This is a genomic window from Nocardia sp. CDC159, assembly GCF_023740735.1.
In the GTDB taxonomy this organism is placed as follows: Bacteria; Actinomycetota; Actinomycetes; order Mycobacteriales; family Mycobacteriaceae; genus Nocardia; species Nocardia pulmonis.
On the sequence record NZ_JAMRXH010000011.1, the window covers coordinates 1 to 115,343 of the forward strand.

98 protein-coding genes and 1 pseudogene are annotated in these 115,343 nt (G+C 68.5%); 48 read left to right on the forward strand and 51 right to left on the reverse strand.

Features of this window, described 5'->3' with window-relative positions:
• Positions 1-219 precede the first annotated feature (219 nt).
• Positions 220-1,230 carry an alpha/beta hydrolase gene (locus tag NDR87_RS23055; RefSeq protein WP_251915252.1) on the reverse strand — a complete coding sequence of 337 codons (1,011 nt, stop codon included), beginning with the start codon at positions 1,228-1,230 and terminating at the stop codon, positions 220-222.
• A gap of 213 nt (positions 1,231-1,443) precedes the next feature.
• On the opposite strand from NDR87_RS23055, the gene rfbA reads away from it, so the two are divergent.
• Positions 1,444-2,316: a glucose-1-phosphate thymidylyltransferase RfbA gene (gene rfbA, locus NDR87_RS23060; protein WP_251915253.1), complete on the forward strand. Its 873-nt coding sequence runs from the start codon at positions 1,444-1,446 to the stop codon at positions 2,314-2,316.
• Positions 2,317-2,318: 2 nt separating this feature from the next.
• Positions 2,319-2,882, forward strand: a complete 564-nt coding sequence (locus NDR87_RS23065; RefSeq protein WP_251915654.1) for a dTDP-4-dehydrorhamnose 3,5-epimerase family protein — start codon at positions 2,319-2,321, stop codon at positions 2,880-2,882.
• Positions 2,883-2,937: 55 nt separating this feature from the next.
• On the opposite strand, the gene NDR87_RS23070 is transcribed toward NDR87_RS23065, so the two are convergent.
• Positions 2,938-4,401: an MFS transporter gene (locus NDR87_RS23070; protein WP_372494267.1), complete on the reverse strand. Its 1,464-nt coding sequence runs from the start codon at positions 4,399-4,401 to the stop codon at positions 2,938-2,940.
• Positions 4,402-4,487: 86 nt separating this feature from the next.
• Between NDR87_RS23070 and NDR87_RS23075 the strand changes: the two genes are divergently transcribed.
• Positions 4,488-4,916, forward strand: a complete 429-nt coding sequence (locus NDR87_RS23075) for a MarR family winged helix-turn-helix transcriptional regulator (RefSeq protein ID WP_372494268.1) — start codon at positions 4,488-4,490, stop codon at positions 4,914-4,916.
• On the opposite strand, the gene NDR87_RS23080 is transcribed toward NDR87_RS23075, so the two are convergent.
• Together NDR87_RS23080 and NDR87_RS23085 are read right to left on the reverse strand one after the other, a co-directional pair.
• Positions 4,917-5,789: a helix-turn-helix transcriptional regulator gene (locus NDR87_RS23080; RefSeq protein WP_251915258.1), complete on the reverse strand. Its 873-nt coding sequence runs from the start codon at positions 5,787-5,789 to the stop codon at positions 4,917-4,919.
• 178 nt (positions 5,790-5,967) lie between these two features.
• On the reverse strand, positions 5,968-6,537 hold the full coding sequence (locus NDR87_RS23085) for a DUF4282 domain-containing protein (RefSeq protein WP_251915260.1): 570 nt from the start codon (positions 6,535-6,537) through the stop codon (positions 5,968-5,970).
• 301 nt (positions 6,538-6,838) lie between these two features.
• On the opposite strand from NDR87_RS23085, the gene NDR87_RS23090 reads away from it, so the two are divergent.
• From NDR87_RS23090 to NDR87_RS23100, 3 genes are all read left to right on the forward strand, one after another.
• Entirely contained in the window at positions 6,839-7,333 is a 495-nt protein-coding gene (locus NDR87_RS23090) for a hypothetical protein (RefSeq protein ID WP_286013954.1), read from the forward strand.
• Positions 7,334-7,979: 646 nt separating this feature from the next.
• Positions 7,980-10,163 carry a molybdopterin-dependent oxidoreductase gene (locus tag NDR87_RS23095; RefSeq protein ID WP_251915263.1) on the forward strand — a complete coding sequence of 728 codons (2,184 nt, stop codon included), beginning with the start codon at positions 7,980-7,982 and terminating at the stop codon, positions 10,161-10,163.
• A gap of 322 nt (positions 10,164-10,485) precedes the next feature.
• On the forward strand, positions 10,486-11,094 hold the full coding sequence (locus NDR87_RS23100) for a pyridoxamine 5'-phosphate oxidase family protein (RefSeq protein ID WP_251915265.1): 609 nt from the start codon (positions 10,486-10,488) through the stop codon (positions 11,092-11,094).
• Here NDR87_RS23100 and NDR87_RS23105 read toward each other — a convergent pair.
• Positions 11,081-11,536: a GtrA family protein gene (locus NDR87_RS23105; protein ID WP_308212137.1), complete on the reverse strand. Its 456-nt coding sequence runs from the start codon at positions 11,534-11,536 to the stop codon at positions 11,081-11,083. The two genes, NDR87_RS23100 and NDR87_RS23105, sit on opposite strands and share 14 nt — an antisense overlap.
• A gap of 99 nt (positions 11,537-11,635) precedes the next feature.
• Here NDR87_RS23105 and NDR87_RS23110 point away from each other — a divergent pair, with 99 nt between their 5' ends.
• The 7 genes from NDR87_RS23110 to NDR87_RS23140 all read left to right on the forward strand — a co-directional run bounded on the left by NDR87_RS23110 (position 11,636) and on the right by NDR87_RS23140 (position 25,688).
• The gene (locus NDR87_RS23110; protein WP_251915267.1) at positions 11,636-13,090 is read left to right on the forward strand and encodes an FAD-binding oxidoreductase; all 1,455 of its coding nucleotides are present in this window, start codon (positions 11,636-11,638) and stop codon (positions 13,088-13,090) included.
• Positions 13,090-13,851 carry a decaprenylphospho-beta-D-erythro-pentofuranosid-2-ulose 2-reductase gene (locus tag NDR87_RS23115; RefSeq protein WP_251941213.1) on the forward strand — a complete coding sequence of 254 codons (762 nt, stop codon included), beginning with the start codon at positions 13,090-13,092 and terminating at the stop codon, positions 13,849-13,851. Before NDR87_RS23110 ends, NDR87_RS23115 begins: the two co-directional genes overlap by 1 nt.
• A gap of 236 nt (positions 13,852-14,087) precedes the next feature.
• Positions 14,088-16,058, forward strand: a complete 1,971-nt coding sequence (locus tag NDR87_RS23120; RefSeq protein ID WP_251915270.1) for a galactan 5-O-arabinofuranosyltransferase — start codon at positions 14,088-14,090, stop codon at positions 16,056-16,058.
• A 179-nt stretch (positions 16,059-16,237) separates the two neighbouring features.
• The gene (locus NDR87_RS23125) at positions 16,238-18,067 is read left to right on the forward strand and encodes a DUF6541 family protein (protein ID WP_372494291.1); all 1,830 of its coding nucleotides are present in this window, start codon (positions 16,238-16,240) and stop codon (positions 18,065-18,067) included.
• Positions 18,068-18,078: 11 nt separating this feature from the next.
• A complete protein-coding gene (locus NDR87_RS23130) occupies positions 18,079-21,348 on the forward strand; it encodes an arabinosyltransferase domain-containing protein (RefSeq protein ID WP_251915274.1) in 3,270 nt (1,089 codons plus the stop codon).
• Between the two features lie 161 nt (positions 21,349-21,509).
• The gene (locus NDR87_RS23135) at positions 21,510-24,821 is read left to right on the forward strand and encodes an arabinosyltransferase domain-containing protein (RefSeq protein ID WP_372494270.1); all 3,312 of its coding nucleotides are present in this window, start codon (positions 21,510-21,512) and stop codon (positions 24,819-24,821) included.
• Between the two features lie 108 nt (positions 24,822-24,929).
• The gene (locus NDR87_RS23140; protein ID WP_251915278.1) at positions 24,930-25,688 is read left to right on the forward strand and encodes an alpha/beta fold hydrolase; all 759 of its coding nucleotides are present in this window, start codon (positions 24,930-24,932) and stop codon (positions 25,686-25,688) included.
• 10 nt (positions 25,689-25,698) lie between these two features.
• On the opposite strand, the gene NDR87_RS23145 is transcribed toward NDR87_RS23140, so the two are convergent.
• From NDR87_RS23145 to NDR87_RS23235, 19 genes and pseudogenes are all read right to left on the reverse strand, one after another.
• Positions 25,699-25,899: a DUF5988 family protein gene (locus NDR87_RS23145; protein WP_251915280.1), complete on the reverse strand. Its 201-nt coding sequence runs from the start codon at positions 25,897-25,899 to the stop codon at positions 25,699-25,701.
• 55 nt (positions 25,900-25,954) lie between these two features.
• Positions 25,955-27,499, reverse strand: coding sequence for an acyl-CoA carboxylase subunit beta (locus NDR87_RS23150; RefSeq protein ID WP_251915282.1), 1,545 nt, complete (start codon positions 27,497-27,499; stop codon positions 25,955-25,957).
• On the reverse strand, positions 27,496-32,610 hold the full coding sequence (pks13, locus tag NDR87_RS23155; protein ID WP_286013955.1) for a polyketide synthase Pks13: 5,115 nt from the start codon (positions 32,608-32,610) through the stop codon (positions 27,496-27,498). Before pks13 ends, NDR87_RS23150 begins: the two co-directional genes overlap by 4 nt.
• A 66-nt stretch (positions 32,611-32,676) precedes the next feature.
• Positions 32,677-34,602, reverse strand: coding sequence for a long-chain-fatty-acid--AMP ligase FadD32 (gene fadD32, locus NDR87_RS23160; RefSeq protein ID WP_251915285.1), 1,926 nt, complete (start codon positions 34,600-34,602; stop codon positions 32,677-32,679).
• A gap of 226 nt (positions 34,603-34,828) precedes the next feature.
• A complete protein-coding gene (locus NDR87_RS23165; RefSeq protein WP_251915288.1) occupies positions 34,829-35,842 on the reverse strand; it encodes an LLM class F420-dependent oxidoreductase in 1,014 nt (337 codons plus the stop codon).
• A gap of 130 nt (positions 35,843-35,972) precedes the next feature.
• Positions 35,973-36,971, reverse strand: coding sequence for a cutinase family protein (locus NDR87_RS23170; protein WP_251915290.1), 999 nt, complete (start codon positions 36,969-36,971; stop codon positions 35,973-35,975).
• On the reverse strand, positions 36,968-37,459 hold the full coding sequence (locus NDR87_RS23175) for a DUF732 domain-containing protein (RefSeq protein ID WP_251915293.1): 492 nt from the start codon (positions 37,457-37,459) through the stop codon (positions 36,968-36,970). The genes NDR87_RS23170 and NDR87_RS23175 overlap by 4 nt, the downstream gene beginning before the upstream one ends.
• 145 nt (positions 37,460-37,604) lie before the next feature.
• A complete protein-coding gene (locus NDR87_RS23180) occupies positions 37,605-39,353 on the reverse strand; it encodes an alpha/beta hydrolase-fold protein (protein WP_251915295.1) in 1,749 nt (582 codons plus the stop codon).
• A 702-nt stretch (positions 39,354-40,055) separates the two neighbouring features.
• A complete protein-coding gene (locus NDR87_RS23185; protein ID WP_251915297.1) occupies positions 40,056-41,093 on the reverse strand; it encodes an alpha/beta hydrolase family protein in 1,038 nt (345 codons plus the stop codon).
• Between the two features lie 292 nt (positions 41,094-41,385).
• A complete protein-coding gene (locus NDR87_RS23190) occupies positions 41,386-42,456 on the reverse strand; it encodes an alpha/beta hydrolase family protein (protein WP_251915299.1) in 1,071 nt (356 codons plus the stop codon).
• Positions 42,457-42,574: 118 nt separating this feature from the next.
• Positions 42,575-43,645 carry an alpha/beta hydrolase family protein gene (locus tag NDR87_RS23195; protein ID WP_251915301.1) on the reverse strand — a complete coding sequence of 357 codons (1,071 nt, stop codon included), beginning with the start codon at positions 43,643-43,645 and terminating at the stop codon, positions 42,575-42,577.
• Positions 43,646-43,854: 209 nt separating this feature from the next.
• Positions 43,855-44,922: an alpha/beta hydrolase family protein gene (locus NDR87_RS23200; RefSeq protein ID WP_251915304.1), complete on the reverse strand. Its 1,068-nt coding sequence runs from the start codon at positions 44,920-44,922 to the stop codon at positions 43,855-43,857.
• A 175-nt stretch (positions 44,923-45,097) separates the two neighbouring features.
• On the reverse strand, positions 45,098-47,044 hold the full coding sequence (zomB, locus tag NDR87_RS23205) for a flagellar motor control protein ZomB (protein WP_251915306.1): 1,947 nt from the start codon (positions 47,042-47,044) through the stop codon (positions 45,098-45,100).
• A gap of 4 nt (positions 47,045-47,048) precedes the next feature.
• Positions 47,049-47,996, reverse strand: a complete 948-nt coding sequence (locus NDR87_RS23210; protein ID WP_251915308.1) for a decaprenyl-phosphate phosphoribosyltransferase — start codon at positions 47,994-47,996, stop codon at positions 47,049-47,051.
• Between the two features lies 1 nt (position 47,997).
• Positions 47,998-48,597 (reverse strand): phosphatase PAP2 family protein, encoded by a 600-nt coding sequence (locus tag NDR87_RS23215; protein ID WP_251915311.1) that lies wholly within the window; start codon positions 48,595-48,597, stop codon positions 47,998-48,000.
• An 86-nt stretch (positions 48,598-48,683) separates the two neighbouring features.
• Positions 48,684-50,702, reverse strand: a pseudogene (locus tag NDR87_RS23220) (glycosyltransferase); the annotation flags it as partial.
• A 23-nt stretch (positions 50,703-50,725) separates the two neighbouring features.
• A complete protein-coding gene (glf, locus tag NDR87_RS23225; RefSeq protein ID WP_251915313.1) occupies positions 50,726-51,928 on the reverse strand; it encodes a UDP-galactopyranose mutase in 1,203 nt (400 codons plus the stop codon).
• A gap of 69 nt (positions 51,929-51,997) precedes the next feature.
• Positions 51,998-52,279 carry a hypothetical protein gene (locus NDR87_RS23230; protein WP_251915315.1) on the reverse strand — a complete coding sequence of 94 codons (282 nt, stop codon included), beginning with the start codon at positions 52,277-52,279 and terminating at the stop codon, positions 51,998-52,000.
• An 89-nt stretch (positions 52,280-52,368) separates the two neighbouring features.
• Entirely contained in the window at positions 52,369-53,136 is a 768-nt protein-coding gene (locus tag NDR87_RS23235; RefSeq protein ID WP_251915317.1) for a MerR family transcriptional regulator, read from the reverse strand.
• A gap of 186 nt (positions 53,137-53,322) precedes the next feature.
• On the opposite strand from NDR87_RS23235, the gene NDR87_RS23240 reads away from it, so the two are divergent.
• Positions 53,323-53,823, forward strand: coding sequence for a MarR family winged helix-turn-helix transcriptional regulator (locus tag NDR87_RS23240; protein ID WP_251915319.1), 501 nt, complete (start codon positions 53,323-53,325; stop codon positions 53,821-53,823).
• Positions 53,824-53,828: 5 nt separating this feature from the next.
• On the opposite strand, the gene NDR87_RS23245 is transcribed toward NDR87_RS23240, so the two are convergent.
• Positions 53,829-55,196: a SpoIID/LytB domain-containing protein gene (locus NDR87_RS23245; protein WP_251915321.1), complete on the reverse strand. Its 1,368-nt coding sequence runs from the start codon at positions 55,194-55,196 to the stop codon at positions 53,829-53,831.
• 204 nt (positions 55,197-55,400) lie between these two features.
• Here NDR87_RS23245 and NDR87_RS23250 point away from each other — a divergent pair, with 204 nt between their 5' ends.
• Positions 55,401-57,362, forward strand: a complete 1,962-nt coding sequence (locus NDR87_RS23250; protein WP_308212138.1) for an N-acetylmuramoyl-L-alanine amidase — start codon at positions 55,401-55,403, stop codon at positions 57,360-57,362.
• Between the two features lie 2 nt (positions 57,363-57,364).
• Here the strand turns inward: NDR87_RS23250 and NDR87_RS23255 are convergent, their stop codons facing one another.
• Positions 57,365-58,168 carry an HAD family hydrolase gene (locus NDR87_RS23255; RefSeq protein ID WP_372494292.1) on the reverse strand — a complete coding sequence of 268 codons (804 nt, stop codon included), beginning with the start codon at positions 58,166-58,168 and terminating at the stop codon, positions 57,365-57,367.
• A 67-nt stretch (positions 58,169-58,235) separates the two neighbouring features.
• Positions 58,236-58,811 carry a hypothetical protein gene (locus NDR87_RS23260; protein WP_251915325.1) on the reverse strand — a complete coding sequence of 192 codons (576 nt, stop codon included), beginning with the start codon at positions 58,809-58,811 and terminating at the stop codon, positions 58,236-58,238.
• A 157-nt stretch (positions 58,812-58,968) separates the two neighbouring features.
• Here NDR87_RS23260 and NDR87_RS23265 point away from each other — a divergent pair, with 157 nt between their 5' ends.
• From NDR87_RS23265 to NDR87_RS23295, 7 genes are read left to right on the forward strand one after another with little or no spacing between them, the layout of a single operon-like run.
• Entirely contained in the window at positions 58,969-59,946 is a 978-nt protein-coding gene (locus NDR87_RS23265) for an ABC transporter permease (RefSeq protein WP_251915327.1), read from the forward strand.
• Positions 59,943-60,881, forward strand: a complete 939-nt coding sequence (locus NDR87_RS23270) for an ABC transporter permease (RefSeq protein WP_251915329.1) — start codon at positions 59,943-59,945, stop codon at positions 60,879-60,881. The genes NDR87_RS23265 and NDR87_RS23270 overlap by 4 nt, the downstream gene beginning before the upstream one ends.
• Complete coding sequence (locus NDR87_RS23275; protein ID WP_251915331.1) at positions 60,878-62,737, forward strand: ABC transporter ATP-binding protein; 1,860 nt, start codon at positions 60,878-60,880, stop codon at positions 62,735-62,737. The genes NDR87_RS23270 and NDR87_RS23275 overlap by 4 nt, the downstream gene beginning before the upstream one ends.
• Before the next feature lie 9 nt (positions 62,738-62,746).
• The gene (locus NDR87_RS23280) at positions 62,747-64,420 is read left to right on the forward strand and encodes an ABC transporter family substrate-binding protein (protein ID WP_372494273.1); all 1,674 of its coding nucleotides are present in this window, start codon (positions 62,747-62,749) and stop codon (positions 64,418-64,420) included.
• A 26-nt stretch (positions 64,421-64,446) separates the two neighbouring features.
• Positions 64,447-66,123: an ABC transporter family substrate-binding protein gene (locus NDR87_RS23285; RefSeq protein WP_251915335.1), complete on the forward strand. Its 1,677-nt coding sequence runs from the start codon at positions 64,447-64,449 to the stop codon at positions 66,121-66,123.
• Positions 66,124-66,149: 26 nt separating this feature from the next.
• On the forward strand, positions 66,150-67,817 hold the full coding sequence (locus NDR87_RS23290; protein ID WP_251915337.1) for an ABC transporter family substrate-binding protein: 1,668 nt from the start codon (positions 66,150-66,152) through the stop codon (positions 67,815-67,817).
• The gene (locus tag NDR87_RS23295; RefSeq protein ID WP_251915339.1) at positions 67,814-68,473 is read left to right on the forward strand and encodes a hypothetical protein; all 660 of its coding nucleotides are present in this window, start codon (positions 67,814-67,816) and stop codon (positions 68,471-68,473) included. The genes NDR87_RS23290 and NDR87_RS23295 overlap by 4 nt, the downstream gene beginning before the upstream one ends.
• Position 68,474: 1 nt before the next feature.
• Here the strand turns inward: NDR87_RS23295 and NDR87_RS23300 are convergent, their stop codons facing one another.
• From NDR87_RS23300 to NDR87_RS23310, 4 genes are all read right to left on the reverse strand, one after another.
• On the reverse strand, positions 68,475-69,485 hold the full coding sequence (locus NDR87_RS23300) for an agmatine/peptidylarginine deiminase (RefSeq protein WP_251915341.1): 1,011 nt from the start codon (positions 69,483-69,485) through the stop codon (positions 68,475-68,477).
• A 117-nt stretch (positions 69,486-69,602) separates the two neighbouring features.
• Entirely contained in the window at positions 69,603-69,734 is a 132-nt protein-coding gene (locus NDR87_RS37440) for a hypothetical protein (protein WP_286013957.1), read from the reverse strand.
• A 98-nt stretch (positions 69,735-69,832) separates the two neighbouring features.
• Entirely contained in the window at positions 69,833-70,612 is a 780-nt protein-coding gene (locus NDR87_RS23305) for a 1-acyl-sn-glycerol-3-phosphate acyltransferase (protein WP_251915343.1), read from the reverse strand.
• A 26-nt stretch (positions 70,613-70,638) separates the two neighbouring features.
• On the reverse strand, positions 70,639-71,409 hold the full coding sequence (locus NDR87_RS23310) for a lysophospholipid acyltransferase family protein (protein WP_251915345.1): 771 nt from the start codon (positions 71,407-71,409) through the stop codon (positions 70,639-70,641).
• A 135-nt stretch (positions 71,410-71,544) separates the two neighbouring features.
• Here NDR87_RS23310 and NDR87_RS23315 point away from each other — a divergent pair, with 135 nt between their 5' ends.
• Together NDR87_RS23315 and NDR87_RS23320 are read left to right on the forward strand one after the other, a co-directional pair.
• Entirely contained in the window at positions 71,545-72,369 is an 825-nt protein-coding gene (locus NDR87_RS23315) for a hypothetical protein (protein WP_251915347.1), read from the forward strand.
• Between the two features lie 44 nt (positions 72,370-72,413).
• Entirely contained in the window at positions 72,414-73,955 is a 1,542-nt protein-coding gene (locus tag NDR87_RS23320) for a Rieske 2Fe-2S domain-containing protein (protein WP_251915348.1), read from the forward strand.
• On the opposite strand, the gene NDR87_RS23325 is transcribed toward NDR87_RS23320, so the two are convergent.
• The 5 genes from NDR87_RS23325 to serS form a co-directional block, all read right to left on the reverse strand.
• Positions 73,952-74,290, reverse strand: coding sequence for a calmodulin (locus NDR87_RS23325; RefSeq protein ID WP_251915350.1), 339 nt, complete (start codon positions 74,288-74,290; stop codon positions 73,952-73,954). The genes NDR87_RS23320 and NDR87_RS23325 overlap by 4 nt on opposite strands.
• A gap of 190 nt (positions 74,291-74,480) precedes the next feature.
• Positions 74,481-75,467: a MauE/DoxX family redox-associated membrane protein gene (locus tag NDR87_RS23330; RefSeq protein ID WP_251915352.1), complete on the reverse strand. Its 987-nt coding sequence runs from the start codon at positions 75,465-75,467 to the stop codon at positions 74,481-74,483.
• A gap of 60 nt (positions 75,468-75,527) precedes the next feature.
• Entirely contained in the window at positions 75,528-76,553 is a 1,026-nt protein-coding gene (locus NDR87_RS23335) for a Gfo/Idh/MocA family oxidoreductase (RefSeq protein WP_251915354.1), read from the reverse strand.
• Positions 76,554-76,625: 72 nt separating this feature from the next.
• Positions 76,626-78,473, reverse strand: coding sequence for a bifunctional diguanylate cyclase/phosphodiesterase (locus NDR87_RS23340; protein ID WP_251915356.1), 1,848 nt, complete (start codon positions 78,471-78,473; stop codon positions 76,626-76,628).
• Between the two features lie 147 nt (positions 78,474-78,620).
• The gene (gene serS / locus NDR87_RS23345; RefSeq protein WP_251915358.1) at positions 78,621-79,883 is read right to left on the reverse strand and encodes a serine--tRNA ligase; all 1,263 of its coding nucleotides are present in this window, start codon (positions 79,881-79,883) and stop codon (positions 78,621-78,623) included.
• An 89-nt stretch (positions 79,884-79,972) separates the two neighbouring features.
• Here serS and NDR87_RS23350 point away from each other — a divergent pair, with 89 nt between their 5' ends.
• From NDR87_RS23350 to NDR87_RS23370, 5 genes are all read left to right on the forward strand, one after another.
• Entirely contained in the window at positions 79,973-81,082 is a 1,110-nt protein-coding gene (locus NDR87_RS23350) for a septum formation family protein (protein WP_251915360.1), read from the forward strand.
• Positions 81,083-81,099: 17 nt separating this feature from the next.
• Positions 81,100-81,441, forward strand: a complete 342-nt coding sequence (locus NDR87_RS23355; protein WP_286013975.1) for a metallopeptidase family protein — start codon at positions 81,100-81,102, stop codon at positions 81,439-81,441.
• Positions 81,442-81,610: 169 nt separating this feature from the next.
• Positions 81,611-81,928 (forward strand): PE family protein, encoded by a 318-nt coding sequence (locus tag NDR87_RS23360; RefSeq protein WP_251915364.1) that lies wholly within the window; start codon positions 81,611-81,613, stop codon positions 81,926-81,928.
• Positions 81,929-81,970: 42 nt separating this feature from the next.
• Positions 81,971-83,155, forward strand: coding sequence for a PPE domain-containing protein (locus NDR87_RS23365; protein ID WP_251915366.1), 1,185 nt, complete (start codon positions 81,971-81,973; stop codon positions 83,153-83,155).
• Positions 83,156-83,977, forward strand: coding sequence for an ESX secretion-associated protein EspG (locus tag NDR87_RS23370; RefSeq protein WP_251915368.1), 822 nt, complete (start codon positions 83,156-83,158; stop codon positions 83,975-83,977). It abuts the gene before it with no gap.
• A gap of 9 nt (positions 83,978-83,986) precedes the next feature.
• Here NDR87_RS23370 and NDR87_RS23375 read toward each other — a convergent pair whose 3' ends face one another.
• From NDR87_RS23375 to NDR87_RS23385, 3 genes are read right to left on the reverse strand one after another with little or no spacing between them, the layout of a single operon-like run.
• Complete coding sequence (locus tag NDR87_RS23375; RefSeq protein ID WP_251915370.1) at positions 83,987-84,646, reverse strand: histidine phosphatase family protein; 660 nt, start codon at positions 84,644-84,646, stop codon at positions 83,987-83,989.
• Entirely contained in the window at positions 84,643-85,563 is a 921-nt protein-coding gene (gene pheA, locus NDR87_RS23380) for a prephenate dehydratase (protein ID WP_251915373.1), read from the reverse strand. Before pheA ends, NDR87_RS23375 begins: the two co-directional genes overlap by 4 nt.
• Before the next feature lie 48 nt (positions 85,564-85,611).
• Positions 85,612-85,977, reverse strand: coding sequence for a hypothetical protein (locus NDR87_RS23385; RefSeq protein ID WP_251915375.1), 366 nt, complete (start codon positions 85,975-85,977; stop codon positions 85,612-85,614).
• 156 nt (positions 85,978-86,133) lie between these two features.
• On the opposite strand from NDR87_RS23385, the gene NDR87_RS23390 reads away from it, so the two are divergent.
• The 5 genes from NDR87_RS23390 to NDR87_RS23410 all read left to right on the forward strand — a co-directional run bounded on the left by NDR87_RS23390 (position 86,134) and on the right by NDR87_RS23410 (position 90,696).
• On the forward strand, positions 86,134-86,895 hold the full coding sequence (locus NDR87_RS23390; protein WP_251915377.1) for a DUF2470 domain-containing protein: 762 nt from the start codon (positions 86,134-86,136) through the stop codon (positions 86,893-86,895).
• Positions 86,896-87,393: 498 nt separating this feature from the next.
• Positions 87,394-88,188 carry a CPBP family intramembrane glutamic endopeptidase gene (locus NDR87_RS23395; RefSeq protein ID WP_251915379.1) on the forward strand — a complete coding sequence of 265 codons (795 nt, stop codon included), beginning with the start codon at positions 87,394-87,396 and terminating at the stop codon, positions 88,186-88,188.
• A 75-nt stretch (positions 88,189-88,263) separates the two neighbouring features.
• On the forward strand, positions 88,264-89,514 hold the full coding sequence (locus NDR87_RS23400; protein ID WP_251915381.1) for an LCP family protein: 1,251 nt from the start codon (positions 88,264-88,266) through the stop codon (positions 89,512-89,514).
• Between the two features lie 10 nt (positions 89,515-89,524).
• Positions 89,525-90,064 carry a ferritin gene (locus NDR87_RS23405; RefSeq protein ID WP_251915383.1) on the forward strand — a complete coding sequence of 180 codons (540 nt, stop codon included), beginning with the start codon at positions 89,525-89,527 and terminating at the stop codon, positions 90,062-90,064.
• A gap of 83 nt (positions 90,065-90,147) precedes the next feature.
• Positions 90,148-90,696 (forward strand): ferritin, encoded by a 549-nt coding sequence (locus NDR87_RS23410; protein WP_251915385.1) that lies wholly within the window; start codon positions 90,148-90,150, stop codon positions 90,694-90,696.
• 87 nt (positions 90,697-90,783) lie between these two features.
• Here the strand turns inward: NDR87_RS23410 and NDR87_RS23415 are convergent, their stop codons facing one another.
• From NDR87_RS23415 to NDR87_RS23430, 4 genes are read right to left on the reverse strand one after another with little or no spacing between them, the layout of a single operon-like run.
• Positions 90,784-91,707 (reverse strand): DUF5926 family protein, encoded by a 924-nt coding sequence (locus tag NDR87_RS23415; protein WP_251915387.1) that lies wholly within the window; start codon positions 91,705-91,707, stop codon positions 90,784-90,786.
• A gap of 58 nt (positions 91,708-91,765) precedes the next feature.
• Entirely contained in the window at positions 91,766-92,533 is a 768-nt protein-coding gene (locus NDR87_RS23420; RefSeq protein ID WP_251915389.1) for a glycerophosphodiester phosphodiesterase, read from the reverse strand.
• Positions 92,530-93,594, reverse strand: coding sequence for a DUF4328 domain-containing protein (locus tag NDR87_RS23425; protein ID WP_251915391.1), 1,065 nt, complete (start codon positions 93,592-93,594; stop codon positions 92,530-92,532). Before NDR87_RS23425 ends, NDR87_RS23420 begins: the two co-directional genes overlap by 4 nt.
• Before the next feature lie 19 nt (positions 93,595-93,613).
• Positions 93,614-93,955, reverse strand: a complete 342-nt coding sequence (locus tag NDR87_RS23430; RefSeq protein WP_251915392.1) for a rhodanese-like domain-containing protein — start codon at positions 93,953-93,955, stop codon at positions 93,614-93,616.
• A 415-nt stretch (positions 93,956-94,370) separates the two neighbouring features.
• Here NDR87_RS23430 and NDR87_RS23435 point away from each other — a divergent pair, with 415 nt between their 5' ends.
• Entirely contained in the window at positions 94,371-94,982 is a 612-nt protein-coding gene (locus NDR87_RS23435; RefSeq protein WP_251915393.1) for a hypothetical protein, read from the forward strand.
• A 118-nt stretch (positions 94,983-95,100) separates the two neighbouring features.
• Here NDR87_RS23435 and msrA read toward each other — a convergent pair whose 3' ends face one another.
• Positions 95,101-95,796 (reverse strand): peptide-methionine (S)-S-oxide reductase MsrA, encoded by a 696-nt coding sequence (msrA, locus tag NDR87_RS23440; RefSeq protein ID WP_251915395.1) that lies wholly within the window; start codon positions 95,794-95,796, stop codon positions 95,101-95,103.
• Between the two features lie 180 nt (positions 95,797-95,976).
• Here msrA and NDR87_RS23445 point away from each other — a divergent pair, with 180 nt between their 5' ends.
• From NDR87_RS23445 to NDR87_RS23455, 3 genes are all read left to right on the forward strand, one after another.
• Entirely contained in the window at positions 95,977-96,600 is a 624-nt protein-coding gene (locus tag NDR87_RS23445; protein WP_251915397.1) for a superoxide dismutase, read from the forward strand.
• Positions 96,601-96,873: 273 nt separating this feature from the next.
• Positions 96,874-97,401 (forward strand): peptidase, encoded by a 528-nt coding sequence (locus NDR87_RS23450; protein WP_251915399.1) that lies wholly within the window; start codon positions 96,874-96,876, stop codon positions 97,399-97,401.
• Between the two features lie 319 nt (positions 97,402-97,720).
• The gene (locus NDR87_RS23455) at positions 97,721-98,443 is read left to right on the forward strand and encodes a TMEM165/GDT1 family protein (protein ID WP_251915401.1); all 723 of its coding nucleotides are present in this window, start codon (positions 97,721-97,723) and stop codon (positions 98,441-98,443) included.
• Here the strand turns inward: NDR87_RS23455 and NDR87_RS23460 are convergent.
• The gene (locus NDR87_RS23460; protein ID WP_251915403.1) at positions 98,440-99,090 is read right to left on the reverse strand and encodes a TetR/AcrR family transcriptional regulator; all 651 of its coding nucleotides are present in this window, start codon (positions 99,088-99,090) and stop codon (positions 98,440-98,442) included. The two genes, NDR87_RS23455 and NDR87_RS23460, sit on opposite strands and share 4 nt — an antisense overlap.
• A 149-nt stretch (positions 99,091-99,239) precedes the next feature.
• Here NDR87_RS23460 and NDR87_RS23465 point away from each other — a divergent pair, with 149 nt between their 5' ends.
• A complete protein-coding gene (locus tag NDR87_RS23465; protein WP_251915405.1) occupies positions 99,240-100,007 on the forward strand; it encodes an SDR family NAD(P)-dependent oxidoreductase in 768 nt (255 codons plus the stop codon).
• Here NDR87_RS23465 and NDR87_RS23470 read toward each other — a convergent pair whose 3' ends face one another.
• From NDR87_RS23470 to NDR87_RS23485, 4 genes are all read right to left on the reverse strand, one after another.
• Positions 100,008-100,673: a DUF1361 domain-containing protein gene (locus tag NDR87_RS23470; protein WP_251915407.1), complete on the reverse strand. Its 666-nt coding sequence runs from the start codon at positions 100,671-100,673 to the stop codon at positions 100,008-100,010.
• A 78-nt stretch (positions 100,674-100,751) separates the two neighbouring features.
• A complete protein-coding gene (locus tag NDR87_RS23475; protein WP_251915409.1) occupies positions 100,752-100,952 on the reverse strand; it encodes a cold-shock protein in 201 nt (66 codons plus the stop codon).
• 224 nt (positions 100,953-101,176) lie between these two features.
• On the reverse strand, positions 101,177-103,135 hold the full coding sequence (gene htpG, locus NDR87_RS23480) for a molecular chaperone HtpG (RefSeq protein ID WP_251915411.1): 1,959 nt from the start codon (positions 103,133-103,135) through the stop codon (positions 101,177-101,179).
• The gene (locus NDR87_RS23485; RefSeq protein ID WP_251915667.1) at positions 103,128-104,771 is read right to left on the reverse strand and encodes a TM0106 family RecB-like putative nuclease; all 1,644 of its coding nucleotides are present in this window, start codon (positions 104,769-104,771) and stop codon (positions 103,128-103,130) included. Before NDR87_RS23485 ends, htpG begins: the two co-directional genes overlap by 8 nt.
• Positions 104,772-105,085: 314 nt before the next feature.
• Here NDR87_RS23485 and NDR87_RS23490 point away from each other — a divergent pair, with 314 nt between their 5' ends.
• From NDR87_RS23490 to rraA, 7 genes are all read left to right on the forward strand, one after another.
• Positions 105,086-105,730, forward strand: a complete 645-nt coding sequence (locus NDR87_RS23490) for a DUF6474 family protein (protein WP_251915669.1) — start codon at positions 105,086-105,088, stop codon at positions 105,728-105,730.
• A 130-nt stretch (positions 105,731-105,860) separates the two neighbouring features.
• The gene (locus NDR87_RS23495; protein ID WP_251915413.1) at positions 105,861-106,463 is read left to right on the forward strand and encodes a hypothetical protein; all 603 of its coding nucleotides are present in this window, start codon (positions 105,861-105,863) and stop codon (positions 106,461-106,463) included.
• A gap of 42 nt (positions 106,464-106,505) precedes the next feature.
• On the forward strand, positions 106,506-107,156 hold the full coding sequence (locus NDR87_RS23500) for a YcnI family protein (RefSeq protein ID WP_251915416.1): 651 nt from the start codon (positions 106,506-106,508) through the stop codon (positions 107,154-107,156).
• Positions 107,153-107,695, forward strand: coding sequence for a copper resistance CopC family protein (locus tag NDR87_RS23505; protein WP_251915418.1), 543 nt, complete (start codon positions 107,153-107,155; stop codon positions 107,693-107,695). Before NDR87_RS23500 ends, NDR87_RS23505 begins: the two co-directional genes overlap by 4 nt.
• Before the next feature lie 41 nt (positions 107,696-107,736).
• Positions 107,737-108,633: a CopD family protein gene (locus tag NDR87_RS23510; RefSeq protein ID WP_251915671.1), complete on the forward strand. Its 897-nt coding sequence runs from the start codon at positions 107,737-107,739 to the stop codon at positions 108,631-108,633.
• A 37-nt stretch (positions 108,634-108,670) separates the two neighbouring features.
• Positions 108,671-109,129, forward strand: coding sequence for an SRPBCC family protein (locus NDR87_RS23515; protein ID WP_251915419.1), 459 nt, complete (start codon positions 108,671-108,673; stop codon positions 109,127-109,129).
• 27 nt (positions 109,130-109,156) lie between these two features.
• On the forward strand, positions 109,157-109,642 hold the full coding sequence (gene rraA, locus NDR87_RS23520) for a ribonuclease E activity regulator RraA (protein WP_251915420.1): 486 nt from the start codon (positions 109,157-109,159) through the stop codon (positions 109,640-109,642).
• Positions 109,643-109,646: 4 nt separating this feature from the next.
• On the opposite strand, the gene NDR87_RS23525 is transcribed toward rraA, so the two are convergent.
• Positions 109,647-109,868: an RNA-binding S4 domain-containing protein gene (locus NDR87_RS23525; RefSeq protein ID WP_251915421.1), complete on the reverse strand. Its 222-nt coding sequence runs from the start codon at positions 109,866-109,868 to the stop codon at positions 109,647-109,649.
• A gap of 171 nt (positions 109,869-110,039) precedes the next feature.
• Here NDR87_RS23525 and lysX point away from each other — a divergent pair, with 171 nt between their 5' ends.
• Positions 110,040-113,342 carry a bifunctional lysylphosphatidylglycerol synthetase/lysine--tRNA ligase LysX gene (gene lysX / locus NDR87_RS23530; RefSeq protein ID WP_372494276.1) on the forward strand — a complete coding sequence of 1,101 codons (3,303 nt, stop codon included), beginning with the start codon at positions 110,040-110,042 and terminating at the stop codon, positions 113,340-113,342.
• Positions 113,343-113,392: 50 nt separating this feature from the next.
• Positions 113,393-114,091 carry a histidine phosphatase family protein gene (locus NDR87_RS23535; RefSeq protein ID WP_251915422.1) on the forward strand — a complete coding sequence of 233 codons (699 nt, stop codon included), beginning with the start codon at positions 113,393-113,395 and terminating at the stop codon, positions 114,089-114,091.
• Positions 114,092-114,274: 183 nt separating this feature from the next.
• Here NDR87_RS23535 and NDR87_RS23540 read toward each other — a convergent pair whose 3' ends face one another.
• Positions 114,275-115,126: a cutinase family protein gene (locus tag NDR87_RS23540; RefSeq protein ID WP_251915423.1), complete on the reverse strand. Its 852-nt coding sequence runs from the start codon at positions 115,124-115,126 to the stop codon at positions 114,275-114,277.
• Positions 115,127-115,343 lie beyond the last annotated feature (217 nt).

The following is a 115,343-nucleotide window of genomic DNA, read 5'->3' on the forward strand; positions in this document are numbered from 1 at the left end:
GCTGTCTGGTCGGTGGAACCAGCCTCGGCGCTCTCGGCGTCGTGGCCGGGCAGTTGTTCATCACCGCGCCCGTCGCCATCGCCGCCGCGGTGCAGTACTTCACCACCATCAACGCACCGTTCACTCCCCCGGCGAAGTAAGTCCTTCGCTCCAAGCGGATTCACGCGACGAACAAGCAGCACCCCCGTTCAGCCGACGCTGGACGGGGGTGCTTTTCGATCAGGCTGTGCGGGCCACGGTTTCGGGCTCGATCCGAGCGCGGACGAACCGGGCCACCCGGGCCAGTGCGGCCCGGCTCTCGGGGAGGCTGGGCAGGATGCTCATGAACGCGTGCACCTGCCCGCGCCACAGCTCCAGGGAATGCGGCACCCCGGCGGCGGTCAGCCGCCGCGCCATCAGTTCGCAGTCGAAGCGCAGCAATTCGTCCTCGCCGACGATGAGCAGCGCGGGCGGTAACCCGGACAGCGTGCCGTTGACCGGGGACAGCATCGGATCGACCCGGCCGTCCACCTCCGCGCCGTAGCGGACCATGCGGCGCACGGCCGACATCGGAATGTAGGCATCCCGGGCGACATTCACGTAACCGCGCTTGGCCTTGTGATCCAGATCCAGCAGCGGCGACAGGCCGACCAGCCCCGCGGGCGCGGGCAGTCCGGCCGCGATCGCGCGCAGCGCGGTGGCGAAGGTGAGATAGCCGCCCGCCGAGTCACCGGCGAAGACGATCCGCGCGGGATCGGCGCCGTGCCGCAGCAGCCAGCGGTAGGCGGTGAGGCAGTCCTCGATCGATCCGGCGATGGAAGTGCTGGGCAGCTGGCGGTATTCGACATTGACCACCGGCAGGCCGGTGCGGCGCGCCAGGCTGGCCGCGATCGGCCGATGCGAATCCAGGCCGCACAGGAAGAAGCCGCCGCCGTGCATGTAGAGCACCGCACCGTGCCGCAGCGCCCGGGCGGCACCGGCCGGGCGGAGGATCTCCAGACGAAATCCGCCCAGCCGCACCTGCTCTCGCTCCACCCCGCGCGGCCGGGGCCGCAGCGCGGCCAGGCCGTCGACCACGTGGCGGGCCAGCGGCATGGTCTGCGGATATATCGGATAGCGCCGGATCACCGGCCCCACCACCCCCCGGCAGGCCAGCAGCACCGCCTGCGAGTGCAGGCTGCGCCGATCCGGATTCACCACCACGCCGGGATCGGGCTCGAACACCGTGTCCTCGATCGGAATCGCCACCATCGTGCACCTACCTCACTCCCGGCGCACCGAACAGCGGCCGGGAATCCGGCGGCGATGTCGGCGCTGACATCTCACACGGTGTTATTTCAGAAGACCACGGCGACTGTGACCTACGCAATACTTATGGGCCGAATCGAGTTCCGCGAAACCCGTTGTGATCGTTTCGGAACCTCGCCGAGCCGCGGCGCGGACCAACTGGCAGACTTGCGTGACATGCGCGGAATCATCCTGGCCGGTGGCACCGGATCACGGCTGCACCCGATCACGCGCGGGGTGAGCAAACAGCTGGTCCCGGTCTACGACAAGCCCATGGTGTACTACCCGCTGTCCACCCTGATGCTGGCCGACATCCGGGACATCCTGGTGATCACCACACCCGAGGACGCCGACGCCTTCCGGCGGCTGCTCGGTGACGGCTCGCAGTACGGTTTGGACCTCAGCTATGTGGTGCAGCCCGAACCGGACGGGCTGGCGCGGGCGTTCGTGCTGGGAGCCGACCACATCGGCACCGACTCCGCCGCACTCGTGCTGGGCGACAACATCTTCCACGGCCCCGGCCTGGGTACCCGGCTGCGCCGGTTCCAGGGCGTCGACGGCGGCGCGGTGTTCGCGTACTGGGTGTCGGATCCCAGCGCCTACGGCGTGATCGAATTCGCCGACGGCAAGGCCGTTTCCATCGAGGAGAAGCCCAAGCTGCCCCGGTCCAACTACGCCATCCCCGGCCTGTACTTCTACGACAACGACGTGGTCGAGATCGCGCGCGGCCTGACGCCCTCGGCGCGCGGCGAATACGAGATCACCGATATCAACCGGACCTATCTGGAACAGGGCAGACTGCGGGTGGAAGTGCTCGCCCGCGGCACCGCCTGGCTCGACACCGGCACCTTCGACTCGCTGCTCGACGCGGCCAATTACGTCCGCACCATCGAGGAGCGGCAGGGCCTGAAGATCGGTGTGCCCGAGGAGGTGGCCTGGCGGATGGGTTTCATCGACGACGAACAGCTGTGCCGCCTGGCCGAACCGCTGGTACGCTCCGGATACGGCCGGTATCTGCTCGGACTACTGGAACGCGGACGGGACTGGTGAGCATGCGGATTCGCGAGCTGGCGGTACCGGGCGCGTGGGAGTTCACCCCGGTGCTGCGCGGTGACGAACGCGGCGTCTTCGCCGAGGCGTTCAAGGCCTCGGAGTTCGAGAAGGCGGTCGGGCGTCCGTTCGAGTTGCTGCAGGTGAACACCTCCACCTCGGCCGCGGGCGTGCTGCGCGGCATCCACTACACCGACGATCCGCCCGGCCAGGCGAAGTACGTGACCTGCGTCCGGGGCGCGTTCGTGGACGTGGTGGTGGATCTGCGGCCGGGCTCGCCGACCTTCGGTGCGTGGGACAGCGTCATCATCGACGATGTGGATCGACGCTCGGTATTCCTGTCCGAAGGGCTCGGCCACGCACTGCTGTCGCTCGAGGACTCCTCGACGGTCGTCTACCTCTGCTCACTCGAGTACACCCCCGAATTCGACCACGACATCGATGCCTTCGATCCGCAGATCGGCATCGAGTGGCCGACGGTGGGCCGCGACGGGCGGCCGCTGGAATTCATCCGCTCGCCGAAGGACGCCGCGGCGCCACGCCTGCGCGATATCGCCCTGCGATAGCGAAAAGCCGCGGTGTGCGAATCCCTACGCACACCGCGGCTTTCGCGCTCATGGATCAGGCGGCGGCCAGCTCCGGCTCCCGATCCGCGTCGGCCACCGGTGCGGACGCGCGGCGCTTGGGCAGGAAGTGGGTCAGCGCCACCAGCGCGCCGAGGATGCTGATCACGCCCGCGAACAGCAGGCCCGGCTTGTAGGTGTCGAGCATCGCGGCGGGTGAGGTGTCGCCGTGCGTGCCGGAGGTGACGATCGCGGTGCTGACCGCCAGCACGATCGCCGCGCCGACCTGCATCGAGGTCTGCAGCACGCCCGCGGCCAGGCCCTGCTCGTCGTCATCGATGCCGTTGGTGGCCTGGATGTTGATGGCCGGGAAGCCAATCCAGCCGATGCCGATCAGCAGCACCGCGGGCAGGATGATCGCGAGGTAGGACGGGTCGGTGTTCAGGCGCAGGAACAGCAGGTAGCCGATGCTCATGACGACCGTGGTGACGGCGATGATCGGGCCGGTGCCGAACCGGTCGACCAGCTTGTCGGAGAACACCGACGACAGCGCGACCAGCAGGCCCACCGGCAGCAGTGCCATGGCCAGCCTCAGCGGTGACCAGCCCAGGCTGTCCTGCAGATACAGGGTCACGATGAACTGCCAGCTGAAGTAGGAGCCCGCGACCGCGACGATCACCAGGCTGGCCCGCACCAGCGAGACCTTACGCAGGATGCCGAGCCGGATCAGCGGGTGCTTCACCCGGTTCTCAACCGCCACGAAGGCCGCGAACAGCGCCAGCACCGCGGCGAACGATCCGACCGTGCGGGCCGAACCCCAGCCCACCTCGGGCGCCGAGACCACGGTGTAGACCAGCAGCAGCATGGCGGCGGTGGAGAACAGCGCGCCGAGCAGATCGTGACCGCCCTCGTCGGCGGGCTTGTCCCTGGGCACCAGGACGGCCGCGGCGGCCAGGGCCGCCAGGGCGATCGGCACCGGCAGCAGGAAGGTCCAGCGCCAGCCGATTCCGGTCATCAGACCGCCGAACACCAGGCCCATGGAATAGCCGCCCGCACCGAACACGGTGTAGATGGACAGCGCCTTGTTGCGGGCCGGGCCCTCGGCGAAGTTGGTGGTGATGATCGACAGGCCGGTCGGCGCGGTGAAGGCCGCGGCCAGGCCCTTGATGAATCGGGTGAGGATCAGCAGCGGGCCCGAGCTGACCAGGCCGCCGGCCAGCGAGGCGACCGCGAAGACCGCCAGCGCGATCAGGAAGACCTTGCGGCGACCGAGCAGATCGGCCGTGCGCCCGCCGAGCAGCAGCAGGCCGCCGTAACCCAGGACGTAACCGCTCACCAGCCACTGCAGGGTCGATGTGCCCAGGCCCAGCTCGGCGCCGATGGAAGGAAGTGCGACGCCGACCATCGACACGTCGAGGCCGTCGAGGAACAGAACGATGCACAGGGTGATCAGCAGGCCCCAGAGTCGGGCCGGCCACCGAGTGTCGGCCGCGGAGGCCTGAAGTGTTGCCGTGGAAGTCACGGGCCGGAACATTACATGCGCGTGCATTAAATGCGCAAGCATTTAATGCCGTTGCATGAATCGGCGCGGACCACTAGGATGGCCGCATGCCCAAGCCGTCGACAGCGTCCGTCGACCGGCCCGCGGTCGAGCAGCCTGGCGCGCCGAGCGGACTGGTGAGCGAATGGCGCGATCTCATGGCCAAGCACGCCACCGTCACCTGCGCCCTCGAGAAGGAACTGCAGGGGCGTCACCACATCGGACTCAGCGAGTTCGAGACGCTGGATCGGCTGGTGGACGCGGCGTGCGAGACCTTCCGGATGAGCGAGCTGGCCTGCGAGAGCCATCTCAGTCAGAGCGCCCTGTCGCGCACGGTGGCACGGCTCGAGCGAGAGGGGCTGGTCAGCCGCAGTCTGTGCAGCGAGGACCGGCGCTCGATCTACGTCTGCCTCACCGACAAGGGGCGGGCCGCGCACGCCGACGCCGCGCCGACGCACCGGGAGGTGCTGGCGCGCACGCTGCGCGGCGAGCGCTGATCACGCGTGTGCGAGGGCCGTTTCGACGGCCTCGCGCGCGTCCACGGCGACGGCCTTGATACTCGCGAAAGCGGCTCGATAGCGGTCTATTTCGGCTTCCTTGTCGAAATAGGCGGAGCCGGTGAAGGTTTCGACGTACACCACCGGCGGCTCGGGCGGTTCGCCCGCGGGGGAATCGAATTCGACCAGGACGAATCGGCCGGACTCCAGGCCGTCGTGATAACCGGAATCATCGGGCACCAACCGGATTTCGATATTGGGCCGGTCGCACATGGCCAGCAAATGCTCGAGCTGACCGCGGGCGACGTCGCTGCCGCCGATGCGACGGCGCAACATGGAGGCGGTGATCACCGCGTCCAGTCGCACGGGCTCCTCGGCGCGGGTCAGCAGCGCCTGGCGGGCCGCGCGGACCGCGACCCGGCGATCGGCCTCGGTGCTCGACATGTCCGGTCGCGCCCCCGCGAGTACGGCGCGGGTGTAGGCCTCGGTCTGCAGCAGGCCCGGCACCAGTTCGTTCTCGTAGGTCGAGAGCCGATGCGCCGCCTCCTCCAGGCCGACGTAGACCTCGAAGCCCTCGGCGATCACGTCACCGTATTCGGTCCACCAGCCGCGGGCCTTCGTCTCGCGGGCCAGCGCGGTGAGCGGCGCGACGAGTTCGGCGGGCGCGCCGTAGATCTTGCACATCGCCTCGACATCCAGGCCGCGCAACGACGTCTGGCCGGTCTCGATGCGCCAGATCTTGGCCTCCGACCACTCTAGGCGCTGGGCCGCCACCCGCGTGGTCATGCGGGCGCGATTGCGTAGGTCGCGCAGCCTGCGGCCGAGCTGGCGGCGCGGCATCGTCGAGCCGGTGATCCCCTGCGGTAGAACCATGTTTCCCCCTGCGTTCCGTGCGCCGATCGTACCGTCGGTGCTGCCCGCCGAATGGCAAAACCCTTACGGCGTACCCGAATTCGTCAAACTGGACATCCGATCGGATTGTTGCACAACAGAATGGCGCCCCGGACGGGGACGTCCACGCAACGAGGACGATGGCGCATGTGCGCCACCCCTACTTACGGGTGGGCCGCCTGCGAAAGCGCCAGAACTGCACCGCCCGGACGTCCTCGGAGAGCTGATTGACCGGTTCGGCGACATCCGACAGGGCCTGGAACAGATCGTCGGCGAGTGCGTTGATGTGTTCGACCCGGCTCGCCAGCCGCGAGGCGTTCACCAGGAATTCGAGCGCCAGCCGTACCGAGGCCGCGATGGTCAGCCCTAGCGGCACCGCCACCAGAAGGGCGAAGGCGAGGCCCAGCACCATGGAGAACTGCCAGAGCACGTCGATCAGGACGATCGGGACGCCGAAGGCGAAGGCCAGACCGAGCAGATAGGCCAGCGGCAGCAGCGTCCGGGTGGCCGGGCGACGGAACTGGATGTCGAACAGCGCCCGTAGGGCCGATACCGCCCACGCGCCGAACGCGCCCGGGCTGCGGAACGGCTCGGCGGGCGCGTCCTCGTCCGCCTCGGTGCCAGCGTGCCGGGACAACCGCCTGGTCGCCGACTCGCGCCAGGCTATCCAGCGCGGTTCGGCCTCGTAGTCGTCCGCGTCGGGCAGGCCGCCGACGGGCTCATCAGTCATGTCGGGAATCCTCTCGCGGATGCGCGGCACCGGCAACGCCGGGCCGTTTCCGGAACTGCCCGCGGGCGGCTATCGGGAAACTTTCAGCGACAACGCATTTGGTTCCCAGGTGGGACGGCAATCGTGATGGTCGTGCAGAATGCACGGGCCGCACGGTCGTGAGTAATAGCCGGTACGAATCAAATTGGCGATCTTGTGACGAATGCGACGTTGAGCAAGAAAGTTTCGAGAAGCTGTAACACCGCAGCTGGCCGGGCCCGATTAGTCCCATGAACACAGCAGGACCTGATCTATCCGGGGAATGGAGAAGACAGTGCGTACGACGTTTCCGACTTCCGTCCCGGCGGCGACTTTGGCCGCTACCGCGCAGGACTACATCCGGCGCGGCTGGACGGTCGCCGAAACGGCCAACGGCATCTGCCTCATCACCGACGAGGATGTGGCGGGTATCGAGGTCACCGGCGAGCTCGCCGGCACTGTGCGTCGTTTCCTGCGGGCGAACAACCTGTCCGGCCCGGTGATCGAGATCCCCGGCACCGAGCGCCGCGAGATCCACCTGGTCACCGGCGTCCGCAAGGCCGAGATGGCCATGGCGGCACTGCGCGAGGCCGGTATCACCGTCTACACCGACGGCGCCGGCATCCCGCTGCCCCCCACCCAGCTCTCCGCGGGTTCCGCCTGCTGGGGCGTGGCCCCTAACGAGGCCCGCTGGGTCCCCCCGGTGGTCGCCATCGCCGCCGCCGTCCGCGCCGCCCTCTCGGGCCGCAAGCCCCAACTGGCCCGCATCGCCAGCTGACCGGCCCCACCAGCGGATAGTCGACAAACGCATAGCGCCGATCACCGCGAGAGCCTCCTGCTCTCGCGGTTTTGCGTGTGCGGGGGGCGTTGGTGTCCCCGCTTCCCGGCCTGGGGGCCGGGAAGCGGGGAAAAGCGAAGCGGCCGGGAGCTGAGGCAGCCGGGAAAAGTGAAGCGGCCGGGAGCTGGGGCAGCCGGGAAAGTGAAGCGGCCGGGAGCTGGGGAAGCGGGAACGTGAAGCGCCTAGGCCGGGAAGCGGGGAATCGTGGAGCGGCCGGCGGCGTAAGGGTGGCACCACGCTGGAGAAGGAGGCGCCACGCCATCGAAGACGGAACGCGGGGTAGGACGCCGCTCGAGGGCGGGTAAGGACGCGACCCGGGAGAGGCAGAGACGCCGGGCGGGAGCCTGCTCGTTCCTGGCGGGCGTCCCACCTGTCCCGGCGGGCGTCCTACTTGTTCCCGCGGCGTCCAACTTGTTCCCGGCGGCGTCCTACTTGTTCCCGGCGGCGTCCTACTTGTTCCCGGCGGGCGTCCAACTTGTCCCCGGCGGGCGTCCAACTTGTCCCCGGCGGGCGTCCAACTTGTTCCCGGCGTGCTTTTTGCCGGGATCTGTTTCTGATTGGGGGTGGTCACGTAATGATGTGGGGTATGACGAGGGTCACGGACGGTACTCGGAAGGTGTTGCGGACCTGCCCGCTGTGTGAGGCGGTTTGCGGGCTGGAGATCGGGCTCGATGCCGAGGGGCGGGTGGTGGAGGTTCGGGGGGATCGGGAGGATCCGTTCAGCGGGGGGTTCATATGTCCCAAGGGGGCCAGTCTCGGGCGGTTGGATGAGGATCCGGATCGGTTGACGGAGCCGATGATTCGGGATCGGGGGACCGAGAGTTGGCGGGTGGCCTCCTGGGAGGAGGCCTTCGATCTGATTGCCGAGCGGTTTCCGGCGCTGGTCGCGAAGTACGGGCGGCAGTCGGCGGCGTTGTATCTGGGCAATCCGAATGCGCACACCATCGCGGGGGCGATGTACGTGCCGGTGCTGATCCGGGCGCTGAGTACCCGCAATCTCTATTCGGCCAGCACCGCCGATCAGATGCCCAAGCAGGTGGCCTCGGGGCTGATGTTCGGCGATCCGCTGACCGTCGCGGTGCCCGATCTCGATCGCACCGACTACCTGCTGATGCTCGGCGCCAATCCGCTGGAATCCAATGGATCGCTGTGCACCGCACCGGATTTCCCGGGTCGGTTGAAGGCGCTGCGCAAGCGGGGCGGGCGGTTCGTGGTGGTGGACCCGCGCCGCACGCGCACGGCCAAACTGGCCGATGAGCACCTGTTCATCCGGCCCGGCAGCGATGCCTACCTGCTGTTCGGCATCGTGCACACGCTGTTCGCGGAGGGGCTGACCCAGGTGCGCGTCGACGCGAACGGCATCGAGGAGGTCCGCGCCGCGGCCGAGCCGTTCACCCCGCAGGTGGTGGCCGAGCGCACCGGCATCGCGGCCGAGACCATCGTGCGGCTGGCCCGTGACCTGGCCGCCGCGCCGACCGCGGCCGTCTATGCCCGAATCGGCACCTGCACCGCGGAATTCGGCACGCTCACCCAGTGGCTGGTCGATGTGATCAACGTGCTCACCGGCAATCTCGACCGGCCCGGCGGCGCCATGTTCGCCACCCCCGCCGCCCTGGGCATCGTCCGTACCCGCCCGTTCCGCACCGGCCGCTGGACCAGCCGGGTGCGCGAATTGCCCGAGGCCATGGGCGAATTCCCGATCGCGACGCTGGCAGAGGAGATCCGCACCCCGGGCGAGGGGCAGGTGCGAGCGCTGATCACGGTCGCGGGCAATCCGGTCCTCTCCGCGCCCAGCGGCGCGCGCCTGGACGCGGCGCTGGCCGAACTCGAGTTCATGGTCAGCGTGGATCGCTACCTCAACGAGACCACCCGCCACGCCGACGTCATCCTGCCGCCCCCGCGCACCCTGCAATCGCCGCATTACGACTTCGCCCTGCTGCAGTTCGCGGTGCACAACTACGCCCGCTACTCCCGGCCGGTGCTGCCGCTCGGCGACCGGCCCTCGGAACCGGAGATCCTGGCGCGGCTCGCGCTCGCGATCTCGGGACAGCCATCCGAACCGGGCCGCGATCCGCTGGCGGTCGTCGACGAACTGGTCATCGCCGGAACCCTGCACAAGGCGGGCCTGCTGGACCGGCGCGGGGAGTTGCTGGGCGACAACAGCACCGAACAGCGCATCGATATGATGCTGCGCCTGGGCCCCTATGGCGAATGGCGCGGCGGGTCGCTCAATCTGCGGGTCCTGCTGGACAATCCGCACGGCATCGATCTGGGACCGCTGCGCCCGCGGCTGCCCGAGAACCTGCTCACCGCGTCGAAACGGGTGGAACTCGCACCGCCGCAACTGCTCGCGGACGTCGACCGGCTGCGCGCCGGACTCGGCACGGCCGCCCCGCAAATCGTCCTGATCGGGCGCCGCCAGCTGCGCTCCAACAACAGCTGGATGCACAACGTCTCGACCCTGGTCGGCGGCTCCAACACCTGCACCCTGCACATACATCCCGACGATGTGTCCCGGCTCGGGCTGGACGGGCAGGCGGTGATCGAATCGGCGGCGGGCAGTCTCACGGTCCCGCTGGAACCGACCGACGAGATCATGCCCGGCGTCGTCAGCCTGCCGCACGGCTGGGGTCATGCCGACAGCACCCAGGCGGTGGCCCGCGCTCACGCCGGTGTGAATGCCAATGTGCTGACCGATGATTCCCAGGTCGACGTGCCCTCGGGCAATGCGGTGTTCAACGGTGTGCCGGTGACGCTGTCCCCGGCCTGACCGACGGGTCGGCTTGTGCAAGGGGGATGACCGACTGGTCGCCTCGGACAAGATCGGGCCAACCCGCAATCGTGACAACGCACGATTGCGAAAACCTCGGCGTTCCAACCGAACTGGAACGCACACCGCTTCGCGCCGGACGGCATCGAGTCAGCAACCCGAAAACAGGCCCTTGTCGGGGCCGCGGCACCGGCGCATGCTCGGTCGAACGGGTGAACCGGTCGCCCGCCGCCCCAACGTCGTCGGCGGCGGGCCAGCCGGTTTACCCGTGCGAAACGCGAATAATAATGTGCGGATCTCGGCTATCCCGAGGGGGTGCGCGATGCCCGGTACGCGATACGGCAGCGACGGTGAGCGGGAGCTCCAGATGCGCTGCGGAACTCGGGACCGCGCCGAGCGCTTCTACTCCGACCAGGTGCTGGATCGGCTGAACCCGAGGATGATCGACTTCGTGCGGCGGATGGACATGGCCTTCATCGCCACCGCCGACCGGCACGGGGAATGCGATGCCAGCTTCCGGGCGGGCAAACCCGGCTTCCTCCACATCGTCGACGAGCGCACCATCGCCTATCCCGAGTATCGCGGCAATGGCGTCCTGGCGAGTCTGGGCAACATCGTGGACAACCCCCATATCGGCATCCTGCTGATCGACTTCGTCGAGGACCTGATCGGCCTGCACATCAACGGCACCGCCCGCATCGTGGCGGATTCGGTGCTGCGGCGCGGGGTGCCCGACCTGCCCCCGGCCGAGCGCGGGCGGGTCGCCGATCGCTGGGTGGTGGTGGACGTCGAAGAGGCCTATATCCACTGCCGCAAGCACATCCCGCATCTGGTGCCCGCGCGACGCGAGACGCGGCAGTGGGGAACCGACAGCGTCCGGGCCAAGGGCGGGGACTATTTCGGGGTGAAATCCGCGATCAGTGGATCTTGAAGATCACCGCGCGCTGCACGATGAAATTGATCACGGTGGCGGTGCCCTGCGCGATGACGAAGGCCAGTGGCTTGCGCCACCAGTCGTCCGGCAGGGCGTAGAACAGGATCTGATTGATACCGACCTGGACCGCGAAGGTGACCGCGTAGAGGGCGACGACGGCCAGGAAGCGCTTGCGGCTGGGCTCGGCTCGGAAGGTCCAGCGGCGATTGATCAGATACGCGGTGGTCGTGCCCGCGATGAAGCTGATCGACTTGGCCACCGCGACCGGCAGCCCCACCAGTTCGAGCAGCAGCATGTAGAGGCCGAAGTCGATGATCGCGGAGAACCCGCCCGACAGCACGAAGCGAACGATCTGCGTCTTCAGGTCGACGTCCGTACCGCCCGGCTCGTCCACCAGCGGCAGCTCGGGTGGCAGGGGCAGATGGGGTTCCGCGGTCACGGGCTCGACTCTAACCGGGTCGGCGGGTCACAGCCGTCCCTGGCGTGACGCTTGCGACAAAGGGCCCAAGGTTCGGCCATACCTGTAGCCTCTATGCCGATGTCCACGAAAGCTCAGACCTCCACCGCCGCGGGTTCTGCCGATACGGCCAGCGACGCCGTATACGCGCTTCCGACGCGCACCCGCAGGCTGACCGGATGGGGTCGCACCGCACCAACCTCCGCCGAAGTGCTTTCGACCAGCGATCCGGAGCTGATCGTCAAAGCCGTTTCCATGGTGGCGGAGGACAACGAATCCAAGCCGCCGCATCTGCGGCGCGGTGTCATCGCGCGCGGACTCGGCCGGTCCTACGGTGACAACGCGCAGAACGCGGGTGGTCTCGTCGTCGACATGACCGCGCTGAACAACATCCACAAGATCGACCGCGACAGTCGGCTGGTCGATGTGGACGCGGGCGTGAACCTGGATCAGCTGATGAAGGCGGCGCTGCCGTTCGGGCTGTGGGTGCCGGTGCTGCCGGGTACCCGGCAGGTCACCGTCGGCGGGGCCATCGGCTCCGATATCCACGGTAAGAACCATCACAGCGCCGGTAGCTTCGGCAATCACGTGCGCTCGATGGATCTGCTCACCGCCGACGGCACGGTCCACCACATCACCCCCAAGCGCAATGCCAAGCTGTTCTGGGCCACCATCGGCGGCTGCGGGCTCACCGGCATCATCCTGCGGGCCACGATCGAGATGACGCCCACCGAGACCGCGTACTTCATCGCCGACGGCGATGTCACCGAGAGCCTCGACGACACCATCGCCTTCCACAGCGACGGCTCCGAGGATCGTTACGAGTACAGCTCGGCGTGGTTCGACGCGATCAGCCCGCCGCCGAAGCTGGGGCGCGCGGCCATCTCCCGGGGCAATCTGGCCAAGCTGGATCAGCTGCCGAAGAAATTGCAGGCCGATCCGCTCAAGTTCAATGGCAAGACGTTCTTCACGCTGCCGGACATCTTCCCCAACGGCCTGGCCAACAAGTACACCTTCACCCCCATCGGTGAGCTCTGGTACCGCAAGTCGGGCACCTACCGGGGGAAGGTCCAGAATCTGACGCAGTTCTACCACCCGCTGGACATGCTGGGTGAGTGGAATCGCGGTTACGGCTCGAATGGCTTCCTGCAGTACCAGTTCGTGGTTCCGCCCGAGGCGGTCGAGGAGTTCAAGAGCATCATCCGGGACATCCAGACGTCGGGGTTCTACTCGTTCCTCAACGTGTTCAAGCTGTTCGGGCCGGGTAATCAGGCCCCGCTGAGCTTCCCGATGCCGGGCTGGAACATCTGCGTGGACTTCCCGATCAAGGCTGGGCTCAACGAGTTCGTCTCCGAATTGGACCGGCGGGTTCTGGAATTCGGTGGGCGGCTCTACACCGGCAAGGACTCCCGGGCCACCGCGGAGACCTTCCACAAGATGTACCCGCGGATCGACGAGTGGATCAAGGTCCGCCGAAGTGTCGATCCCACAGGCGTTTTCATGTCCGATATGGCGAGAAGGCTGGAGCTGCAATAGTGATCAACGCGGTAGGGAACCCGCAGGCGATTCTGCTCCTGGGTGGCACCTCGGAGATCGGTCTCGCGATCGTGTCCGAATATCTGAAGAAGGGCCCGGCGCGGGTGATTCTCGCGGCGCTGCCGAATGATCCGCTGCGCGCGGACGCGGTCGCGCACGTGGAGGCGGCGGGTGCGTCGAAGGTCGAGGTCATCGACTTCGACGCGCTGGAGACCGACAGCCATCCCAAGGTGATCGACGAGGCGTGGGCCGCGGGCGATATCGACGTCGCGATCGTGGCCTTCGGCATCGACGGCGACGGCGAGGAGTTCTGGCAGAACCAGCGCAAGGCCGTGCAGATGGCCGGGATCAACTACACCGCCGGGGTTTCGGTGGGTGTGCTGCTGGCCGAGAAGATGAAGGCGCAGGGCTACGGCCGCATCCTGGTCATGTCCTCGGTGGCCGGTGAGCGCGTCCGCCGCTTCAACTTCGTCTACGGTTCCACCAAGGCCGGTCTCGACGGTTTCTACCTCGGCCTCGGCGAGGCGCTGCGCCCCTTCGGCCCGCGCGTCACGGTGATCCGCCCCGGCCAGGTCCGCACCAAACTCTCCGCCCACGTGCAGGAGAACGCCCTCACCGTGGACAAGGAAGAGGTGGCCGCCCTCGCGGTCGCGGCCTCGGAGAAGGGCCGCGAAATCGTCTGGGCGCCGGGCACCATCCGCTGGGTGATGGCAATCCTGCGTCACATCCCGCGCCCTTTCTTCCGCAAGCTGCCGATCTGAGGGCTTCGGCGTGGACCTCGGCGCGGCGCCTGGGGGCGCCGCGCCGAGGTAATCGAGGAGAAACGACACCGTCGAGGAAATCGAGGGCGAAGCCGATTCCGTCGCGGTAGTCGGGGGCGACCTGTGCCCGGCATGTGGGGCGCCACTGGGCGCAGGGCGGGGGTGTCGGGTATCGGGGGTGGGCGCGGTTAGGCTGGCGCACGGCTGATCACGGGCGACAGGAAACCGGAGGCGGCGTGCGGGCATTCGTGCGGCAGGTGGGTAGTGGGGTTGGGGAGGCCGTGGTCGCGGTCTTGGTTGCCGCGGTGGTGGGGGCGGTGGGTTTGTATGCGTTTTCGACCGTGGAGTGGCCTGCGTTCAATTCGTCGAATGTGACCCGGGCGCTGACCACGGTGGGGCAGGTGGGGGCGGCGGTGCTGCTGGTTGCCTCCGTGGTGTTGATTCGGGTGCGTCGGTGGCCATGGGGGGCGAAAGTGCTTGCCTGGGCGGGAATTTCGGGATTCGTGACGGTGACGCTCGGGATGCCGCTGGCGGCGACGAAGCTGTATCTGTTCGGCATTTCGGTGGATCAGGAGTTTCGGACCGAATATCTGACGCGGCTGACCGATTCGGCGGCGCTGCACGATATGACCTATGCGGAGCTGCCCGCGTTCTATCCGGCGGGGTGGTTCTGGCTGGGCGGGCGGGTGGCGAATCTGCTCGGCATGGCCGGATGGGAGGCGTTCAAGCCCTGGGCGATCGTGTCGCTGTCGATGGCGGCGACACTGGCGACGGTGTTGTGGTCCAAGCTGATTCGGGCGGATTGGGCCGTGGCGGTGGGGGCCGCGACCACGGCGGTGATGGTGGCCTTCGCCGCGCCGGAGGCCTACAGCGCGGTGCTGGTGATCCTGTTCGCGCCCGCCATGGTGCTGGCCTGGGGGGCGCTGTATCGGCCGGCGGAGTGGCTCGAAAAGTTCGACGCGGCAGGCGGTTCGGCGACCGCGCGCGGATGGGGCGCGGTGGTGGGGACCGGCCTGTTCGTCGGGGTGTCGGGCATGTTCTACACGTTGTTCTTCGCCGTCGCGGTGTTCACCGTGACGCTCATGGCAGTGCTGGCCTGGCTCGCGCTGCTGCTGCGGCGCCACGCCGACATGGTGCACCGGCGGCCGCGCGAGGGTGAGCCGGGTGCGCTGGGCCTGCTGGGCCCGATTCTGGTGCGGCTCATCGCGATCGGCGCGATCGCCGGTGCGCTGACCCTGATCACCTGGGGACCGTGGCTGCTGCGGGCGGCGCGCGACCGGCCGCGCTCCTCGGGTGGTTCGGCCCTGCACTATCTGCCGGAATCGGGTTCCCGCCTGCCCTTCCCGATGTTCGACTTCACCCATCCGCTGCTCGGCGCGCTGTGCCTGCTCGGCACGGTCTGGCTGGTGCTGCGCGTCGGCAGTTCGCGGCGCGCCCAGGCGCTGAGCATCTCGGTCGTCGCGATCTACCTGTGGGCGCTGGCCTCGATGGCGGTGACCGCCGCCGGGACGACGCTGCTGGCCTTCCGGCTCGAGCCGATCCTGCAGGTGCTGCTGGCCGCGGCGGGCGCGTTCGGCTTCGTGGAGGGTGCGCGGGCGATCTACCAGGTCTTCGATGAACCCGCCCGGATGCGCGGGGTGACCGCCGCGGTGGCGGTGCTCGGCGCGCTGGCCTTCACCCAGTCGATCCCGGCCGTGCTGGCGACCGAGATCACCACCGCGTACACCGATACCGACGGCGATGGCAAGCGCGCCGATCAGCGCAATCCCTCCGCGGTATCGCACTACCGGGCGATCGACGAGGCCCTGCTCGCACAGACCGGCCGCCCCCGCGACGCCACGGTGGTGCTGACCGCCGACACCAGCTTTCTGAGCTACTACCCCTACTACGGCTTCCAGGCGCTGACCTCGCACTACGCCAATCCGCTCGCCGACTTCCCCGCACGCGCGGCCGAGATCGAGCGCTGGAGCGAACGGAAGTCCCCGACCGACCTGCTCGAGGCGCTGAACCACTGCCCGTGGCGCGCGCCGGACGCATTCCTGTTCCGGCGCGGCGGCGACGAGTACACGCTGCGGCTGGCCGAGGACGTCTACCCCAACGATCCGAATGTGCGCCGCTACACCGTGGCCTTCCCCAAGACGCTGTTCGAGGATCCACATTTCCAGGTCACCGACATCGGCCCGTTCACCCTCGTGGTGCGCCGCTAGCCGCGCTGTGGCCCTGTGCACAGCCCATTCGATCTGTGCATAACACTGTGGAATTGTGGTGTTTCTTGTGGATAACTCCTCGTTCGACCGACCGGTCCCCCGCGAAGTTCGGTAGCGTGGGCCGCTGATCGTCGGCTAGAGGAGTTTCACCTGTGGTACCGGGGCGGGAAACGGATCGAATCGAACGAACGAGCACGACCGCACTGCTGGAGCGCGGCACCGGCACCCCGGAGCGGACCGCGCGGCGGCCGCTGCGAGCCCGCCCCGACCTGCTGGTCGCCGCCGCCTATCTGAGCCTGTCGGTGCTCGTGCTGTCCGGGCAGTGGCGCGACACCGGGCACGGCTATCTGATCAAGAGCGGCCAGGACCAGACCATGTGGGAATGGTTCTTCGCCGTGACCGCGCACGCCGTGGCCAATCTGGAGAACCCCCTCGGCACCCGACTACAGAACTTCCCCGACGGGGTGAACATGATGGCCAATACGGCCATGTTCGGGGTGGGCGTGCCGCTGACCCCGGTCACCCTGCTGTTCGGGCCGACGGTCACCTTCGTCCTGGTCCTCACCCTCGGCCTGGCCGCCACCGGATTCGCCTGGTATCGGCTGTTCGCGCGCGAGCTGGTGGCCTCGCGCCCCGCGGCGGCCGTGGGCGGGCTGTTCTGCGGCTTCGCCCCGGCGATAATCTCGCACGCCAATGCGCATCCGAATTTCGTCCTACTGGCCGCGCTGCCGGTGATCGCCGGACTGTTGATTCGGATGGCCCGCCGGGTGCGCGACGGCGAACCCGTCACCTTCGCCCGCCGCGCCCGCGACGCCGCGCTGCTCGGGGTGCTGGTGGCCCTGCAGATCGCCCTCGGCGAGGAACCGCTGCTGATCTTCGCGCTGGCATTCGGTCTGTTCGCGGCCGTGTACTACCTGCATCGGCCGCGCACCGGGCTGCGGGTGCTGCGCGGGATCGCGCCCACCGTCGGGCTCGGCGCGTTGATCACCCTGGCGCTCACCGGGATTCCGCTGTGGTGGCAGTTCTTCGGACCGCAGAGCTATCGCTCGATCGATCACGGCCCGATGGGCAACGATCTGAAGGCCCTGGTGCAGTTCCCCTCCGAATCGCTGGGCGGCATCTTCGCGCCCGGCCAGAACGTGGCCATCAATCCGACCGAGCAGAACGCCTATTTCGGCTGGCCGCTGCTGGCGCTGGTGGCCGTGACGATCGCGCTGCTGTGGCGCGATCCCCGCGCCGGCCGGATGGTGCGCGCGGCCGCGGCGGTGATCCTGGTGTTCGGGGTGCTGTCGCTGGGCGGTCAGGCGACCGTGGGCAAGATGCCGACCGGGGTGAGCCTGCCGTGGCGGTGGCTGGACCACGTCCCGCTGCTCGGCACGGTGCTGGAGACCCGCTTCGCGATGGCGGCGATCCCGGCCATCGCCGCGATCCTCGCGCTGGCCACCGAACGCGCCCTGGCGCACCGGCGCGGTGCGCGCACCGAGTGGCGCCCGCTGACCTGGTTCGCCGCGCTGGCGCTGGCCCTGGTGCCGCTGGCCCCGACGGCGCTTCCGGTGGTGCCCCGCGACCCCACCCCGGCCTTCTTCACCGACGGCACCGTGCGCCGGTTCGTGCGCGACGGATCGGTGGTGATCGCCCCGCCGCCGACCCGGCTCGACGCTCGGCCGCTGCGCTGGCAGATCGACTCGGGCTTCGAATTCCCGCTGGCCGGAGGCTATTTCGTCGGTCCAACGGCGGATCGGAAGGGCCGCTACGGACCCGAGGATCGCCCGACGGCCGCACTGCTGACGCAGGCCCAGGAGACCGGGCGGATTCCGGTCGTCGACGACGCCGCCCGCGCGCGGGCGCTGGCGGATCTGCGCTACTGGCAGGCCGATGTGGTGGTGCTGCCGCCCGCGACCAACGGGGCCGTCCTGCACGCCACACTCGATCGGTTGCTGTTCCCCGGCAGCTATCTCGACGGCATGTGGGTCTGGGATGTCCGCGAGATGCGCATCGGCGGTAGCTAGCATCGTCGATCGTGCGCGCTGACTCTTCCGCGGTGTCCCGTGTCCGCCTGATCGCCCTCGTCTCGGGGGTGCTCGGGATACTGCTGGCGGTCCTGACGCCGCTGCTGCCGGTGCGCCAGGATCGGGCGACGCTGGATTGGCCACAGCCCCAATCGGTGAACGTCGACGCGCCGCTGGTCTCCTATGTGCCGCTGGAGGTGCGACTGTCGCTGCCGTGCGCGGCGATTCGCGACCTGCCCACCGGCACGCTCGTTTCGACCGTCCCCGCGCAGGCCCCCGGCGCAACGTCGAAGGGCCTGGTGGCCAGGGTGACCGACGAGCCCGGCGCGGGTCGACGGCTGTCGGTGCTGCTGCGCGACATTCCGCTGCTGTCGGCGCCGATCGCCGAGATCGGCGGGTGCGCCGCGTTCACCGTGGTATCCACCGCGACCGCGACGACCGCCGAACTGACCGGCGTGCAACGCGCGGACGGCACGCCGTTCACCTCGACCGTCGGCGGCGATGTGCGGCCCCAGATCGTCGGCGTCTTCACCGATCTGAACCGCGCCCAGCTCGGCGACGCCCGCCTGCGTGCCGATATCGACTCGCGGTTCTCCTCCAGCCCGTCCTGGCTGAAGCTGGCCGCCATCATCGGCGCGGTCGTGTGCACGCTCATCGCGCTGATCTGCCTGCACTTCATCGATACCGCCGACCGCCGACGGCCGCGCCGGATACTGCCCGCGCACTGGTGGCGCTTCACGGGTACCGATGCCGTCGTCCTCGGCACGCTGGCGCTGTGGCACATCATCGGCGCGAACACCTCCGACGACGGCTACATCCTGAACATGGCTCGGGCGTCGCGGCACTCGGGTTATATGGCCAATTACTACCGCTGGTTCGGGGTGGCCGAGGCACCGTTCGGCTGGCCCTACGAGGTGCTGGCTTGGATGACCCGGATCAGCGACTCGAGCCCGTGGATGCGGCTGCCCGCGCTGCTGGCGGGGGTCGCGTGCTGGCTGGTGATCAGCCGGGAGGTGTTGCCGCGCCTGGGTGCGCGCGTGCGGCGGTCCGCGGTCGCGCGCTGGACGGCCGGTCTGGTGTTCCTGGTCGCCTGGCTGCCCTACGACAACGGCCTGCGTCCGGAACCGCTGATCGCGCTGGGCGCGCTGCTGACCTGGTGTGCCATCGAACGGTCGATCGCCACCGGACGGCTGCTGCCCGCCGCGCTGGGCGTGCTCATCGCGGCCTTCTCACTGGCCGCCGGGCCGACCGGCCTGATCTGCATCGCCGCGTTGATCGCCGGATCGCGCCCGGTGCTGCAGCACATCATCAAACGCGCCCGGCTGGGTTCCGCCGGGGGCAACCGCCGCGACTGGTCGGCGATCCTGCGCTACGGCGCGCTGCTGGCTCCCGGCATGGCGGCCGGAACCCTGGTCCTGGTGGTGGTTTTCGCCGATCAGACGCTGGCCTCGGTGCTGGAGGCGACCCGGGTGCGCAAGATCATCGGACCGAATGTGGCGTGGTTCGACGAGCGCACGCGCTGGGATTCGCTGCTGATGCTCTCGCCCGACGGATCGCTGGCGCGGCGGTTCGGCATCCTCGGCATGCTGCTGTGCCTGGGCGTGTGCGTGCTGGTGATGCTGCGCAAGGGGGGCCGGGTGCCGGGCACCTCGCGGGGTCCGTCGGCGCGGATTCTCGGCATCGTGTTCATGTCGCTGCTGCTGATGATGTTCACGCCGACCAAGTGGACCCACCACTTCGGCGTCTACGCCGGACTGGCGGGATCGCTGGCCGCGTTGACCGCGATCGCGGTGGGCGTCAACGGGATTCGCGCGCCCTACAACCGGTCGCTGTTCGCCGCGGCGGTGTTGTTCCTGCTGGCGGTGACGTTCACCGGATCCAACGGCTGGTGGTATGTGTCCAGCTACGGGGTGCCGTGGTGGGACAAGGCGCCGCTGCTGGCGGGTAAGGGGCTGTCCACCCTGTTCCTCGGCCTGGCGGTGCTGTGCCTGCTGTTCGCGGCCTGGCGGTACTACCGGCAGCCGTATCGAAATGCACCGCCGCGCAGGCGGTTCGACCGCTTCGCCATCGAACCGCTGACCGTCGCGGCCGCGGCCATGGTGCTGTTCGAGGTGGCCTCGCTGGGGAAGGCGGCGCTCACGCAGTACCCGTCCTATTCCATCGCCAAATCGAATCTGCGGGCGCTGGGCGGGAACTCGTGCGCCCTGGCCGATGACGTTCTGGTCGAGACGAATACGGCGGATTCGCTGCTGCAGCCCTATACGGGCGCGGCCGCCGACGCACTGGCCGCCGACAATGTCGGCTTCACCCCCAACGGCGTCGCGAGCGATCTGACCGCCGATGCGGAGGAAACCGTCTCCGGCGGCGCCAATTCCCTCGATTCGGGTTCGGAGAACAAGACCACCCGCACCACCCAGGCGGGCACCGGCGGCGGCAGCACCGCCGAACCCGGCATCAACGGCAGCACCGTCGCGCTGCCGTTCGGCCTCGATCCCGCCCGCACTCCCGTGCTGGGCAGCTATACGAACAAGGACAAGCAGCAGGCCCGCCTGACCTCGCAGTGGTACCGGCTGGATCTGGCCGCCGCCCGGGGCGATTCGGCGCACCGGCTGCTCGTGGTGACCGCGGCGGGCCGGATCAAGTCGATCGATCCGGACGGCGTGGTCCACTACGGCCAGGACCTGCGCGTCGAATTCGCCCATCGCGGCGCGGACGGCGGCGTCGAGGAGTTGGGCTCGTTCGTGCCGCTGGATATCGGTGGCGCGCCGTCGTGGCGCAATATGCGGGTGCCGCTGGACCGAATCCCGGACCGCACCAATGCCATTCGCATCGTGGCCGTCGCCAACGACCTCACCCCGCGGCAGTGGCTGGCCGTCACCCCGCCCCGCCTGCCCAAGCTGGCCACCCTGAATTCGGTCGTGGGCCACACCGCGCCGGTCCTCGAGGACTGGCACGTCGGCCTCGCCTTCCCCTGCCAGCGCCCGTTCGACCACGCCGACGGCGTGGCCGAGGTCCCCGCCTGGCGCATCCTGCCCGACCGCGTCGGCTCCGACGCCTCCAACGCCTGGCAGGACGATATCGGCGGCGGCCCGCTCGGCTGGACCGGCCTACTGCTCGAGTCCCGCACCATCCCCGGCTACCTCGACGGCGACTGGAACCGCGACTGGGGCTCTCTGGAGAAGTTCACCCCGTACGTCCGGGAAGCAACACCGGCCACCATCGGGGTCTCCACCGAGAATCACTGGGGTTGGGCCAAGGACGTCCCCATCAAGGCTCGCTGACAAGAACACGCGGCCAACGACCGTTCGCGGCCGTCTCGCCGTTCAGCGGTCGAAGCGCATGCGCGAAGCGCGAGTCTCGACCGCTGAACGGCGAGACATGGAGGCCGCGAACCCGCCGGAGCGAAGCGGAGGCCAGACCAACACAGCTAACATCTGCAACCGTGCCCGACGCCGCAACTGCTGTCTTGACCGAGCCGAGGCCCGCGCCCGCCGCCGCGACGCCCCGTGATTTCCGTACCGCCCGCTGGATCGCGCTGGTCGCGGGGTTGCTGGGGGCGGTGTTCGCCATTGCCACGCCGTTCCTGCCGGTGCAGCAGACGACGGCCGAGGTGAACTGGCCGCAGGACGGGACCATCGGCAATGTCGAGGCGCCGCTGATGTCGCAGGTTCCGGTGGATCTGGACGCGAGCATTCCGTGTGCGCTGGTCGCCCAGGTGCCGCAGGGGATCATTCTCAACACCGCGCCGCAGCAGGGCGAATGGGCCGCCCTCGAGGGGATGTTCGTGCGGGTCACCCCCGACTCGGTGGATGTGATGGACCGCAATGCCATCGTGGCGTCGGCAAAGCGGTCGCAGCTGGACGGCTGCTCGGCGATCACCATCTCCTCCGATATCCACCGCACCACCGCCGAATTCGTCGGCACGGGGATCAAGGGCACCCTGAACGGCGATCTGCGGCCGCAGGTGGTTGGCATCTTCTCCGATCTGAAGGGTCCCGCACCGGCCGGGCTGTCGTTCCACATGACCGTCGACACCCGCTTCACCTCGACGCCGACCTGGATCAAACTGACCGCCATGATCGCGGCGGTGTTGTGCACCCTGCTCGCGCTGGGCGCCCTGGCCCGCCTGGACACCAGCGACGGCCGCGGGCACCGGCGCATCCTGCCCGCGAACTGGCTGAAGCCGACCTGGGCCGACGGCGCGATCATCGGCACGCTGGGGCTGTGGCATTTCGTCGGCGCCAACACCTCCGACGACGGCTACATCCTGTCCATGGTTCGGGTCGCACCGCACGCGGGCTATCTGGCCAACTACTTCCGCTGGTACGGCGTGCCGGAGGCGCCGTTCGGCTGGTACTACTACGTGATCCAGGCCTTCGCGCAGGTCTCCACGGCCAGTCCGTGGGTCCGCATTCCGGCACTGGCCTGCGGAATTCTGTGCTGGATGGTGATCAGCCGCGAGGTGGTGCCGCGGCTCGGGCGCGGCGTGCGCACCTCGAAGGTGGCGCTGTGGACCGGCGGCCTGGTGTTCCTGGCCTTCTGGCTGCCCTATGACAACGGCCTGCGCTCGGAGCCGATCGTCGCGCTGGGCGCGCTGCTGACCTGGGTCTCGATCGAGCGGGCCATCGCCACCGGACGGCTGCTGCCCGCGGGGGTCGCGGTACTGGTCGCGGCGTTCACCCTGGCCGCGGCACCGACCGGATTGATGTGTGTGGCGGCGCTGCTGGCCGGTATCCGGCCGCTGGTGCGGATCGTGGTGCGACGCCATCGCGAAGCCGCGGCGCGCGCCGAAACGGGCTTCTTCTCGACCCTGTGGGGCTCCTCGCTACCGCTGCTGGCGCCGATCGCGGCGGCCGGATTCCTGGTGCTCACGGTCGTCTACAGCGATCAGACCTTCGCCGCCATCCAGGAGGCCGACCGCGTCCGCAAGGTGACCGGACCGAATCTGGCCTGGTACGAGGACTATCTGCGCTACTACTACCTGTTCGTGCAGACCGTCGACGGTTCGCTGTCGCGCCGGTTCGCCTTCCTGGTGATGATCCTGTGCCTGGTCACCACCGCGCTGGTGCTGCTGCGCCGCCGTCGGGTGCCGGGCATCTCGACCGGTCCGACCTGGCGGCTGATCGGCGTGGTGTTCGGGACGATCTTCTTCATGATGTTCAACCCGACGAAGTGGACCCACCACTTCGGCGCCTATGCGGGCATCGCGGGTTCGCTGGCGGCGGTCACCGCGGTGGCGGTGTCGGCGACGGCGCTGCGGTCGCGCAAGAACCGCACCGTCTTCCTGGCCGCGCTGCTGTTCATGCTGGCGCTGACCTTCTCGGGCATCAACGGCTACTGGTACGTGTCCAGCTTCGGCGTGCCGTGGTTCGACAAGACCGTCTCGCTGCACGGCAATCAGTCCAACACCCTGGTGCTGATCCTGTTCGGCCTGGCGCTGGCGCTGGTCGGCTGGCAGACACTGCGCGAGGACTACACCAAACCACCCGCTAGCCCGAAGACCGCGCGCGGCAGGCGGATTCGCCGCTTCGCGGCCATCCCGCTGACCGTGGTGGCGGCGCTGATGGTGGCGTTCGAGGTGCTGTCGCTGGTGAAGGGCGCGGTGACGCAGTATCCGGCGTATTCGCTGGCCCGCTCGAATCTCGATGCGGTGCGCGGCAGTTCGTGCGGTCTCGCGAACGATGTTCTGGTGGAGTCGGATCCGAATGCGGGCCGGTTGAATCCGATCATCGATCCGGCCAATCCGCCGACCGCAGATCCGCTCGGCGGCGTCGATCCGACCGGCTTCGATCCCAACGGCGTGCCGGACGATCTGAAGGCCGATTCGGTCGAGGTGAAGCCGGGCACCGGCAACACCTCCAACCAGTCGGTGGGCGCCAATTTCGCCGAGGGCCAGAACGCGGGCACCGAAGGCGGTCGCATCGCCGAGCCCGGTGTCAACGGCAGCACGGTGGCCCTGCCCTACGGGCTGGATCCCAAGACCACCCCGATCATGGGCAGCTATCAGAAGGGCATGCAGCAGCCCGCGCATCTGATCTCCAGCTGGTACGAGCTGCCGGCGCGGTCGGATGACGCACCGCTGGTGGTCATCACGGCCGCCGGTCGCATCCTGTCCTTCGATCAGACCGGCGCGCTGCAGTACGGCCAGGATCTGCAGCTGGAATACGGTAAGCGGCAGGCCGACGGCAGCGTGGCCGTGCAGGGCAAATACGTGCCGCGCGATATCGGCCCGTCGCCCTCGTGGCGCAACCTGCGGGTGCCGCTGTCGGAGATCGCGCCCGATGCCGACGCGGTGCGCATCGTCGCCAACCGCAATGTGCTGATCGGCGATCAGTGGCTGGCCTTCACCCCGCCGCGGGTGCCGAAGCTGGTGTCGCTCAACACCTTCATCGGTTCGCGCCAGCAGGTGCTGGAGGACTGGGCGGTGGGCCTGCAGTTCCCGTGCCAGCAGCCGTTCCTGCATCGCGACGGCGTGGCGACCATGCCCAACTACCGCATCAAGCCCGATCGGCCACTGGCGGCCAGCTCCACCGACACCTGGCAGGCCCAGGAGTTCGGCGGCCCGCTCGGTTGGGCGAATATGCTCGCGGGCGCCACGACCGTGCCGACCTATCTGAAGGACAACTGGGCGCGAGACTGGGGTTCGCTGGAGCGCTACGACCGCTACTACACCGATGCGACGCCCGCGCGGATCGAGACCGGCACGACCACGCGCTCCGGATTCTGGTCACCGGGGCAGATGCGGGTGTCCTGATCGAGTCGCACACCGCGGGCGGCGCAACGGGTTTGCGCCGCCCGCGCTGTTCTCCACATGCCTAGGCTCACACTCGGTCTACGAGGTGGCTGCGGCAGGATGGTGATCATGAGTTATGTGCGGCTGGGTGCGGTGGAGACGTGGTACGACGTGCAGGGCGAGGGTGAGCCGCTGGTCCTGCTGCACGGCGGGTTCACCGACTCGCGCACGTTCGAAGCGGCGATCCCCCTGTTCACCAAGCATTTCCGGGTGTTCACGGTGGACCGGCGCGGGCATGGCCGCACGGCCGACACCGCTGCGCCGTTCAGCTACGCGGCCATGGCCGAGGAGACCATCGCCTTCCTCGAGCAGGTGGTCGGGGGCCCGGCGCACCTGGTCGGCTACAGCGACGGCGCCAATACCGCGCTGCTGGCGGCGCTGCGGCGGCCCGATCTGGTGCGCAAGCTGGTGTCGGTGAGCGGCAACTTCCATCACGACGGCCTGATCCCGGGCACGCTCGACTTCGGCGACGAGGTGATCGCGCACTTCGCGCCGAACTACGGCGCGGTGTCGCCGGACGGCGAGGCGCACTTCCCCGTGGTGTTCCGCAAGGGTCTCGAAATGGCCACCACCCAGCCGGAACTCAGCGCTGCTGAGCTGGCGGGCATCTCGGCGCGGACGCTGGTGCTGGCGGCCGACGACGACATGATGACCCTCGAGCACACCGTCGAGCTCTATCGCGGCATTCCCGATTCGGAGCTGGCCATCGTGCCGGGCACCTCGCACACCCTGTTGTTCGAGAAGCCGAACCAGGTCTACGGCACGATCATCGACTTCCTGACCTCCGACCCGGTGCCGACCCGGGTACCCGTCCGCCGGGCGCGGTGAGTTTCGGGGCTCAGCGCTCGATCCGCTCGCACCATTCGTAGACGGGGAGGCTGCCCTCGGGCGTCTCCTGCCAGCGCGGGGTCACCTTGAAGCGCTCGTAGCCGCCGTTGAACTGCACGCGCAGTTCGATTCCCGGCGGCGTGATCGGCACGATCCGTTGCGGCAGGTCGGCTGGCCCGCCCTCTAGTACGGCCTTCGGTGAGCTACCCATAGCTGAAGGCTCTCATACCGGGACGGATCGACCGACCGATTCCGGGAAAGACACGCTACAGAGGAAGCAGGTGATGTTTGCGCGGGTTCCGGTAGACCTGCTTGTCGCGCAGCAGCTGCAGGGCCTTGCGGATCTCCAGCCGGGTGGTGGCCGGTTCGATGACCGCGTCGATGTAGCCGCGTTCGGCCGCGATCCACGGGGTGGCCACGGTGGTGTTGTAGAAGTCGATCATCTGCTGGCGGATCGCGGCGCGCTGCTCCTCCGGGGCCGCCTCGATCTGCTTGCGGCCGACCACGCTGACCGCGCTCTCCGCGCCCATGACCGCGATCCGGGCGGTCGGCCAGGCCAGGTTGACGTCCGCGCCGAGCTGTTTGGAGCCCATCACCGCGTAGCCGCCACCGTAGGACTTGCGGATCACCACGGTCACCTTGGGCACCGTCGCCTCGACGAAGGAGAACAGGAAGCGGCCGCCGCGCTTGATGACGCCGATCTTCTCCTGTTCCACGCCCGGCAGGAAGCCGGGCGTGTCCACGACGAACACCAGCGGGATCTCGAACGCGTCGCACATCCGCACGAAGTGCGCGGCCTTGTCGGAGGCCCGCGCGTCGAGCGCACCCGCGTACACCATCGGCTGATTGGCGACCACGCCCACGCTGCGGCCGTCGACCCGGGCGAAGCCGGTGATGATGTTCTGCCCCGCCGTCGCGCCGATCTCGTGGAAGTCGCCGTCGTCGAAGATCCGCAGCAGCACGTCGTGCATGTCGTAGGCCGCGTTGTCGGAGTCCGGCACCAGCGAGTTGAGTTCCAGATCGCTGTCGGTGATCTCCGGTTCCAGGCCCGGATTCACGATCGGCGGCAGCTCCTGGCAGCTGGACGGCAGATAGCTCAGGTACTGCCGCACCCATTCGAAGGCGGCCTGCTCATCCTTGGCGACGTGGTGGATATTGCCGTACTCGGCCTGGTTCTGCGCGCCGCCGAGTTCCTCCAGCGAGACGTCCTCGCCGGTGACCTCGCGGATCACCTTGGGGCCGGTGACGAACATGTACGCCGCCTCGGTGGCGACCACGACGTCGGTATTGATCGGGGCGTACACCGCGCCGCCCGCGCAGCTGCCCAGGATCATCGAGATCTGCGGCACCAGCCCCGACAGCGGCTCCTGGCGACGGCCCATCTCGGCGTACCAGGCCAGCGAGGTCACCGCCTCCTGCACCCGCGCGCCGCCGGAGTCGTTGATGCCGACCACCGGGCAGCCGACCTTGGCCGCGAAGTCCATGACCGCGGCCACCTTGCGCCCGAACATCTCACCGACCGAACCGCCGTAGACGGTCTGATCGTGCGAGAACACCGCGACCGGGCGGCCGTCGACCAGGCCGTGCCCGGCCACGACGCCATCCCCGTAGAGCGCGTTCTTGTCGCCCGGATTGCGCACGAGCGCACCGATTTCCACGAAGGTACCGGGATCCAACAGCATGTTGATCCGTTCGCGGGCCGACGGAATACCCTTGCGGGCCCGCTTGGCCACCCCCGCTTCACCCGCCGGCTCCTGCGCTAGTTCTAACTTCTTCCGCAGGTCGGCAAGCTTTTCGGCGGTCGTGCTCACTTCGCTCCCTTCGCGATCTCGGCAAGCTTCCGAGTGAGGTCGGCACCGATCGTGGCGATGCGTGGCTCGTCGACGATCTGGAGGTGGTCACCGGGGATGTGGATGACTTCCAGGTTGGGGATGTACTCGTCCCAGCCGCCGTTGGGGCGGCGGTTGGCGTAGCGGGGTTCGAGTTCGATCGCGCCGTCGTGGTAACGGTCGGCGAGGTAGAGCACCACATCGCCTTCGTAGCGCGACGGCCGCACCTTCGCCAGCTCGCGCTGCTCGATCCACGAGGTCCGCTGGTGTTCGAGGACTCCGCCCGGAATCTTCGCGCCGGAGAACTTCACCAGCTCCATGACGATCTGCAGCTGCTCCTCGTCGCTCGCCGCAGCCAGCTCCTCCAATTGCTCACGATCGAGCTCGGCTGGAAGATTGAAGGTCTTCTTCGCGAAGTCCTGGTATCGCGTGATGCGAGCGATCCGCTCCTCGGGGCTGTTGTCCTCCGGCTCCACCGGAATGGCCAGATCGAGCAGACCGATCAGGCGCACATCCGCGCCCTCCGCGCGCAGCAACTGGCCGACCTGCAGCGCGAGCACCGCGCCCAGCGACCAGCCGTACAGCACATACGGCCCCTCGGGCTGAATCTTGCGGATTTCCGGGAGGTACTGCCGCGCACGCTCTTCGATCGAGCCCTCGACCCGCTCGAAGCCGTACATCGGGGTATCTGCGGGCAGGCGCTTCAGCAGCGGATCGTAGACCAGCGTGTCACCACCGGCCGGGTGGAAGACCAGCACCGGCACCGCATCCGAGCCCTCCGCCCGCGGCCGCAGCGGACGCACGAAGCCATCGATCGCGCGCGCGTCGTGCTGATGCCGACGCACGATGTCCGACAGCTGCTCGATGGTCTCGCACTCGCGTACTTCCTCCACATCGATCTCGGCCTCGACGCGCTCGGACAGCCGCTCCGCCAACTTCTTCGCGGTGGCATCGTCCAGAATCGGCAGCGTATTGAAGATGCCGCCCGCCGACTTCCCGGTCACCATGGCCCAGGTGCCGTAGGTGAGCCGCTCGGCGGCATCACGCGGCGGCACATTGTCCTCGCCCGCCGCCGAATCGGGCTCGGCGGCAGTGGTTTCGGCCACAGCGGCCTGCGGCTCGGCCTTCTCGGCGACCTGCGCCCGCACCGCGGCCGCCGGATCCTCCCCCTTCTCCACGGCCGCCCGCGCCGCGGCGATGAAGTTCTCGTCGACGGTCAGCGAACCGCCCTCGGCCGCCTGCTTCTCCGCCATCTCGCGGATCTGGTCGCGGTGCTCGATCGCGTAGCGCAGCACCTTGGCGACCTCGTGCAGGCTGGCGTCGCGCACGGCGGAGACCTGCAACTGCGGGATGTCGAATTCGTACTCGACCCGGTTCTTGATGCGCATGGCCATCAGCGAGTCCAGGCCCAGCTCCATGAGCGGGATCTCCATGGGCAGATCCTCCACGGCATAGCCCATGGACTCGGCGACGATCAGCGACAGGCGCTCCTCCACGGTCTGGCTGCCGTTGGGATCCCAGCGCTCGCCGAAGCTCTCGGCGACCGCGACCTCGGCCGATTCCTCGGCGGCGGGCTGCGCGGCCGGAACCGGCTGTGCCACCGCGGTTTCCGGCAGCGGAGCGCCGGAGGTCACGACCGCGTCGAACAGCAGCCGGAAGGCATTGCCCTCCTTCACATGCACCTGCACCGACGCGCCACCCGGATGCGGGGTGAGCGTGGTGGTCAGCGTCCCGGCGGCGGGTACCGGCGCATGCGCGATGGACGCACCGAGCGAGACATCCGAAAGCACCTGGGCCGCCGCTGCATTCACCAACGCGGCCAGATCGGTGGCAGCGGTCGCCGACACTTCCCACGCGTGGCGGCCGTCGGGCAGCGCCACATGCGAGCCCGGCACCCGGCCGACACCGGATCCGGCAGAGATGTTGACCTTGGGCCAGTACTCCTTGCGCAGGAACGCGGTGCGCGGAATATCGGCGTAGTCACCGGCGGGCAGCAGCGACGACAGGTTCACCGGATGGCCCTGCACGTACAGCTGGGCCAGTGCGGAGATGATGTTGGCGGAGTCGTCTTCCTTGCGCTTGAGCGTCGGAATCAGCGCGGCGTTGTGCACGCCCGCCGCGAAGGTGGTGCCCAGCACCTGCATCAGCGCCACCGAATGCGGCGCGATCTCCAGGTAGGTGGTGATGCCGTTGTCGACCGCGGCCTGAATGGCGTAGCTGAAGCACACCGGCTGGCGCATATTCGCCACCCAGTAGTCGACGTCGTGTACCGGCTCCGAACCGGCGCGGAACACCTGGGACCTGCGCACGGTCGAATACAGATCGACCTTCGGCTTGCTCGGCTCGATGCCCGCGAGCTCGGCGGCCAATTCGCCCAGCAGCGGATCCATCTGGGAGGTGTGGCCCGCGCCGCGGGTCTGCAGGACGCGGGCGAACTTGCCCTCCGACTCCGCGCGCGCCACGACCGCCTGCACCTCGTCCGGCAGGCCGCCTATCACGGTATTGGTCGGCGCGGCGTACACCGCGACCTCCAGGCTCGGATAGTCCGCGATCACCTTCTCGATGTCCTCGGCGCTGTATTCGACCAGCGCCATATTGCGGACCTCATCGTCGGTGATCATCTGCTCGCCCTCGCCCATCAGACGCGAACGTGCGCAGATGACCCGGACGGCGTCCTCGAGGTTCAACCCGCCCGAAACATAGGATCCGGCGGCCTCACCCTGCGAATGCCCCACCACCCCTTCGGGTTCCGCACCGTGCGCACGCAGCAGCGCGGCCAGGCCGACCTGAATGGTGAACACGCCGACCTGCGAGGTGCCCACATCCCAGTCCTGGGCGTCGTCGAGGATCATCTCCTTGACCGAGTATCCGGCCTCGTCCTGCACCAGCTCGTCGACCTCGTCGACGGCGCGGGCGAAGATCGAATTCTCCAGGTAGAGCTGCTTGCCCATCTTGCGGTGGTGCGAGCCGAAGCCGCCGAACACCCACATCGGGCCGCGCGCGGCGGGGGCATCGGCGGTGAAGACGCCCTGGCCGGGCTTGCCCTCGGCAATGGCACGCAGGCCGGTGATCGCCTCCTCGTGTGTCGTGGCCAGCACGACACCGCGGGAACGACCGTGATTGCGCTTGGCCAGCGACCGCGCCACATCGGCGAGCGGAGTCGCCTGTCCCGCTTCGGATTCCAGCCAGTCGGCCAGATCGGCGGCGGCGCGCCGGCGGCGCGAGGGCAGATAGCCGGAGACGGCCAGGATCACCGGCAGCGGCTCGGTGCGCGCCTCGGTCCACTCCGCCACCGGCTCCGCCGCCTCGACGATGGCCTCGGCATCGGCGACCACATCGGTGGTCTCGTCGTCCAGATCGCTTGCCGCCGTAGCGGTTTCCGGAAGCTCCGTCTCGACCGGGGTCGGAACGTATTCCTGGATCACGATGTGGGCGTTGGTGCCGCCGAAGCCGAAACCGGAAATGCCGATGGTCGCCCTGCCGCTGTAGCGCGGGAATTCGGTGGGTGCGTCGACGACCTTCAGATGCGCCTGATCCCAGGCGATGTACGGGTTCGGACCGGCGAAGTTGATATTCGGCGGGATAACGTCGTGTTGCAACGACATGATCACCTTGGCCAGGCTGGCCGCGCCTGCGCCGGACTCGAGATGGCCGAAGTTCGTCTTGGCCGAGCCAAGCAGTGCGGGCTTGTCGGCATCCCGGCCTCGGCCGACTACCCGACCGAGCGCATCGGCCTCGATGGGGTCGCCGAGCAGGGTCCCGGTACCGTGCGCCTCGATGTAATCGACCGTGGAGGGGACGATTCCGGCATCGCGGTAGGCGCGCCGGAGGACCTCGGCCTGCGCGTCGGGATTCGGCGCGGGCAGGCCATTGGAACGACCGTCGGAGTTGACCGCCGAGCCCTTGATCACCGCCAGGATTCGATCGCCGTCACGCTCGGCGTCGGCCAGGCGCTTGAGCACGACCAGGCCGCCGCCCTCCGAGCGGGCGATACCGTCGGCGTCGGACGAGAAAGCCTTGATCCGGCCGTTCTCGGCAATCATGCCGATCGAGTCGAAGCCGAGCGAACCGAACGGGGCCAGCAGCATGTTCACACCGCCAGCCAGAGCGAGATCCGCCTCGCCGCTACGCAGTGCACGCACCGCCTGGTGCACGGCGACCAGCGTCGAGGAGCAGGCGGTGTCGAGAGCGACCGAGGGGCCGCGGAAGTCGTAGAAGTAGGAAACCCGACCAGCGATGATCGAGGTGTTGGTGCCGGTCAGCCCGTAAGCGGCGGCGGAGGCGGGGGCGCTCGGATCGGCCTCGCCCAACCCGGCGGCGGTAACGAACATGAAGTCGTTGGTCGAGGAGCCGATGAACACACCCACCGCCTCGCCCTTGAGCTCATTCGCGGGAATCCGCGCGTGCTCCAGGGCTTCCCAGGTCAGCTCCAGCGCCAGGCGCTGCTGCGGATCCATCCGCTCCACCTCGAGCGGCGAGATGGCGAAGAACTCGGCATCGAAGTTCTTGATCACATCCTGGGAGAGGTAGCCGCCGAAAGTCTTGGACTTCTCCACGATCTCGGCGACGCGCGGGTCCGAGGTGAACTCCGACCAGCGTCCCTCGGGGAGCTCGCTGATTCCGTCTCCCCGATTGATCAGGAATTCCCAGGTGCTCTCCGGAGTATCCCCCGCCCCGGGCAGCCGCGTGGACAACCCGACGATGGCGATATCGTGCGCCTCGTCCGGCGTGAACCCGGCCGTATAGAAGGCGTCGTCCGCCGCCTCCTCCGCAACCTCGGGCTCCCCGTTGATGATTCGCTCCGCCAGCGAGGCGATGGTCGGGTGCTGGTACACGATCGTCGCGTTCAGCATCACGCCGGTGAGTTCCTCGATGTCGCCACCGAGGGCGATGGCATCGCGCGAGGCCAGACCGAATTCCTCCATCGGCCGGTCCACGGTGATCTGTTCGATCGGCTGGCCGGTCGCCTCGGCGACCCAGCGGCGCAGCCACTCACGCAGTTCGGCCACGGACATGTCGGTGCCCGGTTTGTCGGTGACCGCCTCGACAGCGTCGGCGGTCTCGGTCGTCTGGGTGCCCTCGTTGTCAGCCATCAATTCCTCAAGCTACCTGGGTGCGGGGGTTGAGCGGCGGGTATTGACAGCCAGTGTCCCCTGTGCTCACTCTTCGTCGGGTGCGTCGGGGAAGGCCTGCTGCTGATGACGACCACCGCGCAGCGTGCCTTCCAGATATTCGGCCTTGCAGGCGCGGCGGGCGATCTTGCCGCTGGAGGTGCGCGGAATCGAGCCGGCCGGGACCAGCAGCACGTCGCGCGCGGTCACGCCGTGCCGCTGCGACAGCGCCGCGCGCACCGCGTCGGCGATCGGGCCGGGATCGGCCTTGTGCGCGCCGGGCCCGCGCTCGGCCACGATCACCAACTGCTCGGAGGCGTCGTCCGGATCGAAGGTCAGACCCGAATGGCTGTCGTGGGCGAACACCTCGGCGGGTAGCTGATTGGCCGGGACCGAGAAGGCCGCGACGAAGCCGGGGCGCAGCAGCTTGCTGGCCTCCTGCGCCGAGTACTCGAGATCCTGCGGATAGTGGTTGCGGCCGTCGACGATCACCAGATCCTTCACCCGGCCGGTGATGTAGAGCTCGCCGTCGACGTAGACGCCGTAATCGCCGGTGCGCATCCAGATGGCGTCGGCGGGGGTACCCTCGGCCTTGCTGCCCTCGGGCAGGCGCCGGTTCAGCAGGTTCTTGAAGGTCTTGCGGGTCTCCTCGTCGCGACCCCAGTAGCCCTGGCCGATGTTGTTGCCGTGCAGCCAGATCTCGCCGACCCGGCCCTCGGGCAGCTCCTGGGCGCCCTCGGGGTGGTCGATCGTGTCGGGATCGACGATCGCGGCCCACTGCGACAGCGCGACATAGCCGCAGCTGACCTGGGCGATGGAGTTAGGGGTGCCCTGTTCGACCTTGACGATGCGACCGGCGTTGAGCTCGTTGCGGTCGACGTAGATGACCTTGGCCTCGTCCTCGTGCCGGGTCGCCGAGACGAACAGCGTCGCCTCGGCCATGCCGTAGCACGGCTTGATGGCCGTCTTGGGCAGGCCGTAGGGCGCGAACGCGTCGTTGAACTTCTTCATCGACGAGGTGGTCACCGGCTCCGAGCCGTTGATCAGGCCGATGACATTGGACAGGTCCAGCGATTCGCCGTTCTTCGGCAGACCGCGCGCGGCGGCGTGCTCGAAGGCGAAATTCGGTGCCGCGGCGAAGGTTCCGGCGCCGTCGGAGACCGCGGCCAGCTCCTTGATCCACCGGCTCGGGCGGCGCACGAAGGCGCTCGGCGACATGATGGTGATGTACTTGCCGCCGATCGCGGGCAGGATCACGCACAGCAGGCCCATATCGTGGAACAGCGGCAGCCAGGTGACACCGCGCGAATTCCAGTCCAGGTTGATGGCGTTCACCATCTGCAGCAGGTTGGTGCCGACCGCGCGGTGGGTGATCTCCACACCGGCGGGGGTGCGCGTCGAGCCGGAGGTGTACTGCAGGTAGGCGATGTCGTCGACGGTGATTTCCGGACGCACCCAGGCATCACCCAGAGTGTCGGGCACGGCGTCGACGGCGATGATGCGCGGGCGCTGCGCGGCCGGGAGCGGGCGGAAGAACTGGCGCACACCCGCGGCGGAGGAGCTCGCCGTGAGAATGGCCGAGGGGGTGCAGTCGCCGAGGACCGCGTGCAGGCGGTCGGTGTGGCCCGGCTCGTCCGGGTCGAACAGCGGCACCGCGATCGTCCCGGCGTAGATGGCGGCGAAGAAGGAGACCACGTAATCCAGACCCTGCGGCGCGAGAATCGCCACCCGGTCGCCGGGCTTGGTCACCTGCTGCAGTCGAGCGGCCACCGCGCGCAGCCGAATGCCGAATTCCCGCCAGGTCAGGTCCTGGTACTCACCGTCGCGCTCCCGGGAGTAATCGATGTAGCGGTACGCAAGGGTGTTCGCGTCGTTGCGAGTGTGCTTCTCGACGTAATCGACCAGGGTCCGTCCCTCGGGAATGCTGATGTTCCCGGTTTCGTCCAGGTAGTCGTCGAAAGTCTCGTCCGTCATTCCTTCTCCTCCGAGGCACACGCAGCACGGCGACATGGCCGCTGTTACCTGTGAGGCCCCGACTCGCTATCGCCCGCGGGCGCTCTGTGGTGCCAGAGCATGCCTGCAGCTTTATCGGCGGTCTGCGCGGTGACCGCCTATCGGCTAGATGTACTCAAACCAGAGACATGTTACAGAGCAGGCCCCGAAGCAGTCTCCGGAGCGCGGCGAACACGTCCTAGTGGCCCTATTCCTCCCGCAGCAACGGGATCACCGGCGCGAACGCGTCCATCTGGGTCGGAAACACTCCGACATAGGACATCGAGGTCGAAGCTCGCACGTTACGGATCTGCTCGGCGATCTCCTCGAATGTGCCGATCGCCACATACGGCGACGTCAGAATGTCCTCGACGGTCAGTTGGACGTCGACCTCGAGATCGGGGTGCAAACCCTTCTCGATCGCGTTCAACGCCATCTCCGCGGTCCGCTCGCGATCGTCGGTGACGAGTATCGCGGTGATGGCCCAGTTCAGCTCGATGTCGGCGAAACGATCACCGGCCGCCTCCTTGATCAGATGCACTTTCTCGATGGTCTTGGCGAGGGTGATTCCGGACAGCAGACCCTTGCCCTCGCGGGTCGTCCGCGGAACCACGGAAATGATGTCGGCGTGTTTGGCCGCCAGGCGCAGCATCCGCGGACCGCCGCCCCCGGTGGCCAGCGGCGGGCGCGGACCCTGCCGCGGGCGCGGCGTCCCCTTGATGCCGCGCACCCGGTAGTGCTTGCCCTCGAAGTGGCACTCCTGGCCGCGCAACAGCACATCCAGGATGGTCAGCGCCTCGTCGAGCCGCTCGAGCCGCACACCAGGCGACTCGTAGGGAATTCCGGCCGCCTCGAATTCGCCCTTGATCCAGCCCGCACCGACGCCCAGCTCCAGCCGCCCCCGGGACAGCACATCGATGGTGGCCGCGTCCTTGGCCAGCACCACCGGGTGGCGAAAGCCGTTGGCCAGCACGGAGGTTGCGAGCCGGATGCGCTCGGTCGCCACGGCCAGCGCGCCGAGTGCGGCGATCGGGCCGATCTGCGGGCCCAGATGATCCGGCACCGCGAAGGTGTCGTAGCCGTACTGCTCCGCCTGCTGGGCGAGCTTCACGAACTTGCGCGCGCAGCCCTCCTGCTGGCTGCCCTCCCCCGCCGCGGCGAAACGGAAGCGCCGCAGCGGCGTGCCCAGCGCCGATAGCGCTGGTGCGGCGGCTTCTGTCATGAACTCCTGCTCCTGGCCGTGCGGAAATCGCTGCGACGCCGGGCGGTCCGGGAAACCGGCTCCGGCGTCGCGATCATCGCAGCACTTTACAGCCTGTGGAAGAAACCGGGAGGTTCTCTTCTGCCGGGGGTCAGGAGTGGGGTGGGCGCGGGGCCTTGTCTATCAGTCCGATGGCCCAATTCGCGGTCCAGGTGGTGGCCGTGGTGCCGTTCTCGTCGACCTTGTACGAGGCGTAGAGCGCGTGCACCGGATTGCCGACCGCGCGGACGAGGGTGGTCAGGCTGGGCAGGATGTTGACCGGGTTGAGCGCCTTGGGCGGGGCGTCGCAGATGAGATCACCAGGCGCACAGATGGTGTACGTGCGATCGGCGAGCGCGCCGAAGCCGCCCGGGCGCGGACCGGTCATGGTGATTCCGGGCACGCTCAGCCCGCGCAACGCCACCTCGGCGCCGACTCCCGGTGGGGCACCGCCGATCTGGACGGGCTGTCCCGGACCGCCGTCGCGGCGCCCGTCGGCGATCACGGTCACGCCGAGCACCTTGTCGGCGGGCACCGGGCCCTTGCCCGCGCCGATCTGGGCGGCGATATCGCCCGCGATCACCGCGCCCTGCGAGAAGCCCGCGATGACATAGGTGGTCAGCGGACAGTGCTCGCGCGTCGCGGCCAGCTTGTCGGTCGCCTTGCGGGTGCCCTCGGAACGACTGTTGTTGTAGGACTGCTGGCCGTCCGGCGGCAGCGCGATCGGATTGGAGAACTGCGCGACGTACGGGACGGTGTAGACCTCCACCCGGTTCTCCGGGAACTGCTGGCGCACCGGATTGGTGACACCGAGCATCAGCGAGTTCGGATTGGCGCTCGGGTTGTACGGATCGTCGTCGCTGCGGGACTCCCAGGTTCCCGGGATCGACAGCAGCAGCACATCCGGGCAGTCGGCCGGCTGCGAGGTGGGTTCCTTCGGACCCGGCTTGGGCGGCTTCGGCCCGGGCAGATTCAGCAGCCCCGCCAGCAGATACCACAGCAGGATCACCAGCACGACGATCGCCGCGACGATCGCCAGGAACAGCAGACAGCCGGGGCGGCGCCGGCGACCGCCCGCACCGCCCGGATATCCCGCCTGTCGCCGAATCACTTGTTGCAGTAGGTCGTCGTGGCGACGTCGATGTAGATCTTGCCGGCCTGCTCGACCGACATCTTGGACGCGTCGAACGCCGGATCGGAACCGGCCATGGCGTTGACGTAGGTCGCGATCTCCTGATCGGAGGCGCCGCTCGCCTTGCCCTGGCACACGTAGTTGGCGGCGGTCAGCGCGATATCCGGGCTGGACGGCGACACGCCGCGCTTGTGCAGCTCGTCCAGGAAGGCCTGATCCTTACCGCTCACCGGGGCGGTGTTGGCGGGACCGGGCGACTGGGGTGCGGGCTGCGGCCGCTCCTCGGGCGTGATCAGGGTGGTGGGCGCCTCCGCGGGGGGCTCCACCGGGGTGTACTTCGGCGAGGTCGGGGTCGGGCTCGCCGCCGCGGTGGTGGTCGAGGTCTTCAGCGTGGGCGTGTTCGACGCCGTCGAATCGTTGTTGCCGCAGGCGGCGAGCAAACCGGTGGCCGCGAATGCCACAAGCACGCCGGTCACCTTTCCACGGGTCCGAAGCATGTATTCGTTTCCTCGATCTGTTCACAAGGGTCAGCGGTCGCCGTCCAGGCTAACGGCTGCCCCGGGTCTCGGGGTGTGGCCACCGGAAACCTCATGTACTTCTCAAGGTGGAGCTTCACATGCCGTGTACCTCCGGCCTGCCGCCGCGGATCACGATGAAACCGGTCTGGAAGTTCTGCTGGCTGCCGCCGGGCACCGGGAATTCGTCGCTGACCGGAAAGCCCAGCCTGCCGTTCTCATACCCCTGGCGTCCCCACTCGTCCATGATCGCGCCGGTGCGCACGGCCCAGGCGCCCGACAGCGGACTCCAATAGATATTGCCGCCCTCGAATTGCGAATAGCGGCCCGCGTCGCGGGTCGGCAACTCGTCGGCGACCGGAAAGCCGAGCGGGCTGTTCTCGAAGCCCAGCTGCGCGTACTTGCCCAGGATGAAGCCCTGTACGCGATGCGCGCCGGTCCTGGGGCTGAAGTACATCGGCCCGTTCTCGAAGCCCTGAACCACGCCGTCGCGCTGCGGCGTGCGCTCCTCCGGCCCGGTCGGATAACCCGCGGGCCCGCGCTCGTAGCCCTGGCGGGCCCATTCGGCGAGGATCGCGCCGCGCAGTGCGTGCGCACCGGTCTGGGGGGTGAAGTAGATCGAGCCGTTTTGGAAGGTCTGATAGCGCCCGCGCCCGTCCGGCAGCGGCCGCTCGACGTCGGTCGGCAGTCCCAGCGGCCCGGCCGGACCCAGCGCGCCGGTGTAGCTGCCGCCGACCATGCCGCCGACCGGATGCGCACCGGTCGCCGCCGACCAGAGCACCCGGCCGCCCCGGAAGTCCTGCGCGATCCCGCCGGGGACCTGGTATTCACCGGTCACACAGCCGCCCAGCCACGGATTGACCTGCGCCACCAGGCCGATCGCGCCGCCCGCCTGACATTCCGGCGCCTGCGCCTCGACGCCGAGCGCCGCGGCGGCCTGCGGCCAGGACTGGCGCATCTCGAAATCCCAGTACGGCCAGGAGTGCGTGCCGGACGGGCGGAAGTTCACCGTCACCGGGATGGCCAGCTTGTTCAGCTTGTCGACGAAGTTCTGACTGGTCAGCCGGGACAGTATCTCCAGGCCCATGCCCGCGTAATTGGTGCTGATGCCGGGGATGTCCGACGGATGGTCGAAGGTGCCCGTACTGCCGCTGCCCGCGGAGACGTACAGGCTCAGGTCCTTCAGCTTGTCGGCCAGTGCGTACGGATCGTGCGCCGCCCATTCCGGACTGGTCGGCGGGCCCCACATGGCATTGGCGTCGAAGCCGCCCGCGTCGCGCATGGCGTACATGATGGCCTGCGGCATCCCGAGGGTCGTGGTGGTGAGAACGCCCGAATAGGAGGCCGCGTACCGCACCCAGCCCGGATTACGCCCGGCCAGGAACATCGCCGCGGTGCCACCCATCGAAAGTCCCGCGACGCCACGGTTGTTCGTGGCGCGCCACTGGTTTTCCAGCAGCGGGGGCAGCTCCTTGGTGAGGAAGGTCTCCCACTTGTAGGTCTTGCCGTTGTTCGGCTGTAACCAGTCGGAATAGAAGCTGGACTGGCCGCCGATCGGCAGCACCACGGTCACGCCCTTGTCGGCGTAGAACTCGGCCGCGCCGGCGTCCTTGGTCCAGCCGCTCTCATCGTCCTGAGCCCGCAGGCCGTCGAGCATGAACAGCACCGGGAAACGGGCCTCGGGCCGGGTGTTCCAGTCCCGCGCCAGCAGCAGCTGCACCTGTACGGGGGCGGCCATACTCGGCGAGTTGACCCAGACCGCGACGCGACGATCGGTCAGCCACACCACCTTCTGCACGGTCGCGCCGGAGACCGCGGCCGGAGCGGGCGCCGCCGGAGCGGGCACCGGTCCGGGGGCGGCTGGAACGGACGCGGGCGGGGCCGCCGGAGCCGGGGGTTCCGGTGCGGCTGGTGCTGGTGGGGGCGGCGCGGGAGCCGGAGCCGGAGCGGGGGCCGCCGCGGCAGGTGCGGGCTGAGCCGGTGCGGGCGGTTCCGGCGCCGGGACGGGCTGAGCGGGAGCCACCGGGGCAGGAGCAGCGGGAGTCGCCTGAACGGGGGCCACCGGCGCGAGCGCGGGTTGAGCTGGCGTGGGCGGCCCCGGCGCGGGGGCGGGCTGAGCGGGGGCCACCGGGGCAGGAGCAGCGGGCGTGCCCTGCACGGGTGCGACCGGGGCCTGAGGCCCGAGCGGAGCGGCGGGCTGAGCAGGGGCAGCGGGGGCGGCTGGCGTGGCCTGAGCGGGGGCAACCGGCGCGGGGCCAGCGGGCGCGGGGCCGGGTGCGGGCTGAGCGGGAGGCGCTGCGGGCGGCTCGGCGGCTATGGGCGTGGAAAGCCCTGCGGCGAGCGGCAATACGATCGACGCGGCGAGCACAGCCACCCGCCCACGAGTCACCCGAGCGCGGCGCGCGCTCCCCCAGCTCTCGCTTCCCTCACCAGCCACAGGTGATTTGTACCGCGCAGTCGGTGGTTTGCCGGGGAGGACGCGCGGGTAGCCGGGGGATAACGAAAGGCACCGCCCGCAATGGACGGTGCCTTTCGGTGAAATGTCCTACTAGCCCGCGTTCAGTGCGGCCAGGATGCCCGGACGGGCCTTGGCCAGCTCGTCCTCCCAGTACTTCCAGGAGTGCGTGCCCGCGAACGGGTAGTCGTACTGCGCCGGGATGCCGAGCGAGGCCAGCCGAGCCTGGAACGACTTGGTGCTCACGAACGAGATCGCCTCGATGCCCATGGCGTTGGCGGTGTTGAACACACCCACCGCCGAGTTCGGGCGATCGTGCTGGCCGGGAAGGCCGTTGGCCGAGGAGATGAACATCGGCAGACCGCGCAACTGCGGCGCGAAGACCATCGGGTCCGAGCGCAGCCACTGCGGGCTCCACGGCGCGGCCATGGAGTCCACGTTGAACCGACCGGCGTCGAGCATCATCACGCGGATGGCCTCGCGCATACCGGGCGCGTTCCAGTTCAGCGGGCCGGAGAAGGAGGCCGCGTGCTTGAACTGATCACGGTGGAACGCCGCCAGCCGCAGCGCCGCCGGACCACTCATGGACAGTCCGGCCACGGCGTAGTTGTTGCGCGACACACCGTAATTGGCGAGGAAGTCGGGCAGCTCCTTGGTCAGGAAGGTCTCCCACTTGTAGGTGAACTTCTGACCGTTGGTGTTGCTCGGGGCCTGCCAGTCGGCGTACCAGCTGGACTGCCCGCCCACCGGCATGACCAGGGTGACGTTGTCGTTGGCGAACTGGGCCTGGGCATTGGTCTCGAACGACCAGGCATTGCGGTCGTCGCGGGCGCGCAGGCCGTCGAGCAGCAGCAGCGCGGCGTTACCGCCGTTGCGCGCCCACTGCACCTGAACCTTCACCGGGCCCATCGAGGAGGGCACCATCAGCTCTTCGTAGCCACCGGCCGGAGTGCGATGCACCGGAGCACCGATCGGAGCCGCCAGGGCGACCGTCGGGGTCGCCACACCCGCCGCGATCGGGAGTGCCAGCGTGGCCGCACCCACAGCGAGAAGGCGTGAGCGCCAACCGAGCTTTGCATTTCGCCGTCCTGACTGGACTCCCTCCGGCGCGGCGGACCTGCCGAAACGCATTGATACTGCTCTCTTTCTGCTGCTGTAAGTCTGCTGTTGTAGCTGTACCGCGCGACGGCATTCACCGACACCGGCACGATCAGCACCCACCCCGGATCCCGACCTCCGATGTGAGCGACGGCGCGTCTACGAACTGGTCACACTTGCGCTCGCTGGACGATATGCGACAGCCGAATCGTTAGCAAGATGGCACCTTACCCATGACCGAAATCCGCCCGTGCACGTTCCGTAATCGTGCGGTGACCCTATCGCGTTCGGCCGGTGATGTCGCCGGAACGCGAAATCTCCTGCCCTACCCGAGATTCGCGCTCAGATCCGGCAGCATCTTGTAGACCTGATCCACCCAGTAACGCCAGAAGTGAACCCCGATCGGGGTGTAATCGAAGACCGCGTTACCGCCGCCCAGACTGTCCCAGCGGGCCTGGAATGTCCGGGTATTCGCCAGCGCCAGGGCCTCCAGCACCGCGGCATTGGTCAGATGGTAGGCGTCCACGGCATTGCGCAGCGGATCGCGCGGGCCGGGAATGCCGTTGCCGGAGGAGATCCACAGCCGGGTCCCGTGCTCGCGCAGCAACTGCGCGGAGGCCGTCGGATCGTGGCGTTGCCAACGCGGATCCCACGGCGGCCCCCACATGGCATCGATGTTGAAGCCGCCCGCGTCCACCATCGCCACGCGCAGCGCCTCCGGCATACCCGGGCCGGTCGGATTCAGATATCCGGAATACGATGCGGCATATCGGAATTGATCGGGGTGATGGGCGGCGAGGGTGAGTGCCGCGCCGCCGCCCATCGACAACCCGATGACCGCGTTGCCCTCCGGGCTGAAACCGAGCCGGTCGTGCAGCGCATTACGCAGATCCCGGGTCAGGAACGTCTCCCATTGGTAGCGCACGCTCTTACCCGGCCCACCCGACAACACCTGTGTCCCACCGGATCCGGAGACCGGCGCGCCCAGCGGCGGCAGCGCCAGGAACGAACTCGGCGCGTTCCAGTCCGAATAGAAACTGGACTGCCCGCCGATCGGCATCACCACGTTGATGTTGGCCTGGGTCAGCGCCCGTTCCACATCGGTGTCGATCTCCCAGCCGGACAGGTCGTTTCGGGCGCGCAGCCCGTCCAGCGCGTAGACCACGCGGCGGGTGTTACCGTCCGCGGCCCGGAATATCCGGCTCTTGATCGGTCCCATGCCGGAATCGACCCAGAAATCGAATCCGGCCGGATCGAAGGCGGCCGCGGCCGGTCCGGCCGTCACCGCGGTCGCCCCCAGCGGCAGCGAAACGACCAGGGCCAGACCGACGAGCACGCGGCGCAGCCGCGATCCGCCTGCGACAGCAATTTTTCCGCACACCACACCGGGACGCATCGAGTCGCCTTTCGCCTGCGCAATCACCATTGACCGTTCGGCATTTTCCGAACTCTTCTATAAGGTGCGGCAGCGAATCCGGAGTGCGCGAAAACACCCCCGAGACCGAAACGTTACGTCAGCCGATATTGGCCGAGATATCCGGAATCATCCGATATGCCTCGCTCTGCCAGTTGAACCAGTCGTGCACCCCGACGTCGGGGAACGAATAGACCGCGTTCTGCGCACCCAGGGTGAGCATGCGCACCTGGAACGCGCGAGTGTTGGCCAGCGCCAACGCCTCCAGTGGCGCGCCGCGCACGATGTGGTCGGCGGCCTCCAGCGGCGGCAGGGCCAGATCCTCCGGCGCGGGTACGCCGCTGCCCGCGGCGATCCACAATCGCGTGTTGTTCGCGATCAACCGGGGTGCGAAGACGAACGGATCCATGCGCAGCCAGGCCGGGCCCCACGGCGGCGCCATCGAATCCACGTTGTAGCCGCCCGCATCGATCATCGCGAGCCGAATCGCCTCGCGCATACCGGGCGCGGAGATATTCAGATAGCCGGAGAACGAGCCCGCGAAACTGAACTGATCCGGGTGATAGGCCGCCAGCGTCAACGCCGCGCTACCGCCCATCGACAGGCCGAACACCCCATTGCGATCGACCCGGAAACCGAGCCTGTCCCGCAACGCGTTTCGCAATTGGACGGTCAGGAAGGTCTCCCAGTCGTAGCGGTAGCTCTTGCCCGGACCGCCCAGGAACGTCTCGGTCGCACCGGATCCCGTGACGGACCCGAAGCCCGGCGAACCGATGCCGAAGAACGAACTCGGCGCGTTCCAGTCGGCATAGAAGCTGGACTGCCCGCCGATCGGCATGACCGCGTTGATATTCCACGCGGCCAGCACCTCGGCCACATTGGTCTCGTGCTCCCAGCCGCTGATGTCCTGGGTGGCCCGCATGCCGTCGAGCACATAGGCGACGCGGTTGGTATTGCCGTCGGCGGCCCGCAGGATGCGGGTCTTGATCGGTCCCATCACCGGGGAGTCGACCCAGAAGTCGAAGGCGGCGGGGGTGAACGCGGCCCGGGCCGGGGCGCCACCGAAACCCGCGAGCGCGATGGGCACGGCCATCATCGTCGCGACCGCCAGAACCGTCCGTCGCAGCCACCCGGCCCCCAGGGAACCGGACGTACTTCGCGCACCTCGCATCGCTGTCGACCTTTCGCCAGCGACCGGCGCACTTCTCGCGTCGCACGTCCGGCCGCTCGATCCGGAAACTGCGGGTCCTCGCTCAGTCGAGTATTACGGATGTCCGGTTGGTTCGCGGCCAGGCGGGCGGAATAAAACCGAAAAGTGATCTTGGACGTACGGAAAAGAACGAGGGGCCCGCTGAGCGGGCCCCTCGTCGATCGAATCGGTCAGCCGATATTGGCGGAGAGATCCGGGATCATGCGGTAGACCTCGCTCTCCCAGTAGCGCCAGTTGTGCACGCCCACGGCCGGGAAGTCGTAGGTGACGTTGTTGGCGCCCAGGGTGGCCATCCGGACCTGGAAGGCCCGGGTGTTGACCAGGGCCAAGGCCTCGAGCCCCATCGCGTTGAGGGTGTTGAAGTTCGGGCCGTCGACCGGGCCGGGCAGGCCGCTACCGGCGGAGATCCACAGCCGGGTGTTGTTGGCCTTCAGCCGAGGGGCGAAGACGAACGGGTCCATGCGCAGCCAGGCCGGGCCCCACGGCGGCGCCATCGAGTCGATGTTGTAACCGCCCGCGTCGATCATCGCCACCCGCAGCGCCTCGCGCATACCGGGCGCGGAGACGTTCAGATAGCCGGAGTAGGAACCGGCGTAGCTGAACTGATCCGGATGGTAGGCGGCCAGCGTCAGTGCCGCGCTGCCGCCCATGGACAGGCCGAACACGCCGTTGCGGGTGGGGTTGAAGCCCAGCCGGGCCCGCAGCGCGTTGCGCAGATCGCGGGTCAGGAAGGTCTCCCAGTCGTAGCGGTAGCTCTTACCCGGGCCACCGGCCAGCACCTGGGTCGCGCCCGAGCCGGAGGCCGAGCCCGAGGAGGAGCCGGTGATCGGCGGCAGACCGAGGAACGAGCTGGGCGCGTTCCAGTCGGCGTAGAAGCTGGACTGCCCGCCGATCGGCATGACCACGTTGATGTTGGCCTGGGTGAGCGCGGCCGCGACATTGGTCTCGTGCTCCCAGCCGCTGATGTCCTGGGTGGCCCGCATGCCGTCGAGGGCGTACACCACGCGGTTGGTGTTGCCGTCCGCGGCGCGGAAGACCCTGGTCTTGATCGGCCCCATGACCGGGGAGTCGACCCAGAAGTCGATGCCCGAGGGGTTGAACGCGGCGGAGGCGGTGCCCGCCTCGACGACCGAGGTCCCGAAGGGCACCAGCGTCGCCAACGCCACTCCGAGCACCGACCGCTTCAGCCAGCCGGCCCGACGTTTCGTCTGCGCCCCTCGCACAGTCACGCCTCGCATATTCTGTTCGGCCTTTCCCTTGTGCGGCCGGGGTTGGCCGCGTCTTGCTGATGGATCGCCCCTACGCATGCGGACATGCGTCCCCGACGGACGTACTCATCGGAGCTTATCGTGCGAGCAACAGCGTGTCGTTACCGAATCGAGACTAAGTGGCGAAGGACTCGCTATTACATGACTAATTCGGAGCCGTCGGGGTTGTCGGATCGACCAGATGGCAACGCTGGATCTCGTACTTGGGCACCCGGTCGATGCGGTACTTGGCGAAGTGCAGAGATTGGACGATGTTGTGCCGAAACCGGTCCCAGGTCAGCGGTGCGCGCGAGGAGGCGAGCAGATCCTGGGTGGCCGGGCAGCTCAGGGCCGTACGGGCCTGGGTGACCCACTTCTCGTCCAGGAACCACGGCATCCACGGATGCCGGTCGACCATGCCGGTGTCGACCACCACCCAGTCCGGGTACAGGTTCTTGTCGTGGCCGATGCGCCCGTCGGCGAGCCGGTCGGTGTGGGCGGCCAGCGGATAGGCCAAGCCCTCTTGATCGATCACGCGCACGTTCAGCGGGACGTTCATGCTCGTCATGCCAAGATTCAGGAAGTAGACGGTATGGCCGTGGCCGTCCTCCGGAATGGGCAGCGGCGGCGGGGCGACGTACCACATCATGAACGACGGCGAGTTGAGCAGCAGGCCGCCGTCCGGGGTCAGGGCGATATCGCGAATCATCGCCCGCATGCGCGGATAGTCCAGATAGTCCTCGGCCAGGATCGGATGGTCGTGGCCGCTGTTGAGCACGTAGTAGACGCGCTCGTCGACGATGCCGGTATCGCTGATCGACGCGCCCGCGTTGTTCGCGGTGGTGTTGGCGGCGAACAGCGCCCACCCCATTGCCACAAACCAGGCGACCAGGGGAACCGCGACGCCCGCCACCGCTTTCGGATCCCGCGTCGCGGGCAACCGCAGGGGCAGCACCGACACGGGCAGCAGCAGGATGAACAGCTGCGGCAGCAGCATGCGGCCGTGCATGAAGTCGCCACCGACGCGCAGGTTGAACGCGATCAGCAGCAGTCCGCTGAACAGCATGAGGAGCACGATCGCGGTCGGAGAATGCAATCGCTGGCGCAACGCCCGTAACCCGGTCACCCCGTCCCGCGGCGACGCGGAGGCGGCGGCACGCCGGGACGACCGGATCACCAGCACCGCCGCGGCGACGAGTAACAGCAGCGGCAGCCACAGGTAGTACGGACCCACCAGATCCCACAGATAGGTGAATCCCTGCTGCCACTTCGCACCGCCCGCCTCCTTGGCGATGGCGGTGTTGGGAACCGGCAGCCCGTAGTAGCCCATGCGCCAGATCTGGTAGCCCAGCGGCACCAGCCCGCCGACCACCACGGTCAGCGCGCGAATCACGATGGGCCGCAGCCGGGATTCGGGCATGGGTGCGGAAAAGACCAGCAGCAGCGCCAATCCGCCGAGAATGGTCATCTCCGGCCGGATGACCCAGCACAGCCCGGCCCAGAAGACGAGCCCGAAAAGGGCGGGCAGCGTGACCTTCTCGGCCTGGCTCCAGCGCATCAGCAGCCACCACAGCACGCCGATCCAGAAGATGACCAGGCAGTTCTCCAGGCCGGAGCTCGCATAGTCGCGGGCGGGCGGCACCGCGATGTAGACCAGCGCGCCCGCCGGGAGCAGCAGCTGCCCGGCCGCGCCGCCCCACAGCCGCGCCGCGCCGAGCATGGCGAATACGACCGCCAGCAACGACAGCGTCAGCGCCACGCCCAGCACCACGTATTCCAGCCGGGCCTGGGTGAGCCAGCTGAAGAACCAGACGACATAGGTCCACGCGGCGCTGGTGTTGGTCTCCACCCGCTCACCCGAATTGAACACCGGTCCGTTCCCGGCCAGCAGATTGCGCACGGTGCGCAACACGATCAGGCCGTCGTCGGCGATCCAGCGCCGCTGCCAGGCGCCGACGCCGAACAGGACCACGGTGAGCGTCACCCCACCGACGAAGGTGGCACGGGACAGCAGCGAGGCGCGCCGCGCGGCTAGGGCCTGGCGCAGCGCTGCGCCGACCGGTAGGGCCGTCGTGGGCGCATCCTCGTTCCGCTTGTCTCCCGCTACCACCATCTCGTCAGGTGAGATAGACAGCGACACCTACCGCTCCGATCCACGCTATGGCCAGGAGCTGCAGAATGCGGTCCCCCAGCGCGATCTCTTCGGGTTCACCGGCCTCGCCGCCATCGACGTCGACCGCGTAGCGCAGGATCGCGACCGTGAAGGGAATCATCGAGATCGCGAACCAAGGGTTGTTCTTGTGATCGTTCTCGAACGCCCACAGCCCGTAGAACACGACCACAGCGGTGGCCGACAGGGTCCAGATGAAGCGCAGATAGGTGGGCGTGTAGTACTGCAGGGACTTACGGATCTTGGCGCCCGTGTCGAGCGCGATCTTCAGTTCGGCGTAGCGCTTGCCCGCGGCCATGAACAGCGAGCCGAAGGCCATGATCAACAGGAACCATTGCGACAGATGAATATTGGCGGCCGCACCACCGGCCACCGCGCGCAGCAGGAAGCCCGACGACACGATACAGACGTCGAGCACCGCCTGATGCTTGAGCCCGAAGCAGTAGGCCAGCTGAATGCCGATGTAGACCGCCATTACCACCGACAGCTGCCACGCCGCCAGGAACGAGAGCAGGATCGAGCCGATCAGCAGCACCACCGACAGCGCGTATGCCAGATTCACCGGAACCACACCGGCGGCGATCGGCCGGAACCGCTTGGTCGGATGCGCCCGGTCGGCCTCCACGTCCAGCGCGTCGTTGACCAGGTAGATACCCGAGGCCGCCATGCAGAAGACCACGAAGGCGACCGCGATGTGCCAATCCCGGGTGAAGTCCGCGAGGTAGTAGGTGTCGGTGCCCGGAATCTTGCCCGCCACCATCGGCGCGGCCAGCACCAGGACGTTCTTCACCCACTGTCGCGGCCGCACGGCCTTGACCAGGCCACCGGCCAGGGTCTTGGGGGGACCCTTGATGACGGCCTCGTCCAGGTCGACGCTGGTCGGCTCTTCACTCATTTCAACGAGGGTTCTTTCCTGTGCGGTCACTGGTGAATCTCTTTTCGGCGGCTAGCACTGCGGCAGCGGACGCGGCGCCCAGCGCGGAACCGGCGAGCACGTCGGAGGGGTAGTGCACCCCGAGCACCACTCGGGAGAGCAGCATCGGGGGCACGAGCACCGCAGGCAAGGGTAGCCCGGTGAGCCGGCCGAGCAACACCGCCGCTGCCGTCGTGGAGGTCGCATGCGAGGACGGGAAGCTGAGCTTGCTCGGCGTCGACACGTTGACCTGCACCGATGGATCGTTTGGGCGGGGGCGGCGGACGATCCGCTTGATGACGACGGATGCCGCGTGTGCGCCGAACGCGCCCACCGCGACCCCGGCCCACTCGCGGCGGCGGCGCTTGTCCACCAGCGCGCCGACCGCGCCGATGCCCATCCAGCCCAGCGCGTGCTCACCGAAGTGCGACATGCCCCGAGCGGCCTTGATCACCTGTGGGTTTCGCCCGATCGTGCCCTGGACGGCATTGATGATCTTGACCTCGGCGGGTGCGGGCGGCGCGGGTTCGGGCACCACGCGCAGATGCGGCGAATCGGCCGATTCCGGTGCGGCGGCGGTCATTTCCCCTCACTCGCTGAGTCGATGCGGCGTCCGCGGGTCCCTTCGTGGTTACGCAAGCTGCCTCCTCCGGTCCCGTCGCTCCCGCCGATTCCGAACGCGTTCTCCCACGCGGCGGTGCTGGTCAAGTACGGATGTGCGGCACGATACTGGGCGCGGATTTCGCCGAACCGGGCGGCCAGTTCTTTGCGCAGTCGCATGGCCTCCTTGAACAGCGCGAGCGCCTGGCGCGGATCGCGTTTGCGGTAGACCACGCCGCGGCCGTCGGCCGTCGTCACGGTGACGCCGTCGACCTGCGAGAGCAGGAACCAGCGGGCGTCCAGGGTCGGCACGTTGAGCTGCGGGCGCTCATGGTGTTCGGGCTTGGCCCTGCGCAGGTTGTGCAGCACGCCCTTGCCCAGGCGCACCACCTTCGCGATCGGATTCGACGGTTCGCCGACCGCGCCCACATCCGCGCCGCTGGCGAACGGGAGTTCGGTCGAGGACGGCAGGATCACCGCGTCCGGGAAGTCCTTGCGCATCTTGGCGACCGAACCCAGCGCGGTCGGCAGCAGCTGGAACAGCCGGTCCGGACCGGCCATGAAGTCGCGAATCGCCTGATTCTGAATGGCGACCGTCGAATACTCCAGGCACAGCAGGTGTTTGAGCGTGGCCTTGATCGTGTTGACGATCATCGGGCGACCGTCGCCCGGCAGGTGCAGCGCCGCGACCACCAGCCGGTTGCGCAGGTGGAAGTAGGCCTGCCAGTCGATCGCGTCGTCCTTGTCGCTCCAGGCCATATGCCAGACCGCCGCGCCCGGCAGGGTCACGGTCGGATAGCCCGCCTGCTTGGCGCGCAGACCGTATTCGACGTCGTCCCACTTGAGGAACAGCGGCAGCGGCTGGCCGATCTCCTCGGCGACCACGCGCGGGATGACGCAGGTCCACCAGCCGTTGAAATCGACATCGATGCGCCGGTGCAGCAGTTTGGAGTTGTCACGGTCGCGCAGCGGGTATTTCGAGAAGTCGTGGTCGTATTCGACATTCGGCGCGGCGGTCCACATCCAGATGCCGCGGTCGACGACCTCGCCCATGGTGTGCAGGTGCGAACGCTCCTGCAGATTCAGCATCTGACCGCCGACCAGCGTGGGCGTGCGGGCGAAGCGGGCGAAGGCCAGCGCGCGCAGGATGCAGTCCGGCTCGATCTCGATATCGTCGTCCATGTAGACGATGTACTGCGCGTCGGTGGTCTTCAGCGCCTCGTACATGACCCGGCTGTAGCCGCCGGAACCACCGAGATTGGGCTGATCGTGCATGGCCAAGCGGCCGCCGAGGGCGGCGGCGGCCTCGGCGAAGCCCGGCTCGTCGCGCACCTTGCGCGTGCCCTGATCCGGGATGATGACGGCCTTGACCTTCTCCAGCACCAGCGGGTCGGAGCCCAGGGCGGCAAGGGTTTTCACACAGTCGGTGGGGCGGTTGAAGGTCGGCATGCCGACCGCGATGCTGCCCTCGCCGGGCGCCTCGACCGGGGCGTACCAACCGCCGCTGCGCAATTCGACGTGCGAGTCGGTGGTGATGTCGAACCAGATCCAGCCGCCGTCCTCGAACGGGGCGAGGTCGACCTCGAATTCCACCGTTATTCCCGCGAAGGATGTGCGGGAACGGCTCGTGGCGCCCTCCCCCACCATCGCTTCGGGCACCGCGTCTCCCGTTGTCCCGGCATGGTCTCCCGTTGTCCCGGCGCGGCCTCCCGTTGTCCCGGCATGCTTTTCGCCGGGATTCACCACGACGTCGGTGCTGAATTCCTGCCCCTGCACGTGGATTCGGGAGCCGTCGGCCTTGGAACGGTACACGTCCACGCGGCCGTGGCCGGACAATTCCAGCCGCAGCACAACCGATTTCAGAACGGTCCAGCGCCGCCAGTAGCTCGCGGGAACGGCATTGAAATAGGTACAGAACGACACCTCGGATTCCGCGCCGATCGACAGCGAGGTGCGCGAGGTGGCATGGGCGCGACGGGCATTCGTCGCGGACTCCTCCAGATAGAGGGTGCGCACGTCCAGCGGTTCACCCGGCCGGGGCAGGATGATCCGCTGCAGTAGCGATTTCGCGCGAGTTTCGATCGTCATCTCTTCCAACGTCGCCTGCATGGTCACTCGTTGTCGTCCCGATCCACCAGCGGCGCACCGGATTCCAGGTGCGGGCGCAGCACGTTGTCGAACATGCTCAGCGCACTGCCGATGGCCATGTGCATATCCAGGTATTTGTAGGTGCCCAGGCGGCCGCCGAAGAGCACCTTGGCCGCGGCGGTTTCGGCCCTGGCCCGCTCACGGTAGGCCAGCAGCTTGGCGCGGTCCTCGGGGGTGTTGATGGGGTAGTACGGCTCGTCGCCGGTCTGGGCGAAGCGCGAGTACTCGCGCTGGATGACCGTCTTGTCGGCCGGGTAGTCGCGCTCGGGGTGGAAGTGGCGCGGCTCGATGATGCGGGTGAAGGGCACGTCCGCGTCGTTGTAGTTCATCACCGAGGTGCCCTGGAAGTCACCGGTCGGCAGCACCTCGGTATCGAAGTCGATGGTGCGCCAGCCCAATTCGCCCTCGGCGTAGTCGAAGTAGCGGTCCAGCGGGCCGGTGTAGATCACGGGGGCGTCCGGGTTCTGGGCGCGGATCTCCTCGCGCACCTCGAACCAGTCGGTGTTCAGCCGGACCTCGATCAGGTCGGATTCGGCCATCTTGGCCAGCCACGCGGTGTAGCCGTCCTTGGGCAGGCCCTCGTAGGTGTCGTTGAAGTAGCGGTTGTCGAAGGTGTAGCGCACCGGCAGGCGGGTGATGGTGCTCGCGGGCAGTTCCTTCGGATCGGTCTGCCACTGCTTGGCCGTGTAGTCGCGAATGAACGCCTCGTACAGCGGTCGGCCGATCAGCGAGATCGCCTTCTCCTCGAGGTTGGCGGCATCCTTGCCCTCCACCTCGGCGGACTGCTCGGCAATGAGTTTGCGGGCCTCGTCGGGAGTGAAGTACCGCCCGAAGAACTGCGACAGCAGCCCCAGGCCCATCGGCAGCGGGTACGCCTGCCCTTTATGCATACCGAACACGCGGTGCTGATACCCGGTGAACTCCGTGAACTGGTTCACATAGTCCCAAACCCGCTTGTTCGAGGTGTGGAACAGATGCGCCCCGTACTTGTGCACCTCGATCCCGGTCTCCGGATCCGCCTCCGAATAAGCATTTCCACCCAGGTGGTAGCGGCGTTCGATCACCAGCACCCGCTTCCCGAGCAGGCTGGCGGTGCGTTCGGCAATGGTCAGCCCGAAGAAGCCGGAGCCGACGACAATGAGGTCGAAGGGGGATGCGACGGTCACGGGTGCCCAGCGTATCGGAAGTTCCGCCGACGTCCGGGTCGAGTGGCGGACTGGGGTGCACCCGCCCGCTCAGCGGTACGCCCGCGACGGCCCGCCGCGACCGGCCGCGATCCAGCGACCGGTTGATCCGGCCAGTGCCAGCCACCGGGGCGATGCCGTGGCGTCGTAGGCCGAACGCCGCTCTTCCGGGCACATGCCGATGAACGCGACGGCGACCAGGCCGAAGAGCCCGCCGTCGAGCACCGCGAGGGCACCCGCGGTGATCGCGGTGTCGCCGTTGGGCCTCGATGGCGGACGACCGGGCGCCGCCGGATGGACTGGCTGCCCCACCGGGGTGTGCGGATGGTTCATGCGGTCCTCCCCCCTTGCTCCCGCGCGAGCTCTACCGCGAGGCGTCCGGCGGGGCGCCGTTATGGACCCGCCGGACGCGTCGAACCCGGCTACCGCGAACGCGATTCGGCGTAGACCTTCATCGCGTCCCGGACGAACTCGGCGTTGCCCTCGCCGTGCCGGTCGAAGTTGACCCGGAATCGCGGGTCGGCCACGTACATCTCGCCCAGGTTGGTGAAGTACTCCAGGTTCGGCTGGTCGGTCTGCCAGCCCAGGCCGATCCATCGGTAGTGCCGCTCGACGATGGCCTGGACCTCAGCCGAGTCGGGGGACAATCCGTCGCGGTGGGCCCTGCCGTAGTCGGCGGCGATGTCGACGAAGGTCTGCTGGAACTGCCGCCGCTCCTCCTCCGACATCGAGCGCCACCAGCGATCGCCGCTCTCGTAGGCCTCGCGGCCCCAGCGCTCGATCACCTCGTCCTTGTATTTGGTGTGGTCGAAGCCGTCGAATACTTCCTCGGCCATGAGTTGTTCACCCGCTTCCGTCTTCTGCAATGTGGTGTGCACCGACGCGATCTGCCGTGCGATCCGGTCCTGTTCCTGCCGCAGCAGGTTCAGATGGGTGCGCAGCGCGGCGCTGGTGTCCTGCTCACCCGCGAGCACCTCGGCGATGACCGGCAGGCCGAGGCCGAGTTCACGCAGCAGCAGGATGCGTTGCAACCGCACGAGGGAGGACTGGTCGTAGTAGCGGTAGCCGTTGGCCCCGATCCGACTCGGCGGCAGCAGCCCCAGCTGGCCGTAGTGGCGCAGCGTGCGGCTGGTCGTCCCGGCCGCCTTCGCCAGGTCCTGGATGGACCATTCGGTCGTGGACTTCGCCACCGTCGCCTCCTCTCGTTCGCGTCGATGAACCCAGCTTGCAAGTTGACGTTACGTCAAGGTCAAGCTCGATATCCGCTTGTCGTCGGCGGCCGATCAGGCGGCCCGGCCGAGAGCCAGCGAGGAGCTATTGATAATCTCAACATTGAGATAACACCTCAGGACTCGTCTTGATGTGAGAGGACTCGCATGAGCGATGCGGTGGACCAGGTCGTGGCCGCGTGGTCGAAGGTGGCGCCCGATCTGGACGTCTGGCCCACCCATGTGGTCGGACGGATCAAGCGCCTCGGGCGGCTGCTCGATCGGGAGATGAAGGACTTTTTCGCGCCGCACGGGCTGGAGTACTGGGAGTTCGACGTGCTCAGCACGCTGCGCCGCTCCGGCGGCCCGGACGGGCTGACCGCGGGCGCGCTGATCAAGGCCACGATGGTCACCTCGGGCGCCATCACCAACCGCATCGACCGGATGGCGGCCAAGGGCCTGGTCCGGCGCACCTCCGATCCCAGCGATCGGCGCACCGTCCGCATCCAGCTCACCGACGCGGGCCGCGAACTCATCGACGAACTCATGCCCCTGCACGTCGCCAACCAGATTCGCATCCTCGGCGGCCTGGACCGCCCCGACCTCGATCGGCTGATCGTGCTGCTGCGCGCGTTGCTGGAATCGCTGGGCGACACCGATCTGGACTGATCCGACTACCGTGGCGAATTCCGTTGGCTGCCATGGGATCCCCCGGCCGATCCGGACGGTGGCAGCGGGATCGACCCGGGATCAAGCCCCGGATCCAGGCCCGGCCCGTCGACCGGGTCGTGACCCGAAGTCGGCGCGGCCGCGCCGGGCGCCATGCGCGCGAGCGTATTCGGATCCACCACGCGCGCACCGAATTCGGGAGTCCACACGATGACACCGGATTGGAACACCCGAAACGTCCCGAGCTGTCCCGGCAGCGACGTCTCCGGTCCGATCGGCGCGCCCAACGGCCCTGCGGGACCACCGGTTTCGGCATATTTCAGATCGATGGCGGTATCGGTGCGTGGCGGCCGCGGATCGAATCGTGGCGTCACCGGCACCTGCGGAACGGCCGGCGCGGCCGGAACCAACTGAGCCGGTGCCGGACCCACCTCGAGGGTGGTGATGTCCACGGGCTGCCCGCCGCCCGGCGCGGCAGAATACTCCGTGCGCAGAATGTATCCCTCGCGCAGCAGCACCTGCCCGGCCGTCGCGCGCACCGCCTCCACCGCCCGCGGATCCTCCTTCTCGGTGCCCGGATACTGCTGGCAATCGGTCGTATCGCAGGTCTGGGCATAGGGATAGCGGTGTTCGGCCAGGGCGTAGGAGCGGGCCGCGACGGCCTGTGCGCGCAGGGCCTCGGCCCCGCCGCGATCGGCCCAGTTGGCCTGCATCTCCGCCGGAACGACGCCGAGCAGATAGTCCTCGACGTCGACCTCGTTGACCGTGCGCGGCTCGCCGTCCTCGAGTGTCACCGCGAGCGCGCCGCGGAAGGTCGAGCCGTCGCACACCTTCAGATGTTCGGCGGGCGGGCGATCCGGCCCAGGATCCATCGGATAGGCCCGGGGATCGTCGGTATCGCCCTCCCACACTTGCTCACCCGTGCAGCCCATGGTGACGGTGACGTGGGCGCCACCGCCGGGCGTCGGAGTCAGATGCGCCGCCTGGCCCGCGACCACGCGCCGACCGGCGACCAGCACCCCGGTATCGGAGTACACGTCCAGGGTCTGGTTGTCGTACACCGTTAGCCGGACCCGGACTGCCGTCGGCGCGATCGTGGCCAGGGTCGCGCCCGGGTAGTAGCTCATGAGAATGCTCTGCGCCGATGCGCCCGCGGCCGCCTTCTCCAGGGCCCCGAACTGGCTCATGCCCCGGCCGTGCCCGGTGGCCGAGAGCGTCCGATAGGCGGTGTCGACCGGGCCGATCATCGGATACGACCAGGTCACCACGATCGTGCCGCCGGTGAGCGAGACGGCCGCCAAACCCATCACGACATATCTGCGCCGACGCAGGCGCCTACGTAGATCACCCTCCCGAACTGCGGTCGTGCCCATGTGGACTCCCCACGGACGGCGCGGAGCGGCATGTCCTCCCCGCGGTATGGCTATCTAAAAGTTACATTTCAGCTACCAAGAGTCTCAGTCTCGAGTGAAGCTTTAGTCTTGTGACATTTGTGACTAGTGTGACCATTGATCCGTCAGGAATCAACCCGCATCGCTGCTGACGGTCGCCGGTTCTACCGAATGAGGGAGACGATCGTGCCGTACCGTGGACCGCAACGCTCGTATCTACTACCGGTGGTGACGACCCTGGCGGTCGCCGCGCCGCTGGCGACGCTCGTCCTGCGGGAGCCACCGGAATATCGATCGACCACTGACAGCAATCTTGCCGCGATTCCCACGCAACTCACCGAGATGGCGTTGGCGGCGGCCCCCGACGTGGTGCTCCCGCTACGCGAGCTGACCGGCCTGGACCTACCGGACCTACGGCTGTCCGATCTACGCAGGCTGCCCCTACCCCGCGCGCTCCCCGTACCGGCAGGTCTGCCCAATCCCCTCGGTGGCGAACTGCCCACCGAGATCCAGCTCCCTCGGCTCGACGACGCCGCCGCGACCGACCCCCTCTTCGCCAGCGCCCAGACCGCCGATCCCAGCACTCCCGCACTCGCTCCCGGGGCCGTCGCCCCCGAACTCACCGACCAGGTCGGCGCCGAGGTCAAGCAGCTGCGCCGCGACACCCCCTTCAGCGTGGTCGCCCTCACCGGCAGGGATCTCGCCGGGACCAAGGCGCTGGTCCGGGCGCGCAAGGACGACGGCAGCTGGGGCTCCTGGTATGACACCGAGCGGGTGGAGACCTCCCGCAACGATCGCGTGCGCGGCGAGAAGACCGGCACCGAACCGGTTTTCGTCGGCGCCACCAAGGCCGTGCAGGTGCTGGTGACCCACCGCGTCGCCGCGCGCGGCGACGACCCGGCACAGCTGACCGCCAAGGATCTGTCGGCGGTGCTGATCGATCCGGGCCGCGGCCCGGCCGACCGCAATCTCGCCGAGGTTGCCGCCCCGCTGCCCGGCGGCGGCCCCAGGGTGATCAGCCGCGCGCAGTGGGGCGCCGACGAGTCGCTGCACGAACAGTGCTCCGAACAGCAGCCCGCCTACGACGACTTCCTCGGCGGCATCACCGTGCACCACACCGCGGGCCGCAACGACTACAGCCCCGAGGAGTCGGCCGGCATCGTGCGCGCCATCTTCGCCTACCACGCGAAGACGTTGGGCTGGTGCGATATCGGCTACAACGCGCTGGTCGACAAGTACGGCCAGGTCTTCGAGGGCCGCTTCGGCGGCCTGGACCGGCCGGTGCAGGGCGCGCACGCGGGTGGTTTCAACGAGAACACCGCCGGGGTCGCGATCATGGGCGACTTCCAGAGCGAAACCCCCTCCGAGGAGGCCGTCCAGGCCGCCGGGCAGTTCATCGGCTGGCGCGCCCGGGTCGCCGGACTGGATCCCCGGGCACATACCACCATGATCTCGGAGGGCACCGACTACACCTTCGTCCAGGAGGGCGAATCGATCGATCTGCCGGTCGTCTTCGCGCACCGCGACGTGGGCAACACCACCTGCCCGGGCGACGCGGCCTATGGGCAGATGGACCGCATCCGCGAAATCGCGGCCGCGGTGGCGGGCACTCCCGTCACCGAGGATGTGAAAACCTATGCGGGCGCGGCCGATCCGAACGCGCCGACCGGCCCGCAGACCCAGCAGCCTCAGCGCAGCCGGACCGATCTCGCCGCCCTGGCGCGAATCACCACGCGCATCCTGAACCTGCTCGACAAGAACGCCATCGCGAATCACTATGTGGCCCAGGGCGGTCCGAATGGCCGCCTCGGCGCGGCCGCGTCCGACCCGATCCCGACCCGCGGCGGCGGCCAGTACGTCCGGTTCGTCAACGGCTATGTCTACGCCGCACCCGACGGCACCATCACCGAGGTGGCCGGGCGCATCCTGGACCGATTCATCCAATTGGGCGCGGAGAGCGGCATTCTGGGGCTGCCCGTCCGGGGCGCCCACCCCGTACCGGGCGGCACACAGGTCGACTTCCAGTACGGCTCACTGCTGCTCGACACCGCGACCGGCCTGGTCACCACGCTACTGAAGTCCTACGGCGACCATCAGAATCCGGCCACCATCCCGGCCCCGATCGCGCATCCGGCCCCGACGCCGTAGCGTCAGCTGGCCCACCAGCGCTCGAGCACCTGGGCCACGCCGTCGGCGGAATTGGACGCGGTGATCTCGTCGGCGGCGGCCTGGGCCTCGGGATGGCCGTTGGCCATGGCCACGCCGTGGCCGGCCATGCGCAGCATGGGGACGTCGTTGGGCATATCGCCGAACGCCACGATCGTCGCGTGCTGCACGCCGAGGCGCTCGGCGACCAGGGTCAGGCCCGCGGCCTTGGTGATCCCGGGGGCCGACAGCTCGATCAGGCCGTTGTTGGTCGAATAGGTGATGTCGGCCCGGCCGCGCAGTTGCGGTTCCAGCGCCGCGCGCATATCGGCGCTGGTCGCCCCGCGCAGCCGGATCAGCATCTTGATCGCCGGAGCGGCGATCACCTCCCGGCGGGCCACCTGGGTGTCGTCCGGATTGAGCCAGGCGTGCTCGTATTCGGGCGAACTCACGAACTGCGGCGTGGCCGCGTCGTGCGCGCTCGCCCCGACCCGTTCGGCGGCCAGGCCGCAGCCCGGCAGCACCCGCTCGGCCAGATCGGCGATCCAGCTCAGACTGTCCACGTCGAGGGTGGTGGTGTGCAGGATGCGATCGGCCGCGCTGTCGTAGATCACCGCGCCGTTGCCGCAGACACTCAGCGGCGCATGTCCGAGTCCGTCGACGACGGGCCCGATCCAGCGCGGCGGCCGCCCGGTGGCCAGCACGAACGGGACACCGTCGGCGACCAGCGCGGCGACCGCGGCCCGCGTGCGCGGCGTCACCCGCTCCTGCTCGTCGATCAGCGTGCCGTCGACGTCGGTGGCCACCATCTTCGGTTTGGACAGGTGCAGACGAGTCACCTATTCCATCCTGCCGGAAACGACCGCCGGACCGTAATCACGATTCGGGTCGGGTCCAGGGGTTGTCCGTGGGCGGCCGATAGGGCGGGGGCGAAGGGGCCCAGCGGGCGGCCGGGTCGTAGGCCAGCCAGCGCGTGGTGGCCGGGAGAAGGACGAGGATCAGGGTCACGATCGGAAAGGCCAGCCCGAGCAGCCCGCTGATCGTGCCCAGGGCGAGGAAGGGGCTCCACATCGACGCGACCACGGCCCCCACCACACCCCGCACGATCGCCGTGCCCGTGCCGATCGCGATGAGGGTGCGCCCGACGGTCTTGCGCCGCAACAGCGCGATCGCGCCCCACGCGAGCAGCACGCCGACCACGATCGCCACCACGCCGGTACCCGCGAGATATGGCCCGAACCAGCTGTCGGCCGGTAGCTCGTCCCCGGACATATCGAGCTCGCGCAGCAGTCCGGTCGCCCCCAGCACCACATTCGCCAGTCCACCGAATAGCTCGGCGACCGCGCCCAGGGATGCCAGCACACCTGCGGCTATCGCGGTCCCCCCATTCGGCGCGGGCTGCCAGCCGCTCGGATACGGCTCGTAACCATCCGGATACTGCGGAAGAGCCATTGACAATCCCCCTCGTTCGCGCCTCGAACCGGCGACGTAACGACCGGCCCGATGCACGATATCTCCGTTTTGCGCATGTCGCTCGCCGCGCATGCCACGCCACCACCCCTATCTGTCCCTATGATCAGGGGCTAGCAAACCCGACCCGAGGGGACCGATGACCGGCTTTCTGCTACGACGTGCGCTGAACTATGTCGTGCTGCTGGTGCTGGCGACCTTCCTGACGTTCAGCCTGGCCTCGTTGACCTTTCGCCCCCTCGACAGCCTCGAGCAACGAAATCCGCGGCCGCCGCAATCGGTGATCGACGCCAAGGCCGAGGAACTGCACCTCAACGATCCGATCCCGCAGCGATATCTGACCTGGGTCGGCGGCATGGTGCACGGCGACTTCGGTAAGACCCTCGCGGGCCAGCCGGTGAGCGAGGAACTGCCGCGCCGGGTCGGAGTCAGCCTGCGACTGTTGATCGTCGGATCGATCGTGGGCACGGTCCTCGGCGTTCTGATCGGGGCGGCCGGTGCGATCCGGCAGTACCGGTTCAGCGATTACTTCACGACCATCGTGTCGCTGCTGATCCTGAGCACGCCGGTGTTCCTACTCGCTACCATTCTGAAATATGGTGCCCTGCAAGTCAATTCGTTGACCGGCACGCAGATCTTCCTCTACACCGGCGAAACCTCGGCGAATGCCGTGCACGGGCTGTGGAATCAGCTCGTCGACCGTGCTCAACACATGATCGTCCCGACCCTCGGCCTGGCCCTCGGTTCGATGGCCGGTTACAGCCGCTATCAGCGCAACGCGATGCTGGACGTGCTGCAGAGCGATTTCATCCGCACCGCGCGCGCCAAGGGCCTGACCCGGACCCGCGCGCTGTACAAGCACGGCCTGCGAACCGCCCTGATCCCGATGGCGACCCTGTTCGCCTACGGCATGGGCGCGTTGATCACCGGCGCCACCTTCACCGAGAAGATCTTCGGCTGGCACGGCGTCGGCGAATGGCTGATCGACGGCGTCAACGCCCAGGACCTCTACATCGTGGCGACCGTCACGGCATTCACCGGAGTGGTCGTACTGGTCTCGGGCCTGCTGTCGGACATCGTCTACGCCCTGCTCGACCCCCGGGTGCGTGTGGCATGACCGAGACCGAGATCATCGCGCAGGGCGCGCCGGAACCCACCGCGGCCGGACGCCGGAAACTGGTGTGGCGCAGGTTCCTTCGGAACAAGGCGGCGGTGGCGGGACTGATCGTGCTGCTGCTCATGCTGATCCTGAGCTTCGCGCTGCCGCCGCTGCTGAAATACGACTACCAGGAGCTCGATTACACGGCCCTGCTCAAACCTCCCAGCCCGGAACATCCGTTCGGCACCAACCAGATCGGCCAGGACGTGCTGGCGCAGACGCTGCGCGGCCTGCAGAAGTCGCTGGTGATCGGCTTCAGCGTGGCGATCTTCGCCAGCCTCATCGCCGCGACGGCCGGATCGCTCGCGGGCCTGCTGGGCGGCTGGACCGATCGGGCAATCATGTGGCTGGTCGATCTGCTGCTGGTGGTGCCGAGCTTCATCATCATCGCGATCTTCGCCCCGCGCACCAAGGGCAGCGGGTCGATTCTGCTGCTGATCGTGCTGCTGGCCGTGTTCAGCTGGATGATCAGCGCGCGCATCGTACGCGGCCTGACGCTGAGCCTGCGCGATCGCGAATTCGTCCGGGCCGCACGGTATATGGGCGCCTCCACCTGGACCGTGATCACCACCCACATCATCCCGAACATCGCCTCGATCCTGATCATCGACACCACGCTGGCGGTGGGCGCGGCGATCATGGCCGAGACCGGGCTGAGCTTCCTCGGCTTCGGCGTGCAGCCGCCGGATGTGTCGCTGGGCTCGCTGATCGCCTCGGGCACCAAATCCGCGCTGACCTATCCGTGGCTGTTCCTGTTCGCCGGTGGGCTGCTGGTGATCACCGTGCTGTGCGCCAACCTGGTCGGCGACGGCCTGCGCGACGCCTTCGATCCGAGCTCCAAACGGGCTCGTTCGCGCCGCAAGAACACCGACGAACCGAAGGCCGTCGCATGAGTGAGTCGACCAAGCGCGCGACGACCGCGCCCCTGCTCGAGGTCTCGGACCTGCATGTGTCCTTTCCCTCCGAGGAGGGCCGCATCGATGCCGTGCGCGGGGTGAACTACACCGTCGCCGACGGCGAGGTGCTGGCCATCGTGGGCGAGTCCGGTTCCGGCAAATCGGTGTCCTCGCTGGCGGTGATGGGGCTGCTGCCCGAGCAGGCGCGGGTGCGCGGCTCGATCCGGTTGCGCGGCAAGGAATTGCTGGGCATGGGCGATCGGGAGTTGTCCGCCCTGCGCGGCAGCCGGATCAGCATGGTGTTCCAGGATCCGCTCTCGGCGCTGACCCCGGTGTACCGGATCGGCGACCAGATCGCCGAGGCGCTGCTGGCGCACGGGAAGATGAGCAAGCAGGACGCGGCGCGGCGGGCGGTGGAACTGCTGGATCTGGTCGGCATTCCCGATCCGGAGCTGCGGGCCCGTGCCTTTCCGCACGAATTCTCCGGCGGCATGCGCCAGCGCGTGGTGATCGCGATGGCCATCGCCAACGATCCCGAGCTGATCATCTGCGACGAGCCCACCACCGCCCTCGACGTGACCGTACAGAAGCAGATCCTCGGCCTGCTGCGCAAGGCGCGCGACATCACCGGCGCGGGTGTCGTGATGATCACCCATGATATGGGTATCGCGGCCACCCTCGCCGATCGCGTCGCGGTCATGTACGCCGGTCGCATCGTCGAAACCGCCGGGGCGACCGAACTTTTCAACGCCCCCCGGATGCCGTACACGGTCGGCCTGCTCGGCTCCATCCCGCGCATGGACGGCCCGCCGCGCGCCCCGCTGATACCCATCGTCGGCGCGCCCCCGGCCATGCACGCGCTGCCGCCCGGCTGCCCGTTCGCCCCGCGCTGCCCGGTCTCGATCGACGAGTGCCGGGCCGCGGAACCGCCGCTGCAGGACACCAATCCGGGCCACCGCGCCGCCTGCATCCGCACCGCGGAGGTCGGCACCGCGGCGCTGTTCGCCGCCTATCGGCGCGAGATCACCGAGCCGGTGCGCGAGGCGGAGCCCGATCCCCGCGTGGTGCTGCGGGTTTCGGGACTGACCAAGACCTTCCCGATCACCTCGGGCGTATTGTTCAAGCGCCGCCGGGGCGAGGTGCGCGCGGTGGACGGCATCGACTTCGAGGTGCGGGCGGGGCGGACGCTGGCGCTGGTCGGCGAGTCCGGATCGGGCAAGTCCACCACGCTGACCCAGATCATGGATCTGGCCCAGCCGGAGGCGGGCGCGATCGAGGTGCTCGGCCACGACGTCACCGCCCTGACCAGGGCCGGCCGGCGCGAGATCCGACGCAGGATGCAGATTGTGTTCCAGGATCCGTCGGCCTCGCTGGATCCGCGCCTGCCGATCTTCGACGCGCTGGCCGAACCGCTGCGCATCGACGGCCGCGCGCGCGACGAGATCCACCGGCGGGTACCGGAATTGCTGAAGCAGGTCGGCCTGCGCGGCGAGCATGCCGATCGCTATCCCGCCGATTTCTCCGGCGGCCAGAAGCAGCGCATCAACATCGCCCGGGCGCTGGCGCTGGATCCGGAGCTGCTGGTGCTGGACGAGCCGGTGTCCTCGCTGGACGTCTCGATCCAGGCGGGGGTGCTCAATCTGCTGCGTGAGCTGCAGGCCGAGCGCGGGCTGGCGTATCTGTTCGTTTCGCACGATCTGTCGGTGGTCCGCAATCTCGCCCACGACATCGCCGTGATGTATCGGGGCAAGATCGTCGAATCCGGCCCGGCGGAACAAATTTTTGCCGATCCTCGCCACGAGTACACCCGCGCCCTCATCGACGCGGTACCCGTTCCGGTCGTCGCACGATAGGAGAAGGCCGTGAGGCGTCGTTCCGCCGTACCGTATGCGATTGCCCTGCTGATCGCGGTGGCGATGGGAGTGGGCGGCTGCGCCGCGGGCGGCGACGAGGCCGGTGATCCGATCACGCTCGGCGCCGCCAACGACATCAACCCGCAACCGCGCGAGACGATCCGCGACGGCGGCAATCTTCGCCTGGCGACCACCGGATTCCCGTCGAACTGGAATACGCTGTCCAACGACGGCAACAACCTCGAGATCGCCCGCATCGTCTGGGCGATGATGCCGCGCTCGTTCACCATCGACGCGGCCGGGCGCACCGAGGTCGACAAGAACTACTTCACCGATATCCAGCTGACCGGCACCGACCCGCAGCAGGTCACCTACACCATCAACCCGGAGGCGGTCTGGAGCGACGGCAGCCCGATCACCTGGGCGGACATCGCCTCTCAGGCGCATGCGCTGAGCGGGGTCGACAAGCGCTATCTGATCGGCACCACGGTCGGATTCGACCGGGTCGAGAAGGTCGAGCGCGGCGTCGACGACCGCCAGGCCGTCATCACGTTCAAACAGCACTACGCCGAATGGCGCGGCCAGTTCGCCGGAAACGCGATGCTGTATCCGAAGTCGGTGACCGGCGATCCGGAGACGTTCAACCACGGCCTGGCCGACCACATCACGTTGACCGCCGGACCGTTCCTGGTGCGGTCCACCGACCGCACTCAGGGCCGGATCGTGCTGGGCCGCAATCCGAAATGGTGGGGCGACACCCCCAAGCTGGACACGATCACCATCAGCGTGCTCGATCAGAATGCCTGGCCCCAGGCGCTGCAGAACAAGGAACTGGATGCGGCGCAGCTGTTCTCGCTGTCGGATGTCGCGACGGTCCGCGGCACCTCCGGCCTGGCCGTGCGGCGCGCCCCCGGACCCCTGTGGCGGCACCTCACCTTCAACGGCGCGCCCGGCTCGATCCTGGCGGATCCGAAGCTGCGCGTGGCGATCTCGAAGGCCATCGATCGGCAGGCCATCGCGAACGCCGTGCTGAACGGCCTGGAAGCCGACCCCAAACCGCTGAACAACCACGTCTTCGTGCGCGGCCAGGACGGCTACCGCGACAATGCCCCGCCCTTCGATCCCGACGCCGCCGCCCGCGAACTCGACGCCCTGGGCTGGAAACTCAACGGCGACATCCGCGAAAAGGACGGCCGCCGCCTGGAAATCCGGGACGTCATGTACAACAACGAGACCTGGGTCAAGGTCGCCCAGCTGATCCAGCAGAACCTGGCCCGCGTCGGCGTGAAGCTCATCATCGACGCCCGCCCCGGCCAGAACATCTTCTCCGAGGTCTTCATCCCCGGCGATTTCGACCTGGCCCAATTCCAATGGCAGGGCGACGCCTTCCCGCTCAGCGGCCTCCCGCAGATCTACGCCCTGAACCCCGACAACAAACAGGGCAATTTCGGCCGCATAGGCTCCCCCGAACTCAACGCCCTGATCGACCGCACCCTCTCCGAACTGGACCCCGGCAAGACCCTCGAGCTGGCCAACGAGGCGGACCGCATGATCTTCGACGAGGGATTCTCGCTGCCGCTGACCCAGGACCCGGGCAACTGGGGGGTGCGGCCCGACCTCGCCAACTTCGGGGCGGCGGGGTTGGCGTCCTATGACTACACCAAGATCGGCTTCACGAAGTAACCCTCCCCCGACGGAAGGAGCGATCCATGCGGATTCGTTCGACAGTTACCCGGGCCGTAATCCCCGTGGTCGCACTGGGTTTGGCCCTGTCCGGATGCGCCGGATCCGACGACGGGGGCGGGACCGGAACGGCCGCGGTCGGAACGACCAACGACATCAATCCGCACGACGTCGCCGATCTGCGGGACGGGGGGAATCTGCGGCTGTCGGTGTCGGGATTTCCCGTCAACTGGAACACGCTCATGGTCGACGGAAACGAGGCCCCGGTCGCGAGCATGGCACGGGCGATGCTGCCGCAGGCCTTCCGGATCGACGCGGCGGGCAACACCACGGTCAACACCGACTACTTCACCAGCGTCGAACTGACGAAAACCGATCCGCAGCAGGTCACCTACACCATCAACCCCAAGGCGGTCTGGTCCGACGGCACCCCGATCACCTGGGAGGACATCGCGTCGGAAGCGGCGGCCATGAGCGGGCGCGACAAGGCGTTCCTGATCGCCGGTACGGTCGGATTCGACCGTGTGGAGAAGGTCGAGCGGGGGGTCGACGATCGGCAGGCCGTCATCACCTTCAGCAAGCATTTCGCGGAGTGGAAGGCGCAGTTCGCCGGTAACGGCATGCTTTATCCGAAGTCGGTGACCGGCACTCCGGAGGCGTTCAACAAGAGCCTCGTCGATGGGCTGCCCGTGACGGCGGGGCCGTTCCAGATCCAGTCCATCGACCGCACGCAGGGGCGGATCGTATTGGGGCGCAACCCGAAATGGTGGGGGGCCACACCTAAATTGGACACCATTACGTTCAGCGTCCAAGACGTTGCCGCGGACATTCCCGCCCTGCAGAACAACGAGCTCGATGCTGCCGGAGTGAGCAACCGTGACCAGCTGAAGACCGTCGAGGGCATTGCCGGAGTGGCCATTCGCCGCACCCCGGCCACCCAGTGGTCACACCTCACTTTCAACGGTGCACCCGGATCCATTCTGTCCGATCCGAAACTGCGCGTGGCGATCATGAAGGCCATCGACCGGCAGGGCATCGCCACCGCCATCCACAACGGGCTCGTAGCCAACCCCCATCCCCTGAACAACCACATCTACCTCGAGGGTCAGACCGGCTTCCAGGACAACAGCCTGCCCTACGATCCCGACGCCGCCGCGCGGGAACTCGACGCCCTGGGGTGGAAGCTCAACGGTGACGTCCGGGAAAAGGACGGCCGCAAGCTGGAGATCCGCGACGTGATGTACCAACAGGACGTCTGGGTGCAGATGGCCCAGATCATGCAGCAGAACCTGGCACGCGTCGGTGTGAAGCTGAATATCGAGACCAAGCCGGGCACCGGATTCTTCCGCGACTGGATTCAGCCGGGCAATTTCGATGTCGGGCAGTGGACCTGGGTGGGTGACGCGTTCCCGTTGAACGGCATGCCGCAGATCTGGGGCTACGATCCGAACGATCTGCAGGGCAACTACGGCCGGATCGGCTCGCCCGAACTGAATGCCCTGATCGAGCAGACGATCTCCGAACTGGATCCGAAGAAGGCCATCGAGCTGGCAAACCAGGTCGATCGCAAGATCTGGGAGGAGGGCCATTCGCTGCCGCTGCTGCAGTCGCCGGGAATCGTCGCGGTCAAGGACACGATCGCCAACTACGGCGCCCGTGGTCTGGCCACCCTGGACTGGACGAAGGTCGGCTTCCTCAAATAACCCCCGCTCGACGGAAGGAGCGATCCATGCGGATTCGTTCGACAGTGATTCGTGCCGCGATCCCGATGGTCGCCCTGGGTTTGGTCTTGTCGGGGTGTGGTTCCGGCGGCGGCCCGGAGGCGGGCAGCAACAAGGTGGGCACGACCAACGACATAAATCCCAAGCCGCGTGACGAGGTGCGCGACGGCGGGAATCTGCGGCTTGCGATCACGTCGTTCCCCGAAACCTTCAATACCCTGCACGTGGACTCCGACCAAGACGCCGGGGACGTGGTGGCGTGGACGATACCGAGTGCGTTCCAGTCGAATGCGGCCGGAGAACTCACCATCGACCACAACTATTTCACCGATATCCAGCTGACGAACAAGGACCCGCAGCAGGTCACCTACACGATCAATCCGAAGGCGGTCTGGTCCGACGGCAGCCCGATCACGTGGGAGGACATGGCCTCCCAAGCCGCGGCGCTGAGCGGAAGGAACAAGGAGTTCCTGATCAGCGCTCCGCTGGGATTCGATCGGGTCGAGAAGGTCGAGCGCGGCGTCGACGACCGCCAGGCCATCGTGACATTCAAACAGCACTACGCGGAATGGAAGGGGCAGTTCGGCACCCTGTATCCGAAGGCGGCGACCGCCGACCCGAAGGCATTCTCGGATCTGTACCGCAGTGGAATGCCGGTGAGCGCCGGTCCGTTCATGATCACCACGATCGATCGGACGCAGAACCGAATCGTCCTGGGGCGCAATCCGAAATGGTGGGGCGAGACGCCGAAGCTCGACACGGTGACATTCAGCGTGCTGGATTACTCCGCCCGCATCCAGGCCCTGCAGAACAACGAAATCGATACGGTCGGCATCTCCGGCCTCGACGAGCTCACCAGCGCGTCGGGTGTCCCCGGCATCAAGGTTCGCCGCACACCCTCGCCCGCCTATTCGCATTTCACCTTCAACGGCGCACCGGGTTCGATCCTCGCCGACCCCGCGGTGCGTCGAGCGATCGCGAAGGGCATCGACCGCGAAGCGATCGCCACCACCAATCAGCACGGCGTCGTCGAGGACCCGAAGCCGTTGAACAACCACATCTTCGGCATCGGTCAGCAGGGTTACCAGGACAATGCCGCGTCCGTGGCGTACAACCCCGACCAGGCCGCGAAGGAACTGGACGAGCTGGGCTGGAAGCTCAACGGTGATGTCCGCGAGAAGGACGGCCGCAGACTCGTGCTCCGCGATGTCATGTACCAGCAGGAAACATGGGTGCAGACCGCACAGGTCCTGCAGCAGAACCTCGCGAAGATCGGGGTGAAGGTCGAAATCCAGACCTATCCGGGCAATGGGCTCTTCACCGACGTGATCGATCCGGGCAACTTCGATATCGCGCAGTTCAGCTGGAGCGGTAGCGTGCTCCCGCTGGGGGCACTGCGCCAGATCTACTACTTCGATCCGAACAATATGCAGGGCAACAAGGGCCGGATCGGCACACCCGAGCTCAACGCCCTGATCGATCGGACCCTGTCGGAGCTGGATCCCAAGAAGGCCATCGAGATGGCCAATCAATGCGACAAAATGATCTTCGATGAGGTCTTCTCGCTGCCGATCGTGCAGTCCGCGGGCCTGACCGCGCAGCGCGAGGAGGTCGCGAACTGGGGCTCCTTCGGCCTGGCTTCTCCCGATTACACGAAGGTCGGCTTCGCCAAGTGACCCCCGGTGCGGGCCACCCCCTGGCCTACCCGGCTCTCACCACCATCGGCGCCCTGGCGATCTGCCTCGCCTGGGCGCCGTTCGGCGGTCTGGAGCAGGTGAGCCTGGTGGGGACGGTGGCGCTGATCATCGTGGCGTACACGGCGGTTCGGTTCGCGGTGGCATACGGGGTGGTGCGCGGGCGGGCCGTGCCGCCGGGGGTGGTGCGGTGCAGGCGGGTGCGGCAGCAGTATCGGCTGGTCAGCCGGTCCTGGCTGGAGTTTCGGGTGGGCGGACGGAACCGTTGGCTGCCGGTGTATTTCGATCCCGCGCTGGTGACGCTGGCGGAGGCGGAGGCCGAATTCGGGGGCGGCGCCGTGCGCGTCGGTGGGCGGCGGCTGTATCCATCGGGGGCGCCGCGTGATTCGGAGCCGGTGGGGCGGCTGGTGGACAATCCGACGCGGGTGGATCCGGAGGGGGGCGCGCAAGCGGTGCGGGCCGCGCGGGTGGGGCGGCGGCTGCTGCTGGATGCGCAGTCGGCCGTGGCCGCGCCGTTCGCGGGGGTGTTCTGGGTGTATGTGGTCGGCGGTGGGTTGGCGGCATTCGCCTGTGCCACTACCGTTTTCGCGGGTGCGGCGGTGTGGTTCGCCGCGATCCGCGGATCCGATCCGAGCTGAGCTACGCCGGTTGCTGCTGGGTGGAGCAGTGGATGCCGCCGCCGCCCTCGGCGACCGCGTTGTATTCCACGGGCACCACCTCGCGGCCGGGGAAGACGTCGGCGACGATGCCGGCGGCGCGGTCGTCGCTGCGGCGGTCGCCGTAGGCCTGTAGGTAGACGGCGTCGTTGCCGACATAGAAGTTGGCGTAGGAGTAGAGGAAGTCGGGGCCGCGGGTGCCGGACATATCGGCTCGATTCGGCTGGGGCAGTTCGACTATCTCGAAGTGGCGGCCCGCGGCGTCGGTGGCCTCGGCCAGCCGGGAGCGGGCCCGGGTGGCCGCGCGAGCGAAGACGTCGGCGGGGTCCGGATCGACCGGCCAGTCCAGCAGGATGACGCCGGGGCGGGCGAAGCGGGCGACGGCGTCCACGTGGCAGTCGGTCACATCCTCGTCGGCGACGCCCTGCAGCCAGACCACCTTGCCGATGCCGAGCAGATCGGCCACCGCCCGCTCGATGTCCTCGTGTCGCAGGTCCGGATTGCGGTTCGGGTTGATCAGCGAACTCTCGGTCGCGAGCATGGTGCCCGCGCCGTCGACCTCGATCGCGCCGCCCTCGGCCACGATCGGCGCCATCATCCGCTCGATTCCCGCGATTTCCAGGACCTTTCGGGCCACCTTGGCGTCCATGTGGTACTCGGCCTTCTGCCCCCAGCCATTGAAATTGAGGTCGAGTCCGACCGGCATGCCGTCGGCATCGAGGACGAAGGTCGGGCCCGTATCGCGGATCCACAGATCGTCCAGCGGCGCGGCGACCACCTCCACCTCCGGCCCGCAGGCCCGCTGCGCGTCCTCCACATGCTCGCGGCGCGCGATCATGGTGACCGGCTCCCGCTCGGCGATCGCGCGGGCCAATCGGGTGACGTCGGCACGCGCATCCGGCAGCAGTTCCTCCCACACCGATTCCTTGGCGGGCCAGGCCAGCCAGGTTCGGGCATGTGGAGCGGATTCCGCCGGCATCACATAGCGCGTCATGATTCCGAACGGTATCTAGTCCCGGCGCGACACGCTGGGAGGGGTGTGTGTCTGCTGGTCACCCGGGCGTGCCGGGCGGCGTGTCGGAAACGGACGCCTGACCAGCAGATCCACCGGTCAGACCTCCGGTCCGAGCACACCGTCCAGGAGGCTGCGCAGCGCCCATTCGAACTCCGCGGCCGGATCGTCGGCCAGCAGCCGCGACCGGACGGTGCTGAGCGCGCCGCTGCTGGTCAGCGCCGTCCTCACGCCGGTGATCGGACGGCTGGGCGACCGATACGGGGCGGCGGCGCGTGTTCCTGGGGTCTTGCTGGTCTATCTCGACGCGACCCTGCGCGCGGCGGCCGCTATTCGTCCGCGGCGCGGCGGTTCCGCTGTTCGGCGCGGCGCTGGGCCGCGGCGCGGCGGCGGGCCAGCTCCTGCTGTTCGATGACCGCGGCCTGTTCGAGGGTGGGTGCGGTGCCGCCGAGCCGGGCGGGGACCCAGCGCGCACCGGGCGGCATCTCGTAGTTCTGCTGGGCGCGGTGCAGCAGTTGTTCCATGCTCAGGCGCAATTCGGCGGTGAGGGCGTCGGCGGGGCCGTGCGGGTGGAGGGGTTCGCCGATGCGGATGTTGATCGGAAAGCGGTGGCGGCCCAGCTGTTTCGGGATGTCCTTGGTCCAGATGCGCTGCGCGCCCCAGATGATCATGGGGACGATCGGAACGTCGGCAGCGAGCGCCATCCGGGCGGCGCCGGATTTGAATTCCTTCAGCTCGAAGCTGCGGCTGATGGTGGCCTCCGGATAGACGACCACGATTTCACCGTCGCGCAGCGCCGCTACCGCCCGTTCGAAGGACCGCGCCCCGGCGGTGCGGTCGACGCCGATCGCCTTGCAGCGCTTCATCAACCAGCCGACGATGCCGTGTTCGAGCTCGGCCTTCATCATGTAGCGGACATTGCGGCCCGAATTGCGGCCCACCAGACCGACTTCCATGAAATCCAGATAGGCCGTGTGATTCACGGCCAGCACGGCCCCGCCGCGGCGCGGAATATGTTCCTGCCCCTCGATATCGATCCGCAGGCCCTGCACCTTGAAGATCGTTTTGACCAGGCCGGTCAGGACATCGAAGACCGGTTCACGCGCCATACCCTCGAGACTCCCCTACTCACGGCTCATTCGGCCGCCTTACGCTTGGCCGCCTTCTCCGCGGCCTCGGCCGCATCCATCGCATCGGCCTCTTCCAGTGTGGGCGCACCCCCGCCCAGGCGGGCCGGAACCCAATACGCGCCGGGCTCGTGCACGTAGTCCTTCTGCGCCTCCAGCAGCAGATCCTGCATCACCGATCGCAGCTTGCGGGTCAGCTCCGCCGCGGGCTCGGCGATATTGCCCGAATCGACGACGGGCGGCTGGATCGGCTCGCCGACCACGATCGAAATGGGAGTGTTCGTGCGTCCCAGGCGCTTCGGATGTCCCTTCGTCCACACCCGCTGCGCGCCCCAGATCGCCATCGGAACGATCGGCACCCCGGCCTCGATGGCCATCCGCGCCGCTCCCGACTTGAATTCCTTGATCTCGAAGCTGCGGCTGATGGTGGCCTCCGGATAGACCCCGACCAGCTCACCGCGGCGCAGATACTCGACCGCCGCCTGGTACGAATCCGCACCCGCCGACCGATCCACCGGGATGTGCTTGAGGGCGCGCATGATCGGCCCCGAGATCTTGTCGTCGAAGACCTCCTTCTTGGCCATGAACCGGATGTACCGCTTGGGCGTGCGCGCGGGCAGCCCGGCATAGGTGAAGTCCATGTACCCGGTGTGGTTGATGGCGATGACCGCGCCACCCTCGGCGGGGATGTGCTCATCCCCCTTGACGTCGAATTTCAGGCCCTGGACAAAAAAGACCGTGCGGGCCAGGCCGATGATCGTCCGGTAGACGGGTTCCACAATTTCGGTAGCGTAGTCGCTGTCACACCCGGTACCGAGTACTGCATACGAAAGAGGTCCGACGCAGTGGAACGCCCCCGACCGGCAGTGCGGGAATCTTTTAGGCACAGTGCACAATTCACCCGTACCGCCCTGGTGGGCGCTGTCGCACTGCTGAGCGTCGGCCTGCTGACGGGATGTGATTCCGTGGTCGGCATCGAGGGATCCGACTCACCGCAGCGACCGCGGGACACCCGCCCGCACACCGCCACCTCCATCGCGGCGGCCGTACCCTCGCCGGGCACCGCACCGGGCTACTCCTCGGTCACCGTCGCGCTGGCGACACCCGACCCGGCGGCCGCCGACGCGCTGACCCGCTGGGCGATGGATCTGCAGTCGGCGTCACCGCAGACCCTGCAGAAGCGCTGCTGGACCATGGCGCCGCGCAATGTGGACTCCATGTACGCCGACAAGCAGGCGATCCTCGACGCCCTGCGCCAGGTCGGGGTGGACGACGGCACCCGGATCGTGTGGCAGAACCCGCGCGCGGGGGTCAGTGTCGTCGCCCAGCGCACCGATATCGCGACCGGCTACGCCTGCCCGCGCGTCGTCCCCACCGGCGCGGAGGTCTTCGACGACGCCGACGCCCGGCATACCGTGCGCCGCTATCTGGCCCGGCTCACCGGTAATCCGATCGATCCGGCGGACAAGGAGACCACCCATCCGCTGGTCTGCGCGGCGGGCGTCGGCTGGGATCCCACCGGCGCCGGTCGCACCGCGGCCGCACCGCTGGCGAGCGCGCCCGGCAAACTCGGCCCGGTGCGCTCGTTCGTCGACGATTCGCTCACCTCGCAGCCGCTGCGCGGCGACTACACGACGGTGTCGGTCCCGGTCACCGGGGCGTCCGGCGCGCAACGCGAGCGGACCTTCACGCTGAAGTCGGGCGAGCGGGGTTACTGCATCGGCGACGTTTCCGCCTAACCGCTACCCTGGGTGGCTGGCAACGGTTCAGGAAGGGCTTCTTCGTGCAGATCACCAGCGTCGGACACGCCGGATTCCACATCCGCACCGCGGCCGGGACGATCCTCTGCGATCCCTGGGTCAACCCGGCGTACTTCGGCTCGTGGTTCCCGTTTCCGGACAACACCGGGCTGGACTGGGACGAGCTGGGCGACTGCGATTTCCTCTACGTCTCGCATCTGCACCGCGACCACTTCGACGCGAAGAATCTCGCCGAGCACGTGAACAAGGACGCCACGGTCCTGCTGCCCGACTATCCGGTGCCGGACCTGAAGCGCGAGCTGGAGAAGCTGGGCTTCCACAAGTTCGTCGAGACCGAGGACTCGGTCAAGCACACCGTCACCGGTCCGGGCGGCGAGCTGGACATCATGATCATCGCGCTGCGCGCTCCCGCCGACGGCCCGATCGGCGACTCGGGCTTGGTCGTCTCGGACGGCGAGACCGTGTGCTTCAACATGAACGACGCGCGCCCGGTCGACATGGACGTACTGCACGAGGCGTTCGGCCACATCGACATCCACCTGTTGCAGTACTCGGGCGCCATCTGGTACCCGATGGTCTACGACATCCCGAACCGCACCAAGGCCAACTTCGGCAAGCAGAAGCGCCAGCGCGGCATGGACCGGGCGCGCAGCTACATCGATCAGGTCGGCGCGACCTGGGTGGTGCCCTCGGCCGGTCCGCCCGTCTTCCTGGACGATGAGCTGCGCTATCTCAACGACACCGGCGACGGCGCGGAGACGGGCAATATCTTTCCCGACCAGATGGTGTTCCTCGAGGAGATGCGCCGCAACGGTCACGAGGGCGGGGTGCTGATGATTCCGGGCTCGGTCGCCGATGTGCGTGGGCGCGAACTGGAGCTGTCGCACCCGTTCGATCCGGCCGAGATCTGGAACGACAAGGCCGCCTACATCGAGGATATGGCGCAGCGGATGGCCCCGGTGCTCGCGGCCGAGAAGGCCTCCTGGGCAACGGCGGACGGTCCGCTGCTGCCGCAGCTCAAGGAGCTGTTCGAGCCGATCATGGCGCAGAGCGATCTGATCTGCGACGGCATCGGCTATCCGGTCGGGCTGGTGCTCGGCGAGGAGACCGTGGTGCTGGACTTCCCCAAGCGCGTGGTCCGCGGCCCGATCGACGGTGAGGGCAAATACCGCTACGGTTTCCGCATCGATCCCCAGCTGGTTCGAACCGTATTGCGGGACAACGAACCCGACTGGGTGAACACCATCTTCCTGTCCACCCGCTTCCAGGCCTGGCGGATCGGCGGCTACAACGAATTCCTCTACACCTTCTTCAAATGCCTGACCGACGAGCGCATCGCCTATGCCGACGGCTGGTTCGCCGAGGCGCACGACGATTCGGCCTCCACCGAACTCGCGGGCTGGGAGGTGCAGCGCCGCTGCCCGCATCTCAAGGCCGACCTGTCCAAATTCGGTGTGGTGGAAGGCACCACGCTCACCTGCAATCTGCACGGCTGGCAGTGGGATCTGGAGAGCGGACGCTGCAAGACCTCCAAGGGTCATGAGTTGCGGGCGCGCAAGCTCTAAGCGGTGAGCTCGCGGGTGAGCTTCGACGACCACGGGCACCAGAAGCAGCCCGGCAGGAAGGCGCCGCACGCCTCGTCGAGGTGGTCCTCGACATAGGTGATGCTCGCATCGCACACCTCGATCGCCACGGTGAAGAAGGTGATCGTGTCCGGATCGAGGTGGAAGTCCCATTCCGGGTTGTAGTCGACCCGTTGTTTGCGAATGCGGCCCATGACGTGCACCGACATCTGCTCCTCACCGGAGAGGATGCGGCGCGCCTCGGCGATGCGCTGCTCATTGGTCAGCCGGATGACGAATTCCTTGCCGGAGTAATCGGTGAATGCGAAGTCCGCCATGGTTTTCACCTCGATGATTCGGCGGGGGAGAACGGGACATATCGATGGTAGATCCGGACAATCACCCTTGACGCCGAAAACGATTGCGCGGCAACATAATTGGAGAACCGACCTGTATCTTTACGGATAACACGGACGTTCGGGTGAACCATCCGATTTTTCCGGACAAGCACCCTGATTCCGGCGGCGGTCACTGCCGCGCAACGGCTTCGGCCCGCCCGATCAGCTCCCGGATCGCCATGGCCCCGCGGGCGACCGGCGCCGCCACCCGCCCCTCGGCATCGATCAGCACCCCCGAGGGCGTGCCGCGCACCCGATACCGCAGCGCCGCCTCGTTACCCTGCTGAACCAGCACCGGAATCTCCCCCAGCCCCTGCCTGCGCCCCCACTCCGCATACTCGTCGACCGCACCGTTGCCCACGACCGCGATCGTGAGCGCCCTCTGTGCCCGTACCCGCCAGCGCGGCAACTCCCGCGCCAGCGCCGCACACATCTCACACGCCGGATGCACGAAGACCAGCAGCAGCTGACGACCGTTGCGCTGCAACGTTTCCAACGAGACCCGGCCGCCCCGGGTGTCGAGCAATTCGAATTCCGGCGCCACCGCCCCCACCGGCAGCCCCTCCGCGCCGAGCGTGGACAGCGCCTGCTCGTCCACCCGCCGCCGCAGCGCCCGCACCTCGCCGAACAGCAGCACCACCAGCGCCGCGAGCCCGGCCGCGACCGCCGTGCCGACCGCGCGCTCGACCGAAAGGCCCAGCGGCACCCGGGGATACCCGATCGATCCCGCCGTCACGAGCACGGCCATGGCGATCAGCACCCCGTTTCGAATCAGCGTCCGCCCGCCGATCGGCGCGCTCATCGCCCCGAAACAGGAGCAGGCGGGATGCTTCCCACGCCGCAGCAATCGCCCCACCGCGGCAGTGAACACCAGCAACAACACCAGCGCGAGCACCCCCGCTCCCACCCCTGCCCGGGGCAACAGCAGCCCGACCGCGAGCACCGCCTCGACCACCGGCAGCACCCGAGCCGCCACCGGCGCCCATCGCACCGGCACCCCGAACTCCGCCATCGCCTGCCCGGTCCCGCTCCGATCCGCCCACTTCCCCCAGGCCGACAGTCCGAACACGCCCGCCAGGGCCAATCGCAGCACCCACACCCCGTATTCGATCAGCATGTCCGCACGATGACACATCGCCCGGCCGCCGAAAGGGGAACGGCGGCACGACTTTCGCGATCACCCCTGCCGGGCGCGCTCCAGAACTCGCAGCGCCGCAACGGCATCGCCCGGATCCACGGGCACCGGCGCGCCCTCGAGCAGCGCATCGGCCATACCCGCGTAGAACGCCGGATAGTCACCGGGCTCGCTGGGGATCTGCCGGGTATCGCCTTCGACGCCGAGCAGGCCCCAGGCCTCGGGTTCGACAGTGCCCCAGGGCTTTCCGTCGTCGGGGCGGCGGCCCGAGCGCAGGGCGGCCTCCTGTGGGTCCAGGCCGTAGCAGAGGTAGCCGCTTTCGGCGCCCAGCACGCGGAACCGCGGTCCCAGTTGGGGAGCGACGGCGCTCATCCACAGGTGCGAGCGCACGCCCGAGGCGTGGGTGAGCGCCAGGAACGCGTCGTCGTCCGCGCGCACCTCCGCGCGGCGGGAGTCCAGTTCGCCGTAGACCTCGGTGACCGGACCGAACAGGTGTAACGCCTGGTCGACCAGGTGGCTGCCCAGGTCGTAGAGGATGCCCGCGCCCTCGGCCGCGTCGCCGACCTCACGCCAGCCGCCCTTGCTCACCGGCCGCCAGCGCTCGAAGCGGGATTCGAAGCGACGCACCTCGCCCAGCTCGCCATCGCCGATCAACCGGCGAATGGTGCGGAAGTCGCTGTCCCAGCGGCGGTTCTGGAATACGCTCAGCGCCAGCCCGGCCCGTCGCGCCGCGGCGATCACCCGCTCCCCCTCGGCGGCCGTCAGCGCGAACGGCTTGTCCACCACCACCGGCAGCCCGGCCGCCAGCGCCTGTTCCGCCAGCGGGACATGGGTGCGATTCGGCGTCGCGACGACCGCGAGATCGATGCCGGTGGGATCGGCGAACAGTTCGTCGGCCGAGGCGAGAACGCGTACGCCGGGATGCTCGCGACGGGCCTGGTCCGCCCGCTCCGCCGAGGAGGTCACCACGGCCGCGACCCGCATGCGCGGCTCGGCGGCGATCAGCGGCGCGTGAAAGACCGAGCCCGCCAGCCCGTACCCGAGGACGGCGACGTTGAGCGTTGACATATCACCCTTTCTGCCCGCTGATCGGCTACCGAAAACATTCTCATCCGGTAGCTCGCGGACCTTCGGGGTGGGTCAGTTGCGGCCCGGATCGTCCATCGGAATCCAGCCGTTGCCGGAGTACTCCCGCTCCGGAGCACCCGCGCCGACCAGCCCGCGCGACTCGTTGAGGTCGCTGATCAACGCCGAGACCGGATGCGAATCGCTGTAGTGGTAGCCCTGGGCGAGGGCGAAGCCGAGCTCGGTGAGCACCGCCGCCTGATATTCGGTCTCCACGCCCTCGGCGATGACCTGCAGGTCCAGCGATTTACTCAGCGCCGCGATGACTCCGAGCAGCGGCGGAGCCGGGGAATCGGAGCGGATGGCCGCGACGAAGGACTGATCGACCTTGAGGATGTCGCTGGGGATGGTGGCCAGGCGGCTCAGCGAGGAGTAGCCGGTGCCGAAGTCGTCGATGGCGATTCGCACACCGCGCTCGCGCAGCTTGTTCAGATTGCCGATGGCGGTCTGGGATTCGGCGGCCAGCTCGCTCTCGGTCACCTCCAGCACCAATTGCTCGGCGGGCCAGCCGGTATCGGCCAGGATGCCGGAAACCCGCTCGGCGTAATCGGATTCGGCCAGTTCGAGGCCGCTCACATTTACGTTGAGCGTGAGATCGAGCTGGGCGAAGGTCTCCTGCAGGCGCGCGGCGTCGGCGCAGGCGCGCCGCAGCACGAGCTCGTCCAGATCGGAAATGAGGTCGTACTCCTCGGCGACCCGAATCAGCCCCTCGGTGGTGACATCCGGTTGGGCGCTGGACGACCAGCGCAGCAGGGCCTCCACGCCGACGGCCTTGGCGCCGCCCTCGCTCAGGCTCACGATGGGCTGATAGTGCACGTCCAAAGCGCCGCTGTCGATCGCCTCGCGCAGCTCCACGGCCAGCGGCAGCTGCCGCGAGGACTCCAGCACCGTCCGATTGCGTCCGGCCTGCTTGGCTCGATACAGGCCCACGTCGGCGCGGCTCACCAGCAGGGAGCCCGACTCGCCCGGCTGCCACGAGGTGACACCCGCCGAACAGCCCGTGGTGACCGCGGCCCGCAGTTGCTCGGTGAGCAGAATCGCGGCCTGTTCGGTGGTGTTGGGCAACAGCAGTGCGAACGCGTCGCCGCCGTAGCGGGCCAGACGCTGATCGGGCTGGAGCAGTTTCTGCCAGGCGTCGGCCACCCGCTGCAGCACCGCGTCACCCGCGCGATGACCGAGATGGTCGTTGATCTTCTGGAAGCGATCGAGATCGACGAGCACCAGCGCCAGCCCCTGTCCGGTCCGGGTGGCGTGCGCGATCGCGCCGTTGAGCGCCCGATCGAAGCCGCGCCGGTTCAGCAATCCGGTGAGCACATCGATATCGGCGTCGGAGGCCATCCGGGTCAGGATGCCGACCACGATGCCCACGCCCACGGTCACCCCGGCCGGAATCATGCCCGACCACCACGGCAGTCCGCGCGAGGGCACCACCCATAAGCACAGCACCACCGCGAACGCCACATGCGCCGCAACCCATTGCCAGGCAAAGAAGATCGCGGCATCGCAGGCGATGAACACGTAGAACGCCGCCAGGCTGATCGCGCCGACGGTATTCGGAAACCAGTGCACCGCAACGGTCACCAGCACGGTGGCGACGGCGACGTACCCGTGGTGAATCGAATGCGGCAGCCGCGGACCCCAGATCAGCAGGCTGATGCCCAGTACCAGTGCCGTCGCGGCGGCGATGCCGACCAGCGGGCGATTACCCTCGTTGCCCGGGGCGACGGCAGTGATGAGCAGGCCCAGCACACCACCCATGACGTAGAACGCTCCGGTGGTTCGTGCCATGACCATTGCCGTCGCCAGCGCCGATGCGGCCCGCACTCGCGTGCGGGTATCGCCGCGAGACCCGATTCCTCGCACGGTGCATAGCCTAGAGCCAACCGACCTGAGCAGTAGTCACATCCGCAGGAATCGACCGGCAAAGTCGCGGATTCGCCTGCTCGGCAGCGCACCGGCCGCCGCATGGTCGCTATGTCCGTAGCGACCGGATTGCTCGCGAATTATCAGTTACCGCAACGGTTCCAGGACCTCACGCCCGACGAATGGGACGAGTGCGGCGGGCACCCGCACCGAACCGTCGGCCTGCTGATGGTTCTCCCACAGCGCGACCAGCCAGCGCGTGGTCGCCAGCGTGCCGTTGAGGGTGGCGGCGATCTGCGGCTTGCCGTTCTCGTCGCGATAGCGCACCGACAGCCGGCGGGCCTGGAAGGTGGTGCAATTCGAGGTCGAGGTGAGCTCACGGTAGGTCTGCTGGCTGGGTACCCAAGCCTCGCAATCGAATTTGCGGGCGGCCGAGCTGCCCAGATCGCCCGCGGCCACATCGATCACCCGGTACGGCACCTCGAGCGCGGCGAGCATGTCCTTCTCCCAGTCCAGCAGCCGTCGATGCTCGGCATCGGCGTCCTCGGGCCTGCAGTAGACGAACATCTCGACCTTGTCGAACTGGTGCACGCGGATGATGCCGCGGGTGTCCTTGCCGTAGCTGCCCGCCTCGCGCCGGAAGCACGACGACCAGCCCGCGTACCGCTTGGGTCCCGCACTCAGATCGAGGATCTCCCCGGAGTGGTAACCGGCCAGCGGCACCTCCGAGGTGCCGACCAGATACAGATCGTCGTCGGCGAGGTGGTAGACCTCGGCGGCGTGCTGGCCCAGGAATCCGGTGCCCGCCATGATCTCCGGGCGCACCAGCACCGGCGGGATCATCATGGTGAATCCGTTGGCCACCGCGCGCTGCGCGGCCAGCTGCAGCAGGCCCAGCTGCAGCAGCGCGCCGTAGCCGGTCAGGAAGTAGAACCGCGAGCCGGACACCTTGGCGCCGCGCTCCATATCCACCAGGCCCAGCGCCTCGCCCAGTTCCAGGTGGTCCTTCGGCTCGAAGTCGAACTGCCGCGGCGTGCCCACCGTTTCGAGCACGACGTAATCGTCCTCGCCGCCCGCGGGCGCGCCCTGCTGCACCACATTGGAGATGGCGCGGTGCGCGGCGTCGAGTTCGGCGTCGGCGACGCCCTCGGCGGCCTCGGCCTCCTTCACCTGGGCCGAGAGCTCCCGCCCCTGCGCCAGCAGCGCGGGCCGCTCGTCCGGGGACGCCTTGCCGACCCGCTTGCCCAGCTCCTTCTGAGCGGCGCGCAGGTTGTCGGCGGTCGCCACCGCGGCGCGGCGCGCCTCGTCGGCCGCCAGCAGGGCGTCCACCAGGGCCGGGTCCTCGCCGCGGGCTCGCTGGGAGGCACGCACGGCGTCCGGGTTCTCGCGCAGGAATCGCAGGTCGATCACGAGCAGCCAGCCTATTACCCGGGCTCGCCGTCCGGCGATCCGGATCCGATCGTGGCGGCGCCCGCCGCGCGCTGCCATCATGGAGCGCGATGTCCTCCCACGATGTGCCGTCCCAGGAGCCCGAATCCGGAACCGAGCCACCGGCCGGTCCCGATTCGCCGACGTCCCCGACCCCGCGCGGCCCGGCCGGGCGGGTCCACCTGCCCGCGCACAAGCTGCGCTGGGGTCTGCTGGCCGTGGCCATCGGTGCGGTGGTCGCGGCGCTGGTGACGCTGTCCATATCCGGCTTCCGCAGCAAGAACGGGCTCGAGGCGCACGATCCGGGCGGGCCGCCGCCGACCGGGCGGGCCAACTCCGCCTTCGGCACCGCGCGCTCGGGTGACTGCCTGACCTGGAGCAATCCCAAGACGCTGGATCTGAACAAGGTCAACTGCGCGGACAAGCACCTGTTCGAGGTCACTGCGGATATCGACCTGAGCGCGTATCCGGGCCGCGAATTCGGGCCGGGCTCCCGCTTCCCCGACTCGCTGCGCTTCGCCGAACTGCGCGACGAGCACTGCACGCCCGCGGCGGCGGCCTACCTTGGCGGGCGGCTCGACCCGCGCGGCCGATTCGTGGTGGGCATGATCAACCCGGGCGAACCGGGCTGGCGCAACGGCGACCGCACCATCCGATGTGGGCTGCAACTGGTCAGCGCGACCGGCAACGCGACCCAGCAGACCGTCGGCCGGGTCCGCGACAGCGATCAGTCGCGGACCTTCGATCCGGGTACGTGCGTCGGCATCAACCAGAGCCTGCCCACCAACGAACCGGTCGACTGCGCGAAACCGCATGCCTACGAGGTCATGTCGGTGGTCGACCTGGGCGCGCACTTCACCGGCGGCCCGCCGAACAACGGCGACCAGGACAAGTTCATGCAGGACGAATGCGCGCGGGCGGCGGGCGACTATCTGGGCGGCCAGGACGCGCTGATCAACAAGACGCTCACCATCTTCTGGGACAACCTTGACGCGCGCAGCTGGCTGGTCGGCAGCAAGAAGCTGAACTGCCTGGTGGGCAAGGGTTCTCAGGATGGGTTCGCGACGATCACCGGTTCGGCCAAGGGCGACATCCTGATCGACGGCCAGGCCCCGGTGCCGCCGCCCAACTCCGGGCGTTCCACTCCGGCCCCGCTGCCGGGCGCCGCGCCGCCGCGGTAGTCGCCGTGTCGGTTCGCATGTCGGAGGCTCGATTCGAGGAACTCGTCGCCGACGCGTTGGATATGATTCCGCCGGAATTGGCGCGGGCCATCGACAACGTGGTGGTGTTGATCGAACCCCGCAACTCCGAGGATCCGCAGTTGCTCGGGCTTTATCAGGGCATCGCCCTCACCGAGCGAATCGATAGCCATTACGGCGGAGCGCTTCCCGATACGGTCACGATCTATCGCGACGCCATTCTCGAGATGTGCGACAGCGAGGACGAGGTGGTCGAGGAGGTCGCGATCACCGTGATCCATGAGATTGCTCACTACTTCGGGATTGACGAAGACCGCCTGCATGAGCTGGGATGGGGCTAGTCTTGACCCGCGCAGCGGGTCAAGCCGGAAGAAACTTTGGGTGTGAGGGAACCGGATCGGCTGCCCTCGCGTCCAATCTACTCGTAGGGGGAATTCTCGTGGTTCCACCGAAGGGCAGACGTACGTCGGCCCGACTGAGCTTCAGCCGCCACTAGAAGGAGTTCGAGTAATGGTTGGCTTCACGAATGTAGCGCCCGAAGTCGTCCTCGCGGCCGCTGCGGAACTCGATCTGCTGGCCGAGCGTCTGGCCGCCGCCGCGGGCCTGAGCGGTCCGGCGACCCATGTGCTCCCGTCCGGCGCCGAGGAGGTTTCCCTGCTCGCCGCCAATCACTTCAATCAGGCTGCGGTAAGCCATGATCGGGCGGTTGCCCAGGGAATCCTGGAGTTGAACCACGCCGCCATGACACTGCGGCAGCAGGTGGCCTCGTTCATTGCCGGCGATCTCGGCAATGCCGCCGGTGTCACTATCAGCGGCGGCGGACTGTAGTCCGCCCGAGCCCGCCACCACCATTCGTTAAGGGGAGTAACAATGACCGCAGGGATCACCGGGGTGTTCTGGCTGCCCCGCATGGCCGAGGCCAACTCGATCTCGCTCAACGCCGGCGCGCACGCCATTCCGATCTCGGCCGCCGCCACCGCATGGGGCGCGCTGACGGCCGCCTGGGTCGACGCGACCGCGACCGTCGCCCGCGTGATGGCCGAACTCGGCATCGGCATGCAAGGTGTGAACGGCATCGCCGCACTGGCCCGCCTCACCGGCTTCACCGGCTGGGCCGAGCAGCAGGGCGTGCTGGCCGCCGCGATGGGCGCCAAGGCCGCCGCCAATGCCACCGCCTACACCGTGGCCTCGCTGGCCATGCCGAGCCTGCCCGAGATCGCGGCCGTCGAGGCGGCCCGCGTCGCGGCGCACTCCACCGGCGGCGCCCTGAACGGCAGCGCCGAGGTGGCCGAGGCGGCGAAGGCCGCCATGGACCTGCGCGCCGCACTGGTCATGGAGACCTACGAGGCCGCGACCACGGCCCAGGTCACCACCCCGAACCAATTCGCCATGCCACCCGCCATCGCCAACGGCGCGGGCAATGCCGAGGCCGCGCAGAACTCCGAAACCGCGTTCCAGGAGGGCGCCCAGGCCGATCCGGTGCAGACCGCGGTCGCGGCCGCCCAGGCGTTCATCTCCAATCCGGGTGTGGCCAGCGCCGCCACCCAGGCCGTGCAGTTCGCCGGTTCGATGGCGAGCACGGGCGTAAGCACCGCGGGACATGTGGCCGGTAGCGCCATCGCGGCGGCGACCAATGCCGCGGCGCCCTCCTCGGTGGGCATCGCGCCGATGGCCGGTCTCGGTGCGGCGGCGGCCGGTGGCGGCGCCACGGCGGTGGCGACCCGCGCGGTGTCCTTCGGTGGTTCGGTCGGCATCGGCAACGGCGCGGGCACCCTCAAGCTCCCCGAGGGCTGGGGCGCGGGCAGTTCGTTCGGCGGCGGGCACGCGTCCGTGGCCACCGCGCCCGCCGAACCGGCGGTCCAGGTGGGCGGTCCGGCCGCCGCCCGGCAGAACGTCACCGGTGCCAACCCGCTGCTGGGCCGTCAGGTGCAGAAGGACGACGAGGACGAGACCTACCACAAGGGGGCCGATTACCTGCACGGCGATCATTTCGCCGACGGCCGGGTCGTCGCCGAGGGCGTGATCGGTGGCGAAGCGACCGCTGGAGAGCGATAAGTGACGGTGCTCGGCGCGGGCCGCGGCCCGTCCATGCTCGAGGCGGTTCCGCTGTCGCTCGACGAGATGCAGTTTCTGCTCGAGAAGCTGGAGATCGACGAGGTGCCCGTCGTGCTGGATGCGATGGGCCGCTACGACAATGTGACCGATCACGATGCGGCGATGGCCGCGGCCGCCGAATCGCTCACCGCGCGTGAGCTTCTCGTCGACGGTACGGTGCACCGCGACCTCGCCGACCGGCTGCGGGCGCTGTACCGCCCGCACTGGGTGGTGGCGCTGCGCTGGTACGTCGAGGATCGGATCAACCGCTTCTGCTTGGCCAAGGGCGACGATCTGGAGGTCGTCGCCCTGCGCGGGCCGGACTCCTATGTCATCGATGAGGCGGGCCACGATCTGCCGGGCACGGTGATGGCGGCGCTCGGACCCGCCGATCCACTCGAGTTGAGCGGTATGAACGCCCTCACCGAGGAGCTCATCCCGATCTTCAACGATGCCGGAGATGCCACCGCGACCGCGGAACGGCTCACCAAGGTGGGCAAGCCGCCGCGCGATGCACAGGTACTTGCCTCGGCGATGGTCGAAATCCATTCGCACGCCTCGATCGTGGGCGTGGTGTACGGCGACGGCAGCCGCGATGTCACCGACGGCATGGTGTCGGTCTACAACACCCGCCACGGCCGCTTCCTCGCCATCACCACCCGCTCCGAGGACGATGTCCAGTGGACCTCGTTGGCCACGGGTACCCCGGCCCGGCTGCGGACGGCGCTGAAGGATCTGCTCGAAAAGCTGCCGCTGCGTACGGATTTCAAGCCTCCGGCCTGAGCCCGCTCGTCATCCCATCGGGTCGTCGGCGGTCGGCTCGACCTCGTAGCCGAAGGGGGGCGTGTAGCGCCCCCACCGCAGGCAGTCCCAGCCGCCGTCGGCCCGGGGTGCGAGTTCGATGGTCTCGGTGTTGTCGAGGTGATTGTTGGTGGTGAACGGCGGCGCCACTCCGCTGATCGCGCGCGCGGCAAGCCGCATGGCCGCGCCATGGCTGACGAGCAGGATGTCGCCGCCCTCGCCGCTGGTCAGATAGTCGTCCCGAATCCGTTCCAGCACGGGCAGATACCGCTTCAGCACCTCCGCGCCGGATTCGCCGCCGGGCACCCGCTCGTCCAGATCGCCGAGGTGCCAGGCGCGGTAGATCCGCTGGAACTGCTTGTGCGCCGCCTCGGAGTTCTGACCCTCCAACTCCCCGACCTGGACCTCGTGCACGCCGTCGACCACCTCGGACCGCACGCCGGTGACGGCCTCGATATGGGCGGCCGTCTGGCGGGCGCGCAGCGCGGGCGAGCAGAACAGCCGCCGCGGCGGCCCAGCCAGATTTGCCCCGAACGACTTCGCCTGCGCCACACCGCGTTCGGTGAGCGGCAGGCCCGGCACCCGGGTGTCGAGAATCTTCGCGACATTGCCCTCGGTTTCACCGTGTCGGACCAGAATCAATCTGCTCACAGGTCGGCCACCCCCTTCTTCAGGTCCTCCAGCCACGCGGCGGCCGGTTCGTCCGGCGGCGGCGCCGAACCGCTGGGTGAGCTCGCCGGCCAGGAGCCCAGGTAGCGGATCCGTCCGGCGGTGCGGTGCAACGCCTTCAACGCCTCGGCGACGGCGGTGTCGTCGATATGGCCCACGCAGTCCAGATAGAAACGATAGGTGCCCATGCCGGTTCGCGTGGGGCGAGACTCGATGCGGGTGAGATCGACTCCGCGCGTGGCGAATTCGGCGAACACCCGCATGAGCGAACCCGGCTCGTTGGGCAGTTGCAGCACCACCAGCGAGGTGCGGTCGGTACCGGTGCGCGGCGGGGCCGTGCACGGCCTGGTCACCAGTACGAAGCGGGTGACCGCCTGCTCGTGGTCGGCCACGCCCGAGGCCAGTACCGCCAGGCCCAGCCGCTCCCCGGCCAGGGTGGTGGACACGGCCGCGTCGGCATGGCCGTTCGCCACATCCTCGGCGGCGGCGGCATTGGACGCCGACGTGTACAGCCGGGCCCCGGGCAGCCGGTGCGCCAACCACATTCGCACCTGGGCCGCCGCGACCGGATAGGCCGCGACCACCCGCACCTCGGACAGCTCGATTCCCGGCCGGGCGACGATCGTGAAGGCCACATCGAGTTCGGTCTCGGCCACGATCTGCAGCCGCGGGCCGACCGCCAGGGCGTCCAGGGTGGCGGAGATGGATCCCTCGATCGAACTCTCGATCGGGACCACCGCGCCGTCCACCTCGCCCGCCCGGATCAGTTCGAGCGCATCCCCCTGACTGGGCGCGGCGACCCGCTCCACCGGGCCGTCGAAGACTGCGGCGGACTCGAGCTTGGCGAGGGCCATCTCGGTGAAGGTTCCCGACGGCCCGAAATAGGCGATACGCGGCACGGATACGACATTACTGGTCGGTCGGGAGTGGGCCGGAAGTTTGCGGGATCATTCGAGCGCCGTCAGACCCGCGGCGACCGCCTCGGGCCGCGCGGTCTCCACCGCCAGCAGCACCTCGCGCAGCGCGGCAATGGCCGGGCCCCGCAGCCCGCGCAGGAATTCCACGTCCGGGTCGGTCAGCGCGGCGCGAATGTCCTCGCCGCACAGGGCGGCAGCCGTGGCGGCGACGACGGCCAGGGCTCGCTCGCCGGAGTCGGTGCGAACCACGAAACCCGTATCGGCGTGGGCGATGCCCGCGAGGAAGGCGGCCACCTGCTCGTCCGGGACCGACGGGTCGAGGACCGGGACGTTCGGAATGGCGGCGACGGGCCTGACCAGGCCGTCCACCAGATCGACCGGGTGTGCCAGGGGCATACCCAACGACAGGGGAACCGGACCGGAAACGGAAGTCGAATCGTGCGGCACGGTTTCCACCGTAGCGATCGCAATGCTTGCGCAAGCGAACTTCGTCACTTAGCTTAGGTTTACCTAATTCCCATTCAGTACGGATTGCCCCCTCGGAGGTACCGCATGCGCCACCCGTCCCCGACCGTCGCCCCGACGACCGCCGAGCGGGTGCGTAGCGCCTGTGCCCACGCCGATCAGGCGATGCTCGCGCTGCCCGGCACCGATCCGGTCCGCACCCCGGTCCACCACCTGCGCGGCTGCGGCGATGCCGTGGTCACCGTCGCGTTCGACTCGCCCGCGGTGCGCGCCGCCGCCGAACCCACCGGCTCCCCGGCCGTACTGGAGCTGACCGATCACGCGCCGCTGGCCCTGCGCGAACCGGTGCGCGCCCTGGTCTGGCTGCGCGGTCGCGTCCACGCCGTCCCCGACTACGCTCAGCGGGCGCTGGCGACCGAGGTCGCCAAGGAGCATCCGCATCCGGCCCTGCTCGATATCGGCCACACCACGACCGTGCTGCGCCTGGTGCTCGACTCCGCGGTGGTGGCCGACTCCAGCGGCGCCGCCTCGGTCTGCGTGGACGAGTTGCGCAGCGCCCATCCCGACCCGTTCTGGGAGCTCGAGTCGGCCTGGCTGCAACACATGGACTCCGACCACGCCGACGTGATCGCCCGCCTGGCCCGCCACCTCCCCGTCCGCCTGCGCGGCGGCTCGGTCCGCCCACTGGCCATCGATCGCTACGGCGTCACCCTGCGCGTCGAGGGTCCCGACGGCGACCACGACGTCCGCCTACCCTTCGACACCCCCGTCGACGACGTCCAATCCCTCAGCAAGGCCGTCCGTATCCTCGCCGGATGCCCGTTCCTCCACGGCACCCGTCGCCTCTAGCGCGACACGCGTTCACCGCACGGTCCCACGCGACGTCCATCGACGAGGTCCGCCGCCCTGGTCCGCGCACCTCGATCCACGGGCCGGTGAATCTCGTCGCCACCACCGAAATCCGGTGCCCGACAACATCACCGGCTTCCGCCCTACTCAGCGCGGCCCGTATCCATCGAGCGGGTCCTCGCAGCCTCGATCGACCGGCCGCGTCACCGCGGATGAAGCGATGCGGATACCGTTGGCGGCCGCACTGGCACCGGCGGCGGGTAGCTGGCAACGCACCGGCCAAGCGACCGCAATCGGACAGTTACGGCACGCCGACACCGCGGTGATCCGATGGCGCGGGACTCGGGCGGCCGTGCCCTTGTCGATGGGCCGATCGCGCGCGGCCGGGATGTCGAGTGCACCGCCGGATAGCGCGCAGCGGGGGGCCTCGAGCCGGTGGTGACGGCGCGTGTGTTGCCGCGGCGAGCGTCGGTGGGCGGGCCGCATAGATTGGCGGGCATGGTTTTGCCTGCTGATTCCGCTTCGGTGTGGCCCGTGCCGCCCTCTGGGCGCGAGCGTTTCGCGATTCGGGTGGAGATCGCGGTCGTGCTGGTTGTGACGTTCGGGTTGAGCGGGGCCAGTGCGCTGTTGTCGCTGGTGGAGAGTGCGCTTTCGCCCGGTGGGGTGGGTGGGCAGACGGTGGCGTTGAACCCGTCGCGGGCGGCGCAGTCGACCATTGATCTGCTGTTCCAGCTGTTGAGCGTGTTGCGGTTGCTGGGATGGGGGGCGCTGGGTCTGTATCTGTTGTGGCGCAGCGGGATCGGGCCGCGGATGATCGGACTGGCCCGAATCCGGTTGCGGGGGGATGTACTTCCGGGGCTGGTGCTGGCGGCGGTGATCGGGCTGCCGGGGCTCGGGCTGTATCTGATCGCGCATGCGCTCGGGATCAGCGTGACCATCGTGCCCAGTTCACTCGGCGATCATTGGTGGCGTCTACCGGTATTGATCCTGTCGGCGCTGGCCAATGCGGTCGCCGAGGAGATCCTGGTGGTGGCGTATCTGCTCACCCGGCTGCGGGCGCTGGGCTGGTCGGCGAACCGCGCGCTGGTCGCCTCGGCGCTGCTGCGCGGCAGTTATCACCTCTACCAGGGCCTGGGCGGTGGGCTCGGAAATCTGGTGATGGGCTTGATCTTCGGACGATTCTGGCAGCGCACCGACCGGCTGTGGCCGCTGGTGCTGGCGCACGCCACGATCGACACCGTTGCCTATATCGGCTACACCGTGCTGCACGGCCATGTCTCGTGGTTGCCGTGACCGGGCGCACATCGGCACGGCCGGTATCGAATCGAGATGAACCGGAAGGTCGCCCGGATCAGTAGCATCACCATCATGAACGGCGACGACCCCCGGCAGTACCCGCGGACGCGCCGGGTCCCGCCGCCGGCCGGACCCGGCCCGCGCCGCCCACCGCCCCCGCAGCACCGGCCACCCGGCGAGGATCCGCGTATCGAACCCACGCAGGTCATCCGGCGCGGGGGCCGACCCGATCAGCCGCTGGCCTGGTCCCAGACCCCACCGGCACGCAATGCCCCACCGCGCCCGCGCCCCGAGACCGCGCGCAACGCCCCGCCCACCCACGCGCCGACCCAGCGCCCGGTCCCCTATCGCGAGACGCCCCCGCGCCCGCGGCGTAAGCGCCGGTGGGGCCGCTGGCTGCTGCTCCTGCTGGTGCTGGTGGTCGCCACGCCGATCGCGGCCACGATCTATCTGGACCGATCGCTGGATCGCATCCCGGTCCTGGCCGACTATTCCGGCCGGGTGGGCAAGACGGCCGGAACCAATTGGCTGCTGGCCGGATCGGACAGCCGCGTCGGCCTGACCAAGGATCAGGAACGCGAGCTGTCCACCGGCGATCAGGCCGATGCCGGGGGTGAGCGCAGCGACACGATCATGCTGGTCCACATCCCGAAGTCGGGCCCGGCCACGATCGTCAGCCTGCCCCGCGACTCCTATGTGCCGATTCCGGGCAACGGTCGCGACAAGCTCAACGCCGCCTTCGCGATCGGCGGCCCGCGGCTGCTGGTCCAGACCGTGGAGACCGCGACCGGCCTGCGCATCGACCACTTCGCCAAGATCGGCTTCGGCGGTTTCGCGAATATGGTCGACGCCCTGGGCGGTATCGATATCTGCCTGCCCGAGCCGATCGACGATCCGCTGGCCGGAATCAACCTGCCCGCCGGATGCCAGCATCTGACCGGCCCGCAGGCGCTGGGCTTCGTCCGCACCCGCGCCACGGCACGAGCGGATCTGGATCGGATGAACAATCAGCGGCTGTTCCTGTCCGCGCTGCTGAAGAAGGCGACCAGTGCGGGCACCCTGGCCAATCCGTTCAAGGCGTGGCCGCTGGCACAGGGGCTGACCGCCTCGCTGCAGGTCGCCGACGGCGACCACATCTGGGATCTGGCCCGGCTGGGCTGGGCGATGCGCGGCGACGCCGTGACCACGACCGTCCCGATCGGCGGATTCGACTCCGTCTCCGGCAGCGGCAGCGTGCTGCTGTGGGACAAGCCCAAGGCCGCGCGCTTCTTCGAGGCCCTCGCCGCCGACCAACCGGTCCCGGAGGATCTGCTCACGCGGTAACGTCGTGATCATGTCCGAGCGGCCCTTTCCCGATCTGCTGCGAGATCAGATCCGCCACGAGTTCACCGCCGCGCAGCAATATCTCGCGGCCGCGGTCTACTTCGACGCGCTCCGGCTGCCGCGGCTGGCCGAGGTCTGCTACGACGGGGCCGAGGACAAGCGGGCGCATGCGCTGCGCATGATCCAGTACCTGCTCGATCGCGATCTCGAGGTGCGCGTCGGCGGGCTGGACGAGATCGTCTCGACCTTCGACTCGCCGCGCGGCGCACTGGAATTCCTGCTGCGCCGGGAGCAGCGGCTGACCGAGCAGATCACCGCGCTCGCCGGGACCGCCCGGGCGTCGAACGACTATCTGGGCGAACAGTTCACCCAGTGGTTTCTCGAGGATCAGGTCACCGAGGTGGCCCGGATGAATACGTTGCTGGCGGTATGCGACCGCGCCGAGGGTAATCTGTTCGACGTCGAACAGTTCGTCGCGCGCGAACTGCGCATGCCGCCGAAACCGGATACGTCGGCACCGAAAATGGCGGGCGCGGTTCGATTAAAATAAGGCAAGTATTGCCTTAGTTAGTATTGCCTCGATAAGGGTGCACTTGGATGACAGCGCCTTTTTTCGAGGCTAATCTCGTGCGCATGTCCAGCCACCCCGATACCCCACGCAGCAAGTTCCACTCCCTGCTTCACGATCAGATCCGGCATGAATTCAATGCCGAGCACCAGTACATCGCGATCGCAGTGTGGTTCGACAATGCCGATCTGCCGGTGCTGGCCAAGCATTTCTACAAGCAGGCGATCGAGGAACGCAATCACGCGATGATGATCGTCCAGTACTTCCTCGATCGTGATATGCAGGTGGAGCTCACGAGCGTCGACGCCGCCAAATCGAAATTCGAGAACGCCCGCGAGCCGATCGCGCTGGCCCTGCAGCAGGAGAAGACGGTCACCGATCAGATCGTCCAGCTGGCGAGCACCGCTCGCGAGGAGGGCGATTACCTGGGCGAGCAGTTCATGCAGTGGTTCCTCAAGGAGCAGGTCGAGGAGGTCGCCCGGATGACCACCCTGCTGACCGTCGCCGAACGGGCCGGATCCAATCTGTTCGATCTGGAGAATTTCGTGTCCCGCGAGATGAGCAGCCCCAGCGACGCCTCGGGTGCGCCGTCGGCGGCGGGCGGCTCCATCTGAACGCCCCTTATCCGACAAAAAGCTCGGCTCCGAATCCCGGAGCCGAGCTTTCGCTTTTCTGCCAAGTCCCGGTGACGAGTCCCGGAATCAGCGCAGGGTGACCTGACGCGACCGCAGGCCGTCGCGCGAACGCCGCTCCTCGGACGTCAACGGGGTGTCGGTGGCCAGCGCCTGCGCCAGCCGCGCGCCGAACTCCCGGGCCGGAGCGACCCATTCGCTGGCATGTCGCTCACGGTCCAGATCGAAGACCGGAACCAGCAGCCCGTGGGTGCGGAAGGATCCGGCGAAGCGAGAGCCCTCGCCCAGGTGCAACCCGCCCGCCGCGTGCACGCGCGCCAGCGCCAGCATGAGCGCGTCCTCGTCCTCGGGCCGGACCCAGCGCAGATGCGCCTTCTCCCCGGCGTCGACCCACCAGGCCGCGCCGATCGCGTCGCCGCCCAGCTCGAGCCGGTCGGACGGCATGATCGCGTGATTGGCCTGCTCGATGGTCGCGGCCACCTGCGGATCGGGCTGCACGCCCGCGGGCACCCACCAGTTGAAGTCCTGGTGCACGGTCAGATCCAGGCTCGCGCCCGGATCGATGACCTCGGTGAGGGCCGGGGTCGCGCCCTCGGAAGCGTTTGCCGCGGAGAGGGATTCACCCGGCTCGGCACCCTGCGTCCACAGGATGGCGGCGGCCAGATCGGCGCCCGGATTCGCGGATTGGAACTGCGTCTGCGCGCCCACGAAGCCGGTCGGCTCGTCGCCCGCGCGCACCAGCGCGGCCACGGCCCCGGGCAGCACGGTGGCGAGGGTGACCGGGCGCTCGGCGGCGACACCCGGAGCCAGCTTCAGCGTCGCGGTCGCCGACGGCACGAATTCCCGTAGCGCGACCAGATCGCATTCGGCGGCCAGTCCGGCGAACGGCCGCGTCACGGCCTGGGCGGCCTGCTGCTGCGCGGCTCGACGCTCGGCGAGGCGCTGGGCCCGATTGCTGTCGGGCTTGGGACTGTTGCGCTTGCTCTTACCCACGAACGCAGAACCTACAGTGTCGGCGGGACCGACGGGCGCAGGGGCGCGGCAACGGAATTCAGACGGTGGCCAGGACCGCCTTGGTGCGGCCCGGGTAGTTGGTGGCGATCCAGCTGACGCCCAGATCCGCGCACAGCTTCACATCCTCCGGATCGTCCACCGTCCAGCAGTAGGTGGCCCGGCCCGCCGCGGCGGCCTTGTCGACCAGATCCGGATGCTCGCGCAGCGTCTTCACCGAGGGGCCGACCGCGGTCGCGCCGACCGTCGTCGCGGCGCTGCCGCCGAGATAGCGCGACGACTCCCCGAGCAGCACTGTCGGCAGCAGCGGCGCGGCGCGGCGAATGCGCCACACCGCGGTCGCGGCGAACGACATCACCACGGCCCGGGAATGATCGGCCGAGGCGGGCGTGGCGATTCCGAAGCGCTGCAGTTCGGCGAGCACCTTCGCCTCCACCAGCGCGCCGTAGCGCACCGGATGTTTGGTCTCGATGAACAGCTTGGTCGGGCGACTGCGCCAATCCAGCACCAGCGTGATCAGCTCGCTGAGGGTGAGCACCGCGGCGGGTTCGCCGTCGGCGCCGAAGTCCAACTGCCGCAACTCGTCCAGGCTCATCTCGCTGACCAGCCCGGTGCCCGAGGACGTCCGGTCCACGGTGCGGTCGTGCACGCACACCAGATGTCCGTCGCGAGTCAGCCGCACATCGCATTCCACGCCGTCGGCGCCCTCCTGCAGCGCCAGTTCGTAGGCGGCCAGTGTGTGCTCCGGCCGTGTTCCGGACGCGCCCCGGTGCGCGACCACGAACGGCGCGCGACTACCCCGGCTCACTTCGCCATGACCTCCTCCTGCTCGGACCCCGACGCATGCGCCGCATCCGTCCCGACATCTTTCCCGACGACGGAATCGGATGCGCGCCCGGCGGACTCCGCGACCGGATGCACGGGCTCGATCACCGGTGCGACCGGACCCGACGCGGCCAGCCAGCGCTTCGACGTCCGGACCCGACCGCGCAGGTCACGACCCTCGCACAGCCGAATGACCCACAGCGACAGCACGGCCACCGCCGCCGCGACCAGATCGGTGTAGACGGTGAACATCACACCGTCGGCCTGTGCCTGCAACGACCGCGCGAACCGCCATGCCAACGCGGCCGCGACCATCAGGCCGTTCAGTATCCACACGCCCCACCAGATCCGCACCGCGCGCAGCACGCGCGGATCACCGCCACGGCGATCGACCAGTTCGGTCAGGAATACGCCGGGCCAGAGCAGATTGGCCACGGGAATCAGGCAGCCGCACAACAGCGTTCGCAGCGACCGTGGGTCCCGCCGCCCGACCCGCGCGTACGCCGCGCCGCGGGCCCGGGCCAGCCAGCCCACCGCCGCCACGGCGCTGAGCAGCGCGAACACCGCGGCCAGCCCGGCGGTCAGGAAGACCGACGCGTCGGAGACGAGCAGCAGCGCGGGGTGGATCAGCCGGGTTCGGTTGTGCAGCAGGATGAGATAGCGCCCCAGTTCGGCCCCGGCCGCCACGCCGAACAGCACCGCGGTGGTCAGGAGCAGCCCGGCGACGCGATCGGTGAGCCCGGCCAGCCGGTTCACGGGGGCGAGCGCGGGCCGCGGCGGCGCGTCCCGCAGCCCCCAGCGCGGGATCTCGGTGTAGCGCGGGGTGGTCGGATCGCGGCGCACGGGTGGGCGCGGGGCCCGACCGTCGCGGGGGCGGCGCCCCGGCACCCGGGCCACCCAGCGATAGTTGCGCCGCTGCGGCGGCGCGTCGACCGGGGCCGGGGACAGCAGTACGCCGTGGCAGCGCGGGCACCAGTGCATCGGAGTGCCCCGCACCGCCCAGCGAGCGCCGCAGCGGACGCAGGGCTGTACGACCGTGCTCACCGCGCACCTTCCCCTTCCATCAGTAGATCTTGGCCTCGTGGTCGCCCTCGGCGGTCAGCGGTCGCCCGGACTTCTGCCAGGCCACCATTCCGCCCAGCACGTTGAACGCGTCGAAACCGATATGCGTCAGATACTGCACGACCTGCAGCGAGCGGCCGCCCTGCCGACACACGACGTAGATCTCACGGTCGTAGTCCAATTCGTCGAGGCGCGCGGGCACGTCCGTCATCGGGATGTGCAGCGCGCCGGGGGCGTGCCCGAGCCGCCACTCGTCGTCCTCGCGGACATCGAGCAGCAGGGCCGAATCGAATTCGGCGGGCACGGCATCCACCGGCACCGACGGAATTTCGGGGCTCGTCACGGTTTCGATCCTGCCACGGGTACCGGATGGGCGCGGAGTTCCCCGGCCGACCCATGGTCGGTTTCGGCCCCCATCCACCGATCCGGTGCCCACGCGTCCCCCACCTGTACGTATGCCCAGCTTAGTTATCCACATAATCCACAACCTGATCCACAGGTTGGGCAACGCAGACCAATCGGTCGTATGTGAATCCGCAGCACAATCCGGACGCGATACGGGCGGGCGGCCGATCCGGGACTCCCCTCCTGATCCCGGAGCGGTCGCCCGCCCGCCGATCGTGGGCAGCGAGGCCCCGACAACTACTTGGACGGCGCCGCCCGGCGTCCGGTTCCCATCGTTTTCGAAAAAAACGACAAACCTTGCCGGGAAATCGAAATCTCGGGCTCATGCAGGCATGATCGGTAGCCTGGAAGCCATGGACGCGAGCAGGGGGTCAGTCGACGCATTGGATACGACAGGTCTGAACACAGCTCTGGCCGAGGCCACCTGCCTCGGTGTGACGGCCGATCCCGCGGCCGCACGGATTCGAATGGAACTCGAGGTGCTGACCCTCCCCGCGGAAGGTCAGCCCGCGCAGGACAGCAAGGTGCATCTCACGCTGACCGGGGTCAGCCGGGTCGCCGCCTCGCTGCGCGTACAGAACTGGGACGATGTCGAGCCGCAGGTCTTCCCCCTCACCATCGAGGGCCTCGGGGACGCGATCGCCAGCTTCGGCGGCAGCGCGCTGCACGGCTGGGAGTTCATCGATGTCGACGACAGCAGTTGGTCGCTGTGGCGCGAACTGCTCAGCTTCGACACCGAGCTGAGCGACCGCCCGGCCGCCCATGTGCTGGAGTTCTCCCAGCAGGAGGGCGTCGATCCGCGCGAACTCGACGTACGAGTCTGGTTCGAGAACATCGAGATCGCGACCGCCGACGGTCGGCCCATCGCCCCGGCCGATTTCGTCGCGGGCGGGCAGCGCTGGTGGAAGGCGCACGACTCGTGCGATCCGCGCACCATGCTCCCGGACGTCGCGCCGCCCATGTAAAGCGTTCGGTTGCTCGGCACGCCACCTTGTGAATCGCCCGGCACGCCGCCTCGCGATTTCCCGGCACGCCACCTCGTGAATCGCCCGGCACGCCACCTGGTGAATCGCCCGGCACGCTTTACGCCGGGCAGGTCACCCCGGTGGCGTGCACCGGACAGTAACCGCCCGGATTCTTCGCCAGGTACTGCTGGTGGTAGCCCTCGGCGTAGAAGAATCCGGGCGGGACCGATCTCGGATACGGCGTCACGGGCGCGGGCACCGCGGTGATCTCGGTGGTGATCTCGCCGTATCCGGCGGCGGTCAACCGCTCCTGATAGGCCGCCGCGGTGCTGCGGGCGATCTGCAGCTGATGCTCGTCCAGTGCGAAGATCGCCGAACGGTATTGGGTGCCCCGGTCGTTGCCCTGCCGCATGCCCTGCGTCGGGTCGTGGTCCTCCCAGAAGTGCCGGAGCACATCCGCGTAGCCGAGCGTCTCGGGGTCGTACACCACGAGCACCGATTCGGTATGTCCGGTCCGGCCGGAGCACACCTCCTCGTAGGTCGGATTCGGGGTGTAACCGCCCATATAGCCGACCGCGGTCGTGTAAACCCCGTCGAGCTCCCAGAAGCCCTTCTCGGCGCCCCAGAAACAACCCATCGCGACCACCGCGAGTCGCATGCCGTCCGGGAACGGCGGCCCGAGCGGATGACCGTTCACGTAGTGGATCTTGGGCGCGGAGACAGGCTCGGCCCGGCCGGGCAGGGCCTGCTCGGGCGTCACCATGACCGGAGGCGGAAGCCGCAGCCGCCCGGCCAATTCGTCGAGCCACGACATGGCATCGATGCTACGCGCGCGCACCGAGCCGACCGTTTGGTGTCCATGGTTCGGGAAACTCTCGCGGTGTTGGAATCCTGGGGGATGGAACCCGGTTGCAACCGAGCGGGTGTACGAATGATGGTTGGGTGCGCTCGACGCTCGAGCGCACACGGCCCGACATCATGAGGAAGGGACATCGTGGCTGAGTACACGCTGCCAGATCTGGATTACGACTACGGCGCCCTGGAGCCGCATATCTCCGGGCAGATCAACGAGCTGCACCACTCCAAGCACCACGCCGCGTACGTCGCCGGTGCGAACCAGGCGCTCGAGAAGCTCGAGGCCGCCCGCGAGTCCGGTGATCACGGCGCGATCTTCCTGTACGAGAAGAACCTGGCCTTCCACCTGGGTGGGCACGTCAACCACTCGATCTGGTGGAAGAACCTGTCCCCCAACGGCGGCGACAAGCCGACCGGTGAGCTGGCCGCCGCGATCGACGATCAGTTCGGCTCGTTCGACAAGTTCCGCGCCCAGTTCACCGCGGCCGCCAACGGCCTGCAGGGCTCGGGTTGGGCGGTGCTGGGGTACGACACCCTGGGTCAGAAGCTGCTGACGTTCCAGCTCTACGACCAGCAGGCCAACGTCCCGCTGGGCATCATCCCGCTGCTGCAGGTCGACATGTGGGAGCACGCGTTCTACCTGCAGTACAAGAACGTCAAGGCGGACTACGTCAAGGCGTTCTGGAACGTCGTCAACTGGGAGGACGTGCAGGAGCGCTTCGCGCGCGCGGTCGCCCAGGGCAAGGGCCTCATCTTCGGCTAGCCCGCCCCTCCGCGATTCAGGCCGTACCAGTTGGGTGCGGCCTGACTCGCGTTCAGGGTCCTGCGTCGTGGGCCGCTCGCGTTCGAGGTGGTTGGGGAGTTACCCACATTCGAACGCCAGTGGGTCCCGTCCGATATCCGGGGTACTGGCCCTCGCATTGTGTTTCAGGGCTGTTACCTGGGGGTTGGCACTCTCTGGTACTTGTGTGCCAGACATTGTTTGCGTCATTCTCGGGTACTCACAGGGCACAGCTCGCCGCTCTCGGGAGGCACGATGCGCAGCAATGAACCCGTCGGGGTCACACCGTTCCAGTCGCGCGGTTCGCTGCGAGGGTTCGTCATCTCCGGGCGCTGGCCCGACACCACCAAGGAGTGGGCGCAGTTGCTGGCGCTGGCCGTGCGGGTGGCCAGCCTGCCCGGTCTGCTGGCCACCACCACCGTCTTCGGCGCGCGCGAGGAGCTACCCGACGATCCGCAGCCCGGCACGGTCGGACTGGTGGTGGCCGAGGGTCCGGTGCTCGGTGAGGAGGCACTGACGCCCGGCCGATTTGCCGACCATGTGCCGCCCGCGCTGATGATGCTGCACCCACCCTCGGAGACGCGCCCGACGCTGCCGGAATGCGTGGGTGCGGCATCGGGCTGCGTCCTGCTGCCGGGCGTGCCGCATCTGGGTCTGGAACATCGCGCGGCGTGGGTGGAGGCCGAGCTGGACGGCACCGTCACCTCGATGGTCAGCCGGGTCGGCGTGGATCCGAACAGCGATCCCGACACCGCGGTTCTGGCCATGCTGCTCGCCGCGTGACGGGTCGCCTGCCGACCCGGTGAGGGTTCCCGAAACCTTCGACTAGGTTCCCCAAACTTATTGCGCGCATTGGCTTTTCGACGATCGTCACTTTGCGTACGGCGCACGCGCGCGGTAGGGTGGGCGACAGCGAAGGGGAGTAGCCCCCAATCGTGTGGTCGACATACTGATCCGTGATCCGGGTCCGGCCACGCGAACCGGCGACATCCGGTGGGCGAGACCTTCGGCCGATGACAGACCAACCGATTGTTCGGATGCGTTGTCGGCTGAAGGCAACCCGTCTTCGGTCGGCAGGCCGAAGACCTGGGAGCCGTTTTTCATGATCGCCACGATTTTGCTGAGCTTCGGCGTGCTCTTCGTCGCCGAACTGGGCGACAAATCGCAGCTGATGGCCCTGACCTTCGCGCTGCGCTATCGCTGGTGGATCGTGCTGTCCGGGATCGCGGTCGCGAGCGTCGCGGTGAATCTGATCGCCGTGGCCGTCGGCCACTTCCTCGGCGCGGCCCTGCCCACGAATCTGATCGCGCTCCTCACCGCCCTGATTCTGCTCGGCGTGGGCGTGTGGACGCTGCGCGAGACCCGGACGCCGGAGAGCGAGGAGCAGCCGCGGCCGGTCCCCGCGCCCCATTCGGGTCGTGCGCTGTTCGTGGTGATCTCGGCCTTCCTGCTCGCCGAACTCGGCGATCGGACCATGTTCGCGACCATCGCGCTGGCCTCCCAGCACGGCTGGCTCGCGGTCTGGCTGGGCTCGGTCGCGGGGATGGTCGCCGCGGGTGGTCTGGCCATCGGCGTCGGCATCACGGTCGGCAAGCACATCCCCGAACGCGCCATCGCGGTCGGCTCCGGACTGCTGTTCCTCTACATCGGCGCGGCCACCCTGCTCTCGACGCTGGAAATGGGCCGCCCGCTGGAGATTGGCCTGGCGGCGATCGCTCCGATCGTCGCGGCCGCCACGCTGTGGCTGCTCGGCCGTCGCGCCAGGGCGCTCGCGACCGATTCCGCGGCGACGCTGGCCGAGGCAACCGAACCGAGTCGGCCCTAGCTCACCGTCGAGCCGTACAGCTCTCCGCCGCGGCGAACCATATCCACCAGCGGTTCCCGCAGGGCGCGCAGCCCGTCCAGATCGTCGGCGGCGATGCGGGCGGTGACCAGGGCGCTGATGGCGGCCACCAGCGTTTGGCAGGCGAAGCGCTGTTCCTCGGTGTGCGCGCCGAGTGCCTCCCACAGCAGCGCCGCGAACGATTCCTGCATCAGCATGCGCCGGGCGATCGCCTGCGCACCCGCGGCATAGACCTCCACCAGATACAGCCGCGCATAGGCGGGTTCGACGGCCAGGCCCTCCAGATAGGCGTGCAGGATGCGGTCGAGGCGCGCCGCGCCGGACGGCGGGGGCGAATCCGCCTGGGCCGCGGTGCTTTCCTCGATCCCCGCGATCAACAGCTCCACCGCACGCTCGTAGGCGGCCTCGAAACAGTCCTCCTTGGAACGGAACTGCTCGTAGAAGGTCTCCCGCGACACCCGGGCCCGTTTGATGATCATCGCGACCGAGGTCTTCACATAACCGCTTTCGGCCATCACCTCGGCCATCGCGCTCAGAATGCGTTCGCGCTGGGACTGCACGACGGTCTCGCGCGGCAGGCCGTGGCGGCCGCGCGGCAGTTGACGAACGGTCAGGGCGGGCTCCGGCATGCGGTAACTCCGTTGGCAGCGGTCGACACGATCGGCCTTCATTCTGCGCCGAACCGCCCACCCCCGACCGATCTGCCCGGAACGCCGGTTAGGGTGCGTATCGACGGAGGGCCAGCGAAGGGCCGTCACGAACGAGAGGACCATACACCGTGGAGATTTCGGGCTCCGCCGCAATCATCACCGGCGCTGCGTCCGGTCTGGGCGCCGCGACCGCCAAGCGCTTCGCCGACCAGGGCGCGACCGTCTTCGGCCTGGACCTGGCGCAGTCGATCGAGCGTGCCGGCGACAGCGTCCCCGCCGGTGTCACCCTGCTCCCCACCGATGTCACCAGCAACGACGAGGTGGCGGCCGCGGTCGCCAAGGTCGTGGAGTCGGGCGTGCCGCCGCGCATCGTGGTCAACTGCGCCGGTGTCGGCTGGGCGGGACGCATCCTGTCCAAGAACGGTCCGCACGATCTGGAGCTGTTCCGCACGGTCATCACGGTGAACCTGCTGGGCACCTTCAACGTCATGCGCCTGGCCGCCGACGCCATCGCCAAGACCGAGCCGGTCGACGAGTACGGCCAGCGCGGCGTCGTCATCAACACCGCCTCGGTGGCGGCGTTCGAGGGCCAGATCGGCCAGATCGCCTACTCCGCCTCCAAGGGCGGCGTCGCGGGCATGACCATCCCGGCCGCGCGCGACCTGGCGCAGTTCGGCATCCGCGTGAACACCATCGCCCCGGGCATCATCGACACCCCGATGCTGGCCGGGGTCACCGAGGAGTACCGCAAGGGCCTCGAGGCGGGCGTGCCCTTCCCGTCGCGCCTGGGCCGCCCGGACGAGTACGCCCAGCTGGCACAGGACATCGTCGAGCACGACTACCTCAACGGCGAGACCATCCGCATGGACGGCGCGCTGCGCATGGCCCCGCGGTAATCACGCCGATCCGACCTGCGCCGGGCGTATCCGCAGCAGCGCCCGGCGCAGGTTCGCCACGGCGGCCTCGACGACGGCCTTGGTCACGAAGTGGCCCAGGGCCGTCACCACGAACAGCACCGCGATCGCCAGCGGCGCCCAGGACCAGGTCAGCGACAGCATGATCCGTTCCACGGTGCCGAGCGGCTGTACGACCGGCTCCCAGCTGTTGAGCCGCACCCAGCGTCCCAGGAAGATCCCGACCGCGCACGAGAGGTGCAGCGCGATCGTGACCGGCAGCCGCCAGTGCCCGCGCCCGATCCGCGCCAGGAACCGGCCGAGTTCGGCCAGCGCCAGATGGTAGGCGAGGAATCCGGACCCGATCAGCGCGGCGTACAGCGGCAGCACGGTCGTCACCACCGGCCCATCGGCCACGAAGTGCACGTCGTAGCGCAGATGCACCAGATCGGTCACCACATAGGGCGCATTCGGCAGGAACAGCACGAACAGCACGAGCCCGCCCCACCACAGCGGCGACCACGGCAGTCGCTCGCCGCGCCGGGTGCGGAACAGCAGCAGCGCCAGCCCGACCGGAATCCACGCCAGCAGGGTGTTCCAGGCCATCCAGAACAAGTTGCGCCGCAGCAGGCCCACCAGGCTGGGCGTCACGACATCGACCACATCCATGTGTCCATGATGCCGCTACGGCGAAGGCCCGCACCGAAAAACGGTGCGGGCCTTCGCTATTCGAAGCCTAGGCAGCTATCAGAGGCCGCGGACGCTCGAGGCCTGCGGGCCCTTCTTGCCCTGGGTGATCTCGAAGGTGACCTGCTGGCCCTCTTCCAGACCGCGGTAGCCCGAGCCCTCGATCTCCGAGTAGTGCACGAACACGTCCGGGCCGCCCTCATGAGCGATGAAGCCGTAGCCCTTTTCCGAGTTGAACCACTTCACGGTTCCCTGAACCATACTTTTCGTCTCCTGACGAGGTTGTTATAACGGTCACCACGGTCGTGGCAACCGGGTCGCATCAGACGGCGACTTGCAACTTGCCTCGCAAGGAGAAACCGACGCCCGCACAATGTTCCGCGCGAGCCCGAGTGGTAACACGAACATGCTGAAAACTGCGACCAACATTTCTAACGCACGACCCCGCGGGAAGTTCCCGCGGGGGTGCCCTTTCATGACCTAAATCACAGTGTGGCCGTCAGCCGGTCGGCCAGGATCCGGGCGAAGTGCGCGGGATCCTTCAGCTCCCCACCCTCGGCGAGAACGGCTGTGCCGTAGAGCAATTCGGCCGTGGCGTGCAGGTCCTCGGCCTTGCCCGCGTCGGCATCCTCCTTGCGCTGCGCGTACGCGTCGCGCAGGCCGGTCACCAGGGCGTGGTCCGGATTGAGCTCCAGAATCCGCTTGGTCTCCGGCAGCAGCTGACCCGAGGCCCGGTACATCCGCTCGAGCTGCGGGGTGAAGTCGAACGCGTCGCCGACGACACAGGCCGGGGAGGTGGTCAGCCGGTTGGTCAGGCGGACCTCCTTGACGCTGTCGGACAGCGTCTTCTCCAGCCACTTCAGCACCTCGCCGAAGTCCTTGTTCTGCTGCTCGCGCAGCTGTTCGGAGGCCTTCTTCTCGTCCTCGGACTCCAGGTCGACCTCGCCCTTGGCGATGGACTGGAACTGCTTGCCGTCGAACTCCGGCACCGACCCGACCCACATCTCGTCGACCGGATCGGTGAGGATCAGCACCTCGAGCTCCTTGGCCCGGAACGCCTCGAGATGCGGCGAGTTCTCGATCTGCTGCCGGGACTCGCCGGTCATGTAGTAGATCTTGTCCTGGCCGTCCTTCATCCGTGCCACGTATTCGGCGAGCGTGGTCGGCTCCTCCGCCGAGTGGGTGGAGGCGAACGAGGACACCTGCAGGATGGTGTCGCGGTTGTCGAAGTCCGACAGCAGACCCTCCTTGAGGACGCGGCCGAACTCCTTCCAGAACGTCTGGTACTTGGTCTTGTCCTCGGCGTTCTGCAGATCCTTGACCGTGGACAGCACCTTGCGCACCAGCCGCTTGCGGATCATCTGGATCTGCCGGTCCTGCTGCAGGATCTCGCGGGAGACGTTGAGCGAGAGGTCCTGCGCGTCCACCACGCCCTTGACGAAGCGCAGATACTCCGGCATCAGCTCTTCGCAGTTGTCCATGATGAACACCCGGCGCACATACAGCTGTACGCCGCGCTTGGCCTCACGCATGAACAGGTCGAAGGGCGCATGCGACGGAATGAACAGCAGCGCCTGATATTCGAAGGTGCCCTCGGCCTTGAGCGGGATGATCTCCAGCGGATCGTCCCAGGCGTGGCCGATGTGCTTGTAGAACTCCTTGTACTCCTCCTCGGAGACCTCACTGCGCGGCCGCGTCCACAGCGCCTTCTGCGAGTTGAGGGTCTGCTCCTCGAGGATCGTCTTCTCCTGCTTGTCCTCGCCCTCACCCTCGGTGATCGTGCGCTCCACCGGCATGCGGATGGGCCAGGCGATGAAGTCGGAGTACTTCTTGACGATCTCGCGGAGCTTCCACTCCTGGGTGTAGTCGAAGAGGTGATCCTCCTCGTCGGCGGGCTTCAGATGCACCGACACCGACGTGCCCTGCGGCGCGTCCTCGACGGTCTCGATGGTGTAGGTCGCACTGCCCGCGGTGGATTCCCAGCGGGTGCCGGTGGTCTCGCCCGCCTTGCGGGTGAGCAGCGTGACCTTGTCCCCCACCATGAACGTCGAGTAGAAGCCGATGCCGAACTGGCCGATCAGCTCCTCGGCCGCCGCATCGGACTTGGCCTCGGTCAGCTGCTTGCGCAGCTGGGCGGTGCCCGACTTGGCCAGCGTGCCGATCAGATCGACGACCTCGGAGCGGGCCATGCCGATGCCGTTGTCGCGGACGGTCACCACCCGGTTGTCCTTGTCGACCTCCAACTCGATGTGCAGATCGGAGGTGTCGACGTCGAGGTCCTTGTCCCGGAACGACTCCAAGCGCAGCTTGTCCAGCGCATCGGAGGCGTTCGAGATCAGTTCGCGCAGGAAGATGTCCTTGTTCGAATAGACCGAGTGGATCATCAGTTCCAGGAGCTGATGGGTCTCGGCCTGAAACTCGAGTTGTTCGACGTGCTCAGTCACGTCCAGATATTACGAAACCCGGACCACGGAAGTCGGCCATACCCGGAACCTCGGCATCCGCGCTGGGACCGCCGGGGTGCCGCGGATCCATCCACTCGCGCAGCGCCTTGGTCGCGCGCACATCGTCCTCGTTGTACTCCAGCAGCCGGATGCGCTGGGTCGGGTCGATCTCGCCGTCGTAGCCGACCGCCTCGCGGTACCAGCTCATCGATGCCTCGCCCCCGGCCTCGGGATCGCGCCAGGAGAATCCGGCTACCGGCGCGATTTTCTTCAGCCCCTTACCGCCCGGGCAGATGAACTGATCCGAGACCGCCTGGAACATGTCCACCCACTGCGGGCCGTCGACGAAGTCGCGGATCTCCGCCTCGGTCGGCACGCCCGGCATTCCCGCGAAGCGCCGCGCCGACTCGTAGAGCCACTTGTCCTCGGCGGTGCGCGAATAGCAATACGCCGCAAAGGTTTTCCCCGCGGCCGCGGCCTCGGCGCGCACACCCATCAGCCAGGTCCAGAATTCGGCGAAGGAGCGGGCCTCGTCGGCGGTGGGCAGCGGGTCCCAGGTGACGAACGGGCGGTACACCCCGTCGAGCAGCGTGCCCCACAGATAGGCGCCGTACTCCTGGAAGCTCTCCAGATCGACGTCGACCTCCACGTCGGCGCGCTGCACCCGGACCCGCTCGACCCGGCGCACCAGCGGCGCGCCCGAGATCCAGGCGCGGGCGGTGACCACGGTCTCGATGAACGGCTCGTACTGCCAGTCGTCCGGATCGTCGCCGGTCCACCCGGCCAGATCCTCGACGGTGTCCACGCCGTGGCGGCGCAGCAGCTCGGCGCGCGAGCCCGGGGCGACGAGGCTGACGTCGCGGTGCTCGATCAGCCAGCGCTCGCAGCTGGGCGCCTCGGGGGTGGCCGGGCGCGTCCACCACGGGCACTGGCGGCACTCGGGCACCTTGGACGGCACGGTCGGCAGTTCGCCGCGCACCACCGCGATCCGGTCGGCGTAGCGGCGGTCGTACTCGTCGAGCAACGGACCCAGGTCGTGCACCAGGACGCGGTCGAAGTGGAAGCCGATCGCGCCGCCGACCAGCGCCGGGCTGGCCAGGCCGTGCCGCTGCAGCATGCGGTAGAGATGGGCCAGGCGCTGCTGATCGCGTGGCTGGGTGCGGATGCGGACATGGCGGTCCGGCCGCGGCTGCCAGCGGTACAGATCCGAGGTGAGCGGGTGGAAATCGGCCGGATCGGGCTGGCGCGGATCGGTGACCTTGTGATTGACGACGATGACCGGGATGTAGCCGCCCCGGTCGGTATCGCGCAGCAGGATCTCCACGCCACCGCGGCGGCCGGTGTCGGGCTCCTGCGGCAGCAGCGCGCCCCAGATGCGCGGCGTGCCCTCGGCACAGGCGGCCATGGTTGCCGCCGCCCGCTCGGCCGCGGACAGCGCGGGATCGATGATCACCCACTGCTCGGGGGCCGCGGCCACGAGCGTGTCGCGTACCCGCTGCCGATGCGCCGCGGCCGCCTCGCGCCGCTGTTTGACCCCCGCGTCCTCGGGCAGCCCGGCCAGCACCTCGGGATGGGTGGCCTCCAGATGCAGCCGATGCCGACAGCCGATCAGCGCCCGCGCGTCGACATAGGCCACCCGCTCGACTTCGCCTGTGGCAGTGGCATTCTCGGAGCCGTTCACCGGACCCGACACCCGTCCGGTCGGCGCCGGTCCGGGCGCGGCGGCCGTGGCGAGCGCGGCCGCCCGCCGCTCGTCCCCGCCACCGTCTCGCTCCCGACCGTTCCGGTCGTCACTGCCCGAATACACGTAATGCAGTATGGCCCCCACCCCTGACAAGACCGTGAACCACACTGCGCAAAGCGGTTGCGGAGGCGCGTGCCCTCGCAACGTCTCGGGCCGAACCGATATGGTTGGCGCAAACCGGTGGCTCGATGACGGAGGCCTTTTCGATGGGGTTGTTCACCAAGCGCAAGCGGCGCCCGGACCGCAAAGCCGAGGCGAAGGCCCTCAAGCACAAGGCCAAGCTGGAGGCCAGATTCGGCGCGCGCAATCAGCGCAAGCGCGACCGCGAAGCCGCCCGCACCCAGCGTGAGGTGGCCAAACAGCAGATCGCCACGCTCAAGGCGGAGGAGAAGGCCGCGCTGAAGGCGGCCGAGCGGGCCGAGCGCGAACTGCTCAGCGCCGGTCAGGTCAAGAAGTATCTGGGCGTGGCCCGGGTGCTGGTTCCGGTGCTGGCACCGCTGGCCTATCGGGCCGCCACCTTCGTGCGCGGCCAGATCGATACCCGCCGCGCCCAGCGCCTGGGCATCGGCCTGGATCAGCTGGGCGATTTCAGCGGTCACGGCGGGCGACTGCAGGCCCGCGTCGCCGCGGTCGAGCCCACCCTCGCCGAACTGGAGAACCGCGCGGGCAAGGACGGCGCGGAGACCAAGAAGTTCATCGCCGCCACCCGCGACCGCCTCGACAGCCTGGCCTCGGCGATCCGCACGGCCGAGCAGATGCCCACCGCGCGCCGCCGCGCGGTACACGCCTCCATCTCCACCGAACTGTCCGGCATCGAGGCCGACATCCTCGCGCGCCTGGGCGTGCGCTGACCCGGCCATGCCCCGCGCCGAGCCCTCGCCTCGTGCGGTGAGCTCGGCACCCGGTGCGAATCGTGGCCGAACGCCTCGCGCCGCAAGCGTTTACGAGAGCCCGGGCGCGGTGCGGCGTACCGTCGAGGCCATGCCCGGCGGCACCGAACGTGCGCACCGCCGCGAACCACCGGCGGCCGCGCCGCGCGGGGGCGGGCCCGCGCTCGTGCGCGGATATCTCGTCGGCGCGACGGTCGCCGCGGTGGCGGTGGCGGCGCACGGGGCGGGCGGTGGCGGCTATCCGAGCTCGGCGACGCTGAGCCTGCTGGTCCTGGTGGCCGGGGGCATCGGAGCACTCACCGGGCTGGTGCCCGGGGCCGGCGAACGACCCGGACGCGCGGCGCTGTTCGTGGCGCTCGCCGGTGGGCAGTGGGCGGGGCACGCCGTGCTGGCCGGGGTGCTCGGGCATCGGCACGAATCGTCTTCCCCGCCTGTCCTGTTCGACGGGCAGCAGCTCCCCGCGGGCGCGATGGCGGCGGCGCATACGCTCGCCGCGCTGGCCTGCGGCGTGCTCATCATGGTCGCCGAGGGGTTGTACGTCCTTGTCTCGCAAGCGTTCCGGGGCGCCGTGGACCGGCCCGGCACACCGGCGGCACCCCGCGGATCGATCCCGTATCTCGGGGCACTCCCCCACATCCACCGCCTTCTCCGCAGCGGCGTCCTCGGCTCGCGCGCGCCGCCCGCGTGGTCCTGACCCCGACCACGTCCACCACTCGACAGAGAAGGCAAATCCCCTATGTCCAGCGTGATTTCGCGCGCCCTCGTGGCCGCGGGAGCCACCGCCGGTCTGGCCGTGCTGGCCACCGGTACCGCCGGCGCCCATGTCACCGCCGACGCGCCCGGCGCCAGCCAGGGTGGCTACGGCGTCGTCACCCTGCGGGTGCCGACCGAATCGGAGACGGCCGCGACCACCAAGCTGACCGTGCAACTGCCCAATGTGTCCTCGGCCCGCACCGAGCCGATGCCCGGCTGGTCCGCCAAGGTGGACCGCAACGACAAGAACCAGGTCACCGCCGTGACCTGGACCGCCGAGCCCGGTAATCCGGGCGTCGGACCGGGCCAGTTCCAGCGCTTCGTGCTGTCGGTCGGACCGCTGCCGAAACAGGAGAAAGTGAGCCTGCCCGCCGTCCAGACCTACAGTGACGGCAAGGTCGTGGCCTGGGATCAGCCCATGGGACCGAACGGCGACGAGCCCGAACATCCCGCGCCCACCCTCACCCTCGCGGCGAGCAAGGGCGGCGACGGTCACGACGCGGCCGCCGCGACCGAGGCCGGACACCACGACAGCGACGACACCGCGCGCTGGCTCGGCGGCATCGGCCTGGGCCTCGGCGCGCTCGGCGCGGCCCTTGGTCTGGGCAGCCTGATCCGGAGTCGACGGTCATGATCCGCCGAATCCTCGCGGGTCTGCTCACCGCGCTACTGGCCGCCGGAATCGGCTTCCTGTCGGCCGGTCCGGCCGCGGCGCATTCCGCGCCGGTGGCCAGCGAACCGGCCGACGGGGCGTCGATCGATGCGGGTCCGGCGCGGGTGAGCGTGACCTTCAACGAGAACCTGCAACCCAGCTTCCCGTCGCTGACCGTGGTCGGCCCGGACGGAAACCGCTGGGACAAGGGTGAGCCCGCGGTCGACGGCCCGACGGTCAGCGTGCCGGTCGGCGAGCTCGGCCCGGCGGGTAGGTACACCGTGGCCTACCGGGTGACCTCGGCCGACGGTCATCCGGTCAGCGGCACCCGCACCTTCACCCTCACCAAACCCGGCACCGGCACGCCCGGGGCCAAGGCCGGGGCGTCGAGCGGTTCCGGCGGTGGCGAGGATTCGGGCGGGGTCCCGGTGTGGGTGTTCATCGTGGGCGCGGTCGTACTGTTCGGCGGCGGTTTGGCCGTCGCGCTGCTGGGCGGCAAGAAGAGCCGCAAGCGGTCGTGAACAAGGCGACGACCGGCGGCAGTTCGACCGCCCTGCGGTCGATGCTGCTGTCGGTCGTCCCGGCCGCACTGCTCGGCGCGGCCCTGGCCTGGGCGCTGGCGGCGCCGGACCCGGTGCAGTCGGAGGCGCCGGTGCGGGCGCTGGCCGACTGTGCGGGCGCGACCGTCCTGGGCCTGGCCGCACTGCCGCGGCTGTACGAGCGGCTGACCCCGCCCTGGCGGACGCTGGCCGCGCTCGGCGGGCTGTGGACCGCAACGGAATTCGCGGTGCTCGCCTGCGAGGCCGCGCAGGTGGTGGGTGTGCCGGTGACCGGGCTGCGGGCCGGGGATTTCGCCACCTATCTCACCCGTATCAGCGGCGGCCAGATCGGCATCGCGATTTTGGTCGGCACCGTGGTGGTCACCGGTTACTGCGCGCTGGCCTATCGGCGGCCCGAGCGCGCGGCGGCGGATCCGATCCTGGTCTTCGCGGCCGTCGCGCTGGTGCTGCGGCCGATCACCGGGCATATGTCGCAGCAGCCGCTCGGCTCGGTGCTGGGCGCGGTGCACGCGCTGGCCGCGGCCGCCTGGTTCGGGCTGCTTTTGGCGCTGGCCCTGGTGTTGCGCACGCGCGGCGAGTGGGCGGTGGTGCTGCCCCGATATTCGTCCTGGGCGCTGCCCGCGGCGGCCGCCGTCGCGGTGACCGGGATCTGCGACGGCCTGATCCGCCTGCGCGGGCTCGCGCCGCTGTTCGACACCGGCTACGGCCGAATCCTGCTGGCCAAGGCCGTACTCATGGCCGCGCTGCTCGGACTGGGCTGGTGGTGGCGGCGCGACTGGGTGCCGCGGGCGAGCGAACATCGCATGACCGCCGACGCCTCGCTGCGCCGGGCGATCGCCGAGGTGGTGGCGATGGCGCTGGTGTTCGGCCTGGCCGCGACCCTGGCCGTCACGGCCTGATCTGCGCGCCACCCTGACACCGGTTACTGTGACCGCCATGACCGAAGTGAAGATCGTGGCGGAGTGCGCCGCGTCGGCCGAATCCGCGTTCGCCTATGTCAACGACTACCGGAACCTGCCGAAATTCATCACCGAGGTCGACAAGTTCACCCCCGTCACCGAGCAGACCGTGGGCGTCGGGGCGACCTTCGACGGCGATATCAAACTGGGACCGGCCCACCTGAACTCCCGCATCCAGGTGGTGCGCTGGGAGGAGAACGTCGCCATCGCGGTCAAGTCGATCAAAGGCTTCGAGATCGAGTCCACCTTCGTCTTCCACGCCAAGGGCGCGAACGCCTGCACCGTCGACGCGATCGTCGACTACCGGGTGCCGGGTGGCATCGCGGGCAAGTTGCTGGGCAAGACCATCGAGCCCTTCGTGAAGATCGCGGTCAAACATTCGACGCACAATCTGACCACCCAGATCGCCGACTACCACCTGGTGCGCGAGGGCTGAGCGACGGTGCGTGGCAAGCTTGCTGACGTGACCGAATCAGCAAAGCTAGTTGCCACCGCCGACCTCGCGGACGAGATCGGCCCCGAGATCCGCAGCTGCGACACCCAGTTCACGCAATTCGGCGGTCGCGAGGCATTCGCGGGCCGCATCGTCACCATCCGCTGCTTCCAGGACAACCTGCTGGTCAAGCAGACCCTCGGCGAACCCGGCGCGGGCCGGGTGCTGGTCGTCGACGGCGGGGCCAGCGTGCATACCGCCCTGGTCGGCGACATCATCGCCGGGCGCGGGGTGGCCAACGGCTGGGCCGGTGTCGTGGTCAACGGCGCGGTGCGCGATTCGGCGATCCTGCGCACGCTCGACATCGGCATCAAGGCGCTGGGCACCAATCCGCGCAAGAGCACCCAGACCGGCTCGGGCGAGCGCGATGTGCCGGTCGAATTCGGCGGCGTCACGTTCGTGCCGGGCGAGATGCTCTACAGCGACGCCGACGGCATCGTCGTCCGCGCCGAATGACGGGTTAGCCGGAGGCGACCCTGGCCTTGTGACCGGCCAGGGCGACCACGTCACCGGCGTGTAGCTGACGGCCGCGCCGTAGCTCGACCTCGTCGTTGACACGCACCAATCCGGCGGCGATAACGGTCTTGGCTTCCGAACCGGTTTCGATGAGGTTGGCCAGCTTCAAGAACTGACCGAGTCGAATGACATCGTCATCGATCGGCACATCGACTGGATCCGACATGGGGTACATCTTTACTTCCGCCGTCGCGGGGGCGAACGCCGCCCCCGGATCCGGCGTGGCCGTCGCCCGCCGAGAGGATCGAACCTGATGGCGCCGCAACCGAATACCGCCACGACATCCGGAACCCCGGACGTACCGCGTTCCGGCGACGCCGGGCCGCACACTGGTTCGGTGACTGCCACGCACGACCTACGCGGGAAACCTCATTCGGGCTCGGGGGTGCCGCATCGCGGTCACGGCCGCCTCAGCGAGGTACCGCATATCGCCGGGTTGGTGCTGGGCGTGTTCTCGGTCCTGTGCGCGCTGTGGAGCATCTCGCCCGGGCTGCGCTACCTCACCGCGATACCGCGCCGCTACATCGACGCCTACTACTTCGACGCCCCCGATACCAGCCTGGTGACCGCCCTCATGGTGGGCCTGCTCGCGGGTGCGATCGCCACCCGCAAGCGGATCGCCTGGTGGCTGCTGGTCGCGTACATGGCGCTTTTCATCCTCGCCAATGCGCTCGATGTCGCCGACGAGCGCGATCCGCACGCGCTGGTGGCCCTCGTCGTCCACGTCGCGGTGATCGGCCTGCTGATCGCGGCGTGGCCGGAGTTCTACACCCAGGTCCGCCGCGGCGCGCTGTGGAAGGCGCTGGGGACCCTGGTCGGCGGGCTGACGATCGGCTGGCTGCTGGGCTGGGGACTGATCGAACTGTTCCCGGGCAGCCTGCCGCGCGGCGTGGAGCGGCCGCTGTGGTCGGCCTCGCGGGTGGTACCGGCCGTACTGTTCGGCGCGGACAATTTCGACGGGCATCCGCCGCATTTCGTGAATCTGCTGCTCGGCCTGCTCGGCGCGCTGGCGCTGCTGGCGGCCGCGATCGTGCTGTTCCGCTCGCAGCGCTCCTCCAATGCCCTGACCGGACTGGACGAGTCGGCGCTGCGCGGCCTGCTGGAACGCTCCGATATCGAGGATTCGCTGGGCTACTTCGCGACCCGCCGCGACAAAGCGGTGGTGTTCGCGCCCAGCGGTAAGGCCGCGGTGACCTATCGCGTGGAGCTCGGCGTCTGCCTGGCCTCCGGCGATCCGATCGGATCCACGCAGGCCTGGCCGCAGGCCATCGACGCCTGGCTGCGGCTGGCCGACCAGTACGGCTGGGCCCCGGCCGTGATGGGCGCGAGCGAACTCGGTGCCCAGGCCTACCGCCAGGCCGGACTGTCGGCGCTGCGACTGGGCGACGAGGCGATTCTGGACACCCGCTCGTTCTCGCTGGCGGGCCCGGAGATGAAGCAGGTCCGCCAGGCCGCCAATCGGCTGCGCAAACAGGGCATCGCGGTGCGCATCCGCCGCCATCGCGAGCTGTCGGCGGCGGAGATGGCGCAGGTGATCCAGCGCGCCGACGCCTGGCGCGATACCGAGACCGAGCGCGGCTTCTCGATGGCACTGGGTCGGCTCGGCGATCCGCTCGACGGCGACTGCCTGCTGGTGGAGGCCGTCGAGGGCGAGCGGGTGTGGGGCATGCTGTCGCTGGTGCCGTGGGGACGCACCGGAGTGTCGCTGGATCTGATGCGGCGAGATCCCAAGGGCCCCAACGGGATCATGGAGTTGATGATCTCGCAGCTGGCGCTCACCTCCGAGCAGTACGGCATCACGAAGGTCTCGCTGAACTTCGCGGTGTTCCGCTCGGTCTTCGAGGAGGGCGGCCGCATCGGCGCGGGCCCGGTGCTGCGGCTGTGGCGCAGCGTCCTGATGTTCTTCTCGCGCTGGTGGCAGCTCGAGGCGCTGTACCGGTCGAATGTGAAGTACCAGCCGCAGTGGGTGCCGCGCTTCTTCATCTTCGAGGATCGGCGGCAGCTGGTCCGAGCGGGCGTGGCCAGTGCGCTGGCCGAGGGCTTCCTGCCGCGCTTCGGCAAACAGCCGGACGCGCTGGCGCACACCGGCCTCCACTCGGTCGTCCCGCCGACCATCACCGGACTGCACGCCGACGGCAGCCCGCCGGAACTGCCGCCGGAGGACCTCGAACCGGCCCAGCCGCGCCGCCCCGAACAGGTGCGGGTGCGCATGGACAAGCTGGCGCGACTCGAGACCGAGGGCGTGGACGCCTATCCGGTGGCCTATCCCCCGACCCACACCGTCGCCGCGGCGCGACGCTCCCCCAAGGGCACCACGGTGCGAGTGTGCGGGCGGCTGTTGCGAATTCGCGATTACGGCGGCGTCATCTTCGCGGTGCTGCGCGACTGGTCCGACGACATCCAGCTGGTGATCGATCGCGGCCGGGTCGGCGCGGCGCTGGCCGGGGAATTCGACAAGTACTTCGATCTCGGCGATCTGATCGAGGTGAGCGGGCAGATTGGACACAGCCGCCGCGGCGAGCTGTCGCTGCTCGCCCAGGACTGGCGGATGATCGGCAAATGCCTGCACCCGCTGCCGGACAAGTGGAAGGGCCTGGCCGATCCCGAGGCCCGGGTGCGCCAGCGCTATGTCGACATGGCCGTCAACGCCGAGACGCGCGAGGTGCTGGCCAAGCGCAGCGCGGTGGTGCGCTCGCTGCGGGATACGTTGCACGGCTGGGGTTTTCTGGAGGTGGAGACCCCGGTGCTGCAACAGGTGCACGGCGGCGCCAACGCCGCCCCGTTCACCACCCACATCAACGCCTACGACCTCGACCTGTATCTGCGCATCGCGCCGGAGCTGTATCTGAAGCGGCTGTGCGTCGGCGGGATGGAGAAGGTGTTCGAGCTGGGCCGGGTGTTCCGCAACGAGGGCGTGGACTACAGCCACAATCCCGAGTTCACCATTCTGGAAGCCTATGAGGCGCACAGCGATTACGAGCGGATGATGCACGCCTGCCGCCAGCTCATCCAGGAGGCGGCCATCGCCGCCAACGGCAAATGCGTCGCGGTGCGGACCGATGCCAACGGCGCGCCGGTGGAGGTCGACATCTCCGGCGACTGGCCGGTCCGGACGGTGCACGGCGCGATCTCCGATGCGATCGGCGAGACCATCTCGCCCGATACCGATGTCGAGCGCCTGCGCGTGCTCTGCGACAAGGCGGGCGTACCCCACCAGCCCGGTTGGGACGCCGGACAGATCGTCCTCGAGATGTACGAACACCTGGTCGAGGCCCGCACCGAGGCACCCACCTTCTACATCGACTTCCCCACCTCGGTCTCCCCCCTCACCCGCGCCCACCGCAGCATCCCCGGCGTGGCCGAGCGTTGGGACCTGGTCGCCTGGGGCGTCGAATTGGGCACGGCCTACAGCGAACTCACCAACCCCCTGGAGCAGCGCCGCCGCCTCACCGAACAATCCCTGCTGGCCGCGGGCGGCGATCCGGAGGCCATGGAACTCGACGAGGACTTCCTGCAGGCCCTCGAATTCGCCATGCCCCCCACCGGCGGCCTCGGCATCGGCGTCGACCGCGTGGTCATGCTCATCACCGGCCGCAGCATCCGCGAAACCCTGCCCTTCCCGCTGGTGAAGCCGCGCTGAGTACCGCCCGGGCGCTCGCGGATCGGTGAGCGTACGGCAGAGTGGTGGACGTGCAGTTGGTACTCGTGCGTCACGCTCAGCCCGAGCGCGCCCTGGCGGCCTCCGGGCCCGCCGATCCGGGGCTCACCGAGCTCGGTGTCGAACAGGCCGGGCGGGTTCCGGCCGCGCTGGCCCGGCTCGAAATCGGCGCGCATCGGATCGCGCGGGTGGTGAGCAGTCCGCAGCGGCGTGCCCGCGAGACCGCCGCGCCGACCGCCGAGAAGCTCGGGTTGCCGGTCGACGTGGTGGACGGGCTGGCCGAATACGATCGTGAGCTGCCCGCGTATGTGCCCATCGAGGCGGCGCGCGGGTGGGCGGCGGGGTCGGTGCCCGCCGATGCGAGTGCGCCGCCCGAGGAGTTGTTGGAGGAATTCCGCGCGACCTATCGCCGTATCAAGGCCGGCTATCTGCCCGAGCAGATCGACGGCCCGGCCTTCGTCGCGCGGGTGCTCGCCGCGGTCGACGAGATCGCCTCCACCACGGCGCATTCCGATACGGTCGTCGTGTTCGCCCACGGTGGTGTGATCAACGTGCTCCTGCAGGATGTGCTGGGCCTGGCGCGCCCGCTCACCTTCCCGATCGACTACTGCTCGATCACCCGAATCCTCTACTCCCGCGCCGGCGCCCGCACCGCCGCGACGGTCAACGAGAACGGGCACGTGTGGGATCTGTTGCCACGCAATATCGCCGCCGGTCAAGGTCGGGACTGAAACTCCCAGCCGATTCAGAGCTGACTCGCAGCGTGCTCTCAGTGTGGCGTTGTTGGATGGGCTCGACGAGGGCCGCTCCTACTGCGGGGGAGCGGCCCTCGTCGTCTGCGCGGCCCCGAAACACGAAGTGGGCCGCTCCCGGGGGGAGCGGCCCACTCGAATTCGCCCGTGCGAGCGGATATTTCACGCCATTCCGGCGATCCAGTTGTGCATCCAGCTGATCGCGGTCTGGCCGCCGCCGACGTAGTAGTTGCCGTAGGAGGTGTGCGTGCCGGAGCCGTAGAACTGCTCCAGCTGCTTGACCCGCTGTTGGTTGGCGTCGTCGGTGAGCTGGGCCTGCAGCGTCGGAATACCGCCGTGGGCCATCAGATCGCCGATGATCGAACCCGCCTCCAGCTGATAGCGCCACAGGTTGGCCGCCGTCGCGCCGGAGGCCTGCGCCAGGAAGCCCGCGAAGCGCGTGACGTAGTCCTGATCGTCGGTCGCGCAGTACAGATCGCCCGCCGCGCAGATGGTCCGCACGCGATCGCTGAGGAAGCCGAAGCCGCCCGGCCGCGGACCGCCCGCGCCCGCCCCGCCGACCGCCGGGCCGACCTGCACATCCAGCGGCGAGCGCCGCGGATCGGAGATCAGGCCGACACCCGCGACCCGATCCGGCGGCACCACGCCGAGGCCGGTGCCGATCTCGGCGGCGAGATCGCCCGCGGCGTCGGCGCCCTGGCTGTAGCCCACGAGCGCGATGTGGGTGGCCCCGCAGCGAGCCGCCATCGCGCCGATCAGCCCACGCGCGTTATCGATGGCCTGCTTCTTCGAGGCGCCGTAGACATCGCCCTCCCACGGGAAGGCGGTGGCGGCGTAGTCCACGTAGTCGACCTCGGTCGAGCGCGGCAGCCCACGCGTGACACCGGCGAGCATGCCCGGACCGTGCATATCCTCGGGACGGTGCTCGCCCGTCTCCCAGGTACCGGGAATGGCAACGACATACAGCTTCGGACAACCGGGATCCGCTGCCGCGGTGCCCGTTCCGAGCGCCATGCCGGACAGTACCGCTACCGCTGCCCCCGCAGCCGCGACAAACTTCTTCAACCGCATACTGCTCCAGTTCAAGCCCGCCCCGGCACCAGGGCATTCCGTCGATTCGCTGACATGGTGAAGTCGCCGTCTTGCGGGCTGGTGAACCCGCGGCGAACACATTCGCACACTCGTCGGTTCGAGCGCAGCCGTATTCGGTTCGGCGCCACACCGGTGATCA

Bases quoted from the DNA above. Each gene is read 5' to 3' on its own strand.
- NDR87_RS23055 (WP_251915252.1), bottom strand. From the start codon at position 1,230: ATGGTGGCGATTCCGATCGAGGACACGGTGTTCGAGCCCGATCCCGGC.
- rfbA (WP_251915253.1), top strand. From the start codon at position 1,444: ATGCGCGGAATCATCCTGGCCGGTGGCACCGGATCACGGCTGCACCCG.
- NDR87_RS23065 (WP_251915654.1), top strand. From the start codon at position 2,319: ATGCGGATTCGCGAGCTGGCGGTACCGGGCGCGTGGGAGTTCACCCCG.
- NDR87_RS23075 (WP_372494268.1), top strand. From the start codon at position 4,488: ATGCCCAAGCCGTCGACAGCGTCCGTCGACCGGCCCGCGGTCGAGCAG.
- NDR87_RS23080 (WP_251915258.1), bottom strand. From the start codon at position 5,789: ATGGTTCTACCGCAGGGGATCACCGGCTCGACGATGCCGCGCCGCCAG.
- NDR87_RS23085 (WP_251915260.1), bottom strand. From the start codon at position 6,537: ATGACTGATGAGCCCGTCGGCGGCCTGCCCGACGCGGACGACTACGAG.
- NDR87_RS23090 (WP_286013954.1), top strand. From the start codon at position 6,839: ATGGAGAAGACAGTGCGTACGACGTTTCCGACTTCCGTCCCGGCGGCG.
- NDR87_RS23095 (WP_251915263.1), top strand. From the start codon at position 7,980: ATGACGAGGGTCACGGACGGTACTCGGAAGGTGTTGCGGACCTGCCCG.
- NDR87_RS23100 (WP_251915265.1), top strand. From the start codon at position 10,486: ATGCCCGGTACGCGATACGGCAGCGACGGTGAGCGGGAGCTCCAGATG.
- NDR87_RS23110 (WP_251915267.1), top strand. From the start codon at position 11,636: ATGTCCACGAAAGCTCAGACCTCCACCGCCGCGGGTTCTGCCGATACG.
- NDR87_RS23140 (WP_251915278.1), top strand. From the start codon at position 24,930: ATGAGTTATGTGCGGCTGGGTGCGGTGGAGACGTGGTACGACGTGCAG.
- NDR87_RS23145 (WP_251915280.1), bottom strand. From the start codon at position 25,899: ATGGGTAGCTCACCGAAGGCCGTACTAGAGGGCGGGCCAGCCGACCTG.
- pks13 (WP_286013955.1), bottom strand. From the start codon at position 32,610: ATGGCTGACAACGAGGGCACCCAGACGACCGAGACCGCCGACGCTGTC.
- fadD32 (WP_251915285.1), bottom strand. From the start codon at position 34,602: ATGACGGACGAGACTTTCGACGACTACCTGGACGAAACCGGGAACATC.
- NDR87_RS23165 (WP_251915288.1), bottom strand. From the start codon at position 35,842: ATGACAGAAGCCGCCGCACCAGCGCTATCGGCGCTGGGCACGCCGCTG.
- NDR87_RS23185 (WP_251915297.1), bottom strand. From the start codon at position 41,093: ATGCGTTTCGGCAGGTCCGCCGCGCCGGAGGGAGTCCAGTCAGGACGG.
- NDR87_RS23190 (WP_251915299.1), bottom strand. From the start codon at position 42,456: ATGCGTCCCGGTGTGGTGTGCGGAAAAATTGCTGTCGCAGGCGGATCG.
- NDR87_RS23195 (WP_251915301.1), bottom strand. From the start codon at position 43,645: ATGCGAGGTGCGCGAAGTACGTCCGGTTCCCTGGGGGCCGGGTGGCTG.
- NDR87_RS23200 (WP_251915304.1), bottom strand. From the start codon at position 44,922: ATGCGAGGCGTGACTGTGCGAGGGGCGCAGACGAAACGTCGGGCCGGC.
- zomB (WP_251915306.1), bottom strand. From the start codon at position 47,044: ATGGTGGTAGCGGGAGACAAGCGGAACGAGGATGCGCCCACGACGGCC.
- NDR87_RS23210 (WP_251915308.1), bottom strand. From the start codon at position 47,996: ATGAGTGAAGAGCCGACCAGCGTCGACCTGGACGAGGCCGTCATCAAG.
- NDR87_RS23215 (WP_251915311.1), bottom strand. From the start codon at position 48,597: ATGACCGCCGCCGCACCGGAATCGGCCGATTCGCCGCATCTGCGCGTG.
- NDR87_RS23230 (WP_251915315.1), bottom strand. From the start codon at position 52,279: ATGAACCATCCGCACACCCCGGTGGGGCAGCCAGTCCATCCGGCGGCG.
- NDR87_RS23240 (WP_251915319.1), top strand. From the start codon at position 53,323: ATGAGCGATGCGGTGGACCAGGTCGTGGCCGCGTGGTCGAAGGTGGCG.
- NDR87_RS23245 (WP_251915321.1), bottom strand. From the start codon at position 55,196: ATGGGCACGACCGCAGTTCGGGAGGGTGATCTACGTAGGCGCCTGCGT.
- NDR87_RS23255 (WP_372494292.1), bottom strand. From the start codon at position 58,168: ATGGTGGCCACCGACGTCGACGGCACGCTGATCGACGAGCAGGAGCGG.
- NDR87_RS23260 (WP_251915325.1), bottom strand. From the start codon at position 58,811: ATGGCTCTTCCGCAGTATCCGGATGGTTACGAGCCGTATCCGAGCGGC.
- NDR87_RS23265 (WP_251915327.1), top strand. From the start codon at position 58,969: ATGACCGGCTTTCTGCTACGACGTGCGCTGAACTATGTCGTGCTGCTG.
- NDR87_RS23270 (WP_251915329.1), top strand. From the start codon at position 59,943: ATGACCGAGACCGAGATCATCGCGCAGGGCGCGCCGGAACCCACCGCG.
- NDR87_RS23275 (WP_251915331.1), top strand. From the start codon at position 60,878: ATGAGTGAGTCGACCAAGCGCGCGACGACCGCGCCCCTGCTCGAGGTC.
- NDR87_RS23285 (WP_251915335.1), top strand. From the start codon at position 64,447: ATGCGGATTCGTTCGACAGTTACCCGGGCCGTAATCCCCGTGGTCGCA.
- NDR87_RS23290 (WP_251915337.1), top strand. From the start codon at position 66,150: ATGCGGATTCGTTCGACAGTGATTCGTGCCGCGATCCCGATGGTCGCC.
- NDR87_RS23300 (WP_251915341.1), bottom strand. From the start codon at position 69,485: ATGACGCGCTATGTGATGCCGGCGGAATCCGCTCCACATGCCCGAACC.
- NDR87_RS23305 (WP_251915343.1), bottom strand. From the start codon at position 70,612: ATGGCGCGTGAACCGGTCTTCGATGTCCTGACCGGCCTGGTCAAAACG.
- NDR87_RS23325 (WP_251915350.1), bottom strand. From the start codon at position 74,290: ATGGCGGACTTCGCATTCACCGATTACTCCGGCAAGGAATTCGTCATC.
- NDR87_RS23330 (WP_251915352.1), bottom strand. From the start codon at position 75,467: ATGCTGATCGAATACGGGGTGTGGGTGCTGCGATTGGCCCTGGCGGGC.
- NDR87_RS23335 (WP_251915354.1), bottom strand. From the start codon at position 76,553: ATGTCAACGCTCAACGTCGCCGTCCTCGGGTACGGGCTGGCGGGCTCG.
- NDR87_RS23350 (WP_251915360.1), top strand. From the start codon at position 79,973: ATGTCCTCCCACGATGTGCCGTCCCAGGAGCCCGAATCCGGAACCGAG.
- NDR87_RS23355 (WP_286013975.1), top strand. From the start codon at position 81,100: ATGTCGGAGGCTCGATTCGAGGAACTCGTCGCCGACGCGTTGGATATG.
- NDR87_RS23360 (WP_251915364.1), top strand. From the start codon at position 81,611: ATGGTTGGCTTCACGAATGTAGCGCCCGAAGTCGTCCTCGCGGCCGCT.
- NDR87_RS23365 (WP_251915366.1), top strand. From the start codon at position 81,971: ATGACCGCAGGGATCACCGGGGTGTTCTGGCTGCCCCGCATGGCCGAG.
- NDR87_RS23385 (WP_251915375.1), bottom strand. From the start codon at position 85,977: ATGCCCCTGGCACACCCGGTCGATCTGGTGGACGGCCTGGTCAGGCCC.
- NDR87_RS23390 (WP_251915377.1), top strand. From the start codon at position 86,134: ATGCGCCACCCGTCCCCGACCGTCGCCCCGACGACCGCCGAGCGGGTG.
- NDR87_RS23395 (WP_251915379.1), top strand. From the start codon at position 87,394: ATGGTTTTGCCTGCTGATTCCGCTTCGGTGTGGCCCGTGCCGCCCTCT.
- NDR87_RS23400 (WP_251915381.1), top strand. From the start codon at position 88,264: ATGAACGGCGACGACCCCCGGCAGTACCCGCGGACGCGCCGGGTCCCG.
- NDR87_RS23405 (WP_251915383.1), top strand. From the start codon at position 89,525: ATGTCCGAGCGGCCCTTTCCCGATCTGCTGCGAGATCAGATCCGCCAC.
- NDR87_RS23410 (WP_251915385.1), top strand. From the start codon at position 90,148: ATGTCCAGCCACCCCGATACCCCACGCAGCAAGTTCCACTCCCTGCTT.
- NDR87_RS23435 (WP_251915393.1), top strand. From the start codon at position 94,371: ATGGACGCGAGCAGGGGGTCAGTCGACGCATTGGATACGACAGGTCTG.
- msrA (WP_251915395.1), bottom strand. From the start codon at position 95,796: ATGTCGTGGCTCGACGAATTGGCCGGGCGGCTGCGGCTTCCGCCTCCG.
- NDR87_RS23450 (WP_251915399.1), top strand. From the start codon at position 96,874: ATGCGCAGCAATGAACCCGTCGGGGTCACACCGTTCCAGTCGCGCGGT.
- NDR87_RS23455 (WP_251915401.1), top strand. From the start codon at position 97,721: ATGATCGCCACGATTTTGCTGAGCTTCGGCGTGCTCTTCGTCGCCGAA.
- NDR87_RS23460 (WP_251915403.1), bottom strand. From the start codon at position 99,090: ATGCCGGAGCCCGCCCTGACCGTTCGTCAACTGCCGCGCGGCCGCCAC.
- NDR87_RS23470 (WP_251915407.1), bottom strand. From the start codon at position 100,673: ATGGATGTGGTCGATGTCGTGACGCCCAGCCTGGTGGGCCTGCTGCGG.
- NDR87_RS23475 (WP_251915409.1), bottom strand. From the start codon at position 100,952: ATGGTTCAGGGAACCGTGAAGTGGTTCAACTCGGAAAAGGGCTACGGC.
- NDR87_RS23490 (WP_251915669.1), top strand. From the start codon at position 105,086: ATGGGGTTGTTCACCAAGCGCAAGCGGCGCCCGGACCGCAAAGCCGAG.
- NDR87_RS23495 (WP_251915413.1), top strand. From the start codon at position 105,861: ATGCCCGGCGGCACCGAACGTGCGCACCGCCGCGAACCACCGGCGGCC.
- NDR87_RS23500 (WP_251915416.1), top strand. From the start codon at position 106,506: ATGTCCAGCGTGATTTCGCGCGCCCTCGTGGCCGCGGGAGCCACCGCC.
- NDR87_RS23505 (WP_251915418.1), top strand. From the start codon at position 107,153: ATGATCCGCCGAATCCTCGCGGGTCTGCTCACCGCGCTACTGGCCGCC.
- NDR87_RS23510 (WP_251915671.1), top strand. From the start codon at position 107,737: ATGCTGCTGTCGGTCGTCCCGGCCGCACTGCTCGGCGCGGCCCTGGCC.
- NDR87_RS23515 (WP_251915419.1), top strand. From the start codon at position 108,671: ATGACCGAAGTGAAGATCGTGGCGGAGTGCGCCGCGTCGGCCGAATCC.
- NDR87_RS23525 (WP_251915421.1), bottom strand. From the start codon at position 109,868: ATGTCGGATCCAGTCGATGTGCCGATCGATGACGATGTCATTCGACTC.
- NDR87_RS23540 (WP_251915423.1), bottom strand. From the start codon at position 115,126: ATGGCGCTCGGAACGGGCACCGCGGCAGCGGATCCCGGTTGTCCGAAG.